The sequence below is a fragment of the Flavobacterium sp. GW823-FHT04A11 genome (assembly GCF_058796535.1).
In genome coordinates this window covers 461,372-576,714 of record NZ_CM179503.1, presented here as the reverse complement: position 1 = coordinate 576,714, position 115,343 = coordinate 461,372, and the positions used below count along the sequence as shown (strand labels likewise).

Below are 115,343 nucleotides of genomic sequence, written 5' to 3'. Positions count from 1 at the left end.
TTTTTATAACCGAATCTTTTAATTAACATTCCCGCAGGAATTGCCATTATAAAATAAGCGAAAAATACAGAAGTGTCAATTAAGGTTGATTGACGATTGTTTAATTCGCACGCTTTTTTTAAGTGCGGAATTAAAATAGAATCCAGATTATGAGCCATTCCCCAAAGGAAAAATAAGCTGGTAATTAAAATAAAAGGTAAAAGATATTTATTTCCTGTTCCTTTTTCTGTAGCGACTTCGTGTTGGTCGCCAATTTGGTTGGTTATTTGCATAGTTAGTTTTTTTTGCCACGAAGGCACATAGTCAAAAAGTTTTATTACAATTTTCTTTGAGTTTTTGTGTCTTTGCTGGATTGTTTTAATGTTTAGAACTTAGAATCTTAGGGACTCAGCAACTTAGATACTTTTTTTAACTAATAATAAATGATCACACACCAGAACCACTTCGCCACGTTGATTGATAATTTCTACGTGCTCAGTAACAGTTCCCATATCTGGTTTTTTGGCTTCTCCTTTTTCAGAAATTGTAATTTCAGAATGGATGGTGTCGCCAATATGTACTGGTTTTACAAAACGCATACGATCGTATCCTTTTGAAAAAGCTTCCGGATTTATTTCTGATGCTGTCAGTCCAATTCCAATACTAAAAACCATAGTTCCGTGCGCAATGCGTTGGCCAAAAGGTTGTGTTTTGCACCATTCTTCATCCATATGATGTGGAAAAAAATCTCCCGTATGACCAGCGTGAACCACAAAATCGGTCTCTGTAATAGTTCTCCCAAAAGTGACACGTTTGTCGCCAATGTGGTAATCTTCAAAAAATGTTGATTTGAAATACATAATTTTTTTGTTTTCACCATATAAGTGATATAAGTTCATTTAATTTTTGCGTGAAGCTTAACGGAACTTATATCGATTAGATGGTTTATTAATTCTTTGATTTTATTTTTTATGTTTTTGAAATTTATTTGCTCAACTGAGTTAATGAACTTATATTGTAAAATATAATTCGTTTAATGAAACTCCGCCGCTTTCATTACTGATGTAGCAGGCTTCAACTACTTTCATCGTATCCAAAACATCTTGTACACTTGCTAATAATTTGTCATCAGAACCTTCTTTGAAACGCATTAGATTTGACATAGTTCCAATGAAAGCTTCCGGGAACCACGAACCTTCCAATTCAATTTTTTTCCATTCATATTCACCATTTTCATTTTGTAAAGAATATTCAAATTCGTCAGGCAAACCATCAGGATAATTCATCAACAAACCCATTTTTGCTTTAATGGCGCCTTTTGTTCCTTCCCATTTTATATAACTTTCTTCGTGTTTTGGTCCAAAATGGTGATCGTGATTCGTATTAATTACCACATGTTTGTCTTCTCCATAATCTAAAATAATAGTCGAGCGGCTTGATGATAATTTTTTTAAGGGATGTTTCGCGGTTTTTGCCATCACACTTTTGGGATTTCCTAAAAATGAACGAATGCAATCGATATAGTGAACACTATGAAAAAGAATTTCCAATCTTGGATGTTCCTTAATAAGTGGAAACAATTCCCAAGGTGTATTTACGGTAACTTTAAATTCTAAATCATATAACTCACCAATAATTCCTTCATTGATTAAATACCTTGCAGCACTTACAAAAGAGGCAAAGCGCAACTGGAAATTGATTCCGGCAACTAGTTTTTTCCTTTCACAAACGGCGACAATTTCTCTGGCTTGCGCCAAATCATTTCCCATCGGTTTCTGAATAAGTACGGCTGCGCCATCAGGAAGCTCTTCTAAAATTTCGATATACTGATCAGGAAGAACCGTAATATCATAAACAGCATTCGAAGGTGCATTTTTTACAGCATCGGCAACACTTTCAAAAACATAATCTATTTTAAATTGCTTTGCCAGATCATGCGCTTTTGAAATCGTTCTGTTTGTAATACCAAAAACAGTAAAACCGGCCATTTCATAAGCGGGTAAATGCGCATCTTTTACAATACCGCTTGCGCCGATGATGATGATAGGTTGGTTTGTTTCCGGTAATTTAGGTTTATATGGAATATTCATAATTTTTTTTTAAAGTTTCTAAGTCACTAAGTTTCTGAGTTGCTAAGTTTTTTTAAAAACATGTTCAAGCGTCAATTTTTCAATTGTAATCTGAGTTTCTTCTAATAATATTTTTGAAGGAATATCACTTTCAATTGCTTTCAAAACCATTTTATCTATTGACTCTGCTACTTTTGGCCAGACTGGAGTTTGCGGTAAAGTCAATGCATTTTCGTGAAGCATTTCGAGTTTATGATAAAAAGGAATAATATGATTGATTTCTTCATCATTCCAGGTTGATTTTCTACAGCCAATTCCTCCTTCATTTGTCAATAATTTATCGCTTTTAGGAGACGTAGCAAATCTTAAAAAATCGTAGGCAAGTTCTTTGTGTTTGCTTCCAATACCAATTGTATACAGCCAATAAACATTCAGGGAAGCAGTTTTGTGATTTGGATCGGAGGGAAGTTCTGCGATATCAACTTTTCCTTTTACTTTCGATTCCGGAATTACTTCACACATCGAGGCAAATCCAAACCAGTTAATTGCCATTGCTGCTTGTCCTTCGGCGAAAGCCAAACCTGCTTCTACAGAACCAAAACTTTTCGATTTAGGATGAACGGCATTTTTATTATTTACAATTTTTCTATAGAAATCAAGTGCTTCAACTGCTTGAGAATGATTAATATTAATTTTATTTTGATCGTCTAATAAAGATCCGCCGCGTGTCCATAATTGCAGACAGAAATCGAAAACCATATTGTGACCATCCGGATAATTGGCAAATACACAACCATACAAGTTTTCTTCTGGGCGATTAAAAAACTCCGCTATTTGAACAAATTGCTCCCAGGTTTTTGGAGGATTTAATTCGTAACCAAATTGATTTCTGAAGTTTTGTTTTTCATTGAAATCGTCAAATAAGTCTTTTCTGAAAATCAAACATTCCGGTCCATCGTGAAAAGGCAGTCCATAAGTTCCGTTGTTAATTTGCTGTAAATTCAGCAACGATTTATGCCAGCCTTGCGGATAATCTTTCGGAGGATTTTGATTGATGAAGGAGGTTAAATCCAGAACAGCTTTTGCATTTGCAGCATCAAAAATCCAATCGGTATTAATATGGGCAATATCCCAGGTGCCGTTTTTTAAACCTTTGTTGGTAATCGTTTCATCATAAAGATCATGCAATTCGAGAGGAATCATTTCGGCTTCAGCTTCAATATTATATTTCAGGCAAAACAAATCCCATAACTTTTGAAGCGTACTTTCAAAAGGATCAAATTTTCTAACTGCAATTCTTATTTTTTTCATTTAGACAGCTATAAATTCTTTAATAATCTTCTCATTATCCTGTCCCAATTTTGGAGAACCTTTACCAGAAGTCAAATATTCACCGTCAATTTTAATTGGGCATCTTGTTGTCTGGTACGAATAGCCATCCAGCATTTCAACTTTCTGCGTAAAATCTAAAACTTTAAAACCTTCTTCGGCAAAAAGCTGTTGATAATTTAATACGCCTGCGCACCAGATATCGGCTGGTTCTAATATATTCAACCAAAAATCCGTATCCTGAGTTTGTAAATGCTCAGCTAAAATATTTTTGATTTCATCTCTTAAATGAAATTTATTTTCCGGAAATTGTAATAATGCATCACATTTTAAAAGTGAAGCCAAAACCGGAATCGAACCCATTGCCAAAGCTAAAAAGCCGTTGTTGGTTTTGTAAATTCCGTAAGGCGCGCCCAAATAAGCGTGTGCATTATTGGTTTTAGTTCGAACAGGCAATTCACCGCCATCATTAAAAAAAGTGGTAATCGTTTCAAACTGAAAATCAAAAGCGGATTCTAACATGCTTACCTGAACAGAAGCTCCGATATTTTGCGTTGCTTTTCTATATAAAGCCGCTAAAATTCCCTGTGCCAAATGTGCACCGGCCAACATATCTACAATTGACAATCCCATCGGAACCGGACCATCTTCCTGATTGCCGCTTAGCCATGTTAATGCTGTTAACGATTGTAAAAGTAAATCCTGTCCCGGCAAATCTTTTAAATCAGGATGAGTGCCAAAACCGGAAATGGAACCATAAGTTACATTTGGATTTATAGCTTTAACATCTTCATAACTCAGTCCCACACGTTCCATCACGCCCGGTCTGAAATTATGCATGATAACATCGGCTTTAGCCAATAATTTTTTTAATTTTTCAAGTTCTTCCGGTTGTTTAAAGTCAATTGCAAAAGATTCTTTATTTCTGTTGATGGTATGAAAAACAGAAGATTCTCCGTTCATAATCAAATCAGAAGTATATAAAGTTCTGCAAATATCTCCCGTTCCCGGTTTCTCAATTTTTATAACGCGCGCGCCCAAATCAGCCAAGCGTAAACTTGCCGACGGACCAGAAAGAAACTGGCTAAAATCTACTATTAAATAATCTTCTAAAGGTTTCATTTTTTTGTTTAACCGTTTTATCGTTATGTGTTTAATCGTTTATTTTAAATAAAATTCAACGAATAAACTCTTCTTGTATCGCTAAATTGTTTTCTCCAACTTTTGGTGCTGCTTTTGAGCTGGTTAAAATTTTTCCGTCAAGCTGAATTGGACTTCTTGTAGTCACTAATTTTTCTCCGGCAGAATTTTGAACGGTTTGTTTCAATTGTAATTCATTCACAAAAGTCTGATTGTCTAATTCTTCATAATTGAGAACTTTTCCACACCAGATTCCTTCTTTTTGAAGCAAATTCAACCAATAATCAGAAGTTTGCGTTATTATTTTTTCGGCTAATAATTCTCTGATTTCATCTCTGAAAGTAAACCATTCTTGTTTATCATTATATTTATTTAAATCAACTTCTAAAGTATTTCCAATGAAAATTAAATCGCCCATTGCCAATGAAATATATCCATCCTGAGTTTTGTAAACTCCATATGGTGCACTCAAAAAAGCATGCGCACTTCCTTTTACATCACCTCTTTCCGGCAATTGTCCGCCATCATTTAAAAAAGAAGTAATGGCTTCAAATTGTACATCCAGAACAGATTCTAATAAACTCACTTCTACCAAAACACCTTTTCCGGTTTTAGCTCTTTTCAATAAAGCCGCTAAAATTCCCTGAACGAAATGATTCCCGCACATTAAATCGGCTACAGCTAAACCAAACGGAACCGGTCCCTGACTTTTTCTGCCGCTCAACCAGCTTAATCCGGAAAGCGATTGTAATAATAAATCCTGTCCGGGTTTTTTAGCCCACGGTCCAATATTTCCGTAACCGGTAATTGTTCCGTAAATTATTTTAGGATTAATAGTCAGCGTTTCATTAAAATCCAATCCTATTTTTTCCATCACGCCAGGCCTGAAATTATGTGTCATAATATCAGCTTTGGCAATTAATTTTTTGATCAGTATTAAATCTTCCGGATTTTTAAGATCTGCTGCAAAAGATTCCTTATTTCTGTTAATCGTGTGAAATAACAAACTGCTGTCGTCAACAAAAAGATCTTTAATACTTAATTGTCTGCACGCTTCACCTTTTATAGGGCGCTCAATTTTTATAACCCTGGCTCCTAAATCGGCTAGTTTTAAGCCAGCAGAAGGCCCAGCCAAAAACTGGCAAAATTCTAAAACAACTAATCCTTCAAGTGGTTTCATGCCTTTACTAAATTTAAAGATTTCGCATAAAGCGAATTCATTACTTCCAAAACCAATTCTTCATCTCCGTCATTCATCAAATAATCGCGAACCACATCGCCGGCATGATCCTGAAAATACATATGTCCGGAATATCTTGGGCGCAGAAAAGCTCTTTCTAAAGCCGGTAAAGTATTTTTGAAATAATCATGTGTTAACGAATTGATTCGGTCACTTTTCCATGCCTGAAGATGTCCGGGTTGTCCGCCATTATCAGCAAAAATATTCTGCTGTGTATGAGAAGAACCTGTAAACTCAGCATATTTAATGGCTTCCGGAATATTTTTACTAAACGAAGAAACTGCCAATCCCGTTCCGCCCAAAGAGCTAATCATAGGCTGATCATTCAAACGAACCAAGTCGTAAAAATGAAGCAACTTTCTACCATATCCACTTCTTGAATAATTAGAATATCCGTAAGCAAATGGGCAATAGGCAATTTCATCTGAATTTACCATGGCTTCATAAACCTGAATCGGATTTCTGTTAAAGTTTTTCGGATCAATTAATTGTGCCAGTTCTCTAAACATTTGCAACGCTTTTTTTCCTGTTTCCGGAGAAATCACTTTTTCTGTCGATTGAAAAGGAGCTTCACCCAAACTACAGCAAAACATATAAAAACTCATTAAAACATCAACCGGAATTCCTGCAAACGCAACCAATCCTTTTTTGGCCAGAGCCAATAAATCATCATAAGTCTGCGGAACTTTTAATCCTTCTTTTTCTAAAATATCCAAACGCGCTGCTGCAACCGGAGTCGCCGCATCGATAGGTAATGCCCATAATTTATCGTTAAAAACGTAACTTCCGTAAGAGCGACCAACAGTATTTAATTCCTGATCTTTTATATATTCTGATGATAAATAATCTGATAATGGTAAGATGGTTTTTGAGTGCGCACCAAAGCCTGTCCACGGGTGATCAATTACAAGCAGATCAAATCTTTTTGCTAAATCTTCGATAGAAGCATCTGCAAATTCCTGAAGGCTTCTTTTCTCCCACGTAATTTCAACTCCGGGATTTAATTCTGTAAATCGCTGAGCTGTAGCAACCATTGGTAATAAACCTCTTGTATGATTCCAGGTTATCCCTTTTAATATCGTCATTTTAAGTAAAATTTATATTGATGATTTTATTCGAAAATTAATAAATGTAAAATATACAATTACAAAAATAGAAATAAGATTGAATTGAACAACAGTTGTTGGGTTTATTAACACTCATTTTTTGAAGTATGTTAATCTTATGGGTATTTTTTTTACAAACGGTGTAAAAAATGTTATAATTTATTAAAGTTTAATCATTTTAGGACATTCATCTGAAAATATATCTCAAATATTAATATTAAAATATACTTTTGTAATTGTTGATTCTACATTTATTAATTTTTTAAAAGAATTTTGAATGCTAAAGCGACATCAGATACATAAATGACTTAATAATTATAACATGTTTTCATTAAAAAATAAAAAAGCAGTAATAACCGGTGGAGGCAGCGGAATTGGAAAAGCAATTGCAACGTTATTCGCAAAACAAGGAGCAGAAGTTCATATTATAGATTTAACAATCGAAAGTGCAAAAGAAGCATTGGATGAAATTGTAAAATCTGGAGGGACAGTTTTTTCTCATGCTTGTAATGTGGCGAATCAGGAAGAAGTAATCGCAACATTTGAAAAAATAGGCAACATCAATATTTTAATAAACAATGCAGGAATTGCCCATGTTGGAAAAGTAGATACTACCCCAGCAACTGATTTTGATCGTGTTATGGATGTGAATGTAAAAGGAGTTTACAATTGTTTGTTTGCTGCGATTCCACAATTCCGACTTTCGAACGGTGGTGTAATTATCAATATGGCATCCATTGCGGCGTGGGTTGGAATACCGGACCGATTTGCTTATTCTACAGCAAAAGGAGCGGTTATGGCCATGACATTATCTGTTGCAAAAGATTATATAGGAGAAAATATTCGTTGTAATTCTATTTCTCCGGCGAGAGTTCATACTCCTTTTGTTGATGGTTTTATTTCGAAAAATTATGCAGGAAAAGAAGCAGAAATGTTCGAAAAATTATCACAATCACAACCAATAGGAAGAATGGGAAAACCGGATGAAATTGCAGCTCTCGCATTATACTTATGCAGCGACGAAGCCGGATTTATAACAGGCTGCGATTACCCAATCGACGGAGGATTTATCAAATTAAATAACTGAGAAAAGTTGCTCAGGTTCTGAGATGCTAAGTTACTAAGCCAAAAACTTAGAACCTTAGCGACTTAGTGCCTTAGTGGCTAAAAATAAATAATTAGAACGTTACTAAGGTTCTAAGTATCTAAGATTAAAAAGAAAACTTAGAACCTCAGAACCTTAGCAACTCAGAACCTTAAAAAAGAAAAAAATGAAATTAATACGTTTTGGAGAAATCGGAAAAGAAAAACCAGGAGTTTTAATTGGTGAAAAAAGATATGATGTTTCGTCAATTGTTTCAGACTTTAACGAAAGTTTTTTTGAAGAAAATGGTTTAGAAAAATTAGAAAAAGCATTAGCAAGCAATCCGACTTTACCTGAAGTTGATTCAAGTGTACGTTTAGGATCTCCGGTTGCGAGACCTTCAAAAATAATATGTATTGGTTTAAATTATGTAGACCATTGCAAAGAAACCGGAGCACCAATTCCGACAGAACCAATTATCTTTTTTAAATCAACCACTTCATTATGTGGACCTGATGATAATTTGATTATTCCTAAAAACAGTGTAAAAACAGATTGGGAAGTGGAGCTTGCATTTGTTGTAGGTAAAAAAGCAAGTTATGTGGAAGAAGCAGAGGCTTTGGATTATGTTGCTGGTTATGCTTTATTAAATGATTATAGCGAAAGAGAATTTCAAATCGAGCGAGGCGGACAATGGGCAAAAGGAAAAGGCAGTGATACATTTGCGCCTCTTGGACCATTTTTGGCTACGAAAGATGAAGTAAAAGATGTTGATAATTTATCGATGTGGCTTACTGTAAACGGTAAAAAATATCAGGATAGCAACACCTTAAATTTAGTTTTCAAAATTCCGTTTTTGCTGCACTATTTAAGTCAGTTTATGACATTACTTCCTGGCGATATTATCAGTACAGGAACGCCTCCGGGAGTTGGTTTGGGAATTAAGCCGGAACCAATTTACCTAAAACCCGGAGATGTTGTAGAATTGGGAATTGAAGGTTTGGGTACAAGTAAACAAACCGCAGTAGCATACAAAAAGTAATATTAACTCGTTGAGCGTAATTATTTTTAACACATAGTAACATAGATTTTGTCTCTTCAAAAAAGGCGTTTCACTTATTTAAATGCACATAGCTATGTGTAAAATGAGGTATCATTTATTTTTCTCTTCTTTAAAAAGGAAAATCTATGTTTCTATGTGTTAATAATCGCCTCCAATGGGTTATTAAAAAAAAAGCTAAGATGAAATTTATAGTATGTGAAAAACCACAGGAATTTATTCTGAAAGAAAAACCAATTCCGGAACCAAAAGAAGGAGAAGTTTTACTGAAAATAAAAAGAATAGGAATTTGTGGTACCGATATTCATGCTTTTGGCGGAACACAGCCTTATTTTGAATACCCAAGAATTTTAGGTCATGAACTTGCAGCAGAATATGTAAAAGGAAGTGCCAAAGGTTTTGAACCCGGCGATAAAGTAACTTTTATTCCGTATTTCAATTGCGGAACATGTGTTGCCTGCAGAAACGGATTGACGAATTGTTGTGTAAATATTAAAGTTTTTGGAGTTCACATTGATGGCGGAATGGCCGAATATGTAACAATTCCAGCGCAATATTTGCTTCACGGTCAAGGTCTGGATTATGATCAGTTAGCGTTGGTTGAACCATTAGCAATTGCAGCACACGGAGTTCGAAGAGCTGCTGTAAAAGCAACAGATACCGTTTTAGTAATGGGAGCCGGACCAATCGGAATCGGCTTGATTCAGTTTGCTAAAATTGCCGGAGCCAAAGTTATCGTAATGGATATCAACGAATACAGATTAAATTTTTGTAAAGAAGAACTTCATGCCGATGAAACTATAAATCCTCTGCATGATGATGTTGCTCAAAAATTGGCAGAAATTACAAACGGCGATATGGCCAATGTTGTAATCGATGCAACGGGAAACAGAAATGTGATGAACAGCGCTTTCAATTATATTTCGCATGGCGGAAGATTTGTATTGGTTGGACTTCAAAAAGGAGAATTGAGTTTTAGTCATCCTGATTTTCATAAAAGAGAATCTACTTTAATGAGCAGCAGAAATGCCACTATTGAAGATTTTGAATATGTAATGAAATGTTTAAAAGAAGGTAAAATCGATCCAAAAAAATATATCACGCACAAAACCAGTTTTTCAGAAATGATCAATGATTTTGGACAATTGATTGATCCTAAAAATAATGTAATCAAAGCATTGATTGAAATTGAATAACACTTCAATTAAATTTTAAACACATAGAAACATAGATTTTTTTTAAGAAAAGTAAATCAAAAGAAACTCGTTTTTCACACATAGCTATGTTTATTAATGCAAGTGAAACGCCTTTTTGTGCGTTTTTGAACCTATGTTTCTATGTGTTTAAAATATTTACAGCTATTGAAAACCTTTAAATAACCACAAAAATGGATTTAAATTTAAGAAATAAAATAATCGTTGTTTCTGGTTCTGCCGGAAAGCAGGGAAGTATTGGAGAAACCATTATTAATCGAATTGCAGATGAAGGCGCAATTCCGGTTTTGGTTGACAGAAACAGCAGAGGAGCAGATTATGCCGCAGCGTTTCAAAAAAGAGGAATCGATTCTTTATTTGTTGAAACGGATGTAACTGATCCAACAGAAATTGAAAACGCAGTAAAAAAAATCGTTGAAAAATATGGAAGAATCGATGCTGTAATCAATAACGTTGGTGTAAATGACGGTGCAGGTTTAGATTCGACTTACGAAGAGTTCATGAATTCTTTGAAGCTGAATGTAGTAAGCTATTTTCTATTGGTGAAATATGCACTTCCATACTTAAAAGAATCAAAAGGGAATATTTTGAATATTGGTTCAAAAGTAGCTTTAACAGGTCAGGGCGGAACTTCTGGTTACGCTGCTGCGAAAGGCGGCGTTTTAGGCTTGACCAGAGAATGGGCGGTTGATTTAATTCAATTCGGAATTCGTTCAAACGCTATTATTATTGCAGAAAGCTATACGCCGGCCTACGAAGACTGGATCAAAACATTGGCAGATGGAGAAACGGTTTTGAAAAAGATCAATAAAAGTATTCCGTTTGAAGGCAGAATGACCAAAACTGAAGAAATTGCAGATACCGCACTTTTCATTATTTCAGATCGTTCGTCGCACACCACCGGACAATTTGTTTTTGTTGATGGCGGTTACGTACACTTAGATCGTGCTTTAATTAATGATGTAAATTAATTCAACATGAATAACCGAATTGATGCCCATCAGCATTTTTGGAAATTCGATCCCGTAAGAGACAGTTGGATTGATGAAACGATGCAGAATATTCAAAGGGATTTTTTGCCCGATGATCTTTTGCCATTACTTCAGGAAAATCAATTTTCAGGATGTGTGGCCGTTCAGGCGAGTCAGTCAGAAGAAGAAACTAATTTTTTAGTCGATTTAGCGGCAAAAAATCAATTCATAAAAGGAGTTGTAGGCTGGGTTGATCTTCGAAATGAAAATATTGAAGAACGATTAAAACATTTTTCTTCGAATAAAATAATAAAAGGTTTTCGACATGTCGTTCAGGGCGAAGCTGATGATTTTATGTTGAGAGAAGATTTCCAAAACGGAATTTCAGCTTTAAAACAATTCAATTACACCTACGATATTCTTATTTTTCATCGTCAATTGCCGGCAGCAATACAATTGGTAAATCAATTTCATGATCAGCCTTTTGTAATCGATCATATTGCAAAACCCGATATAAAATCTGGTGAAATTTCATCCTGGAAAAAAGGAATTCAGGAAATTGCAAAAGCTGAAAATGTCTCCTGCAAAATTTCAGGAATGGTAACAGAAGCCGATTGGAAAAACTGGAAAACCGATGATTTGAAACCATATTTAGATGTTATTTTCGAAAATTTTTCTGCCGATAAACTAATGTTCGGATCAGATTGGCCGGTTCTTAATGTGGCTTCAGATTATGCAGAAGTTGTAAAAACTTTAGAAGATTACATCGCTCAATTGTCTGTTGAAAATCAGAATAAAATTTGGTTTGAAAACGCCATTTCATTTTATAAACTTTAGAATAAGCCAAAAATATTTAAGAAAAAAGGCTTTCAAATGATGAGTTTGAAAGCCTTTTTTTGTTTTAATAATCTATATTTTAAAAATAAATACAGCATTATTACAAATGATTTTTCAAGCAAAAAAGAAAAATTGTAAGGCTGTTATCATTAATTTTTTAGAATTTCTATAGAATAAATATATTTTGAAAAACACTTTTTTCAGTATAATCCACCTTCTTTTTTATCTTAAAAAATCAGAGTTCCAGCCTAATTTTCATGCAATTACAAGTCTTTTTTGAATTCTGTTTCCTGAAATATTTTCTTCTTTTTTGTGTAGGATTTAGTTGTTAATATTTAGTTTTCAATTGAATACGTTCTTTTCCATAAAGGATAGTACAGGATAGTTATGTTTTTTACATTCTCTTATTTTACACAACAAGTTTACAACCAAAAATAATATAAATGTCGAATACAAATACCATCAATATGAATTTTAAGCACGTGAGCTACCTTTGGGACGAATCCAAAGCGGCGGCCTTGGCAGGGGATGAAGTAGGGCTTTTCATTTATCGTTCCAATTTACTGGGCGCTGATTTACGATTGACCAATTACGGAGGAGGAAACACTTCGGTAAAAATTACCGATAAAGATCCCTTAACGGGAGAAAGCTCAGAGGTAATGTGGATCAAAGGATCAGGCGGGGATATCGGAACTTTGACCAAATCAGGCTGTGCGGCACTTTATTTGGACAGGCTTCGTAATTTGGAGAATGTTTACAAAGGCATAGAATTCGAAGACGAAATGGTAGAATTGTTCAATCACTGTATTTTTGATTTGGCTTCTAAAGCGCCATCAATTGACACACCATTACACGGTTTTTTACCTTTCAAACATATTGATCACTTGCATCCAGATGCGGCAATTGCAATCGCTGCAGCCAAAGACGGTGCAAAAATCACTGAAGAATTATTCGACGGGGAAATCGGCTGGGTAGGCTGGCAGCGTCCGGGATTTGATCTTGGATTACAATTAAGATCCTGCCTTGAAGAAGCAGAGAAAAAAGGAAAAAAACTAAGAGGCATCATGCTGGGCTCCCACGGACTTTTTACCTGGGGCGATACTTCGTATGAAAGCTATATCAACACACTTGAAGTGATCGAGAAATGCGCCACTTATCTTGAGAATAACTACGGAAAAAAACGTCCTGTTTTTGGAGGACAAAAAATACAAAGTCTTGATGAAGCATCAAGAAAACTAAAAGCAGCAAAAGTAGCGCCGATTTTAAGAGGTTTCTGCTCTTCGGAACGCCAAATGATCGGACATTATACTGATGATGCAAGGGTTTTGGAATTCATCAACTCCAATGATTTGGAAAAACTGGCACCACTTGGAACTTCGTGTCCGGACCACTTTTTAAGAACCAAAATCAGTCCGCTTGTTTTGGAACTGGATCCAAACGAGGACTTATCAGATGTAAACACCATCAAAGCAAAACTAACACCTTCTTTTGAAGCTTACAGAGCGATGTACAAAGATTACTACAATGCCTGCAAAAAACATAATTCACCGGCAATGCGTGACCCGAACCCGGTGGTTATTTTATATCCGGGAGTTGGAATGTTCACTTTTGCCAAAGATAAAACCATGGCACGTTTGGCATCAGAATATTATGTGAATGCGGTGAATGTTATGAAAGGCGCAGAAGCCGTTTCTGAATATACTTCACTTCCGCATCAGGAAGCTTTTGATATCGAATACTGGTTGCTTGAAGAAGCTAAATTGCAACGTATGCCAAAACCAAAAGCATTATCGGGAAGGGTTGCCCTAATCACCGGATCTGCCGGAGGAATAGGAAAAGCAATTGCCAAAAAGTTTGCCCAGGAAGGAGCCTGTGTGATTATCAACGATATCAATGAAGAAAGACTTGAAGAAGCGACAAAAGATTTCATCAAAACCTTTGGAAAAGATGCCGTTTCAAGCACACTTTTAAATGTAACGGATGAAAAAAGCACAGAAAAAGCATTGGATGAAGCAAGCCTTGCTTTTGGAGGCGTGGATATCGTGGTGAACAACGCCGGGATCAGCATTTCAAAATCAATCGCAGAACACACTTTGGAAGAATGGGACAGATTATATGACATTCTGGTAAAAGGACAATTTATTGTTTCAAAAGCAGGAATCGAAGTAATGAGAAAACAGGGATTTGGTGGCGATATTGTAAACATCGTATCAAAAAATGCTGTTGTAGCAGGACCAAACAATCCGGGTTACGGATCGGCAAAAGCGGCCCAGGCACATTTAACGCGTCTTATGGCTGCGGAATTAGGCGCAGATAAAATCCGTGTCAATACGGTAAATCCCGATGCAGTGATCTCAGATTCCAACATTTGGTCTGGAGGATGGGCGGAAGGAAGAGCCAAAGCGTATGGCATTACGGTAGAAGAACTGCCGGCATATTATGCCAAACGTACCTTATTAAATGAAATCATATTGCCTGATGATATTGCCAATGCGTGTTTTGCATTTACAGGAGGATTGTTGAGTAAATCAACAGGAAATGCCTTAAATGTAGATGGCGGAGTATCAATGGGTTTCTATAGATAAAAATAGTTTTTTTTAAGTTTGTTTAAGCAAAAGTGGTTTTTTGTGATCTAGCGTCCGACATTGTCGGACGTTATTTTTTTTATTCAAGCTTATTTTACCGCAAAGAACGCAAAGATTTTATTTAAGAATGCTTTTGAAAAGCACAAAGTTCGCAAAGCTTTACATAGACTTAGCTTTGCGAACTTTGTATTTATAGAACGCAACTTTGATAAAAAAACCTTAGCGTTCTTTGCGGTAAACAAACATAATGTGTAAAAAACACACTTATTTTGTAAATTGCAGGAGTGTACAGGATACTTATATTTTGAGGTTACTTTAAATTGGTGCCATATAATGGTATAAATGTTAAAATAGTCAAGAATATAAGTTTTCTATTCGTAAAATTTATAGTTTGAATTATTTTTAAGCATTATAAAAATTAAAACCACAAAATGCGTCTAACTACTCTTCATAAAATATTTGCAGCTTTTTTAATAACCTGTTCTGTGTTTTCAGTTTCGGCTGGTGAAATTTGGGTTTCTCCAAAAGGAAAAGATTCCAACATCGGGACAAAAGAAAATCCTTTGGCGACAGTTCAAATGGCAATCAGAAAAGCCAGAGAGTTACGCCGCCTAAAGGATCCATCCATAAAAGACGGAATTCATATTATAGTACAAAACGGAACTTATTATTTGAACGAACCGTTATTTGTAAGACCAGAAGATTCAGGAACTTCAGAAAGTCCCACAACAATTGAAGCTGATGTAAACGCAAGACCCATAATCAGCGGTGGTTTTGAAATAAAAAACTGGAAAAAAGCTTCAGCAATAAACGGAAAAAAAGCAAATGTCTGGGTAGCCAATGCGCCTCAAAAAGCGGGTGAAATTATCAATTACCGACAATTGTGGGTAAACGAAAAAAAAGCCGTCAGAGCAAAAAGCACTGCAGGAAACCAAATGGATAGAATTCTTTCCTGGGATGCCGCAACAGAAACTTGCTGGATTCCATTTAAAGACAAAACCATAAAGTTCGAACCCGGAATGGAAATGTTTATCATTCAATGGTGGTCGACAGCCAATCTTCGTATCAAAAATATCGAAGTTCAAAAAGACAGCGCCAGACTTTCATTTGAACAGCCGGAAAGCCGTATTCAAAGTGAACATCCATGGCCGGCACCGTGGATTTCAAAAAACAACGGAAATTCTGCGTTCTATTTAAACAACGGAATTTCCTTGTTGAACGAACCCGGAGAATGGTATTTGGATAAAAAAAATGCTAAAATTTATTATATTCCAAGAGAAGGTGAAGATTTAAATGCTGCAAAAGTTACTGTTCCGGTTTTAGAGAATTTAGTCGAAATCAAAGGAACCATCGATTCTCCCGTGCATCATTTTAATTTTAAAGGAATTTCATTTCAATACAGCAACTGGCTTCGTCCTTCGCAACAAGGTCACGTACCGTTGCAGGCAGGAATGTATTTATTAGATGCTTATAAATTGAAAATTCCCGGGACTCCAAATCAGGCGAATTTAGAAAATCAAGGTTGGGTTGGAAGACCTAGAGCGGCTGTAGAAGTAAATTATGCTCATAACAATCAATTCGAATGGTGTCATTTTGAACATTTATCTTCAACAGGATTAGATTTAAATAAAGGTACAAATCACAATACCATCAAAGGAAATTTATTTAAAGACATTGGCGGAAGTGCAATCAATGTTGGTATTTTCTCCGAAGAACCTTTCGAAGCACATTTGCCACTAGTGATCAAAGACGAAAGAGAAATTTGTTCTGATGAAATAATTGCAGATAATCTGATTACCAATGTTGCCAATGAAGATTGGGGATGTCTGGGAATTGCAGCCGGTTTTGTGAAAAATATTACCATTGAACACAACGAAATTTCGGATGTTGCTTATAGCGGAATTTCTATGGGATGGGGTTGGACACACACTAAAAATGTGATGGAAAACAATAACATAATCGGAAATAAAATTCATCATTATGCCAAACATTTGCATGATGTTTCAGGAATTTACACGCTTTCATCACAGCCAAGCAGCCGAATTGAAGAAAATTATATTGATAAAGTATACAACAGTCCATACGCACACGATCCGTTTTTGTGGTTGTATTTGTATACAGATGAAGGAACGCAGGGATTTACGATTAAAAATAACTGGATTGCAGAAAAGAAAATCTTAAAAAACCACAATGGTCCTGAGGGAAATGTATGGGAGAATAATGATCCATATGTAACCACAAAAATTAAAAACGCTGCCGGAATTCGGGCGCCTTATTCTGATTTAGTAAAAGAAGTAATTATTGATGAACCGTGGGGATTGCAGGAAATGCCAAAACCTGTTGCAATTGAATTAATAGGTTCTGATTTTGATCTCGAAAAAATCAAATCAACACTTGTAGGTTTTAGAATTGTGGGTCAGGAATTGTACCAATGGAAAAATCATCTGGTGATTTACGGAAAAATGAATCAGCCGGAAAGAACGAAAAAGAAGTTGGCTCTCGCTTATCCTTCGGCACAAATAAAAATTTACGAAAACCCAATTTATGACTTTCAGAATTTTGAAAGATGCAAGGATTCAAAACCGGCATCAGAATGGGAAAATATTGTTTTAACCGCCAATTTGGTTAACGATCCAAAACTGCAAAACGAATATGTAGAATATCATAAAACGCAATTTGAAAAATGGCCGGAAATCGCAAAAGGTTTCTGTAATGCCGATTTTCAGCAATTGCAGGTTTTTAAAAATGATAGACAATTGATGTTGATCATCAGTATTCCAAAAGGAGAAAATCTGGATAAATTAAATCCAAAAACAACGGAAAATAATCCCCGTGTAGACGATTGGAATGCTTTAATGAAAAAATACCAAACCGGAATCGAAGGCACAAAACAAGACGAAACCTGGATTTTCTTGAACAAAGTAGAAACGAAATAAATATTATTAGCCACGAATTCACGAATTATTTTTTGAAATACTTTATCTGATATTATTCGAATTAATTCGAAAAAAATAATAGCAAAGATTTGAAAAATAATTCGTGAATTCGTGGCTAAAAAAACTAACATCAACAATCTAAAATAACCACACCCCATGCTAAAAATTGCCATTCTAGGACTTGGAGAAGGTCGCAGCACAATGTCGGCAGCTTTAGAAAGTTCAAAATTAGAACTTGTAAAAGTATGTGACAGAAATGAAGATCTGTGTAAAAAAAGAGCAAAGGAATTTGATTTCCATTCGTATACAACAAACTACGAAGATTTATTGAATGATGCTGAAATTGATATAATCGCAATTTACACGCCGGATCATTTGCATGCTGATCATGTAAAGCAAGCTTTGCTTCACGGAAAACATGTCGTTTGTACAAAACCATTTATCGATGATCTTTCGGATGCAAAAGAACTATTGGAGTTGAGCGCGAAAACAGGAAAAAAAGTTTTTATTGGTCAAAGTTCACGATTTTTTGAACCTGCAAAAAGACAAAGAAAAGATTACGAAGAAGGTTTAATTGGCGATTTAATCACAATCGAAGCGCAATACCACGCCGATCATAGATGGTTTTTAGAAAAAGAATGGTCATTATTGCAATCTTTCAAATGGCTGTACGGAGGTTTGAGCCATCCTGTAGATTTTATCAGATGGTATTTGCCCAATATTGAAGAAGTTATGGGCTACGGAATGATCAGCAGTAACGGAAGCAAGGCTGGTTTAAAAAATGAAGACACGATGCATTTTATCTTCAAAGCGACCGATGGAAGAATTGCCAGAGTAAGCGGCGTTTATACTTCGCCAACTCAGCCTGCGCAAAGAGACAGTGGAATGAGTACAATTCTAAGAGCAACCGAAGGCGCAAGTCAGGCCGATTATCATGAATTGCGCTATGCCGTGACGACAAAAGATGGCGAAGAAAAAATAATAACCTGGGGAGATTCTACCTTAAAACATTATTTCCGTTTTGAAGGGCAAAGTCACCACGCGGGAGAATATCAAAATTATCTGGAATATTTTGCAGACAGTATCGAACAAAATTTCACCGCATATCCGGATATGAAAGAAGGCATTGGAACAGTAGCTTTATTGCAGGCAATGGATAAAACTTTAAAAACCGGAATGCCAGTAAAAATAGCTGATGTTCTTAACGAATACGGACTATGAACAGCATCTACGATAAATTAACAACACTTGATTTTATAATTGTTGCCGTTTATTTGGTGGCATTATTAATCATTGGGTACGTGGTAAGCGTAAAGCAAAGCAAGAAAAATGAAACTCTTTTTCTGGCAGGAAATTCTCTTAATTGGTACAGCATTGGTTTTAATATGTGGGGCACCAATGTTGGTCCGTCTTCCTTATTGGCATTTGCGAGTATTGGTTACGCAACCGGAATTGTAGCCGGAAATTTTGAGTGGTACGCATTTGTTTTTTTACTGCTTTTGGCAATGGTTTTTGCGCCAAGATATATTGCGAGTAAAGTAAGTACGATGCCGGAATATATGGGAAAACGCTACGGCGACAGCACCCAAAATATTTTAGCATGGTATGCTTTGGTAAAAATTTTGGTAAGCTGGTTATCGTTGGGATTATTTAGCGGAGGCATTTTAGTACGTCAGATTCTGGGAATCCCGATGTGGCAAAGTGTTACTGTTTTAGTGATTTTTTCGGGAATTTTTACTTTCGCCGGAGGATTAAAAGCAATTGCAAAAGTCAATGTTTTTCAGATGATTTTATTGATTGTAGTTTCGCTTACACTGTCTTATTTAGGTTTACAAAAATTGGGTGGAATCGATGTTTTAATTGCAAAAACACCTTCTAATTTCTGGAATTTAGTGCAGCCTGCAAACGATGCACACTATCCGTGGCCGGCTATTTTGTTGGGATATCCGGTTGCAGCAGTGGCTTTTTTCTGTACAGACCAATCGATGGTTCAGAGTGTTTTGGGAGCAAAAAATCTAGAGCAGGGACAATTAGGAGTCAATTTTATTGGCTGGCTAAAAGTCATGGCTTTGCCTTTGTTTATTTTACCCGGAATTCTTTGTTACGCCTTATATCCGGAATTGGGTAAAAATTCAGATTTAGCCTATATGACAATGGTGACTAATTTATTCCCAAGCGGAATGAATGGTTTGGTAATTTGTGTCATGATTGCCGTTTTAGTCGGAACTATTGGTTCGTCATTAAATGCTTTAAGCACCGTCTTTACAAATGATATTTATGTAAAAAAAATCAATCCAATGGCTACTATAAAAGACCAAATTAAAATTGGAAGAATTACAATTGCAGCCGGATGTCTATTTGCAATTTTAATTGCCATTGCGATCGACAATATAAAAGGGCAAAACTTATTTAATATTTTTCAAGCTGTTTTAGGATTTTTAGCGCCTTCGTTATCTGTTGTTTTTCTGCTAAGCATTTTCTGGAAACGCACCACAAAAAAAGCTGTGAATGCAACATTATCCTGGGGTTCTGCATTTAGTTTATTTGTTGGAGTTTTATATCTGTGGATTTTCCCTGCAGATAAATATCCGGTTTGGCCACACTTTTTGTTAATTTCATTTTACATTTTTGTAACGTTATTAGTAGCAGCTGTAATTATTTCATTAGTGGATAAAACTCCTGAAGTTAATTTTTCAGATGAAGCGGATATCCCTAAAACTAGTAAAAAAGTGAAACTGTTGTTTGCATTTTTGGGAATTGTAATTCTTAGTTTGTATTTAGTTTTTAATGGAAATTAAAAGTTCTGCTTAATGTAATAAAAACAAAAGACTGTCTAAAAAGACAGTCTTTTGTTTTGTATACTATTTGTATTCCGATGAAGAGAAATTTTTAATCGGTTTTATATACATAAAGAAATTCATTTGGAATTATATAGTTTTAAGCGGAAACAGATTGTTTTTTTCTTAAAATATCAATTGCCAGTTCTCCCTGCTCACTAATTAAGCCTACAGTTCCACTAGTAACAATTGCTTTGTTTTTGATGTATTCAGGTAAACCGTTTAATGATTTATCGTCATCTAAAATGACAAAGCTTTCTGAAATAGTATTTTTAGTGAACCAACGAAGTATTTCTTCTTTTCTGTTTAAATTATCGTTATTAGGTTCAAGAGAATCAATATTAGCGATAATTCCTCTGGTTTTAAATATTTTTTCCCATTCAGATTTGCTATATCTTGACTTATGAGATGTCGTTAATAAAATATTTGCTTCAGTACTATTAATAATAGTTTGAAGAGTATTTACGGCTTTAATACTAAAGTTGGCAAACCCATCAGATAATATCTCTGTTGGTTTCCAAGATGTAGTAGGAACCATTACACCATCTATGTCTAATAAGATTAACATAGTACAAAAGTAATTCTTTTTTATGATAAACTACACATATTATACATGAGTGTGGTTTATAATTCATTCTTTATCATAACGTTCTGCAAATAATCTTCTAGTGTCAGCATCATCATAATCATCTTTGGTAAGATATATTTGTTTCCATGTAAATTCAAACTTACTACTATTTTCTCCACCCATTATAGTTTCAGGAATTATATTCAATAATTGATGACATATATATCTATGATGACCGTCTACAATTCTGCCATTTCTTGTCTTTATTGCATTAAAAGAATTTCCTTGCTGTAATCTCTTATGAATTCTCATTAAAATGGGAAAGCTAATTTCTATTTGGCCCGGTTGATAGTCAAATTCTTTTTCAAAAAGAAATTCCTTAACTTCTTCGTATGTAATTTCAATCATTTAGCAATATTATAAAAACTTTTTAAATCAATATACTAAAATGTAAGATTATTTTTATATTATATTTTTAATCAATGAATGATAAATCTCACAACTCATTATCATTTTAAATAAAAATCGATTAAAATTTAATAGATTAGATAAAAAAATACCGCTAAAATTATTGTCAATATATTATTTAAGTTAAATCAAGATGTTAAACAGGACACAACAGGTTGTGAAATGTAAAAATAACACTTATCTTTAGCTCCAAAAAAAAGAGATATGCAAAGCCGATTTTCCATTTTTAGATTTTTGTTTTTCTGTGTTATTTTATTTCCTTCGACTTTTATATTAGCACAAGAAAAATCAAAAGAAGCAACTTGGATCTGGTATCCAGGCGATTTCGAAATTTGGTTGAGCAATAAAATGCAGGTAAGACGAACAGAACGCGAAGCAGTTTTTCCACCGCTTTGGCAATATTACAGCCCGTATGCATTGGTAACTTTTCAGACAGAAGTTGATATTCCGGAACCAGACGAGGCAAAAATCTACTCAGAAGGATCTTTTCAATTACTTTTAGATGGCGTTCAAATTTACGGACAGCCAAAATCAATAAAAATTCCTGCAGGAAAACACAAAATTTCTTTTAAAGTATACAATCAGGAAGTATTGCCGGCTATTTTTATTAACGGTAAATATGTTAAATCTAATGCTTCTTGGAAAGTAACCAACGAAGATAAACTTTGGATTGACGAAGCCGGAAAAGCACAACAGTCTGGAACTCCATGGATGCCTGTTGGTTCCTCGGATTTTTATTCACCAGAAAATAAACCTTCTGAATTTAGACTGACGACTAAACCTTTGAGTGCAACTAAAACAGAAAAAGCAGGAGGCGGTCAATTAATTGATTTTGGAAAAGAAACCTTTGGTTATATTAAAATTCACGGCTTAAAAGGCAAAGGCAAAGTAGCATTGTACTATGGTGAATCTCGTGAAGAAGCGCTGGATTCTGCAAAATGTGAAACGCTAGACTATTTATCTTTTGATGGCAATCAGCCTCAAACTTACACGCATGATGGTTCAAAAGCATTTCGCTACGTTCAGGTTCAGGCAGATGCAGGGGTGAAGTATGATTCTATTTCAATGCTTTATGAATATCTGCCATTGGATTATCGTGGTGCATTCAAATCATCAGATCAACAACTGAATAAAATTTGGGATGTTTCCGCGTACACGATGCATTTAACTTCTCGTGAATTTTTTATAGACGGAATTAAACGCGATCGCTGGGTTTGGTCTGGCGATGCTTATCAAAGTTATTTAATGAATTATTATTTATTCTTTGATTCGGCTTCTGTAGAACGTACGCTACTTGCCCTTCGCGGTAAAGAGCCTGTAACGGCTCATATTAATATTATAATGGATTATTCGCTGTATTGGTTCGTGGGCGTTTACGATTACTACTTGCACACGGGTGATACCAAATTTATCCAGACTTTTTATCCAAGAATGAAATCGCTGATGGATTTCTGTTTAGAAAGAAGAAATAAAAACGGATTTCTGGAACCATTAGAAGGCGATTGGGTTTTTATTGATTGGGCTAACGGATTACCAAAAACAGGCGAGGTTAGTTTTGAGCAAATGCTTTTAGCCAGAAGTTTAGAAGCGATGGCAGTTAGTGCTAAAATTGCAGGCGAAAAAGAAGACCAAAAACAGTATGAAAAATTAGCCGAAGATTTAAAAACAAAGTTATTTGACGTGTTTTGGGATAAAAAAGAAAACGTGATGAAACACCAGCGCATCGACGGTAAAGTGCAAAATATTGTAACCAGATACGCTAATATGTTCGGTATATTTTTTAATTATTTTAATGAAGAACAAAAACAAAGTATAAAAAACAAAGTATTGCTGAACGATAATGTTCTTCAAATAACAACGCCCTACATGCGTTTTTACGAGTTGGAAGCCTTGTGTGCAATGGGCGAACAAGATTATGTGTTGAAAGAGATGAAAGAGTATTGGGGCGGCATGCTGAATGAGGGCGCGACATCTTTTTGGGAAGAATACAATCCAAATAAAAAAGGAACAGAACATTTAGCCATGTACGGACGTCCTTACGGAAAAAGTCTTTGTCACGCTTGGGGTTCTAGTCCGATTTATTTATTAGGAAAATATTATTTGGGTGTAAAACCAACCGCTCCGGGATATTCAGAATATGAAATCAAGCCAAATCTGGGAGGTTTACAATGGATGGAAGGAAAAGTGCCAACACCAAATGGAGAAGTTTCATTGTATTGCAGTACCAAAGAAATTAAAGTAAAAGCAGCTGAAGGAGAAGGAAAATTAATTTTTGAAAGTTCAGGCAAACCAAAAACGAGTTCAGGAACAATTACAGAATTAGCAAAAAATAAATATCAGTTGATTGTAAAACCGAATGTAGAATATAAAGTGAGTTATAAAGCTATATAATATTCAAGTTTTGCTTGTCATTTCGAGGAACGAGAAATCACATCCAGAGAGCAACGTACTTTACGGATTCAGCGCATGCGATTTCTCCTTCGTCGAAATGACAAGATTGAGGGAATTCTGGAATCAACAAAAAAATAAAAAACCAATGTTTTCAAAAAACACAAAATACAATTTCAAATTCAAAACAGCTTTTCTAATGCTGTTAACTTTCTATATTCAAGTTTCAGCACAAAACAGTGCATGGAAACCTGCATCATTTGAAATAGTAAAATCCAATTACAAAACATTCAAAACAACACAATACGCTCATGTTTTTTCGGGAAGCAAACATAATATCGTTCGTTTAGCGCCGGAATTGCAAGGTTTTCAAGGTATTGAACTTCCTTCAGATAAATACAAAAGCGGTACAAATACTCCTTTACAGTTAAAATTTAAAGAGCCGGTTCAGGTTTTAGTGGGGATTTTTCAGGAAAATAGTTCAGAATTTCTTCAATCTAATAAACTGGAAAACGCAAAATTGGTTTTAAAAAACGGATTGACGATTACTGGATTGTCTCCCGTTAATGTATATGCGCTTTCATTTCAAAAAGGAACACAAACCCTAAATCCCGGAACTGGATTGTTTGCAGTTTTAGGAGTTGTAAAAGACGGTCAAAAATTAGGCTTCAGAAACGCAGAACTTCCCGACGGAAAACTTTGGAACCCAACTTTTATTGTCGAAGGATTTTCAGATGAAAAACCGCTTTTCGAAATTATCGGCGGAGAAAACAAACCTGTTATTGATGAAGGAATGTCTGGAACAGAAGGAATTCAGGGTGGTTTTGAAGGCGGACGCGTGGTGAAAGTTGGCGATACCTATCATATGTTTCCAACTGAAAGAGCGGGAGAAATTGGTGTAGATTATTACTACGATCGTGTAAAAACCAGAATCGGGCATTGGACAAGTAAAGATGCAATCACCTGGAAAAGAGAATCAACAATCTACCAAGCCAGCGGAACTTACGCCGTAACCGAAGATGATAACCCAATGAACGACCGCCGTGCAGCAATTTGGTCGTATATGCCGGTTTTTAATGAAAAAGCAAACAAATGGTACGGCTATTATTTGGCGTATACCGTAAGTAAAGAAATAGAACCCAATCATTCATTCGGAAGAATTTGGAGATGCGAATCAACGGTTGACGGAATCAACGGAATTGGCGGCCCTTATAAAGATATGGGAATTATTATGGAACCGGGATTGGATTCTCAGCCTTGGGAAGGCCGTCAGGGAGTTGCTTCGTTTTTTCCGTATAAAGTCGGCGATAAATATTTCGGGTTTTACAGCGGCGCGTATCCTTTTAACTCTTGGGCAGATTATCCGAAGAAATCCGGAAAAGGCTGGTTTGTGGCTTTAGCCGAATCCAAAAGTTTAGAAGGACCCTGGACGAGAATGAATAAAGGTTTGGAACCCATTAAAACTATACATCCGCAATTTGTTGAAAATCCAATTGTAAGTCAATTACCAAACGGTCTGTACATCGCGATTTTTGACGGAGGCCCAGATGGATGGGGACATCATTTGCCCAATATGATTGCCTATTCGTTATCATCAGATGGCGTTAAATGGTCAGAAGCGCATTATCTTCCAATAGAAACCAAAGTCGATAAATGGTGGGATATTATGAGAACCCCCTTATGTTTAATCCCAGAAGGAAATGACGTTTATACAATCGTATATAATGCAATCGATTTAAAGAGAAGATTTCATCCAACAGGAATGGTAAAAGTAAAACTGAACAAAGACGTGATGGAGTCTAAATTAAAAGAACTGAAAAAATAGAAGAGAGTGGGAAGAAGAAAGATGCAAGAAGTAAGATTTTAGAATATAGAAAATAGAGTATAGAAAATAGAAAATAGAACTTTGCGACTCTGCGACTTTGCGAGATTAAATCTTTCGAAAATAAAAAAAACTTAGTGCCTTAGCGCCTTCGTGGCAAAAAAATATAACCAAAATGAAACTTAAATACCTAATTCTAACTATTTCAGCACTTGCCATAACCAGCTGTGCAACCAAATACAAGAAAAGAGAAATCAACGAAACCGTAATGCAGGAGATTTACGAAGAAATCAAAACGCCTTATAAATACGGTTTGGTGATGGTTCCAACAGACAACTCCTATAAAATGGATTGCCCGAGTGTGTTCAGAAAAGACGGAAAATGGTATATGACGTATTTAATTTACGATGGAAGAGGTTATGAAACCTGGCTTGCAGAAAGCGATAATTTGCTAGACTGGAAATATCTAGGAAAAGTAATGTCATTCTCAGAAAATGAAAAACATTGGGATGTCAATCAAAAAGCAGGATACATTTCGTTGCAGGACCCAACTTGGGGCGGAAGTTACGAATGGGAAAAATACGATGATAAATACTGGATGAGTTATTTTGGCGGAGACAGCAAAGGTTACGAAGCAGGTGTTTTATCAATCGGAATGGCGTATACGAAAGAAGCTCCGACAAAACCACACGAATTTCAAAGACTAGAAAACCCGGTTTTAACGCCAAAAGACAAAGACGCAAAATGGTGGGATAATAGCACAATGTATAAAAACAGTGTGATTCGTGATAAAGAAAAACTGACAGGACACAATTTTATCATGTATTATAATGCCCGCGGTGATAGTATAAATCCGGCTAAAGGCGCAGAACGTATTGCTATGGCAGTATCAAACGATATGAAAGAATGGAAACGTTATGGTGATAAACCATTAATCAATCATCATAAAGGAATTTCGGGAGATGCCTATATTCAGCGTATAAATGATACCTGGGTAATGTTCTATTTTGGAGCTTTTTGGACAGGGTGGAATCAAGGTGCATTTAATCGTTTTGCAGTTTCGAATGATTTAGTAAACTGGACCGACTGGAAAGGTGAGGACTTAATCAAATCCTCAGAGCCTTATGATAATTTGTTTGCGCACAAATCATTTGTGGTAAAATATAATGGCGTAGTATATCATTTTTATTGCGCGGTTAACAAAGCAGAACAAAGAGGAATTGCAATTGCAACATCTAAAGATTTAGGTAAAAGCAAATTGAATTTTGTGGCTCCGCCGGAGAAAGTTAAGAAGAATTAAGTAGAGAAATAATTAAGTAAAGTTTGTCATTTCGACGAAGGAGAAATCTCCGCGACAATATTCCACTAAGAGAGGAAAAACTTTGTAGAGTTTCTTAGGGAGATTTCTCCTTCGTCGAAATGACAAGAACACTAAAAAAATATAAATAATGTTTAAGTCCAATTATATTAATCACTTTTCAAGGTTTCGATTTTCGACACCTAAATCAGTATTTACATTTTGCATCTTACTTTTAGCAATTTGCGCTCAGGCCCAATCCGTAACCGGAGAACCTGCGGGAATTCCGGAAGTGCCTAAAAAATATGAATTTGCGCCGTGGGAAGATCCAACGGTTACAAGCATTAACAGACAGCCATCGAGAGCAACGGCGTATTCCTACACCAATGTTGAAGATGCCCTAAAAGGCGACAGATCAAAAAGCCGATTGCAAATGCTGACCGGAGATTGGAATTTTAAATATGCATCCAATCTTAAAGAAGCTTCAAAAGATTTCTACAAAGGAAAAGTTTCAGGCTGGGATAAAATAGAAGTGCCATCCAACTGGGAATTAAAAGGATACGATATTCCAATTTACAAAAGTGCCGTTTATCCGTTCCGACCTATAAATCCACCTTTTATTCCTAAAGATTATAATGGTGTTGGTTCCTATCAACGCAGTTTTACCGTTCCCGAAAATTGGAAAGGTATGACCGTAACTTTGCATTTTGGCGCAGTAAGTTCCGGATTTCAGGTTTGGCTTAACGGAGAATTTTTGGGTTATGGCGAAGACAGTTTTCTTCCGTCAGAATTTGATATTACACCTTACTTAAAAGAAGGAGAAAATGTAGTTTCGGTTCAGGTAATTCGCTGGACAGATGGTTCGTATCTTGAAGATCAGGATCATTGGCGTGTAAGCGGAATCCAGCGTGAAGTTTTTATTATGGCAGAGCCAAAGTTGCGCATTCAGGATTTCTTTTATCAGACAAAATTAGATAAGGAATATAAAGATGCTTCTTTTCAACTGCGACCAAAAGTTGAAAATTTAACCGGCGAAAAAATCAAAGATTACACTTTTCAGGCACAATTATACGATGCCAATAATGTCGCTTTATTTAAAGAACCGCTTCAAAAACCCGTTATCGACATGATCAACGAAAGTTATCCTCGTCTGGATAATGTGCGTTTTGGAATGTTCAAGGAAAATATCGCAAATCCAAAAAAATGGAGTACCGAAGATCCTAATTTGTACACTTTGGTCATGTCCATAAAAGATGCAAACGGAAATATTACAGAAGCCAAGAGCTGTAAAGTTGGTTTTCGTTCGATTGAGTTTTCGAAAGAAAATGGCAAAATGCTCATCAACGGAAAAGAAACGTATGTCTATGGCGTAAACCGTCACGATCAGCATCCAACAAAAGGAAAAGCAGTAAGTCGAGAGGATATTAAACAAGATATTACGACTATTAAAAAATTCAATTTCAATTTTATTAGAACCAGTCATTATCCAAATGATCCTTATTTCTATGATTTGTGTGATCAATACGGAATCATGGTGATGGATGAAGCCAATCAGGAAACACACGGAATTGGAGGAAAATTAAGCAATGACCCAAAATGGACAAACGCTTATTTAGAGCGCATGACAAGAATGGTTGAAAGAGATAAAAATCATCCGTCAGTCGTTTTTTGGAGTTTAGGAAACGAAGGCGGAAAAGGACCAAATCACGCTGCAATGGCGGGTTGGGTTCATGATTTTGATATTACGCGTCCCGTTCATTACGAGCCGGCACAAGGAAATCCAAGATTAGAAGGTTATATCGATCCGCTTGATCCAAGATATCCTAAAACGATCGATCACGCTTATAGATTTGAAAACCCGCAAGATGAACCTTATGTGGATATGGTAAGCCGTTTTTATCCCGGAGTTTTTACACCTAAATTTTTAGTAGATCAAAAGAAAGATACACGACCAATTATTTTTGTTGAATACTCTCATGCGATGGGAAATTCGGTTGGAAATTTAAAAGAATTATGGGATGAATTTCGTTCGCTTCCAAGAGTTATTGGCGGTTGTATTTGGGAATTTAAAGATCAGGGATTAGTGAAAAAAGATCCTGCAACAGGTCAGGAATTTTTTGCTCACGGAGGAGATTTTGGCGAAAAATACCACGACGGAAACTTCAATACAAAAGGAATTGTAGATTCTAACGGAAAACCAAAAGGTTCTATTTATGAGAATAAATGGATTTACCAGCCGGCGACAAGTACCTTAAAAGATAATTTTCAATTAGAAATCAAAAATCGTCAGGCGGTAAAATCTCTGGCAGAATATATTCCGGTTTTGAAAATATTGGAAAATGGAAATGTGGTAAAAACTCAAATCCTAAAACCTTTCGATATAGAAGCAGGACAATCTACGATTTTAGATGTAAAACAATATTTGCCTAAACTGAAAAAGGATGCCGAATATTTTCTGAATATCGAATTCCAGCTTTCCACAGATAAACCTTGGGCTTATAAAGGTTACGCTGTCGCGGAAGATCAATTTCTGTTGAAAAAATCAGAAACGACGATCGATTTTACAAAAGAAAGTAATCCGGAAATAAAATCTACCGAAACAGATTCAGATTTTAAAATCAAAGGAAAAACTTTTGACATCAATATAAGTAAGTCAAACGGAGCTTTGAATTCGTATGTTTTCAATGGCGAAGAACAGGTTTTTGCTCCTTTACTTCCTAATTTTGTGAGACCTCTTACGGATAATGACAAAAGAGGTTGGAAATCGCATAAAGTTTTGAAACCGTGGTATCAGGCAAAACCAAAATTAGTGAATACAAAATTGGCGACAGCAGTTGACGGAATTATCGTTACGAGCGATTACGAAATCATTAAAGACAGCGCGCAAGTTCAGGTCGTTTACAAAATCAATTCAAATGGAATTATAAAAGTTGATTATAGTTTGAAAGCCACAAACAAATTACCAAATATCCCAAAAGTCGGAATGCAAATGGGAGTGCAGAGAAAACTTGATCAGATTTCATGGTATGGAAAAGGAGAACTGGAAAATTATATCGACAGAAGTTTTGGATCATTCGTAGGGAAATATTCTTTGCCAATTAATGATTTTCTGGAGCATTATGTAAAACCTCAGGAAAACGCAAACAGAACAGAAGTAAGATGGATGGCTTTTTCAACGCCGCAAAAAAATAAAGGTTTGTTGGTTGTAGATGATGCAAAAGTTCTAAGCATGAGCGCATGGCCGTATACACAGGAAAATTTAAGCGCTGCCAAACATACTTTTGACTTAAAAGATCCCGGATTTTTAACGGTTAATATCGATTTGATTCAAATGGGAGTGGGAGGAAATGACAGCTGGACATCAGTTGCTCAGCCTTTAGAAAAATATCAAATTAAGTCAGGAGATTATCAATATAGTTTTTATCTGATGCCATTTTCAGCAACGAAAAATGGTCTGGATGAAAGTTTGAAAAAGTTTAAGTATTAAGTATCCTAACAGGTTTTTAAAACCTGTTAGGTATTTTTAAGATAAAGTTTGTCATCTCGACGAAAGAGAGATCACACTCGCATATCGACATATTAAAGATTTATCATCAGACATAGCCCGAGGTTTTAACCTTGGGAAACGTATCGGTTAATTACGTTACGTCCCAATGGTTGAAACCATTGGCTATGTTTTGAATAACAAACAAAATGGTTTAAAACAATAACAATGTTTCAAAAAGCACACCTCTTTTTTGTATTACTTTTCGCGGGATTCGTTTCCGCGCAGGAAATTCATAAAAAAGAAACAACAGCATTTCAACCCACAATCGAATCCTCAAAACCTTGGGTATATTGGTATTGGATGAAATCAGCTTATTCTAAAGTTGGCATCACAGCTGATTTAGAAGCTATGAAACAAGCCGGAATTGCAGGCGCCTATTTAATGACAATCAAAGGTCCGGCAAATCCGCCGTTAATAGATCCGCCGGTTTTGCAACTGAGTCCTGAATTTTGGGACATGATACATTGGGCTTTCAAGGAAGCCAACCGATTAGGTTTGAAAATTGCTTTTCACGGTGCCGATGGTTTTGCCGTTGCCGGCGGCCCTTGGATTACTCCCGAAATGTCAATGCAAAAAGTCGTTTGGTCAACAACAGAAATTGCCGGAGGAAAATCGGTTAACATAAAATTACCGGTTCCGGAACATTACAAAGACTATTATAAAGACATCGCGACTTTTGCGATTCCGATAAAAGAATATCAAACGAGTTCGCAAATTCAATTACCAAAAGTTACCACTTCAAATAATACAGATGCCTCGTTTTTGGCAGATCCTAAAAAGGATGATAACTTTAAATTTGCTGAAAAAGGATGGATTCAATATGGATTTGCTCAGCCTTTTACCTGCAAATCAATTACAATTGAAACAAAAGGAAGAGATTTTCAGGCACAGCGTCTAATTGTTAAGGTGAGCGATAACGGAATTGATTTTAAATTTCATGAAAGAATGGTTGCCCCGCGTCACGGCTGGCAGGATATGGATTTTGCACACACCCATACGATTACACCTGTAACTGCAAAATATTTCAGATTTGTTTATGATCCCGTTGGAACAGAACCCGGCGCAGAAGATTTGGATTTCGCAAAATGGAAACAGAATTTAAAAGTGAGTAAAATAAAGCTTTCCAATCAGGCATTGATTGATAATTACGAAGGAAAATCTGGAGCGGTTTGGCGTTTGAGTCCGGAAACTTCTGCAAAGCAAATTCCGAATGCCGAATCTTTTAAAAAATCAGAAATTATCAATATTTCTAATTTAGTTGATGCCAACGGAAATTTGAACTGGAAAGCGCCAAAAGGGAAATGGAAAATTATCCGAATGGGACATACTTCTACCGGACATGAAAATGCTACGGGCGGAGCCGGAAAAGGTTTGGAAGTGGATAAATTTAATCCCGAATTAATTCGTTTTCAGCTTGATCACTGGTTTGGTGAAATGGTTCGTACAATTGGACCGGAATTGTCTGCAAAAACTTTAGAAATCCTGCATTTTGATAGTTGGGAATGTGGAAGCCAAAACTGGTCCTCAGTTTTTCAGGCTGAATTTCAAAAAAGGCGTGGTTACAATCTTGTGGATTATTTGCCTGTAATGGCAGGAATTCCAATAGAAAGTGCCGATGTTTCGGAGAAAGTTTTATACGATGTTCGCAAAACAATTGCTGAATTGGTTGCCGATAATTTCTACGGAACGGTAGCTCAAATTGCCAAAGAAAATAATGTCAAATTAAGTTCAGAAAACGTAGCGCCAGTTGTAACAAGTGATGCGTTGCTTCATTATAAATATGTAGATTATCCAAGTGGTGAATTTTGGTTAAAAAGTCCTACGCACGATAAACCTTTTGATATGTTAGATGCCATTTCGGGCGGACATATTTACGGAAAAGATATTATTCAGGCAGAATCATTTACGGCTTTGCGAATGGATTGGGATGAACATCCGGGAAATTTAAAAACGCTTGCTGATCGCAATTATGCTTTGGGAATTAACCGATTATTTTACCACGTTTTTGTACATAATCCGTGGACGGATAGAAAACCGGGAATGACTTTAGACGATATCGGAACTTTTTTTCAAAGAGACCAAACGTGGTGGAAACCCGGGAAAGCGTGGTTTGAGTATTGCCAAAGAGTACAATTGCAATTGCAAAAAGGAAAACCGGTTATAGATTTAGCCGTTTTTATTGGCGAAGATTTTCCGTCGCGCTCTTTTTTGCCGGATCGTTTAGTGCCTTTTATTCCAAATGTTTTTGGTGCAGCAAGACTTGAAAGCGAGAAAATACGTTTGGAAAATGATGGTCAGCCAACAACAAAAATGCCAAAAGAAGTTACCTATTCTAAAAACAATACCGATTTATCGCAATGGGTAAATCCATTAAACGGCTATCAATATGATTCATTCAATGCTGATGTTTTAATAAATAATGCCAAAGTCGAAAACGGAAAAATATCTTTTGGCGGCGGAATCGAATACGGCGCTTTATTATTTCCGGGAAGTCATAAAATGGCACCTAATAAAATGATTTCTTTGGCTGCAGCCGAAAAAATACTACAACTGATACAAGATGGCGGAACTGTTTTTGTTGATGAAAAACCAGATTTACAACCCGGAATGCATTCAGATGAAGATCATAAAAAATGGCAAAATGTTGTTGATGAAATCTGGAATAATCCATCAAATGCGTCTTCGTGGAAAATTGGAAAAGGAACGGTGATTAAACTTCCATTTTTAGGAAATGATTTTGCTTCAATTGGAATTGAGCAAGATTTGTATTTTCCCAAATTAGACAGAGCAGATTCTGAAACTTTAGCCTGGACGCACAGAAAATCTGAAACAGAAGAAATCTATTTTCTTTCAAATCAAAAAGAACAAAAAAGAAATTTTGAAGCTTCTTTTCGCATAAGCGGAAAAATACCGGAATTGTATAATCCGGTTACAGATAAAATTTCTGCTTTGCCAGATTGGAAAATAGAAAACGGAAGAACGATTATTCCGATTGAATTGGAAGCAAATGAATCTTGCTTTGTGATTTTTAGAGAAAATACGAAAGAAATAATTTCGAATAAAAAACAAAATTATGCTTCGGTAGAAACAGTTCAGACTTTAGATGAAAATTGGCAATTACAGTTTGATCCGGAATTTCATGGACCAAAAGAAATTGTCAAAACAAATAAACTTTTTGACTGGAGTTCTTCAAATAATGATCAGATTAAATATTATTCAGGAACTGTTATTTATAAAAAAGACTTTATCTGGAAAGGAAAAACCGATGAGAAATTCTGGCTTGATTTAGGAACAATTGCAAATATTGCTGAGGTAACTATAAACGGAATCAATTGCGGAACGATCTGGACTTTTCCGTATAAAACAGATATATCCCAAGCATTAAAAAAGGGAAAAAACAGCATCGAAATAAAAATCACAAATACCTGGGCAAACCGATTAATTGGCGATGAAAAATTACCAAAAGAAGAAAGATTAACCTGGACAACGGCGCCTTTTAGATTGCAGGAAGGAATTTTATTAAAAGCTGGATTATTGGGACCGGTTGCGATTGTGAAAGAGATGAAAGATGAAAGATGAAAGATGTTAGATCAAAGAATTAAGATGAGTAGCGTCCAGCTTTAGCTGGATGTCACAATAGAAATCAGGTTGTGGCTTTAGCCAAATGCTAATATTAGGCTAAAGCCAATGCTGGATGAAATTTTATTCCACCAGCTAAAGCTGGAGGCAATTCAAGAAGAAGCGAATTAAATTATAATATTAACAGACTAAAAAATCTAATTAATCTTTTAATCTGTGGCAAAAATGAATTAAAATGAAGAATATTAAATACACTTTTATACTAATAACATTGCTTTTGGGAAGCTTCCAAATCAACGCAAAAATCAAATTACCGGCATTATTTTCGGATAATATGATGCTGCAGCAAAAGTCAAATGCACCAATGTGGGGCTGGGCAGAAAAAAACGGAAATCTGACGATTAAAACATCATGGAATTCTAAAATTTATAAAACTAAAGCAGATAGCTCTGGAAAATGGAAAGTAGAATTGCAAACGCCATCTTTTGGTGGCCCGTTCACTATTGAAGTTACGGAAGGAACAGAAAAAGTAATCGTAAAAAATGTATTGATTGGTGAAGTTTGGTTATGTTCCGGACAATCAAATATGGAAATGCCTTTGAAAGGATTTCAGGGACAGCCTGTAAAAAATGGCAATGAAATCATTGTGCGATCAACCAATAAAAACATCCGATTAATAACGATTCCGCGTGCTACGGTTTTACAGCCTTTAGATGATTTTGAAGGAAAATGGGAAGTTGCTTCTCCAAAATCTACTGCAAATTTTAGCGCAACGGCTTGGTATTTTGGTTCGCTTTTGCAGGAAGTTCTGGACGTTCCGGTGGGATTAATTCATGTTTCATACGGCGGTTCAAGTATGGAAGCGTGGATGAATCAGGAAATGCTGAAGGATTTTGCAAGCGCTAAAATTCCGACTACAAAAGAAGAACTGGCAAAAGATCCAAATCGTGTTCCGACTACTTTATTTAACGGAATGCTTTCGCCTGTAATTGCTTACGGAATCAAGGGCTGTATTTGGTATCAGGGAGAGTCAAATTACGAAAGAGCTTCTGAATACAAAGAGTTGATGAAAAAAATGGTGAGTAGCTGGAGAGCGTTATGGAAACAAGGCGATTTTCCGTTTTATTACGCTCAGATTGCACCGTTTAATTATGCATCTTTTCATCCTAAAGATTACTTAGAAAAATACAATTCGGCTTATTTAAGAGAAGCACAATTGAAAGCTGCAAAAGAAATTCCGAATTCGGCAATGGCGGTTTTGATGGATATTGGAGAAGAAAATAATATTCATCCAATGGATAAGGAAAAAGGCGGCAACCGATTGGCTTTTCAGGCTTTGGCCAGAACATACAGAATTGAAGGTTTCGAATTTGAAAGTCCGAAATACAAATCGATGGAAATAAAAGACGGTTCCGTAACAGTTTCTTTTGATGATGTTGCAAACGGAATTACGTCTTATGATCAAGAAGTTTTAGGTTTTGAATTGGCAGGAGAAGATAAAATTTTCTATCCCGCAAAAACGGTAGTTCGCAGAAAATCAGTAGTTTTAACTTCAGATAAAGTAGCAAAACCGGTTGCCGTAAGATATTTATGGAAAGATTTTGCCAAAGCAGAATTGTTTAGCGCCGGAGGTTTGCCGGTTTCTTCTTTTAGAACAGATGAGTGGTAGTGATTAAACCTTTTATAATTTATATAGTCTAATATTTTCACTTAAGTGAAAATATTAATTAGTTAGAAATTGGATTAAACCTGGCAGTTATGAAATAGCTGTCAGGTCTTTCCTAAAACAAAAATTAAAATATGAAATGGTTCTCCATTTTGAGTAATTTTACGTCTAAATAAATAAGTGTGAAAAACACAATAATTTTATTTTTTCTCTTTTCAATGCTTTTAGCTAAGGCGCAAATTCCTGTGCTTGGAAATTACAATCAAATTTGGAAAACTCAGAGTAATAATGCATCAGAATCCATGCCTTTGGGCGGCGGCGATATTGGTATGAATGTTTGGGTAGAAAAGGGCGATTTGTATTTTTATTTTTCCCGAAGCGGCACTTTCGATGAACATAATACATTGCTAAAATTAGGCCGTGTAAAAGTAACTTTAACGCCGAATCCGTTTAACGATAATGATGGTTTTCATCAGGAATTAGTTTTGAAAGACGGATATGTTTTGATTGCTCAAAATAACACCAAAATTAAACTTTGGGTTGATGTTTTTAAACCGGTCATTCATCTGGATTTAGAAAGTACAACTCCGCTCAATATGACGGCTTCTTATGAAACATGGCGTCATATAAACAGACCTTCAAAAGGAAAAGCCAATAATGCCAATTCTTATAAATGGGCGCCACAAGGTGAAATTATTACCTATAAAGATTCGGTTTCGTTTGAAAATAATGGGGTCAAATTTTATCACAGAAACAGAGAACAAACCGTTTTTGATGTTGCGGTAAAACAGCAAAAAATGGAATCGGTAAAAGATCAGATGATGAATCCGCTGGCAAATCTCACTTTTGGAGGTTTCATGCAGGGAAACAATATGAAATCTGACGGGACTTATGAAGGGAAATATCAAAATACGGATTTTAAAGGATATTCACTTTCGAGTATCAAACCTTCGAAGAAACAGCAGCTTCAAATTCATTTATTTACCAATCAATCCGAAGAAAAATCTTCTTGGGAAAACGGCCTAAAAAATCAAATTTCAGAATATAAAATCAACTCACAAAAAGCAGAAAAAAATACAATCAATTGGTGGAATAATTTCTGGGATCGCAGTTTTATTTATATCCAAAAAAATAATGGTACTGAGAACGATTCTGTTTATCAAACGGGAAAAAATTACCAGTTATTCCGATATATGTTGGGATTCAATGCGTACGGAAAATATCCAACCAAATTCAACGGTGGATTGCTTACCGTAGATCCTGTTTTTACAAATCCGGATTTAAATTTTACACCAGATTTTAGGAATTGGGGCGGTGGAACCATGACGGCGCAAAACCAGCGATTGGTTTATTTTCCGATGGTAAAAAGCGGTGATTTTGATATGATGAAATCGCAATTGGATTATTATGTGAGTTTACAAAAAAATGCCGAGTTGCGTTCTCAGGTATATTGGAAACACGGCGGAGCAGCATTTACAGAGCAATTGGAAAATTTCGGTTTACCAAATCCAGCGGAATACGAGTGGAAACGCCCCGCAGATTACGATCCGGGAATGGAATATAATGCTTGGCTGGAATATGAATGGGATACTGTTTTTGAATTTTGCCAAATGATGCTGCAGCAAAAAGAATATGCAGGAGAAGATATTCAGAAATATAATTCGTTTATCATAAGCTGTCTTCGTTTTTTTGACGAACATTATCAATATCTGGCCAAACAAAGAGGCCGAAAAGCCCTCGATGGAAATGGAAAATTAATTTTATTTCCGGGTTCCGGCGCCGAAACTTATAAAATGGCCAATAATTCAAGCAGTACGATTGCAGCTTTGCAGGTTGTTACAGAAAAGCTTTTAAATTTTTCATCGGGACAATTATCGAAAGAAGAAGTTGATTATTTGAAAGGTTTCCAAACGAGAATTCCGCCTTTGAATTTTGGTGCAATAGAAAATCATAAAGTATTAGTTCCTGCAAAATCTTGGGAACGCGTTAATAATTCTGAAGTGCCACAATTGTATCCGGTTTATCCGTGGGGCATTTACGGAGTTGGAAAACCAGATTTAGAAACCGCTTTAAATACCTGGAAATACGATACCGATGCCATAAAATTCAGAAGTCATATTGGCTGGAAACAAGACAATATTTTTGCCGCAAGATTAGGCTTAACCGAAGAAGCTGCAAAATATAATCTATTAAAAATGAGTGATTCCGGAAGAAGATTTCCGGCATTTTGGGGTCCGGGTTTTGACTGGGTTCCGGATCATAATTGGGGCGGCTCGGGAATGATTGGTATGCAGGAAATGCTTTTGCAGGAAGCAAATGGAAAGATTTATCTTTTTCCGGCATGGCCAAAAGACTGGAACGTACATTTTAAATTGCATGCTTCTCAAAACACAATTGTAGAAGCAGAACTTCAAAACGGAATCACAAAAATGATAAAAGTAACTCCTAAAGAGAGAGAAAAAGACATTATAAATCTCTTAGGAATTTCAATAGAAGAAAAGAAAAAATTAAACTAACTATTACCACCAAAAATGATTAAAAAATTATTAAGTGCGGCAGTTTTGTCTCTGTTATTGGCAACAAACGCACAAGCACAATCAGCTGAAAAACAAATCGTAAAAGTCGATTTTGATTTTTCAGGAAGAAGAACCGAGGAAGTGAGTGATCCTCATTACAGTTCATGGTCAATAACCGAACAAACGGATGCGGAGAAAACTTTTAATAATGTAACATTCAAATTAAAAGGAAATTTTTCGTCGAAATGGTTTAAAGTAGGAATGAGCGCCCCATTTTATAGTCGGCTAACAAGTGATGGATTGTTCACGGATAAAAGTTTAGAACTTACTATCAGTGGATTAAAAGAAGGACAACATTCGCTGTTGACGTTTCATAACACTTTTGACAAAATTGAAGGAAAAACATTTGCTCCGATAAAAATATATGTAAACGATAAATTGGTCGAAACTTTAATTCCGAGTAATCGTGCCACTTCGACTATTGATGCAGCAACGGCTTATATTGAATTTAAAGCTCAAACGGGCAAAAATGTAGTGATTCGTTTTGAATTAGATTCGAAAGCTCCGGATTTAATTCAGCAAATGGTAATCAACGGATTTGAAATTGATACACCAAACCTGAAAAAACAATCCCATTCTCCAAAACCTGAAAATGGAGATGAACATGTTGTTCTTGGCGAAAAATTTATGCTGAAATGGAATGCTTCTCAAGATATTACGGCGCACAAACTTTACTTCGGAACAGATAAAAAAGCCATTACAGACGCTACTGAAAAGTCGGCTGAATTTAAAGGAAAATTGACTGAAACTAAATTCACCGTTTCTGATTTATATAGTATGACCACGTATTACTGGCGTGTAGATGAAGTTGATGCACAGGGAAATACAACATTAGGAACTGTTTGGTCATTTAAACCTGCACAGCTAGCTTTTCCCGGAGCTGAAGGATACGGACGTTTTGCCGTGGGCGGAAGAGGTGGAAAAGTAGTTGAGGTTACGAACTTAAATGATAGTGGTCCGGGAAGTTTTCGCGCTGCTGTAAATGAAGGAACCGGTCCTAAAACTATTGTTTTTAGCGTTTCCGGAAATATAAAACTGGAAGATCGATTGGTGGTAAATAATCCGTACATCACCATTGCGGGGCAAACGGCTCCGGGTGAAGGAATTACAATCAGTAAAGCACCTGTTGGTCTGACCGGAAATGATGGTATTATTCGATTTTTGAAAGTGAGAATCGGAAGTGGAAAAACCTATGACGGAATGGGACTTACGGGCGCCAATCATAGTATTATTGATCACTGTTCGATTAGCTGGACAATCGACGAATCTTTTAGTTCGCGTGGTGCGCACAACATTACTTTGCAACGCACTTTGATTTCTGAAGCTTTGAATGTTGCAGGACATGATAAATATGAAGCTGGAAAAATGCACGGATTTGCAGCTACAATTGGCGGAGATATTGGTAGTTTCCATCATAATTTACTGGCTCATAACTACGGAAGAAACTGGAGTATTGGCGGCGGTTTAAATGGTGATGGATATTATACCGGAAGACTGGACATTAGAAATAATGTGGTTTACAACTGGGGACAAAGAACCACAGACGGAGGAGCAAACGAAGTTAATTTTGTAAATAATTATTACAAACCGGGAGCTTCAACTAAATATTTCTATGCGTTGAATGCACAGCATGAAGGTGTTGGAAAAGGAATGCAGCGTTATTATTTTGACGGAAATATCATGAAAGGTTATTTTGATGAAAAAACACAGGAGAAAGGCAGAACTTCTACCATTTCACACAATGAAGTTGTAAAGTATGAAACCTTTGTTGACAAGCCTTTTTTCGAATCTTATGTAAAAACAGAAAGTGCCGAAGCAGCTTATAAAAATGTACTTTCGGATGTTGGGGCAAGCGAGCCGTTTTTTGATAAACACGATAACCGAATTATTCAGGAAACTTTAAAAGGAACTTTTACTTATAAAGGAAGCAAAAGCGGTTTAGGCGGAATGATCGATTCTGAAAAAGATTTAGGAAATTTAGGAGAATATGCCAGCGAAAAACGTCCTGAAAACTGGGATACGGATCACGATGGTTTACCAAATTGGTGGGAAACAGTACGTGGACTAAACGAAAATTCAAAAGCCGGAGATTTTGCAGATACAAATCTCGATGCAGACAAAAATGGTTTTACACAATTAGACGAATATTTAGACTGGATGGCGCAACCGCATTTCTTTATCAATGCCGGAGAAAAGAAAGAACTTTCGGCAGTTGATTATTTTAAAGGATATGAGAAAAAGCCGGTTTATTCATTTTCAGATGTTAAAAACGGAAGTGCTTCTGTAAAAGGAAATACAATTCAATTCAGTACAAAAGAAAAAGGATTTGCTTCTGTTGTAATCACAGTTAAAGATGCCGATGGAGATTCTATGAGCCGTACAATAAATTTCTTTGTTAAGTAAAAAAGTTTGCCACGAATTGCACGAATCAGCACTAATTTTTTGAAAATTCAAATAAAATTATTTGTGCAATTTGTAATAAAAAATCTGCTCAATCTGCCAAATCTGCGAGAAAAAAAGCTCACAGATTAGCAGATTAAGAGGATAAAAAATCCTTTATAATCTGCGTTTAGCTTTAGCTATCAGTTTTATCCGCGTCACAATATTCACAATATCAAGAAAAATCAAAATGAAAAAGCAAGTCATACTATTATCAGCTATACTTTTTTCAACCACGATTATGGCACAGAACAAAGGTTTAGTAGCCAATTCAAATAGTCCTTATTCTAAATTGCAAAGTGTAAGTCTGGAAGATGTAAAATGGACAAACGGTTTCTGGAAAGAACAATTTGATGTTGAAACCAAAAACACCTTGCCGTATATGTGGGATTTGTATCATAACGACTCCATTTCGCATGCCTATAAAAATTTTGAAATCGCAGCGGGCGAGGAAAAAGGAGTTTTTAAAGGACCCTCATTTCATGACGGAGATTTTTACAAAATTTTTGAAGGAATGGCAGCAACTTATGCTGTTACAAAAGATAAAAAATTAGATGCCGAAATGGACAAGGCGATTGCCTTGTTTGCAAAAGTGCAGCGCAAAGACGGTTATATTCATACACCGGTTTTGATTGATGAGCGCTGGGGAACTCTTGGCCCGGAAGAAGTTAAAAAACAACTCGGTTTCGAGAAATACAATATGGGACATTTGATGACCGCTGCCTGTGTTCATTACCGTGCAACCGGAAAAACTAATTTTCTGGATATTGCAAAAGGAGTTGCAGATTATCTGTATGATTTTTATAAAAAAGCTTCACCTGAGTTGGCTCGAAATGCGATTTGTCCATCACATTACATGGGAATTGTCGAAATGTATCGCACGACTAAAAATCCAAAATATTTAGAATTGGCCAATAATCTGATTGACATCAGAGGAACCACAAATGACGGAACCGATGATAATCAGGACAGAATTCCGTTTAGACAGCAAACTACCGCAATGGGTCACGCTGTAAGAGCAAATTATCTTTATGCAGGAGTTGCCGATTTATATGCAGAAACGGGCGAAAAGAAATTATTAGACAATCTGGAATCTATTTGGGATGATGTAACCTATCGCAAAATGTACATTACAGGAGCTTGCGGTGCTTTGTACGATGGTGTTTCTCCAGACGGAACGTCTTATAATCCAATCGATGTGCAGAAAATTCATCAGGCTTATGGAAGACCGTTTCAGTTACCAAATGCCACGGCTCATACAGAAACCTGCGCCAATATTGGAAATGTTTTATGGAATTGGAGAATGCTGCAAATTACCGGCGATGCAAAATATGCTGATATTGTAGAATTGGCACTTTATAATAGTGTATTGTCAGGAGTTAGTTTAGAAGGAACAAAATTCTGCTATAATAATCCTTTAAATGTTTCCAAAGATTTACCTTTTAAACAACGATGGAGCAAAGAACGTGAAGGTTATATTGCGTTGTCAAATTGTTGTGCGCCCAATGTTACGAGAACGGTCGCAGAAGTTAGCAATTATGCGTACAGTTTTTCGAAAGAAGGTTTGTACGTTAATTTATACGGAAGCAATTCTTTAAAAACAACACTGACAGACGGTCAGAAAATTGAAATTGAACAACAGACCAATTATCCGTGGGATGGAAAAATCACTTTGAAAATTGTAAAAGCTCCAAAAGATGCGTATAATTTTTTCTTACGAATTCCGGGATGGAGTCAGAATACTGAAATTTCGGTAAATAATAAAAAAGTAGATGCTCAGGTTGCATCCGGCACGTATTCGAAAATAAGTAAGAAATGGAAAAAAGGAGATAGTATCGAATTGAACATTCCGATGCCGGTCGAATTAATGCAGGCAAATCCTTTGGTAGAAGAAGTTAAAAACCAAATTGCTGTAAAAAGAGGTCCGATTGTATACTGTTTAGAGTCAGATCAGCTTCCGGCAAATATAAGTGTGAATGATGTTGTATTAAATGCTAACTCTCAATTTACAACAAGCTTCATCGAATTAAATAATCGAAAATTACTGACTATTAATGCAACTTCCCTAATAGATCAGGATACTAACTGGGATAAAAAGCTTTATCAGCCTATATCTGCTCAAAAAAGTGCAGCATACAACTTAAAATTGATACCTTATTTTGCCTGGGGAAATCATGGAAAAGGCGAAATGACGGTCTGGATGTCTCATTAAAATCTCAAATTAAACGATTACAAAAAGCTATTAATAAGAATTTACGTTTAAAAGAAAATTTTTTTAATAAATTTAGGTTAAAAATTAACACATATCTTTTCGGGATTGTTTTTACAGTTCTGTAAGTTTTTTATTCAGATTTGTTTTGTTTATTTTAGTACTTACTTATAAAAAGAGTAGTTGTAAGGTGCTCAATTTCAGTTCAAGGCATATAGTTTTTTAATGAATAAATAACATACAATTCAATTTGCTGATTATTTTTCGAACTTTTGCTTAAAAAGGGTTTAGATATTTAATAATGTTTAAACCTTTTTCTCGTTTTTTCCTTTGCGTACATTTTTTCTTTCTTTTTTTTATTAATATTGTTTTTTTAGATAGTTTTTTTTCAGATAATAGTATTGATACAGGATAGTGCAGGACACTTGTAATACGCAATCGTTATATTTTTGGATCAAATAAATAAATGTATTTTTAACATTTAAAAAAAACAAAGTGTTAAGACAATCATAATACAAATATTTTTATTTATTTAAAAACTGACTAAATCTAATAACCTAACCAAAACAAAAACATTTATGAAACAAGCACTTATAAAAAGATGTAGCTTTCTTTTGTTTGCATTAATGAGTATAGTGAGTTATGCTCAAAACTCAGGCACTGTAACTGTAACAGGAACTGTTACGGATAATGTATCCGGATTACTTCCGGGGGTGAATGTAACGGAGAAATCGACAAAGAATTCAGTTACGACTGATTTCAATGGTTCATATTCAATTAAAGTTAAGCCAAATGCAACTTTAGTCTTTTCTTTCATCGGAATGAGAAAACAAGAAATTGCGCTTGGAGGACGTACAATTGTTAATGCTAAATTATCAGAAGATTCTAATGAATTGAATGATATTGTAGTTATTGCATACGGTACACAGAAAAAGAATAATATTACAGGAGCTATTGTTAATTTAAAACCGCAAGAGTTTCAGGATTTACCTGTGTCAAATTTATCTGAAGCATTGAGAGGTCTGACTCCAGGTTTAAGTGTATCAGGAGGGGCAGGTCGTCCAGGTGATGCTGCCGCTATTGCGATACGTCAAAATTTCGGGTTTTCTAAAGATGGTAATTCAAGTGTTCCCTTAATAGTTATTGATGATATGGTTCAAATTGATCCTGCAAATGGAAAGCCAACATTGGATACCTTTAATCAATTAGATCCTTCAGAAATTGAAAGTATTACAATCCTAAAAGATGGTTCTGCTGCAATTTACGGATCAAGAGCTTCACAAGGGGCTGTTATCGTAAAGACCAAAAGAGGAAAATCTGGAAAACCATCGTTTACTTATTATAGCCAATATGCATTTAATGATGCAGTAAGTCATGCTAAAACGTTGAATGCTTATGAGCATGGAATCTGGAAAAATAGATTTTTGAATTCTAATTTGGAAGCTGATAAAACTAAATATTTTTCTGCTGCAGAGCTTGAACAAATGAAAAGTTTGGATTATGACTGGCTTAAAGAAGCTTGGAAGCCGGCTACACAGCAAAGACAATCACTTTCTGCAAGTGGAGGAACTGAAAAAGCAACTTATTTTGCGGGAATTACCTACTTTGATCAAGGTCCTAACTTAGGAGAACAAGATTATAAAAAATGGAATTTTAGAACAGGAACTAATATAAAAATCTCTAAGGATTTAGAATTTTCTGCTTCGGTTTCGGCTATTACAACTGATGTCACTAAATCATTCTCTAAAGGTTCATCAAACTTAAATGACAGCAGTTTTGGTTCATTAGGAGCAGGAGAACAAGCAGATTATGGTTATTTGTTACACATGCCTAAATACATTCCTTGGGAAACTACTGTAAATGGTAAAACATATTGGATGTCTCCTTTTGCGCGTACAGATCGTAATTTAGGAAGTGCAAATTCTAACACGACTATTGCAGGATGGAACTATTTTGCAGGATTAGATGCTGGAAAACAAATAGAAGAGCAGTTTTCATATAATGTGAATCTGTCTCTAGAATACAAACTGCCATTTCTAAAAGGCTTAAGTGTAAAAGGAAGTTATGCAAGAAGCCAATCTAGCAACTACACAGAACAATATCAATTGCCTTATGATTTAGCGAGAATAACAAATTACCAGTTAGCTGATAATCATTTAGAAAATCCTAATTCATTATATGCTATTGAAACAAATACCCGTGGTTCTAGAGTTTATTATACTACAGATTTGGATAAATTAGTGCAGGCAAACTTTTTTGCAACATACGCTAGAACTTTTGGTAATCATAATGTATCTGCGATGTTCGGTTATGAGCAATCAGAAGCATGGAACAAAAATGTTCGTTTGGCTTATGAAGGAACATCAAAAGACTTTTTAGGAAATAGTACTACTGCAGGGCCTATAAGTACAAACTCGCAAGCTATAAAAGTAGAGTCAGGAACACAGTCTTATTTAGGACGTGTAAACTATAGTTTTAAGGACAGATATCTTGTTGAATTTATTTTTAGAAGTGATGCTTCTACTAAATTTGCTCCGGAAAATTACTGGGGCTTTTTTCCAGGCGCACAATTAGGATGGGTTGTTTCTAAAGAAGATTGGTTTACCGATAACGTTTCTTGGATAAATAATTTCAAAATCCGTTACTCCATTGGAAAAGCTGGTAAGGATAATATTGATTACTGGAGATGGTTGCAATTTTATGAGCCATTGCCAGACAAAGGAGCTCAATTTGGATCTAATGGAGGGCTTTTAGGAGGTGGAATTACTCCACGTCCAAATCCAAATAGAAATGTACATTGGGATACCACTATCAAAAATAACCTTGGTTTTGATCTTGCTTTCTTAAAAAACAGATTACAAGTTACAACTGATTTTTATTATGATAAATCTTCAGAGATGCTGATTGGATTAGCTGGTGAAGCAGGTACGCCAATTACTGTTGGAGGTGGTTTTGCCGAGGTAAACTACGCAGCTGTTGACGCATGGGGATCTGAATTTAGTGTAAATTGGAATGATAAAATAAAAGATAATTTTAGTTATAATGTTGGAGTAAACTTCGGATTTAATAATAACGAGGTTAAAAAATATCCTGAAATTGCCAGAACCGATGCCAATACAAATATAACACAAGCTGGTAGCTCTACATTTTTCCCAGTATGGGGATTCAATACATGGAAACAAACTTCAACTGGTGATGGTATACTAAGAACAGACGAAGATGTAGCTAATTATTGGAATTATTTAACAGAGAGAGCTACTGCTGCAGGAGGTGTTCCTTCTTATATGGGTATTACTAACGTAGCTTCTATGCGTAAAGGGATGCTAGCTTACGAAGATACGGCAGGTGTTTATAATGCATCAACAGGAACTCAGGCAGGAGCTGATGGTAGAATTATGAAAAACGAGGATTATGTTAAGTTGGCAAACAACAATAGAACATATGGTTTTACAACTAACATGGGTTTCAAATATAAAACGGTTTATTTTAAAACGCAGATTCAAACTACTTGGGGAGGTTACAATTCCATTGATTTAGTAAAACAAGGTACTTCATCTGCGCATAATGATTGGGCTCATGAATCTTTCTGGAGAGACATGTATGATGCTACTGATAATCCTAACGGTAAGTATCCTAATATGGGACAACAAGACTATATTTTTGCTCCATCTGATTTTTGGGAATTAAATACTTTTAGATGTGTAATTAGAAATATCACTGTTGGATTTGAACTTCCAAAAGAAGCAATGAAACAGTTAAATATTCAAAAAGCTACTTTAGGAATTACAGGTAACAACCTTTGGGATTTGTATAACCCTTATCCAGATCATTATAGAAATATGTATGATGATTCATCTTCCAGATATCCAACACTTAGAACCTGGTCAATTAATTTGAATGTGTCATTCTAATTTTAATTAAAAAACAATTATGAAAGCAAAATTTTGTACATATATAATGATGATTCTTTTAATGGTATTAGGAGTTTCATGCAGTGATGACTTTTTAGAAGATAAAAAGCAATATAAATATTACGATGAAGAATTCTTTAAAAGTGAAGAACGTGTTAATTGGTACGTAAACAATTTGTATTACGATTTTTATGATGGTTATAAAACACCAACTGCGATAGTTGTTGGATCTTTTACAACTACTCAGACTTCATACACAGAAGAAATAGGGGGTATTTCAGCAATGATTAATCCAAATATTACTTTGGAAAACGCAGCAGACGGATCGGCTTATTTCGGAAAAACATTAGTTGAAAACCCTTCTAATGATCCATATAACAGAATTAGAGATTGTAATGTTATGTTGGAAAGAATTGATGTAGATGGAGCTACTTTAGATGAGAAATTCCGTAATCAGATCAAAGGACAAATGTATTATTTACGTGCTATTCAATATTTTGATTTAATGCGTACCTATGGTGGTGTTCCAATTGTAACAACTGTTCAAACACCTTCTAAAGATGATCCTTCGATAAAAATACCAAGAGCAACAGTAACTGAATTAGTAAAGCAAATTATTGCAGATCTTGATCTTGCTGCAACTTTATTACCACCTACATGGCCAGCCAGTGATTATGGCCGTTTTACTAAAGGTGCAGCATTAGCTCAAAAATCACGTGTATTGTTAACTTATGCCAGCCCATTATTTAATAAAAATTGGGATTCATCAACTGAACGCTGGGATGCTGCTTTAGCAGCAGGATTAGCTGCAGAAACTGAATTAACTACATCTGGACATGGTTTATATGGATCAACAGCAAAAGATTGGGAAAGAATGTTTTATATAAATGATAATTCATTTATTTCAGAAGCTATAGTTGTTAAACTTTTAGCAAGCAGTACTACTGTTACTACTTCTTTGCAGTCTAATAACTCTTGGGAAAGGTCAATGCGTTTAGCAAGTCAGGGAGGACAAGCAGGAGCAGGAGTTAAAGCTCCAAAAAGTATGATTGACTTATTCCCTATGGCTAGTGGAAAAAGACCTACAACTGCGAATAATTACGATCCATTCTTATTTTTTAAAGACCGTGACCCTCGTTTTTACAGAACATTTGGTTTTTCAGGAAGTTACTGGCCTTATAATAACAGTTTGACTACAGCTGCGGCACCTACTGTTTGGGCATACCGATGGTCAACGAATGCTACTACCGGTGTAGCTTACAGTACAGGTAATGATGTAGCAAGTCCTGCTTTTATTCGTAAAATGTCAAGCCCTACAGTTAGTAATGCATCTAACTTTCAGCTTTCTGGTACAGATATTATGGAATATCGTTTTGCTGAGTTATTGTTGAACATTGCAGAATGTTATGCTGCTAAAGGCGACATTGGTAATACTGTTGCTTATTTAGGAAGAATTCGTAAACGTGTTGGAATTGCTGCGACTGATAATTATGGAATTGGTACACTTGGAGACAAATATGCAGCTCTTGAAGCTTGTCTATATGAGCGTAGAGTAGAATTAGCTTATGAAGGAAAACGTTTTTGGGACGTTCAAAGATGGATGCTTTACAGTGACGATGCTTCACTTAATGACGCAACAAATACAAAACTTGGTATTCCGGTAATAAATGGTACACAGCGTATTGGTAATTATTTGCACTATAAAAATGGAACTAGTCCTGCTGGTACAGACCCATTAGCAAATGCGCGTGCTTCTATTTCTGTTGATCCGGATGCAGCAAACTTTCAGACTCAAGTTAATGCTCTAGCAGCTTTTTACACCGCTAATTTTGAATTGCGTTCTCCTCCAACACCGATGGATCAGGTTGGTGGTATTGCAACTCCTATTTTATGGAGACCAAATTATTATGTAATGGGACTTAATCAGAGTGCTTTAGTTGGTAATCCTTGGTTAACACAAACTATTGGATGGAAAGATGGTAATGGTGCAGCAGGTACTTATAATTTCCAAGAATAAAATAAATTAAAAAGAATTAGTATATTAACTTCTCACCTGTATTTCTAAAAAAAATACAGGTGATTTGTTTAAAAAGAATTACCATAATTAAAAATTAGTATGAAAAATTTCACTTTATCGGCAGTTTTCCTATTGTTTTTGGGAAGTTTCCAATGTTTTGCCCAATATCCCAAAATAAGCCCGGAAGTTCAGGCACAATCCAAAGTTATTATGGATGATGCTGATAAACTTTCTGACGAAGCCTGGGAAAAAGCTCTTGTAATTATTGAGGAAGAAGCCAAACACGGTAAACCTTATGTTCCGTGGGCATCAAGACCAAATGATTTACCACAGGCAGACATTCCATCTTTTCCGGGTGCGGAAGGTGGCGGAATGTACACTTTTGGTGGTCGTGGCGGAAATGTCTACACCGTTACAAGTCTGGAAGACAGAGGACCTGGAACTTTACGTGAAGCATGCGAGAAAGGTGGAGCCAGAATCGTAGTTTTTAATGTTTCGGGAATTATCAGAATCAAAAGTCCGTTAATTATTCGTGCGCCTTACATTACTATTGCAGGACAAACGGCTCCGGGAGACGGAATTTGCGTAGCAGGAGAATCGGTTTGGATCAACACGCACGACGTAGTTATCAGACACATGCGTTTCCGCAGAGGAGAAACTTTCGTAGGTCGTCGTGATGATGCTATTGGAGGAAATCCGGTTGGAAATATCATGATCGATCACGTTTCTGCAACTTGGGGATTAGACGAAAACATGTCAATGTACAGACACATTTATAGCCCGGGTCCGGGATATCCGGATGTAAAAGTTGGAACAGTAAACATTACAATCCAAAACAGTTTATTCGGAGAAGCATTAGATACTTACAATCACGCTTTCGGAAGTACTTTAGGAGGAGAAAATTGTGCGTTTATCAGAAATATGTGGGCGAATAATGCCGGAAGAAATCCTTCAATTGGATGGAATGGTATTTTCAATTTTGCAAATAACGTAGTATTCAATTGGTACAACAGATCAACAGATGGAGGTGATTATACAGCTATCTATAACATCATGAACAATTATTACAAGCCAGGACCGGTTACTAATTTGGACGAACCAATTAGTTACAGAATCTTAAAACCGGAAGCAGGAAGAAGCAAATTGCCTTATATGGTTTTTGGCAGGGCATTTGTAAGCGGAAACATAGTTGCAGGTAACGATAAAGTTTCAAAAGACAACTGGGACGGTGGTGTTCAAATCGAAAATAAAAAAGGAGAATTAATGGCTTATGATGAGGCTAAAACATATTTCGATAAAATGAAATCAGACAAACCTTATCCAATGCCTTGGTTTCATCCATTCATGAAAGCTGACGAAGCTTATGAATATGTGTTAAAAAATGTTGGAGCAACTTTACCAATCAGAGATAAAGTTGATGAAAGAATCGTAAGAACAGTAAAAACCGGAGTTCCTGAATATGCAAAAGGATTAGAGAAAAAAGAATTCTATCAGTTTGAACACAGACGTTTACCGATGGATTCTTATAAAAAAGGAATTATTACTGATATTTCTCAAGTTGGCGGATATCCGGAATACAAAGGAAAACCTTACGTTGATACAGATAAAGATGGGATGCCGGACAAATGGGAGAAAAAACATGGTTTAAATCCAAATGATCCATCAGATGCCAAATTAGATTCAAACAATGACGGATATACCAATATCGAAGATTATATCAACGGAATTGATCCAACTAAAAAAGTAGACTGGAAAGATCTAAAAAATAACAATGAGACTTTAACAAAGTCTTTGTTTGAGTAGTTTTAAAAAACGTTACAATAAAAAAATCTGCTAAATCTGCTGAATCTGCGAGCTAATTTTTTCACGCAAATTCAGCAGATTGAGCAGATTTATAAATCAATATAATTAATTCTTTATTAAAATGAAGTCAATTAAAAAAACAAGTTTGTTGATGATGTTATTGGTGTTTTTTACCAGTATTGCACAACAACATTTAGACCCGGAATACATCAAAGTTACGAATGAAAGAGCGGCAAAAATCGTAGCTAAATTAGACTTGAAAAACCCGGAAAAAGAAACTGCGGTTTCAAATATTGTAGCGCAGCAATTTAGAGATTTAAGTCAAATCCAAGATGGAAGAGACGCTGAAATCAAAAAAATAAAAGACGACAGTACTTTAGCAAAAGAAAAGCAAAACGAAAAAATTGACAAGCTAAAAGCAAAAGCAGATAAGGAAATTGACAAACTTCATAAAGCTTATTTGAAGAAACTCGGAACACAATTATCTGAAGAAAAAATTACAGAAGTTAAGGACGGAATGACTTACGGCGTACTGCCAATAACTGTTGCAGGTTATAACGATATGCTGCCAAATTTAACTGCAGAACAAAAGGATTATATCTACAAAGCGTTAGTAGAAGCCAGAGAACATGCCATGGACGGCGGTTCATCTAAAGAAAAACACGCCTGGTTTGGTAAATACAAAGGAAGAATCAACAATTACTTATCAAAACAAGGTTACGATTTAAACAAAGAAAGTGCTGACTGGCACAAGCGTCTTGAAGAAAGAGAAAAGGAAAAAAAGAAGGAATAGTATATAATTTTTAATAAGTGTAATTTTAACATTTTAAAATTAAACCTTTTATGAATTATAGTGTCCAACTATTCTAACCTTATAATTTCAGACTAACTATCATGAAAAACAATTTCTCAAAAACCACACTGAAAAGAACAATGATGATCATTTCATTTTGTTCTTTCTTTTCTTCGGCGTATGCACAATATCCGGAAATTCCAAAACCGCTTCAAGATAAAACAGACGCTATTTTAGCCGACGAAGAAAAAAGATTAGCCGAAATCTGGACAGCTAATTACAGCACAATTCAGACCGAAGCAAAATTAGGACGTCCGTATTTACCGTGGGCTTCCTATCCAAAAGATTTTGTTCATGCCGATATTCCTGCATTTCCGGGAGCTGAAGGCGGCGGAGCCTTTACACCAGGAGGACGTGGCGGAAAAATATTCGTTGTAACCAGTTTAGAAGACAGCGGAAAAGGAACTTTCAGAGAAGCGTGTGAAGCTGTTGGAGCGAGAATAATTGTATTTAACGTATCGGGAATTATCCGATTAAAAAAACGTATCAGCATGCGTGCACCATACGTAACCATTGCGGGACAAACTTCGCCGGGAGACGGAATTTGTATTGCAGGAGAAACTCTGGAAATTGATACACATGACGTAATTATCAGACACATGCGTTTCCGCAGAGGTGAAACAGATGTGACTAGAAGAGATGATGCGCTTGGCGGAAATCCAATTGGAAATATAATCGTAGATCACTGCTCAGTAAGCTGGGGATTAGACGAAAATATATCCTTATACAGACATCAGTTTGCTGCAAATGATAAATCGAAACTCGAGAAATTGCCTGCCTGTAATATTACCATTCAAAACACCATTTCATCAGAAGGTTTAGATACTTATAATCATGCTTTTGGAAGTACAATTGGCGGATTAAACAGTACTTTTATGCGTAACTTGTGGGCTGATAATATTTCAAGAAATGCTTCTATTGGAATGTATGGTGATTTTAATTTTGTAAATAATGTGATTTTTAATTGGTGGAATCGTTCTCTTGACGGAGGAGATTATCGTTCGATGTTCAACATCATCAATAATTATTTTAAACCGGGACCAATTACACCAACAGATCAGCCAATTCGTTACAGAATTCTAAAACCTGAATCTGGATATATGAAGCCTAAAACATACGGAAGAGCTTATGTGGCAGGAAATTATATTGACGGATCTCCGGAAGTTACAGCAGATAACTGGAATGGCGGAATACAATTAGAAGATCAGTCGGCTGAACAAACAAAAGAATATTTGGAATTAATCAAACAACCAAAAGCGTTTTCAATGCCTCATATTACCATTATGAAAGCAGAAGAAGCGTATGAATTTGTGTTGAATAATGTAGGTGCAACGCTGCCAAAAAGAGATGCAGTTGATGAAAGAATAATCAAACAAGTCCGCACCGGAAAAATTGAATCAAAAGACGGTTTGGAAAATGCAATAGGAAAGGAATTTATTAAAAGAAGATTGCCTGCTGATTCTTATAAAAAAGGAATTATTACCAATCCAAATCAAGTGGGCGGATATCCAGATTATAAAGGAAAAGCCTATAAAGATTCTGATAATGACGGAATTCCGGATGCCTGGGAAAAGAAATTTGGTTTAAATCCAAACGATGCATCAGATGCAAACAAAGATTCAAACGGAGACGGTTATACCAATATTGAAAAATATTTTAATGGTATAGATCCAAAAGCTAAAACAGATTGGACAAAAACAGAAAATAATACTGATACATTATCGAAAGTATTATTGCAGTAAATTTAGAAGACAGAATAAAGAATATAGAGGATAGAATAAAGAGATAAGAGATTAGGAAAAAATCTACATTCTAATACGTAGTACTATTCTCAACGCAAACCTGACAGGTTTTTAAAACCTGTCAGGTTTAACAAACATAAGGAATGCTCGCAAAGTTTGTCATTTCGAGGAACGAGAAATCACATCCAGAGAGCGACGAACTGCATGGATTCAGCGCATGCGATTTCTCGTTCCTCGAAATGACAAAATTGTGGAAATGTAAAACTATAAAACATCATTAAATTGAATTTTACTAAATTACGAAATACTGCTTCTTTCAAAAACACATTACTTTTAATGTGTTTTGCGCTGTCTTTTGGTGAAAACATCACAGCACAAAACACCTTTCCCGATATTGTAAAAACCAAAGAAGGAAAACTTTCTTTCACCGCAGATAAACAGGGAAATCAAATTCCTGATTTTTCTTATGCAGGTTATGAATCTTCAGAAAAAGCAATTCCAAATATTGAGAATAAAAGTTTTGTTCCAAAACAGGAAGAAGATGCGACCCAAAGAATTCAGGCAGCGATTGATTATGTGAGTAATTTAAAACCAAACAAATCAGGCTTTCGCGGTGCCGTACTTTTAGATAAAGGGACTTTTAAAATTGCCGGAACTTTAGTCATTAAAAAGTCAGGAGTTGTTTTACGCGGAAGCGGAAATAATGAAAACGGAACCATTCTTTTAGGAACAGGATTAAACAGAGAAGCCGTAATTCGAGTTCTTGGAATTGACGATAAAAAACTAGGTGAAACATTTGAATTCAATACCACTTATACGCCGCTTGGAACAAAAACAATTCAGTTAAAAAATGCCACGAAATTAAAACCATCAGATGAAATTATCATCACAAAACCTTTAACCGATAATTGGATTAAAGAGTTAAAAATGGATGATTTTGGTGCAGAAACAGGTTGGGTTGGCTGGAAAAAAAATGATTGGGATATTAATTGGAATAGAATTGTAACCAAAATCAATGGCAATGAAGTAACACTAAATGCTCCATTAACAATGACTTTGGATGATGTTTACGGAACTGCAAAAGTAACATCATATTCCTGGCTGGGAAGAATTGAGCAAATCGGAATCGAAAATATTTTATTGAAATCAACTTATGATCAGTCAAAACCAAAAGATGAAGAACACAGATGGTTGGGAATCAGCATTGAAAACGCAAGAAATGCATGGGTAAAACAAGTCAGTTTCAAGCATTTTTCAGGAGGAGCTGTTTCGGTTTTAAAATCGGCACAGCAAATTACAGTTGAAGATTGTATCGCAACCGAACCTGTTTCTGAAATTGCCGGTTTTAGAAGACTTACTTTTTATACAGAAGGACAGCAAACGTTATTTCAACGTTGTTATGCTGAAAATGGCTACCATGATTTTGCAGTAGGCGGCTTTGGAACAACAGGACCGAACGTGTTTATTCAATGCGAATCATTTATGCCTTTTAATAATAGCGGCGCCATTGGCAGTTGGGCAACAGGAGTTTTATTTGATGTTTCGTATGTAGACGGACATGCTTTAAGTTATAATAACAGAGAACAAAACGGCAGAGGAGCAGGCTGGACCGCTGCAAATAGTGTTATCTGGGAAACTTCGGCATCCAAAATTGAATGTTATAGTCCGCCAACAGCACAAAACTGGGCTTTTGGAACCTGGGGCGGAATTATGGCTGGCGATGGTCATTGGAAAGACGTAAACGGACATATTAGTCCGAGAAGTTTGTTTTATGCACAGTTGGAAACTCGTTTGGGAGCACTTCCTATGAAACCATTTATTTATGATTTAGGTTCAGAACCTTCATCAAGTCCTGCTGTTGATGTGGCACAGGAATTAACTAAAAATTCAGTTGTTCCAAAACAAAGTTTACTGGAATGGATTGCCGAAGTTTCAAAATCAAATTCAATTGACACGAACATTTCAGGACTTAAAAACGCAAACGATTTAAAAATAAATCCAACACAAAATATACTTTCAGATACAAAAGTCATCACAAAAAACGGCTGGCTAACTTATGATAATAAAGTAATTGCAGGAAACAGATTGAATGTGCCGTGGTGGAGAGGAAGCCTGAGAGATAGTGATATTTCGAAATCGTCACCAGATATTACAAGATTTGTTCCGGGCAGAACAGGAACAGGATTTACAGATAATATCAACGAAGTTACCGATTATTTGAGTGCCAATAATATGATCGCTGTCGAACATAATTATGGTTTATGGTATGAAAGAAGAATGGACGATCACGAACGCGTTCGCCGTTTTGATGCCGATGTCTGGCCGCCATTTTACGAACAGCCATTTGCAAGAAGTGGTCAGGATTTTGCATGGGATCAATTAAGCAAATATGATTTGACAATATTTAATGACTGGTATTGGGATCGTTTGGCAACTTTTGCTGATTTGGCAGAAATGAAAGGACAATTGCTGGTTAATCAACAATATTTTCAACATAATATTATCGAAGCAGGGGCACATTGGTCAAGTTCACCTTGGCGTTCGGCAAACAATATAAACAGTACAGGTTTTCCGGAGCCTCCGCCTTATGCAGGAGACAAACGTATTTTCATGGCAGAACAGTTTTACGATATTACCAATCCTGTTAGAAGAAAATTGCATCAGGGTTTTATTCGTAAATCACTGGAAAATTTTCAGGAAAACAGCAACGTAATTCAGTTGACAAGTGCCGAATATACAGGTCCGCTGCATTTTATGGAATTTTGGCTGGACGAAGTTCAAAAATGGAAAGACGAAACCGGAAAAAAAGCAATCATTGGTTTAAGCGCCACAAAAGATGTTCAGGATGCTATTTTAAGTGATGCACAAAGAACCAAAACGGTAGATGCAATTGATATTCGCTATTGGTATTATAAAGAAGACGGGTCTGCGTATGCGCCGCAAGGAGGTTTGAATTTAGCACCAAGACAACACGCCAGAAAATTAAAAACCGGAAAAGAAACAGACGATCAGGTATATCGCGCCGTTCGTGAATACCGCGAAAAATATCCGGATAAAGTAATTTTATATTCAACCGACGGTTCATCAAGATTTGGATGGCCGGCTTTAATGGCGGGAGCGTCGTTGCCAAACATTCCAAAAATTGCACTTCCTGAGTTTTATTCCGCTTTAAGCGAAATGAAATTAGTAGACGGAAATACGTTTTCAGACAATCTTTGGAAATTAGAAAACAAAGGAACAAGCTATCTTTTTTATCTAAAAAACGATCAGGATATTACAATCGATTTATCAAACGAAAAAGGAACTTTTGAAGTATACGCAATAAGCGCAACAACAGGAACTTTCAACAAAAAAGCCAATGTAAGTGGAGGAAAACAAATAACAATTCCAAAAGCAGAAATAAAAGAAAAAGTACTTTTTGTAGTAAGAAAGTAAAAGTTATTAGCCACGAATTCACGAATTGATTTGAAAAGAATTAAATCTGTGTGAAATAAAAACATAAAGATTATAAAAAAAATAATTCGTGAATTCGTGGCAAACACACCAAAAAACATAAATTCAAAATAAACCAAAAATGAATCTGAAAATTAAATATTTATACGCCCTTTGTATAAGCTTTTTGTTGACAGCACAAAGCGGATTTTCGCAATCAGCAAAAGGCGATCTGCCTCAAATCAAAGTTTCTAAAAATCAGCATTATTTTGTTACTGGAGACGAAAAACCATTTTTCTGGCTTGGCGACACAGGCTGGCTGACATTCGGAAAATTAGACAGAGCAGGAGTAGACAAATATTTTAAAGACAGAAAAGACAAAGGATTCAACGTCGTTCAGGTGATGGTTTTGCATAACATCAATGCCGTGAATGTATATGGCGATGCAGCTTTGATAAACGAAGACGTTTCGAAACCATTAATTACATCTGGCAATAATTTCAATAATCCGGCAGAATACGATTATTGGGATCACGTAGATTACACATTAGAAGTCGCTCGCAAAAACGGAATTTATTTAGCTATGGTTCCGGTTTGGGGTACAAACGTTTCAAAAGGAAATAAAGTAAGCAAAGAACAGGCAATAGAATATGCAACGTTTTTGGCAAATCGATACAAAAACAGAACCAACATAATTTGGTTAAACGGAGGCGACACACATGGAAACGAGTTTATGGATATCTGGAATGCCATCGGAAATACTTTAAAAACAAATAATCCAAATCAGTTAGTGACATTTCACCCTTTCGGAAGAACAGATTCTTCAGAAAACTATCATAATGCAAGCTGGTTAGATTTTAATATGTTTCAATCCGGTCACAGAAGATACGATCAGGATTCAATAAAAACGAATTTCAAAGAAGACAATTACAAATTTGTTCAAAGAGATTTTAATTTAAAACCAACAAAACCAACAGTCGACGGAGAACCATCATACGAAGGAATTCCCCATGGTTTGCACGACACGTTACAACCAAAATGGACTGCAAATGACGTTCGACGTTATGGATATTGGTCGGTTTTTGCAGGGGCTGCCGGATATACTTACGGACACAATGCCGTAATGCAAATGTTTAGAAAAGGCGATAAACCAGCTTACGGAAATAAAGAATTATGGACAAATGCCATCAATGCGCCCGGAGCCGGACAAATGGTTTTTATTAAAAAATTAATGTTGGATTTTCCTTATTTAGAAAGAGTTCCCGATCAGTCATTAATCGCAAATCAGGGAGAAAAATACGATTATCTGGCGGCAACAAAAGGTGAGAAATACGCTTTAGTTTATACTTACACCGGTAGAAAAATAGTATTGAATATGGGAAAAATTTCCGGAGATAAAGTAACCGCAAGCTGGTACAATCCAAGAAACGGAAAAGAAACTAAAATAGGTACAATTGAAAATAAAGGAACAAAGGAATTCCAGCCATCCGGAGATAAAAAAGATGGAAATGACTGGGTTTTGATTTTGAAATCTATTTAAAACGTAGCCAAATTTTTGTCATGCTGAGCGAAGTCGAAGCACCGCAAAGATTGGACATAATGAGTGATATAATATACCCTTCGATTTCGCTTAGGGTGACAAAAAATGAGAATAAAAATACTCTCGCAGATTTTGCAGATCAAGCAGATAAAATGAATCCTTTTAATCTGCGAAATCAGTGGCAAAAAAAAATCTGCACAATCTGCCAGATCTGCGAGAGTAAAATATTGCACGCAGATTAAAAAAAAATTTAAGCAGATTAGAGCAGATTTTTAAATTATAATCTGCTCTAATCTGCCAAAATCAGCAAAATCTGTGTGAAACCAAAAAAGCAACACAATGAAAAACATACTAATAATTCTTTTCTTCATCGCAGGATTTAACACCGCTTTCGCGAATGACGGCTGGTTAAATATCCTAAACGAAGGAGGAAACAACAAAGGAATAAAATGCACCGAAGCCATTCAAAATGCTATTGAAAAAGCTTCAAAAAATGGTGGTGGCACAATTTTTTTCCCTGCCGGGGAATATTTAACAGGCGCTTTAAAATTAAAAAGCAACATTACGATTCACTTAGATTCAGGTGCGCTATTGAAGTTTTCAGACAATTTTGATGATTATCTTCCGTATGTAGAAATGCGTTATGAAGGTTTAGTAATGAAAAGTTTCTCACCATTATTTTATGCCAAAGATGCCGAAAACATTACCATAAAAGGAAGAGGCGTAATCGATGGACATGGAAAAGCGTGGTGGAATGAGGTTTACAGAATTGAAACTGCAAAAGGACCAATTCAGTTGACGAAATACCAAAAAATGTGGGACGAGCAAAATCAGGGAATTGTATATTCTGATTATTATAAAAGAACGATTGACAAAAAGTTTTTTAGACCTTCATTTTTTCAGGCTTATGGCTGTAAAAATATTTTAATCGAAGGCGTTACGTTTCAAAATTCGCCTTTTTGGACCATCAATCCTGAATTCTGTGATAATGTAACGGTTATCGGAATTTCAATTTTTAATCCGCATTCGCCAAATACGGACGGGATCAATCCTTCTTCTTGTAAAAATGTTCATATTTCGAATTGCCACATCAGCGTTGGAGACGATTGTATTACGATCAAATCAGGAAGAGATGAAGACGGTCGTAAATACGGAGTTCCAACGGAAAATGTTACGATCACAAATTGCACGATGTTAAGCGGTCATGGTGGCGTAGTTATTGGAAGTGAAATGTCGGGAGGAATCAAGAAAATCACGATTTCAAACTGTGTTTTTGACGGAACAGATCGCGGAATCCGTATCAAAGCAGCGCGCGGAAGAGGCGGTGTTGTAGAAGATATTCGTGTGGATAATATCGTAATGAAAAATATCAAAGAAGAAGCAATTGTACTGAGTCTTTTCTACGATAAAGATACCAAAGCAGAACCTGTAACGGAGAAAACACCCATTTTTAGAAACATTCACATGAGCAATATCACTGGTTCGAATGTGAATAAAGCAGGACAAATTTTAGGAATTACCGAAATGCCAATTCAGAATATCACTTTCTCCAATATTAATATGGATGGAAAAGAAGGTTTTACTGTAAACACGGCTACAGATGTTGAATTTCACGATGTAAAAGTAAATGCAACGCTTGGTTCTTCTTTCAAAATTTCAGATTCAAAAAATATTATTTTAGACAATGTAGGATCATCAACACCAATAAAAAATGTTCCGGTTATTAAATTAGAGAATGTTTCTAATATGATGATTAACAATAATTTTCCATTCAATGCAACCGATGTTTTTATCGAAGCTGACGGAAAAGAAACAAAGAATGTTTTCCTGAAAAATAATGTTTTTAACAACGTAACAACATCAGTTAAAAAAGGGAAAGATTTAGATAAAAAAGCAATTACAGAATAAAAACTGGTGAGTCAACTTTGTCAAAGTTTTGAACTTTGACAAAGTTTAAACGCAATACAAAATGAAAAAAATATTCATCATCATAACCCTTTTCCTTTTTGCGATAAGTTATTCGCAGAAAAAGAAAGAAATTTATCTTTTTACGTCGTTCAGAGAACCGGCGACAGAAGGTTTATATCTGGCTTACAGTGAAGACGGTTACAACTGGAAAGGTCTTGAAGGATCTTTTTTGAAACCGGAAATCGGTGCAAGCAAAATCATGCGTGATCCGTCAATTACAAAAGGTGCAGGCGGAATCTATCACATGGTTTGGACAACCGACTGGAAAGGCGGAAACGGTTTTGGATATGCAAGTTCTAAAGATTTGATTCATTGGTCGCAGCAAGAATATATTCCGGTAATGAAAAACGAACCGGAAGTCGTAAACGTTTGGGCGCCGGAAATTTTTTACGATGATGTCAAAAGAGAATATATTATTATTTGGGCGTCAACAATTCCGTTTCGATTTGAAAAAGGAGTTGAAGAAGAAAAAAACAATCACAGAATGTATTATGTGACCACAAAAGATTTCAAAACATTCTCTGACACTAAATTGTACTACGATCCTGGTTTTAGCGTAATTGATTGTGTGATTGTAAAAAAAGCAAAGAAAGATTATGTTTTGGTTTTGAAAGACAACACCAGACCAATGCGAAATATAAAAGTGGCTTTCGGAAAATCGCCATTGGGACCATTCGGAAAAAGTTCAAAACCATTAACCGAATATTTGTCAGAAGGACCAACGGTGGTAAAAGTCGGCAAAAATTGGTTGTTGTATTATGATAATTACGGATCAAAAAATTATAAAGCTTTAAGTACTTCAGATTTTGTTCATTTTGAAGATGTTTCTTCAAAAATAAGTCTTCCCGAAGGACACAAACACGGAACAATTACGACAATCTCTGAAGAAGTTTTAAAAGGGTTAATTGATAAAAAATAAAGAATTTATTCTCAACGTAAACCCGACAGGTTTTTAAAACCTGTCGGGTTTAATCAGGATTTAAAAAAACACATAATGATTGCTTTCCAAAAAATAAAAACCAACCTCTTAACAACAGCCACAATTCTATTGGTTTGCACCGCTGTGAATGCACAAAATGACACTGTGCGTTATGTTGGTAAAACACTTTCAAATGTCGATTATCATCACGGACAATTAAGTCCGGCGGTTGGAGTTCACGCGACACAAATTATGCGTGCGAGCCGTGAACATCCTGAAAAAGCAGATGGTTTTGGCTGGACATACAATCATCAGCCGATGATGGCGTATTGGAACAATACCTTTTACCTGCATTATTTGAGTGATCCTTCAGGGGAACATATTCCGCCGAGTCAGACTTTATTAATGACTTCAAAAGATGGCGTAACGTGGACAAAACCTGCCGTAATTTTTCCTATTTATCATATTCCTGACGGATGGAAAAAAGAAGGCGTGGAAGGCGTTGCCAAAAATCTGGATGCGATTATGCACCAGAGAATGGGTTTTTACACCTCAAAAGACAACCGACTTTTCGCTTTAGGATATTACGGAATTGCAATGGATGAAAAAGACGATCCAAATGACGGAAAAGGAATTGGCCGTGTGATTCGCGAAATCAAAAAAGACGGAAGCTGGGGAGAAATTTATTTTATCAGATACAATAAAACGTGGGATAAAACGAAATCGGCTTTTCCATTTTATACGACATCAAAAGACAAAGGTTTAAAAAAAGCCTGCGAAGAAATCCTGACCAATCCTTTGGTTTTACAACAATGGGTGGAAGAAGCAGATCGCGATGATGAATTAATTCCGCTGCAAAAACCGTATAAAGCATTTAGTTATTACCATTTGCCAAACGGAAACGTGGTTGGTTTATGGAAACACGCTTTAACTTCAATCAGTAAAGACGGTGGAAAATCCTGGGAATATATGCCGTTGCGCGCGCCGGGTTTTGTAAACAGTAATGCTAAAATCTGGGGACAAAAAACATCTGATAATCGTTATGCAACACTTTATAATCCGTCAGAATATCGTTGGCCATTAGCTATTTCGACGAGTGATGATGGCTTGAATTACAAAGATTTATTGTTAGTTCACGGTGAAATAAGTCCGATGCGTTATGGTGGAAACTACAAATCTGCTGGTCCGCAATATGTTCGCGGAATTACAGAAGGTGACGGAACTCCGCCTGACGGAAAAATTTGGGTGGGTTACAGTATGAATAAAGAAGATATTTGGGTAGCTTCGGTTCCTGTTCCGGTAACTTCTGTTGTGACTGAAAATGTAAATGATGTTTTCAATAATCTTCCGAACGGTGAAGAATTGAAATATTGGAATACCTATGATCTGGCTTGGGCTTCGACTAAAATTGAGAAGAAAGCAGATGGGAAAAAATGGCTGACTTTAAGAGATCAGGATTATTTTGATTATTCCCGTGCAGAACGTGTTATTCCGTTTGCAGAAAAAATGGAAGCTGTTTTTACGATTATGCCGGAACAAAACAATCACGGATTATTGCAGATTGAATTTCAAAATAAACAAGGATTACCTGCTGCAAGATTAACTTTTGATTCGGATGGACAATTGAAAGTAAAAACCGGGGCACGTTCTAATACAATTGCAAAATACGAAGCAAATAAGACATATAAAATAACGGTAAAATTAAACGTAAAAACGCGTTCATACACCGTAAAAGTTAACGACGAAAAAGAATCAACCAAGATATTTTATGCACCGGTAGAAGGTTTTGAAAGAATAATGTTCCGCACAGGCGACCAAAGATATTCTCCAAATGCAGACACAGAACCGGACACAGATGATTATGATGATTTGCCTCAAACGGGAAAATTAATCCCTGAAGCAGTATTTAATATTGAATCGTTGATAACGAAAAGAAATTAATATAGCCGCGAATTACACGAATTGTCACGAATTATTTTTGATTATAGATTTAAAAATTAGTGAAAATTTGTGTAATTAGTGGCAAAAAAAAGAACGCGGATAAAACGGATTCGCTAAAGCGAAGACGCAGATTGACGCAGATTGACGCAGATTTTTATCTAAATAATATAATGAAAAAATCCGTTTTTATCCGCGTCTTTACGTAGTAAATCCGTTTCATCCGCGTTCAAAATCTCAACAATAAGAAATGAAGAATTTCAAAAATATAGTATTAGCAATTTGTCTTTTAGTAACTCTGGTTTCTAAAGGGCAGATTTTGCCTGTTCATCTAACGACAGAAATGGCTGATAATCCATTAGCCGTGGTTCAAAATCAGCCGAGATTAAGCTGGCAGTTGGTTTCAAAAGAATCTAATGCGTCACAAATTGGTTATTATATTTTGGTTTCATCTTCTGAAGAAAAACTAAAAAATGATGAAGGAGATATTTGGAACAGCGGAAGAATAGATTCGAATAAAAACCTGCAGATTGCTTATGGCGGAAGTCCGTTAAAAAATGAAACCAAATATTTCTGGAAGGTTAAAGTATGGAATCAAGCAGGAAAAGTTTCTAAATGGAGTAAAACAGCATTTTTTAGAACTGCTTCGTTAGAATCAGAATTAAATCCGGTTTGGATTGGTGCGATCACAAAAGCGGATAGTCATTTACCTGAAGGAAGAAATTTTCATTCGGCAACCTATAAAAGAGAGAAAAAAGATGTGATAATAAATGCATCAGATTCGTTGTCGCGCAGAAGTATCATGCTTCGTAAACCTTTCGAAATCAAAAAAGAAATTAAAGAAGCGGTCGTTTATATTTCAGGTTTAGGACATTATGAATTAACGATTAATGGAGAAAAAATCGGGAAAAGTGAGTTTGCGCCTTTATGGACAGATTACGATAAAAGCGTGAATTATAATGTTTATGAACTGAATCCGAAAGAATTAGAGAAGGGAGAAAACGTAATTGGAGTTCTTTTAGGAAACGGAATGTACAATACTCTTGCCGAAAGATATACCAAATTTTTTGTGAGTTTTGGTCCGCCGACTTTATTCTTCAAAATGAAAATTAGCTATAAAGACGGTTCGTCAGAAATCATAAAATCTGATGAAACCTGGAAATACAGCAAAAGTCCGATTACGTATAATAGTATTTTTGGAGGTGAAGATTACAACGCCAATTTAGAGCAAAAAGACTGGAATAAAAAAGGTTTTAAAGATGCAGGCTGGAAAAAAGTTGTGATTCAGGAAGCGCCAAAAGGAATTTTAAGAGCTCAAACGGCACCGCCAATTACGGTTCAGAAACAATATGAAGTTAAGGAAGTGAAAGAATTGAAACCTAACTTTTATGTTTTTAATATGGGACAAAATCTTTCGGGATTTACAACCATAAAAGTAAAAGGTAAAAAAGGTCAAACCGTTCGTGTTTGGGTTGGCGAAGGTTTAAATGAAGACGGAACAGTTGGTCAGGGAAGATCAGGAAAACCATATTATTACGATTATACTTTAAAAGGCGAAGGCGTAGAAGAATGGCAGCCAAAATTTAGTTATTACGGGTTTCAATATGTGCAGATTGAGAATATCAATTATAAGGAAACCAAAGATGAAAATCTGCCGACACTTGTCGATTTAAAATCGAATTTCATTTACAATTCGGCAGGTGAAGCGGGAACTTTTGCATCTTCAAATGAAATTTTCAATAAGACTCACGAACTGATAAATAATTCGATAAAAAGTAATTTTCAAAGTGTTTTTACCGATTGTCCGCAACGTGAAAAATTGGGCTGGTTAGAAGAAATTCATTTAAACGGACCGGGATTAATGTTCAATTATAATCTGGAAAGTTTTATTCCGGCTTTAATGCAGAATATTTCTGATGCACAACGTGAAAATGGATTAATTCCGACGATAGTTCCTGAATATGTAATTTTTGGAGGTGACTTCACCGATTCTCCTGAATGGGGAGTAACAGGCGTAATTCTGCCGTGGATGTATTATGAATATTACGGCGATGCTTCTTTAATTGAGAAATATTATCCTGTAATGAAAAACTACGTAGATTATTTAGGAACGAAAGCTACCAATAATATTGTTTCGCACGGTTTGGGCGATTGGTACGATTACGGAACTCACGCCGCAGGATACTCTAAAAACAGTCCGATTGCACTTTCGGCAACTTCGCATTATTTTTATGGAGCGAGTTTGGTGGCTAAAGCGGCTAAATTATTGAAGAAAACAGAAGATATTGAGAAATATGAAACGTTAACTTCGGATATTAAAACTGCTTTCAACAAGGAATTTTTCAATCCGGAAACCAAACAATACGGTACAAATAGTCAGTTTAGCAACGCTGTTCCGGTTTATATGGATCTTGTAGAGCCGCAATATAAAGAGGCGGTAATGCAAAATTTGCTGGCAGATATAAAAGCAAAAGGCGACAGATTAACAACAGGCGATGTTGGAAATCGTTATCTATTTCAGGCTTTGGCGCAAAATGGCGAAAACGAAGTGATGTACAAAATGAACAATCATTATGATGCGCCAGGTTATGGTTTTCAGATTAAATTTGGTTTGACCACTTTAACGGAACAATGGGATCCAAGAAAAGGAAATTCATGGAATCATTTTATGATGGGACAAATTGAAGAATGGTTTTACCAAAGTTTAGCCGGAATTGTTCCCGATAATAAAAATCCTGGTTTCAAACATTTCTTTATTCAGCCGGAAGTTGTGGGCGATATGACTTTTGTAAAAGCAACTTACAAATCGATTTATGGAAATATTGCTTCGGAATGGGAGAAAAAAGACGGAAAATTAATTTTGAAAGTGGAAATTCCGGTGAATACTTCGGCAACGGTAAAATTGCCGGTTGCTAAAAATTCAGAGATAAGAATTGATAAAAAAGTAGTGAAGACAGTTTTTGATGAAAAAGATAAAAAGCCAACTTTAGGATTAGGTTCAGGAAGTTATATAATAGAATGTAAAATTTAGAACGCGGATGACACGGATTCGCTAAAGCGAAGACGCGGATAAAAACGGATTTTTTTATTGATGTAAGATGAATAGCCTCCAGTTTTAACTGGAGGTTTAAAAGATAAAAGTTAAAGGGCTTTAGCCAAATTAGTAAGTTAGGCTAAAGCCAATTTTGGAATCAAATTATTTGCCCCCAGTTAAAACTGGAGGCTATTCAAAAAAAAATTAAAAATTCGTGTCAATCCGCTCCCGATAGCTATCGGGATTACGAAGTAAATCTATTTCATCAGCGTACAACGAATACACAACAATATCAACATGAAAAAAATAAAATACATCTTCTTAGTTTCCATTTTTGCTTTGACATTTGCCAACGCGCAAAGCACTTCTGATACTAATTTTAGAAAACCGGTTTCAGAAACTTTAAAGAAAATAGAAACCGTTTTTAATGTAACAATTAACGACGACCGAGGTTTACTAAAAGGAAAAGAACTCGATTATGCGGATTGGCGAATTGAACCCGGAAATTTGGCGATTTCGTTAACTAATATTTTGGCTCCTTTTGAATTGATGTATTTCAAACAGCCGGATGGAACTTATATCATCCGCAAATATGAAAACCATAAAGTTTCAGTTGATAAAGGAAAAGAACGTCTGGATTATTTGACGACTTTATATTCGAATGTAACGGAATGGGAAGCGCGAAAAAAAGAAATAAAAGCGTGTATGATTACGTCTTTTGGTTTGGATAAAGCGCCGCCAATGCCAAAATCAAAACCTATTTTAACTCCAAAAAGAATTTATAAAGATTACAGTATTGAAAATATTGGATTGGAAATTTTGCCGGGAGTTTATGTAACAGGTTCAATTTACAAACCTTATCCGTTAAATAAAAAAGCTCCGGTAATTTTAACTCCGGACGGACATTTTGGTGACGGAAGATATAGAAAAGACGAACAATACCGTTGTGCAATTATGGCCAAAATGGGCGCAATAGTTGTAAGTTACGATTTGTTTGCATGGGGAGAATCATTGTTGCAATTTCCAGAACAAACACACAGAAATAGTATTGCATCAACCATTCAGGTTTTAAGCGGCATCCGATTATTGGATTATTTGGCGACTCAAAAAAATGTGGATATGTCGCGTGTTGGCGTTACAGGCGGTTCAGGCGGCGGATCACATACGATGTTTTTGGCTGCAATTGATGATCGCGTAACCGTTTCTGCTCCGGTTGTAATGGTTTCTTCTCATTTTTCGGGAGGTTGTCCGTGCGAAAGCGGCCGCGGAATTCACCTTTGTGGAAACGGAACAAACAATGCTGAAATATCGGCAATGATGGCACCAAAACCACAATTAGTAGTTTCTGACGGAAAAGACTGGACATTGGCAGTTCCGGAACTTGAATTTCCTTTTATTCAGAGAACTTATGAACTTTACGGTAAAAAAGATTTGGTAGAAAATGCTCATTTTCCAAAAGAAGGACATGATTTTGGAGTTTCAAAACGCATGGCTTTGTATCCGTTTATGGCGAAATATTTAAATTTAGATTTGAATAAAGTAAAGAATGAAAAAGGTGAAATCGACGAATCGACTTGTGTGATTGAAACTTATGATAAATTATATGTTTTTGGCAACAAGGCAGAAAATTTGCCTAAAAATGCTTTGAAGGATATCGACAAATTATATGAAATGTTTGGAGAGAAGAATAATAAGATTTATGAGGTTAAAAAATAGCCACGAATTCACGAATTATTAATCTCCATAATCTGCGAGAGTAATTTTTCACGCAGATTTAGCATATTTTAATTATTCAAAAAATAAATTTGAGAAATTAAACACAAAGAATGATTAGAATAAATTCGTGTAATTCGCGGCGAAAAAAATATACTATGAAGTTAAAAATTAAAATTACAGCAATTTGTCTCGGAATTTTTTCGCTTACAGCAACAGCACAAAGCGACCTGAAATTATGGTACGACAAACCTGCTGCGATCTGGAACGAAGCTTTGCCATTAGGTAACGGACGTTTGGGGGCGATGGTTTTTGGCGATCCTGCTGTAGAACGTTTACAATTAAATGAAGAAACAATTTGGGCCGGTTCTCCAAATAGCAATGCACATAATAAATCAATAAAAGCATTGCCCATTGTTCGTCAGTTAATTTTTGACGGGAAATTTGATGAAGCCCAGGAATTGGCAACGCAGGATATTATGTCGCAAACCAACGACGGAATGCCGTATCAGACTTTTGGAAGCGTCTATATTTCGTTTCCCGGACATCAAAAATATACGAATTATTACAGGGATTTAGATATTGAAAATGCAACGGCAAAAGTAAAATATACCGTTAATGGCGTTGAATTTACCAGAGAAATTTTAACCTCATTTTCAGATCAGGTTATTGTGGTGAAACTTTCGGCGAGTCAGCCGGGACAGATTACGTGTAATGTTTTTATGAATAGTCCGCTTGATAAAACGGTTTCCGCTTCAGATGGAGATCAGATTTTGCTTTCGGGAATCGGAAGCAATTTTGAAGGCGTAAAAGGCAAAGTAAAATTTCAGGGAAGATTATCGGCTAAAAATAAAGGCGGAGAAGTTTCATCCAGCAACGGAATTCTGAGTATCAATAAAGCCGATGAAGTAACACTTTATATTTCGATAGCGACGAATTTTAAAAATTATCAGGATATTTCAGAAGATGAAGTAGCAAAAAGTAAAGGATATTTGGCGAAAGCCGAAACAAAAGATTTCGAAAGTATCAAAAAAGACCATGTTGCTTATTATCAAAAATTCTTCAACAGAGTTTCTTTTGATTTGGGAACAAACGAACAGGCAAAGAAACCAACCAACGAAAGAATCCGTGATTTCTCGAAGCAATTTGATCCGCAATTGGCGAGTTTATATTTTCAGTTTGGACGTTATCTTTTAATTTCGAGTTCACAGCCGGGCGGTCAGCCAGCCAATTTGCAGGGAATTTGGAATGATATGGTAACACCACCGTGGGACAGTAAATACACGACAAATATTAATGCCGAAATGAATTACTGGCCGGCAGAAGTAACCAATCTTTCAGAAATGCACGAACCGTTTATTCAGATGGCGAAAGAGTTAAGTGTTACGGGTGCAGAAACTGCCAAAACGATGTACAACGCAAACGGTTGGGTATTACATCATAACACAGACATCTGGCGCGTTACGGCTCCGGTCGATTATGCAGCATCCGGAATGTGGCCTACGGGCGGCGCCTGGGTAAGTCAGGATTTATGGGAAAGATATTTATATACCGGAGATAAAAATTATTTAAAAGAGATTTATCCGATAATAAAAGGAGCTGCAGATTTCTTTTTAGATTTTATGGTTATCGATCCTAATACCGGTTATTTGGTAGTGGTTCCGTCAAGTTCACCTGAAAATACACACGCAGGCGGAACAGGAAAAGCGACAATTGCATCCGGAACCACGATGGACAATCAGTTGGTTTTTGATTTGTTTACGCATGTTATCGAAGCTTCAAAATTAGTTGCTCCGGACGAAGTTTATACTAAAAAAGTAAGCGAAGCTTTAGTAAAAATGCCTCCAATGAAAATTGGAAAACACAGTCAGCTGCAGGAATGGCAAACCGATTGGGATAATCCGGAAGATAAACACAGACATGTTTCGCATTTGTATGGTTTGTTTCCGAGTAATCAGATTTCACCAATAAAAACACCTGAATTATTTGAAGCTGCTAAAAACTCTTTAAATTACAGAGGAGACGAATCTACAGGCTGGTCAATGGGCTGGAAAGTAAATTTGTGGGCAAGACTTTTAGACGGAGATCATGCTTATAAATTATTGCAGGATCAATTGCATTTGGTTACGGCAGAACAAAGAAAAGGCGGCGGAACGTATCCGAATATGTTAGATGCGCATCAGCCGTTTCAAATTGACGGTAACTTTGGATGCACAGCCGGTTTTGCGGAGATGTTAATGCAGAGTCAGGAAGATGCAATACATTTATTGCCTGCTTTACCAAGCGTTTGGAAAGACGGAAGCATAAAAGGTTTGGTGGCCAGAGGCGGATTTGTAATTGATATGACGTGGAAAAACAATAAAGTTTCGGAGTTGAAAATTTATTCGAAAATAGGAGGAAACTGCAGATTGAAAGTAGAAAATACTTTAAAAGGAAATTCTCTTAAAAAAGCAAAAGGGAAAAATCCAAATCCTTTGTTTTATGATGTTGAAGTGAAAAAACCGATTATCTCTAGTGAAGCAAAATTGCCTAAAGTACAATTGCCAAATTACAATATTTACGATGTGAATATGAAAGCCGGACAGACGTATACTTTTACTGGGAATTAGTATAATGCGATTAGAGCTGACAGGTTTTAAAAACCTGTCAGCTCTCGATACGTTTCCTGCAAGGTTTTCAAAACCTTGTAGGTATAAGTTAGCAAGTCTGGTTTGTCATTTCGAGGAACGAGAAATCACACTCGAAACTCGACAAAGATTGGTGATTCTCGTTACGGAATCCCGCGTGTGATTTCTCCTTACGTCGAAATGACAAAACTATATGAAAAGAATAAAATAGAAACAGAATATGTTACATCATTTTAAATACAAAATAATCACTTTACTAATCTTGATTGCAACTTTAAGCAGTTGCAAATCTGGTGCAAATCAATCAAATAAAGGAACAGCAATTATTTTAAAAGAAAATAATTTCAAACATTATGTTGATTATTTCAACACAATGGAAGATGAAAATATAAAAGGCGCGATTCCGAATGATTCAGCGTGGACTTGGATGGAAAAAAATATTCCGTTGTTTGAATGTCCGCAGCAAAATTTTGAGGAGATTTATTATTTCCGTTGGTGGAGTGCGAGAAAGCATATTAAGAAAACACCGCAAGGATTTGCGATTACTGAGTTTTTGGTAGATCGCTCTTACGCAGATAAATACAACATGATTAGTTGTGCTTTGGGACATCATATTAACGAATTTAGATGGGTTCATGATCCGCAGTATATTGAGCAGGATGTTCATTTGTGGTTTAGAGGAAATGACGGAAAGCCAATGAAAAAGCTTCGTACTTTTAGCAGCTGGACCGCTGATGCTTTGTATAACAGATATTTGGTAAATAAAGACGATAAATTTTTACTGGATATGTATCCTGATTTAGTTGCAGAATATGCAGCCTGGGAAGGCGACAGAAAACGAAAAGACGGATTGTTCTGGCAATTTGATGTAAAAGACGGAATGGAGGAATCGTTGAGCGGAGCCAGAAAATTTAGAAATGCGCGTCCGACAATTAATAGTTATATGTTTGGAAATGCAACCGCTTTGGCAAAAATGGCAAAGTTAAAAGGCGATACAAAACAAGAAAGTTATTTTTCTGCAAAAGCTGATACTTTACAAAAATTAGTAGAAACAAAATTATGGAATTCGAAAAGTGAATTCTTCGAAACTTTTACAGAAAAAGATACTTTGGCTCAAGTTAGAGAAGCAATTGGTTTTATTCCGTGGTATTTTAATTTGCCACAAAAAGATAAAGGTTTTGAAAAAGCTTGGGAACAAATTAAGGATGAAAAAGGATTTTCGGCGCCATTTGGTTTGACAACAGCCGAAAGAAGAAGTCCGCGCTTTAGAACGCATGGAACAGGAACCTGCGAATGGGACGGTGCAATTTGGCCTTTTGCCAGTTCGCAGACTTTAACTGCTTTGGCTAATGTTTTGAATAATTACGATCAGAATTTTGTTGCTAAAACGGATTATTTCAAGCAAATGAATTTATACGTAGAATCGCAATATTTTCACGGAAGACCTTATTTGGGAGAATATTTGGATGAAACTACTGGATATTGGTTAATGGGCGAAAGAGAACGCAGCCGTTATTACAATCATTCGACTTTTAACGATTTGATGATTACAGGATTGGTTGGTTTACGCCCTAGAGCTGATGAAAAAATAGAAGTGAATCCGTTGATTCCGCAGGAAAAATGGGATTGGTTTTGTCTGGATAATGTTTTGTATCACGGCAATATTATTACAATTCTTTGGGATAAAACAGGGGAGAAATATAAGAAGGGAAAAGGTTTTAGAATCTTTAAAAACGGTAAGGAAATTGCGGTTTCTGAGAAATTAGAGAGGTTGGTTTCTGAGTAAGAATTGGCACGCGGATGACGCGGATTTAAACGGATTTTATTTCTAATTTTTGCGTAGTATTTGTCATCCTGAGCGAAGTCGAAGGAAACGTCAGAAACTCCGCAATCAAAATCCCCAATCTTTGTCGAATTACTCGCGTATCCTTCGACTTCGCTCAGGATGACATAAAAAATAAAATCTGCTCAATCTGCGAGAAACAAAAAATCCCGCAAAGAATTTTAAAATTAATATCATGAAAAAGTTTTTTTTACATATAACATTCATCATTATAACCTTGATTTCTTTTTCGGCGAAAGCCCAAAATAAAATCACTGTTGCAAATTTACAATGCGAAATGCTGAATAATCCGGAAGGAATTGATGTGGTTCAGCCAAGATTGAGCTGGCAAATAAATGCAGAGGTAAATGATGTAAAACAAACGGCTTATAAAATTATTGTTGCTTCGACGCTAGAAAACTTAAATGCTAATAAAGCAGATTTCTGGGATAGTGGAAAAGTGGAAAATGATGAATCTGTCAATATTATTTATAAAGGAAAAAAACTGGGTGACAGACAAAATGCATTTTGGAAAGTAACTGTCTGGACAAATAAAGGAGAAATTCAATCTAATGAAAATGCTCATTTTAGTATGGGAATTTTAAATTATGCAGATTGGAAATCGACACGCTGGATTGGTTACGAAAAAGCTTCTGCCGGAGATAGTATTTCTCAATATTCTAAATTATCAGCAAGATATCTTCGCAAAGAAATCAACTTAAAAAAGCAAATCAAAAATGCCAAAGTTTATATTATGGGTATGGGTTTGTATGAGTTGTACATTAACGGAAATAAAATTGGCGATCAGGTTTTGGCTCCCGTTCCTACGGATTATACGAAGAATGTAAAATACAATGTTTTTGATGTGACTTCGGAATTGAAAGAAGGCAAAAATATGTTGGGAACCATTTTAGGAAACGGACGTTTTTTTACGATGCGTCAGGATTATAAACCTTATAAAATTAAAACTTTTGGTTATCCGAAAATGGCTTTGCAATTGTTTGTAGAATATACGGATGGAACAAAAGAGGTTATAAGAACAGATGATACGTGGAAAGTCACGACAAACGGACCAATTTTATCCAACAATGAATATGACGGCGAAGAATACGATGCCCGTAAAGAAATGAAAGGTTGGAATACCACCAATTTTGATGATAGAAACTGGTTTTTGGCAGAATATGTTCAGGAACCGGGAGGTTTTTATGAAGCGCAAATGACGCCGAACATGAAAATTATGGGCGAGGTGAAACCGGTTTCGATTAAGCAGACTTCAAAAGGAACTTATATTCTGGATATGGGTCAAAATATGGTGGGTTGGCTGCAATTGAAAGTAAAAGGGAAAAGCGGCGATAAAGTAACTTTAAAATTTGCAGAATCTTTACAGGCTGATGGTTCTTTATATATCGAAAATTTACGTGATGCGAGAACGACCGATGTTTATACTTTAAAAGGCGAAGGCGAAGAAATTTGGGAACCGAGATTTATATTTCACGGTTTCCGTTTTGTAGAAGTTTCAGGATTTCCTACGAAACCAACTGTGGATAATTTTGTTGGAAAAGTGGTTTATGATGACATTAAAACTATCGGAACTTTTGAATCTTCCGATGCTACGATGAACCAGATTTTCAAAAATGCTTATTGGGGAATTCGAGGAAATTATAAAGGAATGCCAATCGATTGTCCACAGCGAAATGAGCGTCAGCCGTGGTTGGGAGACAGAACAACCGGCGCTTATGGCGAAAGTTTTATATTCGATAATCAGACTTTGTATGCAAAATGGCTGGATGATATCAAAAATGCACAAACGGCAGATGGCGGAATTCCGGATGTGGCGCCGGCATTTTGGCGTTATTATGGAGATAATGTTACATGGCCGGGAACGTATATCACGGTTGCCGATATGTTGTATCAGCAATTTGGAGATAAAAAAGTAATTGAAAAACATTATCCGGCAATGAAAAAATGGATCGGATATATGGAAGAAAATTACTTGGTTAAAGATTTAATGACCAAAGACAAATACGGAGATTGGTGCGTTCCGCCGGAATCATTAGAATTAATTCACTCTAAAGATTCGACCAGAACTACAAATGGCGAATTAATTGCAAGTGCTTTTTATTATCATTTATTACAGAAGATGAAAAAGTTTGCGACAATTAACGGAACAAATTCTGATGATATTAAATATTACGACTTACTTTCTGAAAGAATAAAATTGGCATTTAATGCGAAATTTTTCGATCCAAAAACAAACAAATATGCTAATAATACGGTAACGGCAAATTTACTTCCGCTGGCATTTGGACTTGTTCCTGAAAATTTACAGTCTAAGGTTTTCGAAAATATTGTTCATGAAGTTGAGGTAACGTACAAAGGACATATTAGCACCGGAGTTATTGGAACTCAGTTTTTAATGCGAACGTTATCGAAATTTGGAAGACCTGATTTGAGTTACAAACTGGCTTCGAATAATACATATCCAAGTTGGGGATATATGGCAAAAAACGGAGCCACCACAATTTGGGAATTATGGAATGGAAATACGGCCGATCCTAAAATGAATTCTCAAAATCACGTCATGTTAATGGGCGATTTATTGATTTGGTACTACGAAAATATAGCCGGAATCAAAAGCAATCCTGAAACTCCGGGCTTCAAACAAATTATCATGAAACCTGATTTTGAGGCTGGGTTAACTTTCGTAAATGCTTCTTATGAATCTGTTTACGGATTGATTAAAAGTGACTGGAAAAAAGCTAAAAACAAACTCGACTGGAAAATAACAATTCCTGCAAACAGTTCAGCGTTGGTTTATTTACCGGTTTCGAATGCTTCAAATGTAATCTTAAACAATCAAAAGTTAAACGGTCAATCTTCATCTTATACAATTGAAAACAACAATTTGGTTTTGAATTTGTCATCCGGATCTTACTCTATCGCCGTAAAGCGTTAATTTTAGACAATTCGGGACAGTACAGGATGCATTGTTAAATTTTTAGTGTTATTTTTACACTTAATAAATATTTTTACCTAAAAAAATATTAGGAATGTATTTATAAGCCAAATTTTAATTCAAATAAATTAAGAATGAAGATCATAAAATTGACATTTGTCTTGTTTGGACTTTTCCTTTTAGGAAGTTGTAAACCGACTTTACAAAATAAAACCTGGAAAGAAGGGATTTTGGTTGATGAATTTATATATGATAAAGCACCTTACCCGTCTTGCCACGCTGTTACAATTGTCGAAGCTACAAATGGCGATTTAGTTTCTTCCTGGTTTGGAGGAACGCACGAAAGACATCCTGACGTTTGCATTTATGTAAGCATAAAACCAAAAGGAAGTGATAAATGGGGCGAAGGCGTTAAAGTTGCTGATGGCATTATGAAAGAAGGCCCGAGATTACCAACATGGAATCCGGTTTTATATCAAATTCCGGGTGGTGATTTAATGTTATTCTACAAAATAGGACCAAAACCATCTGAATGGTGGGGTGTAATCAGAACTTCATCTGATGGAGGAAAAACCTGGTCTGAGGCAAAAAAAATGCCTGATGGTTTCTTAGGGCCAATCAAAAACAAACCGGTTTTATTAAGCAACGGAACTTTATTATGTCCGTCAAGTATTGAAGGCGACGGCTGGAGAATTCGTATGGAATCGACTCCTGATTTCGGAAAAACATGGGTGATGGGCGATACTTTATCAAGAGGAAAACAAAAGATAAATGCGATTCAGCCCAGTATTTTATTCCACAAAGATGGAAGCATTCAGGCAATTGGAAGAACCAGAAACCGAGCAATTTTTAGCACTTTCTCAAAAGACAACGGAAAAACCTGGTCTGACGTAGCATTAATTGGTCTGCCAAATAACAATTCAGGAACGGATGCCGTGACCCTTAAAAACGGCAAACATTTATTAGTATACAATCACGTTTTACCTCCGGGAACGGAAGCAAAAGGTCCAAGAACACCTCTAAATGTTTCTATTTCTGATGATGGAATTAACTGGAAAGCGGCTTTAGTTTTAGAAGATTCAAAAATAAGTCAATATTCGTATCCGTCTATGATTCAAAGTGCTGACGGAATGGTGCATATCGTTTATACCTGGAGAAGAGAAAAACTGAAATACGTAAAAATCGATCCAAGTAAATTAAAAGCACTTCCAATCAAAAACGGAATTTGGCCTGGAGACGAAAATAAAGTTGTAACGGCTGTAAAAGCGGAAGAAGAGTAAAAAAGTTCGCCACGAATTCCACGAATTTGCACTAATTAAAATTAAAAAATTAGTGTGAATTCCTGTAATTCGTGGCAAAAAAAATATACACATGATATATAATAAACATTTATTAATTGCTATGTTCGTTGCCTTATCAACAACATTCAACAGTTGTGCAACGGCTCAGTCTTCTAAAAAACAGCAATATAAAGTTGCCGTTTGTGACTGGATGATTTTAAAAAGACAAAAATTAGGCGCTTTTGGTTTGGCAGCTGAAATCAAAGCCGACGGAATAGAACTGGACATGGGCGGCTTGGGAAACAGACCAACTTTTGACAGCAAATTAGGTGACCCGGTTGAAAGGCAAAAATTTCTGGATAAGTCTAAAGAATTGCATGTGGGAATCAGTTCTATTGCCATGTCCGGATTCTATGCGCAGTCTTTTGCGAAAAGAGAAACCATAGAACCTATGATTAATGATTGTGTAAAAGCAATGAAAGACATGAAAGTGAAAATGGCTTTTCTTCCGCTTGGAACAGAAAGCGATTTGATTAAAAATCCTGAATTACGTCCGGTAATTGTCGAAAGATTAAAATGGGCAGGAAAACAAGTTGGTAAAATTGGTGGTGTGATTGCGATTGAAACTTCATTGAGCGCTACGGATGAGAAAAAATTACTGGAAGAAATTGATTCCAAATACATCAAAAGTTCATTCAATTTTGCCAATGCCGCAGATAACGGAAGAGATATTGTAGCGGAACTAAAAATATTAGGTAAAAAACATTTGGGTCAAATTCACGCTTCCAACACAGATAAAGTCTGGCTTGAAAATGATACAATGATCAATATGCCGGAAATTAAAAAAACGCTTGATGAAATGAAATGGAGCGGCTGGTTAATTGTAGAACGTTCCAGAGATGTTACGCAGGTTCATAATGTGAAAGTGAATTACGGCGCAAATGTGGCGTATCTAAAAAAGATTTTTCAGAATTAAAAAAACATTTAGCCACAGATTAAAGGATTAAAAAGATTTTTTTTCAATCTGTGGAAATCTTTTAATCTGTGGCAAAAAAGCAAAAGTAAATCTGCCAGATCTGCCAAATCTGCGTGAAAAAATTTACTCTCGCAGATTTGGCAGATCTGGGAGATTTTTACTCTCATTTTTGTCATCCCGAGGAACGAGGGATCTCCGCAAGAAGCTCTATATAGAAATGTCAATCTTTGTCGAATCACGAGTGTAATTTCTCTATCGAAATGACAACTAGTTGAATAAAAATTACAATACAATGAAATATTTTACTTTACTTTTTTTAGTCCTCTATACCACTTTCGCAACAGCGCAAAATGTTACTATTGTAAGCGACAGCAAATCGCCAAGAGCGCAGTTTGGAGCCGAAAAATTATCAGAAACTTTATCTGGAAAAGGATTTAAAATAGTTTCTTCTGATAAAATAGCTAAAAAGTCAAAAGATAAAGTAATTGTTATTGGCGAAAAAGGAACTGATTTCTGGAAACAGAATTCGAAAAGTGCTAAAATCGACGATAGTAAACTAGCGAAGAAAGAAGGTTTTCAAATTCGCACTCAAAATAATATTATTTATATCGAAGGAACTGATGCTTCGGGAGCTTTATATGGCGCACTGGAATTGGCAGATCGTATTAAAACTTCCGGAAAACTTCCGTCAGAAATCAATATAGAAGACAGTCCGGAAATGGTTCTGAGAGGCGCTTGCATCGGAATGCAGAAAACGACTTATCTTCCGGGCAGAGATGTTTATGAATATCCGTATACACCGGAAACTTTTCCATGGTTTTACGACAAAAAACTTTGGATAAAGTATCTCGATATGTTGGTCGAAAACAGAATGAATTCTCTTTATTTATGGAACGGACATCCGTTTGCCTCTTTGGTTAAATTAAAAGAATATCCGTTTGCGATGGAAGTCAGCGAAGAAGATTTCAAAAAGAACGAAGAAATTTATAAATTCTTAACGGTTGAAGCCAATAAACGCGGAATCTGGGTGATTCAGATGTTTTACAACATTATTGTTTCTAAGCCATTTGCCGAACATTATAACATCAAAACACAGGATCGTTCGCGTCCAATTACGCCTTTACTTTCAGATTATACGAGAAAATCAATTGCTGCTTTTATAGAAAAATACCCAAATGTTGGATTATTAGTTTGTTTGGGAGAAGCCATAAATACGATTGATGATGATGTAGAATGGTTTACCAAAACCATTATTCCCGGAGTTCAGGACGGTTTAAAAGCCTTGGGAAGAACAGACGAACCGCCAATTATTTTACGTTCGCACGATACAGACGGACCTTTGGTGATGGAAAAATCTTTGCCGTTATACAAAAACTTATACACAGAAAGTAAATATACCGGAGAATCTCTGACCACTTATACGCCAGGAGGACCTTGGGGTGAAACCCATAAACAATTGAGCGCTTTAAAATCAATTCATATCGAGAATGTTCATATTCTCGCCAATTTAGAACCTTTCAGATACGGATCTCCGGATTTTATCCAGAAAACGGTTAAAGCAATGCACAGTGCGCACGGAGCCAATGCATTACACTTATATCCGCAGGCATCGTATTGGGATTGGCCATATTCTGCCGATAAAACAAAAACAGGCGAACGAATTCTCGAAATGGATCGCGACTGGATTTGGTACAAAGCCTGGGCAAGATATGCGTGGGATAGTAAAAGAGATCGAAATGAAGAAGTTAAATATTGGGATAATGATTTAGCCGCTAAATACGGAACCGATTTAGAAGCGGCGAATAACATCCAAAAAGCATACGATGAAACCGGAGAAATTGCGCCAAAAACCTTAAGACGTTTCGGAATTACAGAAGGAAACCGCCAAACTTTATTGTTAGGAATGTTCGAAAGCCAATTGGTAAATCCGTCCAAATGGCGTGTTTATCCGGGATTTCACGAATCTTGCGGGCCTGCGGGAGAATTGCTTTTAGAATATGCCAAAAAAGAGTGGAACAAAGAACCGCATTCAGGTGAACTTCCAACTCAGATTATTGCCGAAATCACAGAACACGGAAGATTGGCAGTTGAAGCCATCGACAAAGCCGAAGCGAGCGTTACAAAAGACAAAGAAGAATTTTTGCGTCTGAAAAATGATATTCATGCCTATAAAGCCTTCGCCGATTTCTTCTCAGAAAAAGTAAAAGCTGCCTTGTTGGTTTTGAGATACAGCTATTCCAATGATATTGCGGATCTTGACAAAGCGATGCCACATTTGGAAAAGAGCATCGAGCACTACGAATTATTGGTAAATCTTACGAAAGACACGTATTATTACGCCAATAGTATGCAAACCGCTCAGCGCCGAATTCCGATTGGCGGTGACGACGGAAATAACAAAACATGGGCAGAATTATTGCCACATTACGAGCGCGAATTAGTTAATTTTAAACGTAATTTAGAGTTATTAAAATCATCAAAAGATGGTAAGATTGCGACCAAAGAAGGAAAACCTTGGCAAACCGCAGATGTAACTTTACTAAGCGAAAGTAAAGGAAATTATGCCGTGAAAAATGGAACAAAAGTATACGGAACGCCAATTTCAGAATTGACAAAAATAGCGCCTGAATTGCAAAATTTGAAAGGAATTACGTTTGATGAAGCTTCACAAAACGAAAACGGAACGCATCTGAAATTCAAAAATATCAAAGCCGTAAAATTGGTTGTAGGTTATTTCAATTCAGATCAAAAGAGATTTTTATTTCCGCCAAGTTTAGAAACTGATGCTGCAGGAAATGCTTACGGTCAGGCCGAAGTTATTTTGGCAAGCGCCATGAATCTTAAAGAATTACCTCGTGTAAATATTCATACCTACACGTTTCAACCCGGCGAAAATAAACTAGATTTAGGTAAAGGAAGAGTATTAATTTTAGGGTTTATAGATGCAAATCAAACCATAACGCCTCGTGATGTGGGTTATATAGATGCCGGAGAAAAAGGTGCGATTGACTGGTTGTTTTATTAATAATAATTAGAATAAAGTGTATAATTTGGGCGTGCCCCTCCGGGTCGGGCTGTACGTTCCCGCTTTTAAGGTGAAGACCCGAGCGATAGCGAACAGGCGGAGCAAAAATCACCTTAAAAAAGAGCTCCACTGCCATCCCTCACGCGCACTCACGATAAGTTAGACCTGATAGGTTTGAGAAACCTGTCAGGTCTGCTCAGTGAAAAATAAGTAACGTGTGTCATTTCGACGAAGGAGAAATCACATCCAGAGAGCAACATACTTTGTGGGACTTCGACTTCGCTCAGTCTAACAGAAAAAAGAATTTAAAATTTAAAACTTAAATTACCTTATATCACTTATATGGTTTAAAAAAAAGCATGAAGAAGATTTTTTTTATTTATTTTTTATTAGTTTTTTGCTCTGTCCAGAGCCAGGTGAAACATGCGTCAGCGGAATTGCGTAGAGAGATTTCGCTGAATTCATCTTGGGAAACTATCATTTTAAATAATCCCGTACAGCAAGACGAAAACTTTGTGAGTAACCCGAAAATCGATTCGCAATGGCAAAAAACTGATGTTCCGCATAACTGGGATCAATATTACGGGTATCGCAGAATGAAACACGGTAATTTGCACGGAACAGCCTGGTATCATAAAACATTTAAAGCAGATAAAAAAGACAAAGGCAAACGCCTTTTTTTGTATTTTGAAGGAGTAGGTTCGTATGCCACAGTTTGGGTAAACGGAAAAAAAGTGGGAGCGCATAAAGGTGGCAGAACTACTTTTACAATCGATATTACAAATGCGGTTTCTTTTGAGACAGAAAATAATATAATGGTCAAAGCAGATCATCCTTCCTTTATTGCAGATCTTCCGTGGGTTTGCGGCGGGTGTTCCGGTGAGTGGGGATTTTCTGAAGGTTCTCAGCCATTGGGTATTTTCAGACCGGTTTCTTTAATAGTTACAGATGAGGTTCGTGTGGAACCTTTTGGCGTTCATATCTGGAATGATAAATCAATTTCTAAAGAAAAAGCGATTCTGCATACTACTACAGAAATTAAAAACTACGGAAAATCAAACCGTGATTTAACGATCGTAAATACACTTTTTGATGCTTCAGGAAAGGAAGTTGCTATCAAAAAAAGTAATATCAAAAGTCTTTCTGGGGAAACAAAAGAAATAGCACAAACACTTCCTGAAATTTTAAATCCAAAATTGTGGTCGCCGGCAAATCCCTATTTATATCAACTCGTAACTTCGGTTTATGAAAACGGAAAGAAAATAGACGAACTAAAAACACCTTACGGAATTCGCTGGGTAAGCTGGCCAATAAGCCGTGACGGAAAAGACAATCGTTTTTTTATCAATGATGAACCTTTATTCGTAAACGGAATTTGCGAATACGAACATATGATTGGAAACAGCCATTCGTTTTCTGACGAACAAATTCATGCCAGAATCGAGCAAATAAAAGCCGCCGGATTTAATGCTTTTAGAGAAGCACATCAACCTCATAATTTATTGTACCAAAAAGAATTAGACGAAAACGGAATTCTGTTTTGGAGTCAGTTCTCGGCACATATTTGGTACGATACACCGGAATTTAAAGAGAACTTTAAATCCTTATTACGAGAATGGATAAAAGAACGCAGAAACAGTCCGTCGGTTGTAATGTGGGGATTGCAGAATGAAAGTACAATCCCAAAAGAATTTGCAGAAGAATGCACGCAGATTATTCGCGAAATGGATCCGTTATCAGCATCTCAAAGAATCGTAACAACTTGCAATGGAGGTGAAGGAACAGATTGGAATGTCGTACAAAACTGGTCAGGAACGTATGGCGGTGATCCTTTAAAGTACCATCTCGAAATGAGTACACAACTCTTAAACGGAGAATATGGCGCATGGCGAACAGCAGATTTACATACCGAAGGTGAGTTTGATCAAAAAGGGATTTTGAGCGAAAATCGTTTTTCACAATTAATGGAAATCAAAGTCCGCGAAGCTGAATCGGTAAAAGATAAAATCGCGGGACAATTCAACTGGCTTTTTGCTTCGCACGAAAATCCGGGGCGTTCTCAAAACGGCGAAGGATTTCGAGATATTGATAAAGTCGGACCTATAAATTACAAAGGACTTTTTACCGTTTGGGGCGAACCTCTGGATGCGTATTATATGTACCGCGCCAATTATGTTTCGAACAAAACCAATCCGATGGTTTATATTGTTTCGCATTCCTGGCCAAGTCGTTGGGATTCGGCAGGCATAAAAAACGGAATTGATATTTATTCAAATTGTGATGAAGTAGAATTGTTTAATGATGTAAATAAATCTTCATTAGGCAAATTGAAGAATCCGGGATTAGGTCAGCATTTTCAGTTTAATAATGTCAATATTCAATACGATGTTTTGTATGCTGTGGGTTATGTAAACGGAAAAGCGGTTGCGAAAGATTATGTGGTTCTGAATACGCTTCCGAAAGCGCCAAACCTAAAAGCGTTATATACCGATCAAGCCGATATTACAAAAGCCAAAAAAGGATATAATTATATTTACAGAGTCAATTGTGGTGGTTCTGAAATGACAGATTCATCTGGAAATACATGGCTTATCGATACTCATAAAAATGGCGAACATACCTGGGGATCTTTATCCTGGACAGATAAATTTGAAAAACTTCCGGATTTTTATGCGAGTCAAAGAAGCACTTTTGATCCAATTTCGGGTACAAAAGATCCTGAATTATTTCAAAGTTTCAGATACGGAACAGATAAATTAAGTTACGAATTTCCTGCTCCGGATGGAGAATATTTGGTCGAATTATACTTTACAGAACCTTGGTACGGAACCGGTGGCGGTTTAAATTGCAAAGGCTGGCGTTTGTTTGATGTTGCTATAAACGATAATGTTGTTTTAAAAGATTTTGATATTTGGGCAGAAGCCGGACATGATAAAGCATTGAAGAAAGCTTTTGTCGTAAAAAGCAAAGGAGGAAAAATCAGGATTTCTTTCCCGAACGTAAAAGCCGGACAAGCTATTATTTCGGCGATTGCCATTGCCACAAAAGACATACACGCAAGACCCGCAAACGAATCACCTAAAAACATTCAAAATGTTGTTTTAGATTCTCCAATTAAAAATGAATTCAAAATAGCTTCATGGCTTGATATGAATTCTAAACAATATTCAGATGCTGAGGTTGTTTTTACTAAATTGCCTTCAGAAGTTTATGGAGCTGATTATTTACAGTTTTTATCCAAATCTAAAAGTAAAGGTTCGTTTACAGTCAAAGAAGATTCGGATGTTTATGTTTTGATTGACAATAAAATAACAACAAAATTTTCAGGATTATCTGATTATAAAAAATCAGAAGAAATGGCAAAGAATAGTAATAATGTTGAGTTTGCTGTTTTTTCTAAAAAAGTAAAAAAGGGTGAAAAAGTACTTTTTGACAATTCAGAAACGATAAGTTCTATTATTGTGGTTCCAATTTATGACATGGGCGAAAAAGATGATTCGCGCCCGATTGTTATTTTCGAAGCAGAAAATGTCAAAACAACCGGAAATGATATTGTAAAAGGAAATTTCAAAAAAGCGGATTATATTGAATTCACAAAAAAGACAAATAACAGCATTCAGTTTGAGGTAAAACCCGGAGTTGCCGGAATTTATTTAATGCGTTTCAAATTCATGAACAGAAATGAGACGCCATTAAAAGTACATTTCAAAATGGAAGATGCTTACGGAATTTTAATGCGAAATGATACAATAGAATTTTTTCCTTCACCGGAAAAATGGAAAGTTTTGAATACAACTTCAGGCGGATATATTAACGCAGGAACATATAAAATTACGTTGGAAGGCGAAGATTTGAAAGGATTGATGCTGGATAATTTTGAATTTCAATAGGTTTTTTTTTGAGGTTCAAAGAGGCAAAGGTTCAAAGGTGCAGAGGTTAGAGGTTAAAAAATTAAACCATATAAGTTATATAAGTTCATTTAACGTTGAGTTTTATTGTAGAGGCGCACAGCAGTGCGTCTACGTTCCAATTGTAAGGCTGAGCGTAGTCGAAGCCCCGCAAAGTTTTGCCTCATTTTTGTCATCGCGAGGAACTCCGCACCGAATGATGTCGTTACTTTGTCAGGCTGAGCGGAGTCGAAGCCCACGCAACGTAGCTCGACAAAGATTATGGAATATTGGACTGGGGCTTCTCCCGAAGTTTCGGGACGCTCAGCCTGACAAATCGGGCGTGTAAATTAGATTAGAATAAAAAAACATATTTATGATTAAACATAAAAACATTTTACAAAAAACTGCAATTGCAGTACTATTATTACTATCAACAATTTGTTTCGCTCAAGGAAAAAAAGCCAGAATTATTGAGGATTTTAATAAAAACTGGAAGTTCAAATTAGGAGATTATCCATCAGTAACACAAAAAGATTTTAATACTGCCGATTGGAGATCTTTGCAATTACCTCATGACTGGAGTATTGAAGGTGCTTTTGACAAAGACAGTAAAACAAAACAGGCGCAGGGATTTTTGCCGGCAGGAAAAGGCTGGTATCGCAAAACGTTTACAGTTCCTGCAAGTTGGAAAAGCAAAACGGTTTCTGTAGAATTTGACGGTGTTTTTAAAAATAGTGAAGTCTTTATTAACGGACATTCTTTAGGAATTCGTCCAAACGGGTATATTTCGTTTTCTTATGAATTGTCGGAATATCTAAATTTTGGACAGGAAAATGTCATCGCCGTAAAAGTCGATAACGATGCGCAGCCCAATTCGAGATGGTACACCGGCTCTGGAATTTACAGAAATGTGCGTTTAGTTACAACCGAAAAATTGCATGTTGGCGAATGGGGAACTTTTGTAACGACGCCAGAAATTTATAAAGAAAAAGCTTCGGTTCATTTAGAAGTCGAGGTTAAGAATGCTTCGGATACAGAAAAGGAATTTATATTGGTTTCTACCATTTTTGATAAAAATAATGATGACGTTGCCGAAGTACAATCATCAGGAAAAATTGCAGCAAATTCATCTTCAAAAAAGATTCAGGATCTTACATTAAAGAACCCTAAACTTTGGAATACCGAAAATCCGTATCTGTATAAAATTATCACTAAAATTTATGAGAAGGGTGAATTGGCAGACAATTACGAAACACCACTTGGAGTTCGCTTTTTTGATTTTGATGCCGAAAAAGGGTTTTCATTAAATGGAAAACCAATGAAAATTTTGGGTGTTTGCCTGCATCACGATAACGGTGCTTTGGGAGCGGTTGAAAATATTCATGCCTTAAAAAGAAAATTAGTTTTAATGAAAGAAATGGGCGTAAATGCCATTAGAATGTCACATAATCCGCATTCGTTAGAAATGATGCAATTGTGCGACGAAATGGGATTTATCGTTCAGGACGAAGCTTTTGATGTCTGGAAAAAGAAAAAAGTAACCAACGATTACCATAAGGATTGGGATGCCTGGCATAAAAAAGATCTGGAAGATTTTATCAAAAGAGACCGCAATCATCCCTCGGTAATGATGTGGAGTATTGGGAATGAAATTCGTGAACAATTTGACAGTACGGGAATTGCGATTACGAGAGAATTGGCCCAAATTGTAAAATCGTTAGATATAACGCGTCCCGTAACTTCGGCTTTGACCGAAAATGTTATTGAGAAAAACTTCATTTACCAGTCGGGAGCTTTGGATCTTTTGGGATTTAATTACAAACATGAGGATTATAAAGATTTTCCAACACGTTTTAAAGGGCAAAAAATAATTGCTTCAGAAAGTGTTTCGGCTTTGGAAACCCGCGGACATTATGATTTTCCTTCGGATGGAATTAAAGCGTGGCCGCCAAAACACAATGCGCCTTTTGATGGAAATCCAGATTGGACGGTTTCGGCTTTTGATAATGTAAAATCATATTGGGGTGCAACACACGAAGAGAACTGGAAAACGATCAAGAAACAGGATTTCATGGCCGGAACTTTTATCTGGACCGGTTTTGATTATATCGGCGAACCTGATCCGTATCCTTATCCGGCGAGAAGTTCTTATTTCGGAATTGTAGATTTGGCTGGCTTTCCAAAAGATGTGTATTATATGTATCAAAGTGAATGGACAACAAAACCCGTTTTGCATATTTTTCCGCATTGGAACTGGGCAAAAGATCAGGAAGTTGATGTTTGGGCGTATTACAATAATGCAGATGAAGTTGAATTGTTTTTAAACGGAAAATCTCTCGGAAAAAAGTCAAAACAAAATGATGATTTGCATGTTTTCTGGCGTGTAAAATTTCAGCCGGGAACTATAAAAGCAATTTCAAGAAAAGACGGAAAAGTAGTTTTAGAAAAGGAAATCCATACTGCGGGAGAAGCTGCTAAAATTGATTTAAAAGCAGATAAACCAGCCCTAAAAAATGACACTTATGATTTGGTTTACGTAACGGTTTCCATGACAGACAAAGATGGAAATTTGGTACCAAATGCCAATGATTTAATCAATTTTGAAGTTTCTGGCGGAGGAAAATTAGTTGGAGTTGACAATGGTTATCAGGCAAATCTGGATTCTTTTAAAGCCAATTCCTGTAAATTGTTTAACGGAAAATGTATTGTGATTATTCAGTCGAATGGGAAGAGAGAAAAAATTCAATTGAAGGCTTCGACAGGTAATTTGCAAGTTTCTGTGATTGAAATAAAGGGGCAGTAGATTTTATTGCTCGCAAAGTCGCGAAGATGCAAAGTTTTTAGTGATTTCTTTTTCTAACTTTCACTTGAATAAGAAAATATAGACAATGAGAAAAATAATGTATTTTTTGTTTTTTGTTTTCCTTTTTATAAACTGTAAAAAAGCAGATAATAAAAAGGTTGTACAAAATAGCAGAACAGAATTAATCCCCGAACCTGACCAGGCGGAAAGATTAAAATATGAAGCTTTGCTCAAACTAAAAAAGTCAAATTGCATTTTAGATAATCCTGATACTTCTGTTAATGGAATAAATATTCGAGACTATGAAAGCGCAAAAAAAATTATAGGAGAGAAAGATAAAATAGATGATTTAGGCCAGTACTATTTATACTCTGATCTGAAAAGGGAAACTTTAACTTTAATACAATATCCAGGGGATGCTAAATATCAAATTTCGGCATTTATTATAGAAAATTCGGATAAGCTAAATTATGATTATCGACAAATTAAAGTTGATTCTTTTAAAACAGGCAAAGGGATAAAACTAGGGATGAATAAAAATGATATTATTAAGAAACTAGGGAAATGTTATGCAGCAATAGATAGCACGGAAGAATATATCGAGCTTTATTACAGGATTGAATTACCAAATGACAGTAAAGATAAATTGCTGGAAAAAAATAATATGCCAACATATTACGCAAGTTATAAGCTACTTAAGGATAAACTTAAAAAAATTGAATTTGGATTTGAATACCCATAATAACTTCTAATCAAAACTCCATTGAAATGGAGTTTTTTTATGCCCCGTCATTTTGGCTAATGCAAACTCCAAAATGGCTACAACGAACTTCAGGCTTCGGGTGATCTTTGCATTATAATTTTAAAACAATTAAAAATGCAAAAGACAATTTTTATTACAGGAGCTTCAACAGGTTTAGGAAAATCAACAGCAAAATTATTTCAAAGTAGAGGCTGGCAGGTAATTGCGACAATGCGTAATCCTGAAAAAGAAACCGAATTAAATCAATTAGAAAATGTAATTGTACTTCCGCTGGATGTTACGAATCAGGAACAAATTGATTTAACGATTAAAAGTATTACCGATAAATATTCGGTTGATGTGGTTTTGAACAATGCCGGATATGGTTTAATTGGTGCTTTGGAATCTTTGGAAAATGAACAAATCGAACGCCAGATTGTAACGAATTTATTTGGTGTTATCAGAGTTTCAAAGGCATTTATCGCTCATTTGCGTGAAAAGAAAAGTGGTACTTTTATCAATATTACGTCTACTTTTGGATTAATAGGTTTTCCGACTTGTTCTATTTACAGTGCTACAAAATTTGCGGTTGACGGTTTTTCCGAAAGTCTGGCATCTGAATTAACACAATTTGGAATTCAGGTAAAAGTAGTTGCGCCGGGTGGCATGCAAACTGATTTTGCAATACGATCTATGGAAGTTGGTCAGCATCCTGCCTACGAAAAACTAACGGCAGAAGTAAGCAAAGGGTACAGCGCAGAAAAACTGGAAAATTACACAAAAGCCGAAGATGTTGCCCAGATTATTTATGAAGCCGCGACTGACAATAAAAATCAATTGCGTTATATTGCCGGAAATGATGCAAATGCTTTATACGAGGAACGTTTGAAATTGGGCGCAGAAACTCAGGTGCAAAATATCAAATCAATGTTTACTTTTTAATTTTAAATCAGATGAAAAATAAAGCGATAGAATTAACTACTTTTAAACTAAATGGTTTTACAACACATCAATTTATTGAAGCCAATGCCGAAATAGATTCATTTTTAAAACGTCAGCAAGGATTTTGTTCCAGAACGATTTTTGAATTAAAAAAAGGAGTTGTTTATGATATGCTCGTTTGGGATACTACGGAAGACGGCACAAATGCCATGCACAAACTAATGACAGAACTTAGTGATTCTGTTGTACATGATATGATCGATCAAAGTACGGTAAGCTGGAATATTGCGCCGGTAGAACATTTTGTAAATTTGTAAAACAATCGTGTTTCAAAAATGAAAAATCAACCTAGAATATTTCAATCCATATCAGAATTACATAAAGCGATGCAACAGCCAAAACCGTTGCATCCGCTTGTGAGTATTATCAATTACGGCGAAGCAATTTTTGATCCCACAGATTTTGATCAGGGAATCATTTTAGATTTTTATAAGATATCTTTTAAAACTAATTTCTCCGGAAAATTGCGTTACGGACATGGATTCTATGATTTTGAAGAAGGAGGAATGTCGTTTGTGGCTCCCGGACAAATTTTAAAAATGCAGGAAGAAGAGGCAGATTATAGCGGAATGTCGCTTCATATTCATCCTGATTTTATTCGGCCATATGCTTTAAATACAACAATTAAAAAATATGGTTTCTTCTCGTATTCGGCGGCTGAAGCTTTGTATTTATCAGAGAAAGAAAAAGAAACTATTTTGGGTGTTTTTGCCAATATTCAGGATGAACTCAACCAGCGAATCGATAATTTTAGTCAGGATGTTATTATTTCGCAATTAGAACTTTTGCTTAATTACAGCAATCGGTTTTATAACAGACAATTTATTACCCGAAAAGCGGTGAATAACGATGTACTTTCGAAACTGGAAAATTTGCTCGAAGATTATTTTAATACCGAAAAACCTGTTGAAAATGGTTTGCCAACCGTGCAATTTGTAGCAGATGAAATGCAGCTTTCACCAAGATATTTAAGCGACTTACTGCGAAGCACTTCTGGACAAAATACGCAGCAGTTTATTCATGATAAATTGATCGAAAAAGCAAAAGAATATATTGCAAAAGGAACTTTTTCCATTTCTGAAATTGCGTATAAATTAGGTTTTGAGCATCCGCAATCTTTCAATAAACTGTTTAAGAGAAAGACGAATATTAGTCCGGTTGTTTTTCAGGAATTATTCAATAAAAATTAAATTATTAATATTGAACAAGTCACGGAAGAATTCCTGACCAAAACAGAAGGATTATTTTGATAAACAAGACTTCGGATTATTTGTTTAATGGTTTACAAAAAGAAATTGCCCAACGATACTTTCGATTGAAATAGTTCTTAAATTTGTGTATCAACAACCAAAAAATCAAAACATTATGGAAGAATCAAAAAAACAGTCAGACGGTTCAGGTTCTGATAAAACGCCAAAAGTAACCGGAGTTGGCGGTATCTTCTTTTATTCTGAAAATCCAAAAGATACAAAAGAATGGTATGCAAAAAATTTAGGACTTGATGTAAATGATTGGGGTTCGACTTTTGAATCCAGAAATATTGTGAATCCGGATGAGATAGAATCCCTGCAATGGAGCCCGTTTAAAAAAGGAGATCAATATTTCTCGCCATCAAAAAAGGAGTTCATGATTAATTATCGTGTTCAGAATATTGAAGGACTTGTAAAACAGCTTAAAGAAAACGGAGTAACAATTCTGGATGATATTGCAGCTTATGATTATGGCAAATTTGTACATATTATGGATGCAGAAGGCAATAAAATAGAACTTTGGGAACCATAATTATCTAACCAAATAATACTATGGAAAAGAAAAAACTACCAGAATTAACAGATCAGGAATTATTGCAGGAAGTAAAAAAAGCGAAATCAGCTTCGATTACGAATGCTTTTTTAATTGGTTTTTTGATAGGAATCATTTTTTACAGCGTTATAAAAAACACTTGGGGATTTCTAACACTCATTCCCTTATTCCTGGTTTATAAATTAGTTAATAAGTCAGAATATGATAAAATAGAATTAGAAAATCTTTTGAAAGAACGTGGCTTGAAATAAAGATTTTCAATTATTAAATAAAAAACTCCTTAAATTTTAAGGAGTTTTTTATTTAATAACGATGCCATAAAGACCCCGCTATTTTGGCGTTTCCTTTTCACTTCAAAAAGTTATACCAAATTAATTAGCATCCAAAGTTGAAAGCGTTTCAAATTTACCTTGCCATTCTTTGATTGCTTCTAATATGGGTAGAAATGCTAATCCTTTTTCAGATAACTTATATTCTACCCTTGGCGGTAATTCCTTAAAGGCTAATCTTTCTAATAATCCGTCTTCCTCCAACTCTTTCAACTGTTCAGTTAGTACTTTCCTTGAAATATGGGGCACTATAGCATCTAACTGACCAAAACGGATACTACGGGTTCCAATAACATTAATGATTATTGGTTTCCATTTATTGCCAATAGTACCAATTGCTCTTGTAAATGGGCAATTTGAATTGCAGAATTTTTCGTCTCTCATATTTTCTAAAATTAGTAGTTACCCAATGGTAACCAGAATACACTGTGATAGTTACAAAAGTAAACTATTGATGGTATCTTTGTGAAACAAATTTAAAGAAAAATAAAATAATGAATAAATTAAAAAATAAAGTAGCCGTTATCACAGGTGGTAATAGCGGTATTGGATTCGGCATTGCACAGGAATTTAAAAATGAAGGCGCTAAAGGAGTGATTGTTGGAAGAAATCAGCAAACTTTAGATAGTTCAGTGGCTCAGCTTGGAGAGAATTTTATAGCCATAAATGCTGATGTGACCAACGTTGCCGACTTAGAAAGAGTTTTTAAAGAAACATCTGAAAAATTTGGAAAAATAGAAGTGGTTGTTGCCAATGCAGGCGGAGGAGCTGTAGGTACAGTGGCAGATCTTGGCGAAGCTGATTATGACAAAACAATGAATTTAAACTTGAAAAGCGTTTATTTCACCGTCCACAAAGCATTGCCTTACATGAATGATGGTGGTTCTATTATTCTTATCGGGTCAAATGCAGCACATAGGGCATATCCAAATTTCACACTTTATGGCGCTGCAAAAGCTGCTGTAATCTTTTTTGCAAAAGCATTTTCAAGTGATTTATTAGGTAGAAAAATCAGAGCAAATGTAATAACACCAGGTACAACGGATACCCCGGCATTTGAAAAATTTGTTCCCTTAGAACAAATTGAAGCTATAAAAACCCACTTTGCAGGTGAAATGCCGATTGGCAGAATTGGTCAACCATCTGACATTGGTAAAACAGCGGTTTTCCTGGCTTCTGATGATTCTTCGTTTATGCTTGGTGCTGAACTTCTTGTTGATGGAGGTATGACTTATTTAGCGAGGTAAATATAACAGAAGAAAGTATTCGACGAACTTGTACGGGTATATTCTATAGCAGAAATGCAGCTTACTAAAATAAAAAACTCCTTAAGAAATTAAGGAGTTTTAGCTTTATATTTTATTCCGTTTTATTTCTGTCAATAATTTTTGCCATACTAGAATTGAACAATGGGAGATTTTCGTCTAAAGTAGAAAAGAAATCGAGGTCGGCATTTTCTACTTCAATAATTGCTTTTTGCAAGACGTTTTCTCCTGTATTCGTTAACCGAATCGTTTTTGCTCTTGTATCTGTTTCATGTTCCTGTCTTGTTATGAAACCTTTTTCTTCCAGCGTTCGCAAGACTTTTGATACCATCATTCTGTCGGCATTACTTTGGTTGGCGATGTCGACTTGTGTTACAGAATTGCTTTTTTTTGAAAGCCAGCCCAAAGCTGCCAGCAATACAAATTGCGTTTGCGTTAAATCTAACGGATCTAAAACTTTCTTTAATCTGCGTTGCCAAAGCATTGTAAGTTGACCAAGCAAATAACCCGGACTATCTTTTGGACTTTTAAAATGAAAATTAATTTCTTGAGGCATAATAATGTTGAAGCAAATTGTTTCTTCTCGAATTTGTTTCTAAAATTAGTAAATAATTTACTTTTATTTGGTCTCCAAAAAAGTCAGTTTGTAACCGTCAAGATCTTTCACGTGAAATGCTCTTCCAAAAGGGGTTTCGATAATGGGTCCGGCTGTGGTTATTCCGTTACCAATGAATTTCTCTTTCAATTCGTCTACATTTTCGTTAACGGCAAACCAAAGAGCCACGCCAATTCCCAATTCTCTTTCTTCAAGTGGTTCAAGAGGTGTGCGAATAGCAAAACTTGCCTGTCCCTGATTGTACTTAAAAATACAGGCTTGCGGATTAGTGTCGCCAATCTCAAAGCCCAATTGTTTTTCATAGAAGTCTTTTGATGCTTCCAGATTTTTTACTTGTAGTGATGCAAATGTTAATTCTCTCATAGTTTCTTAATTTTAATTGTTGTCGTAAATATAGTATACACGACAACAATATGCAAATGTTTTTCTTTTTTTCTGCAGGATTTGGAAAATTCAATTAAAAGAAGAATGATTTTTATCTTAAAAAGGTTAATAAATTGTAGTAAAAATATTTCTTATATTCGCCAGAAGAAATTCAGCTTATTAATCAAATTCAACTAAAAAAAAGTTGTATTGATACTATTTTATGAATTGTATAATCAAGTTGTTGGCAATTTGTGAGAACGAGAACGATAAAAAATAAACTAAAAACCAAACTAAAAAAATGACCTTTATTAAAACAATTTCTACATTTTTAATTACACTTTTAGTCGTAACAACAACTTTTGGACAAGAATCTAAACATAAAACCAAAATTTTATTAATCGGTACAATTCACTTTGAAACACCTCATCTAGATGTGCATGAATTAAAGACAGATGATTTTTTAGCTCCTAAAAGACAACAGGAACTGGAAGAACTGACCGAAACTTTAAAACGAACAAATGCTGATAAAGTGATGATAGAAAAACCATTTAAGCAGCAAAGGCAAACGGATAGTTTGTATACGGCGTATTTAGAAAACAGGTATAAATTAACCGTTTCTGAACGGGAACAAATTGGTTTTAGATTGGCTAAAAAATTAAATTTAAAACATATAAATGGTGTAGATATTTTTTATGGAATGACACATGACAGTTTAGTTTCTGTAACGGCTAAAGAAAAAAATCAGTTGAATATATTAAAAGAATTAGGTACTACAGCTAATAACTTTATGAGTGAAATAGATGGTGTCGTAAAACGAAATTCAATAACCGGCATATTAAAATATCTAAATACAAAAGAACTTTTGCAGAAAAATTTATCATTGTACTTAAAATATTATGCAAAAATTGGTGCCGGAGAGAATTATATTGGTGCGGAATCAGTTTCTGATTGGTATTTGAGGAATTTAGCGATTTACTCGAATGTAATTACTCAAGTAAATGCAAATGACAAATACGTTATACTAATATTTGGACAAGGCCATATTCCGATATTAAAACACCTGCTGCAAAACAATGACGACTTTGAAGTCGTTGAAGTAAACAGCGTATTGAAATAAACTGCCACAAATAAAATAGAGTTAAAATTATAAGATCAAAACATGCAAGAAGAAATAACCAAATATTCAGAAAAAATTTACAAAACTGTGAAAAATACAGAACACACATTGGGAGAGAAAGTGAAAGAAATCATTATAGAAATATGCATAATTGTTTTTGCTGTGACGCTTTCGATAGGGTTGCACGGCTGGAGTGAACACAGACATCAGCAAGAAGAGGTAGCTGCGTTTCTTGCTAATTTAAAAAATGATTTAAAAAATGATATAGAAAGCATCGACAATGAAAGGAAAGCATATCAAAAGACAAACAAAGAATATGAAAAAATTTTAGCATTAACGTCTTTTCAACTTGACAGTATTTCTAAGACTAAAAAAAAGGTTGATTTCCCAGCTCATTCGCATGGACACACAATGAATATTGGTAATTATGAAGGTTTCAAGTCAAGTGGTAAAATTGGCTACATTGAAGACGAAAAACTAAAACAAAAAATATTAAGTTATTACCAAATATTTGTACCGGCACTTGACGAAGTTGATACATTTTACAATGATTATCTGTTTAAGTGTTTTGACAAAATGATAGAAAATGCAGATAAATCAGAAGCAGAAATGTATTCAGACCCAAAATTTAAAAAGTCAATCGAATTTCTTGTCAGACTGGGGAAAAATAACATAAGGGTTTATGACGAAAATACAAAACCACTAGCACTTGAACTTATTAAAGAAATTGAAAAAGAGCTGAACGAATAAAAACGGTACGCAATATAATTCCATAAAAAAACTCCTTAAGAAATTAAGGAGTTTTTTGTTTTTTAAAAGATTATTTTTCTTTTAGTAATTTTTCTAAATATTCAACTTTATCTTTTTCAGATTGAACTAAACGTTCATATAGCTCTACAACTTTATCGAGTGGATTGAAATTACAGTTATATGCATTTCCATTAATAATGCTGCCATCATTTAATGTATTACCAATAATATTTAAAACAGCTTCTTCTGAAAAATTCTTAATTCCTTCAACAGAAACACCTAAAATTTTAGCAATTTCTTCAAGTTTTGCTTCGTCTATTGTTTCACTATTTTCAATAGCAGAAACAGTTTGTTGACTTGTTCCTAAAGCTTGTGCCAAAGCTTCTTGTTTCATATCGCGAAGTTCACGGATACGGCTAATTTTTCGCCCTATGTGATTTGGTTTTGTTAGTGTGCTCATAGTTCAAAGATATTTAAAATTTCTCAGAAATTTCGTATTTGGTAAAAAACAGGACTGAATCTGTATGATACAAATGTAATAAACTTCAAAATCAAATTACTTTGGAGTTTGGAGTTTCAGAACTATTTTCTAAAACTTTGAGAAATTTTTTTTGAAATAACTATTATATCCAGCTATGATTTTTATGCCTGTAAGAATTTTTTTCTATATTAGCCAAACTAAAAACTGATAATTATATATCTATCAACTTAATTGATGAAATGTAATTTTATTGGATGTATAAACTAGTTAATAGTTAGTTAGAACTTAAAGAGCAAATATGAACTTAAAATTTATCTTTTCACTATGTCTACTATTCCTAATCTTCACTTGTAAAACATTTGGCGGGAATAATGCAAAAGCTGAAGAGCAACAGAAAAAGCAATTTGAAATTTTTAATAAGAGGATTGATTCGTTGGTTTCTAAACTTGGTAATCAATCCAAATATTTAAATGATTTGGAAAAAAAACTTGAATATCAAACTGGGCAAATTAATAGTCAAGCTGGTATGTTAGATACTGCATTCGATGGTATTTCTGGGGAAATTAGTGCATCATCTAATTATATTAGCATTTTTGGTGTTATTATAGCACTTGTAAGTATTGGCTTAGGTTGGTATGTAACAAGAATAGAAAAAAGTATAAAATCCATGAATGAGGATAGTGAAATTTTAACCCAAAGAAATATAGAAATAAAACAAAGTGTTGAGGCGTTAAGTGAAAAAATAACAAAAGATAGTAAAGGCCTTTATAATATTATTAGAAACGAAGAATCAAATCATATATTAGACAGATTAATTTCTGTTCCTGAAGATATAGATAATTTATTTTTTAATATTGCTGCAAGAGATTTTGAACCTGAGCATTACTTAAAATTAAAGGAGTCATACTTACAAGTTAAAGATAATCCAGACTACAATAAAAATTATGTAACACTTTTATTTCAACATTTTTCAAGTCTTTGGCCTGTTGATGAAGATGTGAAATATAATGTAATTAAATTTTTTGATCACACATTTAGTCATTCCTATAAAAATGATATATTAAAAACTTCTAAAGATTTCTTCACCACTTTTTCCAATTTAGATTTGATAAAATTTAAATTTGAAATAAATTCATTTATAAAAGCTTTATGCAAATCAAATTTCAAAAGCAACAAAGAAATTTATTCGATTATACACCAAACTATGAATACTAAGGAAATCAAATTCAAACTTTACAACCTAATAGAAAAGATTCCAGAAACCTTAATTTTTAGAAAGGAATTTGGTAATTTAATAATTGAGCATAACTTTGAAAATCTTTTAGAGTCTGAAACAACAATTATTGAAGAAATTAAAAATTTAAATTAAAAAAATATGAGCGAGTTATCAATAGCCATGAAAACAGGATTATTATCACGAAATCTGCGAAATTTACTTGCAGGAAAAGCAGATCTTGGTACCGCTTCAAAATTAGATGTTACGACATCTTATTTACAACATTTTTTGGATGGTAAAGCTAATATTACAATGGCTTCTAAACTTGGAATGATGACCAGTGATTTACAGATATTATTAGATAGTGTGGGAAAAAAAGGAGCAATAGGTATTATTTTAGGATTATTACTAAAAAACTAACTTGATTGTGCAAATTTCGAACTTCAACAGCGTGGATTTGCAAACTTGCCCGAAACGATAAAAAAACTCCTTAATTTCTTAAGGAGTTTTTTGTTTTTTTAAAAGATTATTTTTCTTTTAGTATACTTATAACTCCATAATAAAATCGCCAATATTTGTAGAGATTTCTTTCTTAGGTCGAAATCACAAATAATCAGCACAGATAGAAAAAGTTAACTGCATAAAAATGAGGATTAGTTTTTTCTATATCTTAATTTTGATCTAAACGTTTTAAAATGAGAGGTCTTAAACGTTCTTGATGCTCATCTCCCCAATTTCCAATAGCTGAAATTACAGGAATTAATGTTTTTCCAAAATCTGTCAGGCTATATTCGACTTTAGGAGGCACAACAGGGTAAATAATTTTTGAAACAAGTTCATGTTCCTCTAACTCCTTTAGCTGAATATTTAAAACCCTGCGTGTTGCATCTGGTATCTTACGCTGCAATTCACTTGGCCTTTTATGACCTTCATTAATAAACCAAAGCAAACGTATCTTCCATTTGCCATAAAGTACTTCACCTATTATGTCAAGCCCGCAGTTTAAACTAGGTATTATTTTTCTTTCATACATATTACAAAAGTAATCCTATGTTCCTATATGTGCAATAGGGGAATAATTTATCCCTATATGAATCGTAACTCCGTACTTGTGAGAAACTTACGTACTTCCGAGATTTGTACTATAGAAATTTAAAATACAACATAAGATGGATTATCAAAACGAATTATCAGGAAAAATTGCCTTAGTAACAGGAGGCACAAAAGGAGCTGGAAGAGCAATTGCAGAAAGGCTGCTACAAGCTGGGGCAACGGTTATTATCACTGCAAGAAACGCACCGGAAAAAGAAGATAGCAAGCTGCATTTTATTCCGTCCGACTTGAGTAAAGCAGAAGGAACACAAAAAGTTGTCAGCGAAGTGCTGTCGGCTTACGGAAGGCTTGACATTTTGGTGAACAATCTTGGTTCTTCAACAACACCTGCCGGTGGCTTTACTGCATTATCTGATGAAGATTGGGAATCAACAATCCAGGCTAATTTGCTTGCTCCGGTTCGACTGGACAGAGGGTTTTTACCTCAAATGATAGAGCGAAAAAACGGAGTTATTATTCATATAGCTTCTATTCAGGGAATACTGCCACTTTATGACTCCACTTTGCCTTATGCGGCGGCAAAAGCAGGATTACGAAACTATAGTAAAAGTTTATCGAATGAAGTTTCTCCTAAAGGTATTAGGGTGCTGACTGTTTCTCCCGGATGGATCAATACAGGAGCATCAAAAGACTGGCTGGCTGAGATTGCAAGAAACGCCAATAGTACTGTAGAAGAAGCACAGCAAGGTGTAATGCAAGCATTGGGCGGAATACCATACGGCAGACCCGCGGAGCCGGAAGAAGTAGCTGAATTAGTTGGTTTTCTTGTTTCTCCAAGGGCCAGTTATTTATCAGGAACTGAATATGTAATCGATGGCGGTACTGTACCAACAATTTAATAATCTTTAAAAATAATAACAATGAACTTACCAAAAGTATTAACAGACTTGATTAAAGCACAAAACGAATTTGACGCCGTGACTTATGCTAATTTGTTTTCAGAAACTGCCGAAGTGTTTGACGAAGGTAAAACACATAAAGGAAAAATTGAAATAGAGCGTTGGATCGATCACTCAAACAAGAACTACCAATCAGTGATGAAACCACTGGAATATACTGAAAACGGCACAACAAGCATCTTAACTGCAGAATGTTCAGGAAAATTTCCAGGAAGTCCTATCGCGCTAAAATTTCACTTTGATATTGTTGATGGGCAAATTCAGCATTTAAAAGTAACAGATTAAACATAAAAGAGAGTTTGAATGTTTACTGTAATTTATTAAAAGACAAAGCCATTGGAATCTCAATGGCTTTGTTTGTGTTCTATGGGCGATGATAGTTTGTTCCGAACCAGCTCATCTAATCTTTATTTTGATATTTTTTCCTGGTTTTGTTCTTTATCCTAAACAAGATAATTATTAAAATATAAATAAAAAAAACTCCTTAATTTCTTAAGGAGTTTCTTGGTGGGCGATGAGGGGTTCGAACCCCCGACCCCCTCGGTGTAAACGAGGTGCTCTGAACCAGCTGAGCTAATCGCCCTATTTTACTAGGCTGCTATCATTTTGTGATTGCGAGTGCAAATATACGCTAGTTTTTGAGTTCTGCAAAGAAATTGAAATAAAAAATTAAACTTTTTTCTTTGTTTGGTATTATCTCGCTGGTGCTGAATTTATTATAAGAGTAATTTTTTTAAACTTTTTTTCGAATTTTCGGCTTCGTTTATGTTAAAGGCAATTCCGCTACGACAAAAGTGCTTCCTCCAACATAAATAAAATCATTTGATGAGGCGTTTTCCTTCGCAGCAGCAAATGCATCTTCAACCGAATTGTATTTTTCTCCAATTAAATCATATTTTTTTGCCGCATCTTTTAATATTACGGTAGCTAAACCTCGCGCCGAATTAGGCCTGCAGAAATAATATTGCGCTTCTTTTGGAAAAAGAGGTAAAATAGAATCCAGGTCTTTATCATTGACAACTCCCAAAACAATATGCAGTTTCTCAAAACTTTCTTTCTGAATCTGGTTCATTACAACTGCCAAACCGTGTTTATTATGTGCCGTATCGCAAATTATTTTCGGACTTTCTCCAAGCTGCTGCCATCTTCCCTGTAAACCGGTATTTTTTACAGTATTTAATAAACCGCTTTTTAAATTATCAACTGAAACTTTAAAATCAGTTTGGGAGTTTAAAACAACAACAACCTGCTGAACGGTTTTTTTATTGTTAAACTGATAATCGCCCAATAAATCAGACGGGAAAACTCCGGAGATTAAATCGGCAGCAAAATAAATTGGGGTATTATTTTCTTTGGCTTTGGCTAAAAATACCGCTTCGGTTTCTTCGGTATATTCTCCAATTACAACCGGAACATTCGGTTTAATAATTCCGGCTTTTTCGCCTGCAATTGCCGTAGTCGTATTTCCTAAAAATTGCGTGTGATCAAGATCGATATTCGTAATAACAGAAACCAAAGGCGTAATGATATTTGTCGCATCTAATCTTCCGCCCAAACCTACTTCTATAATGGCAATATCTGTTTTTTCGGCAGCAAAATAATCAAATGCCAGACCAACAGACATTTCGAAGAAACTCATATCATTTGCTTCAAAAAAATCTTTGTGTTTGGCTACGAATTCAATCACAAAATCTTCTGAAATATCTTGTCCGTTGATTTTTATTCTTTCTCTAAAATCTTTTAAATGCGGCGAAGTATACAAGCCAACTTTATATCCCGCTTCCTGCAAAACCGAAGCCAGCATGTGCGATGTAGAACCTTTTCCGTTTGTTCCGGCAACGTGAATGCATTTTAACTGATTTTGTGGATTATCAAGATGCGCCGCAAGCAACTTAATGTTGGTTAAATCTTCTTTGTATGCCGAAGCACCCTGAAGCTGATACATGGGCAATTGGTTAAACATCCAATTTGTAGTTTCCTGATAGTTCATTTTTTTTGGATAAAATAGTTGTGAATTGAAATAATTTCCGGTTTTTTTAGTTTAATATTACAGTGAAATTATCTTTAATGCAAAATTGAAATATTTTTTAGAATTAATTATTAAAAACAAGAATTAAAATATGTTTAGCGCCATTCAATTACAAGCAGACACTATCGCAAACGCCGCATCTAACGTAGTTATCGAAAAAATTGCTCCAAATACCGAAATCTCTGTTTTAGGTTTTATCCTAAAAGGAGGTTTTTTCTTAATACCAATTGCCATTTTACTTTTTTACACGATTTATGTCATTTTTGAACGTTATATGTATATCAGTAAAGCGTCGAAAATTGATGCAAGATTAATGCAGGATGTTGGAGATAAGCTAAATGCAGGTAATATTGAATTGGCACGAACTATTGTAGAAAGAAGCAATACAGCCGCAGGAAATATTTTGAAAGAAGGTGTTTTGGTAATCGGAAGACCAATTGCTGAAATCGAATCAAATATGGACCGCGCCGCCGATATCGAAATTGGTGAAATGGAAAGACATTTAGGTCACCTTGGACTTATTGCCGGTATTGCGCCAACTTTAGGTTTCATCGGAACGATTTCCGGAGTAATTAAGATTTTCTACAGCATTTCTGTAACCGAAAATATTAGTATCGGAAATATCTCCGGAGGTTTATACGAAAAAATGATCAGTTCAGGTTCCGGACTTATTGTGGGTATTATTGCCTATAGTGCGTACCATTTACTGAACGGAAAAATTGATGATTTTGCCTTGAAGATTCAGAAACAAATATTAGAATTTGTCAATATAATTCAAAGAGCATAAGCTATGTCTATTAAAAGAAAAAGAAGATTTCATGCCGAAGTGGCGACTTCATCACTAAGTGATATTATGTTTTTCTTGCTGTTGTTTTTCTTAATTATATCAACGCTTGCAAATCCTAATGTTATTAAAATGACATTGCCAAAAGCGAAATCAAACGAAAAAACCAATAAACAATTAATCAGTTTATCGGTTACAGAAGATAAAAAATTCTACATTGACAAAGAACCGGTTGACTTCGAAAATCTGGAAACGAGTTTAATGGCCAAAATAGGAGCAGACAAACAACAAACCGTTGTCGTTAGAATTCCGTTTAATTTGCAGGTTCAGGATCTGGTTGATGTCTTGCAAATAGGAGTGAAGAACAATTTGAAATTTGTAATTGCTACGAGTCCGAAGTAATTATCTGGGCGTGACCACAATAAAAAAATGGGCTAATCAGTATAACGTTGATTCGCCCATTTTTTTATTGCGGTCGGGCTATCCGCGCTACTTCGGTAGCTAGCTTCTATCCCTCACGCGAAAAAAGAGAATATAGAGGAAAGAATATAGAGGAAAGAAGAAAGAGAATAGATTAAAGAATATAGAAACAAGAAGCAAGAAGAAATCTCCGCAAGTAACTCCGCAACGATTGTCTTTGCGAGGAACGAAGCAATCTCACGATGCATATCACACAATGCTAATTGTTAGTGAGATTGCTTCGTTCCTCGCAAGGACTTACGAGATTTATAAACATAAAAAAGGCTTTCTGATTTCAGAAAGCCTTTTTTATATTCGTGAAAATTAGTGCAATTCGTGTTTTAATTCAAACTAAAATTATAAACAATCTTCCCAACCTGTTTTGCTGCTGCTTTATCATCAGGCGACCATTTTGTATTCATCGCAGCAATTTTTGCTTGTTCTAGTAAACAGCTTGCTGTATTTGTTGTTCCTTTTATTCCGGCAGTCGCACTAATTGTTTTTCCGTTTTGATCGACTGTAACTTCTACTACAACTTTTCCTTCTTCGTTACAAGTGTATTTTGGTGCAGGTTTAGATAATGCTTTTCTGTTTCCTAGCGAATATCCTGATCCTCCGCCAGAACCACCGCCGCTTCCGGTTCCGTAACCGCTTCCGGTGCCAATACCATTTCCGGTTCCGTTTCCTCCTCCGGTTCCGCCACCAGAGCCGCCGGTTCCGTAGTAACCGTTAGATCCTAAACTTCCGTTTGCTTTTCCTTTATTTCCTGCTGTTTTATCGTCGCCGTCACCGCCTTTGTTAGATCCTTTTAAAATACTTGATAAAGCGTCGTTTGTAGAATTTGAAACTTTTGGCTTTTGAGGTACCGGTTTTGTTTCCGGTTTTTCAACAGGAGTTGGTTTTTTAGGTTTTTCCTTTACGGGAATAATTACGTCTTCTGCATCTGTTGTTGCGTTTTCCTGTGTAATTACTGCTTCGTCCGGAGTTGCTTTTGCAGGCGTCGCTTTTGCTTCGTTTTTAACGTTCAGAACTTCACTTTTATAATTAGCCCCAGATCCTACATCACTGTCTCCAAAATTTATGGTTACGCCACCGCCACCGCCGCCTTCTGCAAGTGCTGCGTTATTTTCCGGATTGTATGGCGGCCAAAAACGTATAAAAAACAGCAATAGTATTATTACCGCATATATCGCCGTGGTGAATAATAGTGATTTCTTTTTATCTGAAGAATCGGTGGAACTCATTTTGATTCTGAATTTTGTAATTGTATTTAATAAAAACGTTTAAAAGTACTAAAAATTGTTTAGAAACAAAGAGAGAATTTAACCGCGAAGGCCGCAAAGGTTTACGCAAAGAACGCTAACTTATTTCTCGCAAAGTCGCGAAGTCGCAAAGTTTTTCTTTTTTAAGTTTTTCTTTGCTACTTCGCGACTTTGCGAGATTAAAAAGAAGCTTTGCGAACTTCGCGTAAACCTTTGCAAACTTTGCGATTAAACCATAAAAAAACGAGCCAAATTAATATCTGGCTCGCTTATAAATAAAGTATAAAAAATTATACTAATTGTTTCAATGCAATTTCAAAAGCAGTTGCACTAATATTTGTTTTTGATGGATTTAAAGCGTGAGCTTTTACAATCGCATTTTTTATAATTTCCGAAGTATCGTTAAAGATCGCCTCATCTGTCATTTGTACTTTTTTCTCCATGAAATAAGCAAAAACCCTTGCCATTCCACAGTTTGAAATAAAATCAGGAATCAAACTTACTTTATGATCCACTTCTTCCATAATAGATCCGAAGAAAATTTCCTTATCTGCAAAAGGAACATTCGCTCCACAAGAAATAACTTCCAATCCGTTTGAAATTAAACTGTCAATTTGGGTTTGTTGTACCAATCTTGACGCTGCACAAGGCGTGAAAATTTCAGCACCAATAGTCCATATTTTTTCGTTGATTTCCTCAAACGGAATCATATTATCGGCAACTAATTTGTTTCCGTCTTTATTTAAAAACAACGTTCTGATTTCTTCAAAAGAAAAACCTTCTTCTTTGATTAAACCTCCGTCACGATCAATAATACCGATTACTTTTGCGCCCATTTCGGCTAAATAAAAAGCAGCAGCAGAACCTACATTTCCAAATCCCTGAACAATTGCTTTTTTACCTTTAATGTCTCCGCCATAAGTAGCGTAAAAATGACGAACTGCTTCTGCAACGCCATATCCGGTAATCATATCAGCAACTGTATATTTTCTTGTTACATCCGGTGAAAATTTCGGGTTCTCGATAACCTTAATTACACCTTGACGCAATTGACCAATTCTATTGATTTTATCTGCTTCGGTTGGTTTAAAATGTCCGTTAAAAACACCTTCCTGCGGATGCCATACACCACATTCTTCCGTCATTGGAATCACTTCGTGAATTTCATCTACATTTAAATCTCCACCGGTTCCGTAATAACTTTTTAATAAAGGAGAAACCGCTTTGTACCAACGCTGTAAAACTCCTTTTTTACGAGGATCATTCGGATCAAAATTAATTCCGGATTTAGCACCGCCAATTGCAGGACCTGAAACCGAGAATTTTACTTCCATTGTTTTGGCTAGTGACAGAACTTCATTCATATCAAGGCCTTTACGCATTCTTGTTCCACCTCCTGCGGCTCCTCCACGAAGTGAATTAATTACTGTCCAGCCTTCAGCTTCTGTTTCAGAATCTTTCCAGTTAAAAACAATTTCAGGTTCTTTATTTTCAAATTGCTGTAATAAATCTTTCATTTTGTTAAGATATGTTTATTTTGCGTAAAAGTATAAAATAGAATAATGCGAATAATGTATTTTGCATCAATTTTATGGAATAAAAAAATAAAGCCGAAAACGTAATAGTTTCCGGCTTTAAATTTTATAACGATTAGGTACTTATTGCCCTAATAAATGCTTTTTTAAGGTATCATCAACTGGTTTGTCAGACAACCAGATTCCGAATAATGCTTTTTTGAAATCAAATCCAGGAATTTTTCCTTTTACAACTTCATTTTTAATTACGTTGATGGTTTGATCAAAAGGATTGTACGCTAAAATAAATACATCTTTTTCTTTTATATCCTCACTTAATAGCTTTTTGAAGTCCTCAATTCTTGGTCTTAATTCCTCCAGATTACTTCCTGCTGACTTTTCAAAACCGGCATTCATCGCTTTGGTTAATTTGTTTGAAGAAACCATAGATGAGGTAATTTCGATGCGAATCGCCATTTCGGTATCACTGTCAATAATGAATTTTGGATCCTGGCTTAATTGTGATAAGTATAACGCCTGAACGTACACTTCTAACCACATTTTAGATCTTCCGCCGGCACCGTTAAGTTGTAAAGTTTTGTTTTGAAATTCAATTTTTCTGGGTACAGTAACGCCGTTTACCTCAAGGTGAGTTTGCGCTGAAACTGATGAAAATTGAAGACACAAAATGAATGTAAATAATAGTAAAATCTTTTTCATACTCTATTCGATAATTTATTTTTTTTAGGCAAAATTAATGTTAATTTTTTGATTTTTTAACACATTAAAAATATTTTTAGTTTCTAGTGTATTCATAATCAAATTAGTAAGACTTGCTTTACGTACATATACGTGGTTTTGGAGCTTTTGGTTTTTTTGAAGTTGTGATTGTTTAAACCTTTATAATTAATGTTTTTTTATCCATAACTTAATTCTTAAATTTTGAAGAAAATGCGGTAAAATTGAAGTTATAGACTTTAAAATTCAACATAATCACGAAAACGTTATCGTGATTATTGTTAATATCTTAAAATTATATGCACGCATTGTTAATTCGAGTTTAAAAATTATCTTTGAAAACCTATTTTAGAGAATGGAATAGGATTCAAAAAACACAAAAAAACCAGCTGAACTAACGTTATGAACTTTGGTTTAGAAAACAAAAAATAAAAAACTATGGATTTTAATCTTACCGAAGAACATTTAATGATTCAACAAGCTGCGAGAGATTTTGCCCAAAACGAATTGTTGCCGGGAGTTATCGAACGCGATGAAAAGCAAATTTTTCCAACAGAGCAAGTAAAAAAAATGGGACAACTGGGTTTCATGGGAATGATGGTTGATCCTAAATATGGCGGAAGCGGACTTGATACTATTTCGTACGTAATTGCTATGGAAGAAATTTCTAAAGTTGATGCTTCGGCTTCTGTAGTTATGTCTGTGAATAATTCATTGGTTTGCTGGGGTTTACAGGAATTTGGAACTGAAGAACAAAAACAAAAATATTTACCGGGTTTAGCATCTGGTGAAATTCACGGTGCTTTTTGCTTAAGTGAGCCGGAAGCGGGAAGTGATGCCACTTCTCAAAAAACGACTGCGATTGATATGGGAGATCATTATTTGGTAAACGGAACAAAAAACTGGATTACAAACGGAAATACGGCATCTGTATATTTGGTAATCGCTCAAACACATCCTGAGAAAAAACACAAAGGAATCAATGCGTTGATTATGACTAAAGATATGCCTGGTTTTTCTGTTGGACCAAAAGAACAAAAAATGGGAATTCGCGGTTCTGATACACATTCATTAATGTTTAGTGATGTAAAAGTTCCTAAAGAAAACAGAATTGGAGAAGACGGTTTCGGATTTAAATTTGCCATGAAAACACTTGCCGGAGGACGTATCGGGATTGCGTCTCAGGCTTTGGGAATTGCTTCGGGAGCTTATGAACTGGCTTTGAAATATTCGAAAGAAAGAAAAGCTTTTGGAACTGAAATCTGCAATCATCAGGCAATTGCTTTTAAATTGGCAGACATGGCGGTGAATATCGAAGCGGCGCGTCATTTATGTATGAAAGCGGCGTGGGATAAAGACCAGCATAAAAATTATGATGTGAGTGGTGCAATGGCAAAATTATTTGCTTCGCAAGTAGCGATGGATACGGCCGTTGAAGCTGTTCAGATTCACGGTGGAAATGGATATGTAAAAGAATATCATGTAGAACGTTTTATGCGTGATGCAAAAATTACACAGATTTACGAAGGAACTTCAGAGATTCAAAAAATCGTAATTTCAAGATCTGTTATCGGAGGATAATTTCTTTAATAAAAATATTTTAAACCCTTTCAGGCTTTTGCTTCGAAAGGGTTTTTTTATGTGATTTAATTTCTATTGGAGTTTTTTGAAGTTTAAAAATGTTCTGCATCAGAGCATTATTCAAAAAAGAGAAAATAGTATTATATTGCAGTAAATTATTTATTTTTAAAAAGTATTATCCCGGATTCTTATTCGGTTATTTAAAAATATAAATATTTAAAGCTTAAATTTTCTCTTCTATGAAAAAACTATACTTTCTTCTTCCGCTTGTTTTATTGGGATGTAAAACCAGTACATCAACAGTAAGTGAAAAACCGTCAAAAGAAACATCAAAATCAACTGAAATAACCTATAAAGTTGATCAGAAAGAAGTTTCAGATTTTCTTAAATATCTTTCTTCTGATGAATTAGAAGGCCGCGAAACCGGAACCAGAGGAATAGAAAAAGCAGCTGTTTTTTTAGAAGATTTTTTGAAGAAAAATAACGTGAAACCTTATTTTAAAACGTATCGCGATACGCTTACCAATTTCAAATTGCCTGCTTTTAATATTGTTGGCGTTATAGAAGGAACAGATCCTGAACTTAAAAAAGAGTTTGTGGTTTTAAGTGCGCATTATGATCATATTGGTTTATTAAAAGATAAGCAAGGCGACTTAATTAATAATGGGGCAAATGATGATGCGTCCGGAGTAACTGCAGTTGCTCAAATGGCAAAATACTTTACGGAGACAAAATCGAATAAACGCAGTATTCTGGTGGTGTTTTTTGCCGGAGAAGAGAAAGGATTATTGGGTTCTAAAAGCCTGGTTCAGAAATTAAAAACACAAGAATTTAATTTATACGCTCAATTGAATATCGAAATGATTGGTGTGCCAATGAAACGTGATTATCTGGCTTATATAACCGGTTTTGATAAATCGAATATGGCCGAAAAAATAAATGAATATACCGGAAAAAAGACCATTGGGTTTTTACCAAAAGAAGCTGAATATAAATTGTTTTACAGATCTGATAATTATTCATTTTATGAAGCTTTCAAAAAACCTTGTCAGTCAATAAGTACTTTTGATTTTGAAAATTTCGAATTTTATCATCATGTTTCAGATGAATTTAAAGTAATGGATATTCCGCACATGACGGCTTTTATTCAGGAATTTTTACCGGCTGTAACAAAAATGGCAGACACTCCAACAGAAGAAATTACAATGAAATAATAATCACTCTTTTTATTGGATTGCTTATTTTTGCTTCATGAAAAATATTATTGTTACCGGAACGAGTAGGGGAATTGGTTATGAACTGGCTTTGCAATTTGCGAATGCCGGTCATCAGGTTTTGGCTATCTCGAGAAATACACCTCAGACACTTTTACAACATCAAAATATTACGTGCCTTTCGGTTGATTTGTCAAACGAATCGGCTTTGCAGGCTGTAGATGCTTTTCTTTCTTCAACCTGGAAAAGAGTTGATGCCGTGGTTCATAATGCAGGCGCTTTGTTATTGAAACCTTTTGCAGAAACCACTCAGGCTGATTTTGAAAGTATTTATAAAGTCAATGTTTTTGCTGTAGCGAATCTTACCAGAATTTGCCTGCCGTATCTTCAAAAAGGAAGTCACGTAGTTACCATAAGTTCGATTGGCGGTGTAAGAGGAAGTCTTAAATTTGCCGGATTAGCCGCGTACAGTTCCAGTAAAGGTGCTGTAATTACTTTAACCGAATTATTGGCAGAAGAATATAAAGAACAAGGAATTTCGTTTAATGTTCTCGCTTTAGGTTCAGTTCAGACAGAGATGCTGCAAGAAGCTTTCCCCGGATATCAGGCACCAATTTCTGCAGAAGGAATGGCAACTTATATTTATGATTTTACCTTAAATGGAAATAAATATTTTAATGGAAAGGTGCTTGAGGTTTCTTCGACTAATCCTTAGTTAATTATGAATTATGAGTTTTGAATTATGAGTGAAAGTATTGTGAAGGTTAAGAGTTTTGAATTAGCTATTAGAGGAGTCAATTTTTATAAGTGGTTGGTTGCAGAAAAGAAAGAATTTGTGATGAGTAAACAATTTTTACGTTCCATTACTTCGGTTGGAGCAAATGTGCGCGAAGCAGTTAATGCGCAAAGTAAAGCCGATTTTATTCATAAATTATCTATTTCTCAAAAAGAATGTGACGAATCAATGTATTGGCTAGAGATATTAAATGCAACAAACTATGTTTCTGCTATAGAATTTGAATCAATGCATAATCAATGTCATGAAGTTTTGAAAATTATAAAAAGTATCATTATCACCTCAAAGAAAAATAATAAGTTAGTAAACTCATAACTCATACTTCATAACTCATAATTATTTTGAACGAAACTTTAGCTAAATACATTCCGGAACATGCAGTAAAGCCTGTTTTTGATTTGATTGTTGCCAATCAGGTTCATCTTAAAATCGTAAATGAGCGTCAGACGCGTCATGGCGATTATAGGCGCGGACATACTGGTAAACATGAAATTACGGTAAATGCAAGCTTAAATAAATATCGTTTTTTGATGACGTTAATTCATGAGATTGCCCATTTGGTTGCTTTCGAAAAGTTTGGACGAAATATCAAACCGCACGGAGACGAATGGAAATTTACATTTCAGCGTTTAATGGTTCCGTTTATTCGTCCGGAGATTTTCCCGGGACAATTATTGCCTTTATTAGCACGTCATTTTAAGAATCCTACGGCGAGTAGTGATACTGATACGACTTTGTCTTTGGCTTTAAAGCAATACGATAAGGAAAACGATAAAAATTATGTTTTTGAAATTCCCTACGGAAGCGTATTCAGAATTAAAAACGGGAAGATATTTAAGAAACTTGCCGTGAGAACAAAACGTTTTGAATGTATCGAAATAAGCTCGGGAAAGACTTATCTTTTTAATCCGAATGCTGAAGTCGAATTGATAAATATTCAATAAAATCCCAAATTCCAATTCTATAAAAATGGAGTTTGGGATTTTTGTTTAGAAAATTGTTTGCTTAAGCATAAGATATTCTTTATTCATGTTTTGCTAAATAATTGCATCTTTATAAATAAATATAAAATTGATTATGATAAAAAAACTACTTAGAATATATCTTATTTTATTGCTTTCAGGTTCCGTTCATGCACAACAAATCAATGATACAGACGTCACGGAAAAATCAAATCCAATAATCTTTGGAGAACTTTTTGGAGGTTTGGTCGGTATGAATCATTTTGGTGTTTGTGGTGGTGCCGAATTAAATTATCAAAACAAAAAAAGTCTTTTTACTTTTAGATTTACTAACGTAACCGGATATATAAAATGAGCTTAATATTTTTTTTCCGGTACCCACTTATTATCAGTCAGAAGATAATTTAGAATATGCGATTTTATATGGAAGAAGATGGCTGTCTGACAGACATTCTTTTAGTATTTCTGCCGGAATAAGCTGTAATAATCTGGATTCAAAAAGAAGGATTATTGACGAAGAAGCCGAAACATATTACTATAACCGTAATTATGAAACCTTTTACGGCGTCCCTTTTGAGCTTAATTATAAATGGTTTTATAAGAAAAGAAAATCTAAATTAATCTACAATGCTTTAATACCCAGTGTTGGCGCAAAGCTTTTGGGTAATATTTCTAAAAATAGTTATATAGGTGTTGGATTAACTCTAGGTTTAGGATTTGCAAGGGAATACTAATTATACTCTTGAAGAAAATTCCAATATAAAAAATCCCAAATTCCAATTTGTTACAGTTGGAATTTGGGATTTTTTTATTGAGTTTTCCAGTGGAATTTGGAATTTAAAATATTGGAATTTTAAAATTATCCTTTAAGATAGGCTTCTCTCACTTTTTTAAACAAGTTAGAAGAATAAACAAACTTCACAATATCTTTATTATCAGTTCTAAAGATTTCTTCCTTAGTTCCCTGCCACGCTTTTAATCCTTTTTTTAAGAATACGATATTTTCGCCAATTTCCATTACCGAATTCATATCGTGCGTGTTTATAACCGTTGTGATGTTATATTCTTCTGTAATTTCTTTTATCAGATTATCAATCAAAGTAGAAGTATTTGGATCTAAACCAGAGTTTGGTTCATCACAAAACAAATATTTCGGATTGTTTACAATCGCGCGTGCAATCGCCACACGTTTTTGCATACCTCCCGAAATCTCCGAAGGTAATTTTTTGTGCGCATCAATTAAATTTACTCTTTCAAGAACAAAATCAACACGTTCCTTAATTTTTGCTCTATTATCGCTGGTGAACATTTTTAGAGGAAAGGCAACATTTTCTTCAACAGTCATCGAATCAAATAAAGCACTTCCTTGAAAAACCATTCCAATTTCAGTTCTTAGTTCTCTTTTTTCATCTGGATTTAATTCAGAATAAACTCTTCCGTCAAATTCAATTGTTCCTGAATCTGGCGTGTGAATTCCTAATAATGTCTTTAATAAAACTGTTTTTCCAGATCCACTTTGCCCGATAATTAAGTTGGTTTTTCCGGTTTCAAAAACCGTCGAAACTCCTTTTAAAACTTTACTGTCAGCAAATGATTTTTCTATGTTTTTTACTTCTATCATTATCCTAATAATAATTGAGTTAATATATAATTAAAAAGAATAATACAAACAGATGTCCATACAAATGATACCGTACTTGCTTTTCCAACTTCTAAAGCGCCGCCTTTCATGTAATATCCGTGAAAAGATGGAATTGTAGCTAATAACATTGCGAAAATTAAAGTTTTAATAAAAGCATATGTAATATGAAAAGGAATAAATTCCATTTGTGCTCCCTGAATAAAGTCCTGACTTGTCGAAAATCCTCCGTATGCACAAGCAAGCCATCCTCCAAAAATTCCTAAAAACATACTAATTCCGATAACGAAAGGGTACATTAATAAGGCAACTATTTTTGGGAAAACAAGATAGTTTAATGAATTAACACCCATTACTTCTAAAGCATCAATTTGCTCGGTAACACGCATTGTTCCAATACTTGACGTAATGTAAGATCCCATTTTTCCGGCCATAATAACCGAGATAAAAGTAGGGGCAAACTCCAGAATCACAGATTGACGAGTGGCAAAACCAATTAAATATTTTGGAATTAACGGATTGGTTAAGTTTAGAGCAGTTTGAATGGCAACAACTCCTCCGATAAAGAAGGAAATAAAACAAACAATCCCAAGAGAATCAATTATTAAATCATCTATTTCTTTGAAAATCAAATTCTTCATAACAGACCACTTTGTCTGTTTATTAAAAATTTCTTTCAGCATTAAAAAATATCTTCCTATTTGGGATAAGTAACGAATTAGCATCATAAGTTTACAAATATTGGCTAAGGTAAAAAGAAGTTATGAGTTTTGGGTTATGAGTTGAGTATTTTCGGTTCTTTTTCGAATCAAATTAACTTTTGTTTCATTTTTTCAAAACGATATTTTCTAATAAATTTTGCCTGTTCGGGGGTAACTAACAAAGGAGTTTTAGCTTTTTTAGCTTTCCAGAATCCTCTGATATAATCTAAAAATAAGAATGGTTTTTTCTTCATCATCGCCAGTTTTGCCGAAGCAATTGAGGTAATCCAAAAACCATATCCTAAAGTATAAAAAGCTTCGCCTTGTTTGTAACGTGCTGTTTTATTGTAGTTTGCGCCTGTTGGTTTCAGGTGTTTTACATGTAATGAAGAATCTGTAACTATTTTCCAGTCATAAAATTTACAAAGTAATTCGTCTACCGTGTCCCAACCCATTGCAGGTTTTAAACCCCCAATTTGCAAAAAAGTTTCTTTTCTGTAGGCTTTCAATGCACCGCGAATATGATCTTTATCGGTCAGGTTTTCTAAAACCCAGTCACCATTTTTTTCAATGTAACAAAAACCTCCTGCCATTCCAATTTGTGGATCTGATTGAAAATGATTGATAATGGTTTCAAAATAGTTAGGAGGAAAAATTAAATCACCGTCTATTTTTACGATAATATCATAATCTGAATCTAAAGTTTCAAAACCTTTTTGAAAAGCCTGAATTACTTTACTTCCCGGCATGTGAATCGCATCAGAAGTTTTGTTTACAACAGAGATATATGGATTTTCCTTTGCAAAACCCAAAACGACTTCTTCTGTTTTATCTGTTGAATTGTCATTTACAACAACAATTTTTGAAGGTAAAACAGTTTGTGAAATCAGAGATTGTAAGGTCAGACCAATTAAATCCTGCTCGTTGTGCGCGGGAATGACGATGTAATATTTCATAATTTTTAATTTAAATCCCAATTCTTTAAATTTCAAATTCCAATCAAGGAATGCTCAATTGGAATTTGGAATTTATTTTTGGAATTTGCCGTTAGGCTCTTTCAGCGTAAACTATATAGTAACGATTGGTAAAACTGCGTAAAAATGGTCTTAAACCAAATTTCTTTACCGGGTTTGTCCATTTTTGTCTGTCGATAATTTTCCAGCCGGTTTTTTCTAAAAGCCAGTCTAATTGCCAATCTTCAAATTCATGGTAATGTCTGTCCCACATATCTGTTTTTGAACGATATGCCGGAGAAAACCACAAACGCATCGGAATTGAAATTAGAAGTTTATCTGATTGAATTTCGTTTAAAATCGTAAAAGGATTTAATAAATGTTCGAAGATTTCAAACGCAGTAACAACATCTTGTTTGTCATTTTTTAAAACATTCTGATCTAAATCTAAATCTTCACCGGTAGTATTTTTAACGGAATATCCGGCTTCTTTCATGATTTTAGAAAATGGATTTTCGACTCCTAAATCAAGAATGGTTTCAGATGTTTTAATATGCTTTTGTAAAAATTCTAAAGTAAGTTTGAATCTTTTATTGGGAAACGTTTTTTCGTACATAGTCATTGCGAGGAACGAAGTAATTTTTCGTTCTTTGATTTTATGATTAGGTGGCAAATATACTAAAAAGTCCGCATTTTAAAATGCGGACTTTTTTAGTTTTCGGTATTCAGTCACAGTTTACAGTCGCAGTAATCAGAAGCTGAAAACTGAGACTGAATACTGAGACTGAGACTTGCGACTAATAACTAGTATCTATATACAAAGGCATTAACGTTCATACCTGCTCCAACAGAAGCAAAAATTACAACGTCACCTTTATTGATTTCATGATTTTCCAGTTTTCCCTGAATTAAAAGATCATATAAAGTTGGAACGGTTGCAACGCTACTGTTTCCTAAATCATGAATACTCATTGGCATAATATTTTCAGGAGCAGTTTTGTCGTATAATTTGTAAAAACGGGCAATAATAGCTTCGTCCATTTTTTCATTTGCCTGATGAATCAGGATCTTTTTTACATCATCAATTGCAATTCCGCTTTTGTCCAGACAGCTTTTCATCGCGCATGGAACCTGGCTTAAGGCAAATTCGTAGATTTTTCGGCCATACATTTTGATGTATTTAATATCCGGATCTAAATCAGGATTGTATGATTTTCCGAAGAATAAAAAGTTAGCTTCGTCATTTGCATAAGTGGCACTTTCGTAAGATAACAAACCAGTTTCATCATCATCAGAAGCTTCTAAAATGGAAGCTCCGGCACCATCAGAATAAATCATAGAATCACGATCATGATCGTCGACAACTCTTGATAAAGTTTCGGCACCAATTACCAAAACACGATTTGCCATTCCGGATTTAATGAATGCGTTCGCTTGCAAAACACCTTCAATCCAGCCCGGACATCCGAAAAGAATATCGTAAGCAACACATTTTGGGTTTTTGATTCCTAATTTGTTTTTTACCCTTGTCGCTAAACTTGGTAAAATATCAGATTGGTTTGTACCTGTTTTTACATCACCAAAATTGTGTGCAAAAATGATATAGTCTAAAGTTTCACGATCAATTTTGGCATTTTCAATTGCTCTTTCGGCTGCAAAAAATGCCAGGTCTGATGAAGTATGGTGATCTTCGGCGTAACGTCGATTTTCGATTCCGGTTATACCTTTGAATTTTTTAATTACAACTTCATTCGGGTAGCCAAAAGGAGTTCCGTCTTCATTCAAAAAAATATGTTTGTCAAAATCAGTATTCTTAA

The 115,343-nt window shown here is 35.4% G+C and carries 82 protein-coding genes and 1 tRNA gene (2 of these 83 running past the window's edge); 59 read left to right on the top strand and 24 right to left on the bottom strand.

The genetic code is table 11. The features are described from left to right. From fucP to AC3QL1_RS02610, 7 genes are all read right to left on the bottom strand, one after another. Positions 1-272 carry the start of an L-fucose:H+ symporter permease gene (gene fucP, locus AC3QL1_RS02640; RefSeq protein WP_492494862.1) on the bottom strand. Its footprint begins 1,033 nt before the window's first position, so the window shows 272 of its 1,305 coding nt (coding positions 1-272); the start codon lies at positions 270-272; its stop codon lies beyond the left edge, outside the window. Positions 273-395: 123 nt separating this feature from the next. Beyond that, positions 396-878: a MaoC/PaaZ C-terminal domain-containing protein gene (locus AC3QL1_RS02635; RefSeq protein WP_492494860.1), complete on the bottom strand. Its 483-nt coding sequence runs from the start codon at positions 876-878 to the stop codon at positions 396-398. 111 nt (positions 879-989) lie between these two features. After that, entirely contained in the window at positions 990-2,069 is a 1,080-nt protein-coding gene (locus AC3QL1_RS02630) for a Gfo/Idh/MocA family protein (RefSeq protein ID WP_492494858.1), read from the bottom strand. A 42-nt stretch (positions 2,070-2,111) separates the two neighbouring features. Further along, positions 2,112-3,359, bottom strand: coding sequence for an ABC transporter substrate-binding protein (locus AC3QL1_RS02625; protein WP_492494856.1), 1,248 nt, complete (start codon positions 3,357-3,359; stop codon positions 2,112-2,114). Beyond that, positions 3,360-4,499, bottom strand: a complete 1,140-nt coding sequence (locus tag AC3QL1_RS02620; protein ID WP_492494854.1) for a CaiB/BaiF CoA transferase family protein — start codon at positions 4,497-4,499, stop codon at positions 3,360-3,362. It lies immediately after the preceding gene. Positions 4,500-4,554: 55 nt separating this feature from the next. Then, positions 4,555-5,697 carry a CaiB/BaiF CoA transferase family protein gene (locus tag AC3QL1_RS02615; RefSeq protein ID WP_492494853.1) on the bottom strand — a complete coding sequence of 381 codons (1,143 nt, stop codon included), beginning with the start codon at positions 5,695-5,697 and terminating at the stop codon, positions 4,555-4,557. Next, the gene (locus AC3QL1_RS02610; protein WP_492494851.1) at positions 5,694-6,842 is read right to left on the bottom strand and encodes an ABC transporter substrate-binding protein; all 1,149 of its coding nucleotides are present in this window, start codon (positions 6,840-6,842) and stop codon (positions 5,694-5,696) included. Before AC3QL1_RS02610 ends, AC3QL1_RS02615 begins: the two co-directional genes overlap by 4 nt. Positions 6,843-7,185: 343 nt before the next feature. Between AC3QL1_RS02610 and AC3QL1_RS02605 the strand changes: the two genes are divergently transcribed. From AC3QL1_RS02605 to AC3QL1_RS02565, 9 genes are all read left to right on the top strand, one after another. Continuing rightward, a complete protein-coding gene (locus tag AC3QL1_RS02605; protein WP_492494849.1) occupies positions 7,186-7,950 on the top strand; it encodes an SDR family NAD(P)-dependent oxidoreductase in 765 nt (254 codons plus the stop codon). Positions 7,951-8,134: 184 nt separating this feature from the next. Then, a complete protein-coding gene (locus AC3QL1_RS02600) occupies positions 8,135-8,989 on the top strand; it encodes a fumarylacetoacetate hydrolase family protein (RefSeq protein ID WP_492494847.1) in 855 nt (284 codons plus the stop codon). A gap of 200 nt (positions 8,990-9,189) precedes the next feature. Further along, positions 9,190-10,203 (top strand): zinc-binding alcohol dehydrogenase family protein, encoded by a 1,014-nt coding sequence (locus AC3QL1_RS02595; protein ID WP_492494845.1) that lies wholly within the window; start codon positions 9,190-9,192, stop codon positions 10,201-10,203. A gap of 191 nt (positions 10,204-10,394) precedes the next feature. Then, positions 10,395-11,192, top strand: a complete 798-nt coding sequence (locus tag AC3QL1_RS02590; protein WP_492494843.1) for an SDR family oxidoreductase — start codon at positions 10,395-10,397, stop codon at positions 11,190-11,192. A gap of 6 nt (positions 11,193-11,198) precedes the next feature. Beyond that, on the top strand, positions 11,199-12,029 hold the full coding sequence (locus AC3QL1_RS02585; protein WP_492494841.1) for an amidohydrolase family protein: 831 nt from the start codon (positions 11,199-11,201) through the stop codon (positions 12,027-12,029). 443 nt (positions 12,030-12,472) lie between these two features. Then, on the top strand, positions 12,473-14,614 hold the full coding sequence (locus AC3QL1_RS02580) for a bifunctional aldolase/short-chain dehydrogenase (RefSeq protein ID WP_492494840.1): 2,142 nt from the start codon (positions 12,473-12,475) through the stop codon (positions 14,612-14,614). Between the two features lie 431 nt (positions 14,615-15,045). Further along, entirely contained in the window at positions 15,046-17,550 is a 2,505-nt protein-coding gene (locus tag AC3QL1_RS02575) for an L-rhamnose mutarotase (RefSeq protein ID WP_492494838.1), read from the top strand. Between the two features lie 156 nt (positions 17,551-17,706). After that, a complete protein-coding gene (locus tag AC3QL1_RS02570; protein WP_492494836.1) occupies positions 17,707-18,771 on the top strand; it encodes a Gfo/Idh/MocA family protein in 1,065 nt (354 codons plus the stop codon). Further along, positions 18,768-20,348 (top strand): sodium:solute symporter, encoded by a 1,581-nt coding sequence (locus AC3QL1_RS02565; protein WP_492494834.1) that lies wholly within the window; start codon positions 18,768-18,770, stop codon positions 20,346-20,348. Before AC3QL1_RS02570 ends, AC3QL1_RS02565 begins: the two co-directional genes overlap by 4 nt. 139 nt (positions 20,349-20,487) lie before the next feature. On the opposite strand, the gene AC3QL1_RS02560 is transcribed toward AC3QL1_RS02565, so the two are convergent. Both AC3QL1_RS02560 and AC3QL1_RS02555 read right to left on the bottom strand, forming a co-directional pair. Further along, positions 20,488-20,955, bottom strand: a complete 468-nt coding sequence (locus AC3QL1_RS02560) for an HAD domain-containing protein (protein ID WP_492494832.1) — start codon at positions 20,953-20,955, stop codon at positions 20,488-20,490. A gap of 63 nt (positions 20,956-21,018) precedes the next feature. Beyond that, positions 21,019-21,363 (bottom strand): hypothetical protein, encoded by a 345-nt coding sequence (locus AC3QL1_RS02555; RefSeq protein WP_492494830.1) that lies wholly within the window; start codon positions 21,361-21,363, stop codon positions 21,019-21,021. A gap of 264 nt (positions 21,364-21,627) precedes the next feature. Between AC3QL1_RS02555 and AC3QL1_RS02550 the strand changes: the two genes are divergently transcribed. The 35 genes from AC3QL1_RS02550 (at position 21,628) to AC3QL1_RS02380 (ending at position 90,993) form a co-directional block, all read left to right on the top strand. Continuing rightward, positions 21,628-23,814 carry an alpha-L-rhamnosidase-related protein gene (locus AC3QL1_RS02550; protein ID WP_492494828.1) on the top strand — a complete coding sequence of 729 codons (2,187 nt, stop codon included), beginning with the start codon at positions 21,628-21,630 and terminating at the stop codon, positions 23,812-23,814. 145 nt (positions 23,815-23,959) lie between these two features. Continuing rightward, complete coding sequence (locus AC3QL1_RS02545; protein ID WP_492494827.1) at positions 23,960-25,636, top strand: hypothetical protein; 1,677 nt, start codon at positions 23,960-23,962, stop codon at positions 25,634-25,636. Positions 25,637-25,808: 172 nt separating this feature from the next. Then, entirely contained in the window at positions 25,809-26,933 is a 1,125-nt protein-coding gene (locus AC3QL1_RS02540) for a glycoside hydrolase family protein (RefSeq protein WP_492494826.1), read from the top strand. Between the two features lie 148 nt (positions 26,934-27,081). Continuing rightward, on the top strand, positions 27,082-30,417 hold the full coding sequence (locus AC3QL1_RS02535) for a glycoside hydrolase family 2 TIM barrel-domain containing protein (RefSeq protein WP_492494824.1): 3,336 nt from the start codon (positions 27,082-27,084) through the stop codon (positions 30,415-30,417). Positions 30,418-30,642: 225 nt separating this feature from the next. Continuing rightward, positions 30,643-34,056 carry a glycosyl hydrolase gene (locus AC3QL1_RS02530; RefSeq protein WP_492494823.1) on the top strand — a complete coding sequence of 1,138 codons (3,414 nt, stop codon included), beginning with the start codon at positions 30,643-30,645 and terminating at the stop codon, positions 34,054-34,056. 235 nt (positions 34,057-34,291) lie between these two features. Further along, the gene (locus AC3QL1_RS02525) at positions 34,292-35,725 is read left to right on the top strand and encodes a sialate O-acetylesterase (protein ID WP_492494821.1); all 1,434 of its coding nucleotides are present in this window, start codon (positions 34,292-34,294) and stop codon (positions 35,723-35,725) included. 179 nt (positions 35,726-35,904) lie between these two features. After that, positions 35,905-38,238 (top strand): DUF5703 domain-containing protein, encoded by a 2,334-nt coding sequence (locus AC3QL1_RS02520; RefSeq protein ID WP_492494820.1) that lies wholly within the window; start codon positions 35,905-35,907, stop codon positions 38,236-38,238. 15 nt (positions 38,239-38,253) lie between these two features. Next, the gene (locus AC3QL1_RS02515) at positions 38,254-40,701 is read left to right on the top strand and encodes a pectate lyase family protein (protein WP_492494818.1); all 2,448 of its coding nucleotides are present in this window, start codon (positions 38,254-38,256) and stop codon (positions 40,699-40,701) included. 226 nt (positions 40,702-40,927) lie between these two features. Then, complete coding sequence (locus AC3QL1_RS02510) at positions 40,928-42,949, top strand: aceric acid hydrolase (RefSeq protein ID WP_492494817.1); 2,022 nt, start codon at positions 40,928-40,930, stop codon at positions 42,947-42,949. Positions 42,950-43,524: 575 nt separating this feature from the next. After that, positions 43,525-46,857 carry a SusC/RagA family TonB-linked outer membrane protein gene (locus AC3QL1_RS02505; protein WP_492494815.1) on the top strand — a complete coding sequence of 1,111 codons (3,333 nt, stop codon included), beginning with the start codon at positions 43,525-43,527 and terminating at the stop codon, positions 46,855-46,857. Positions 46,858-46,876: 19 nt separating this feature from the next. Further along, positions 46,877-48,874, top strand: coding sequence for a RagB/SusD family nutrient uptake outer membrane protein (locus AC3QL1_RS02500; protein ID WP_492494813.1), 1,998 nt, complete (start codon positions 46,877-46,879; stop codon positions 48,872-48,874). A 99-nt stretch (positions 48,875-48,973) separates the two neighbouring features. Beyond that, positions 48,974-50,677, top strand: coding sequence for a polysaccharide lyase (locus AC3QL1_RS02495; RefSeq protein WP_492494811.1), 1,704 nt, complete (start codon positions 48,974-48,976; stop codon positions 50,675-50,677). 121 nt (positions 50,678-50,798) lie between these two features. Beyond that, positions 50,799-51,470 carry a DUF3826 domain-containing protein gene (locus tag AC3QL1_RS02490; RefSeq protein WP_492494809.1) on the top strand — a complete coding sequence of 224 codons (672 nt, stop codon included), beginning with the start codon at positions 50,799-50,801 and terminating at the stop codon, positions 51,468-51,470. A gap of 101 nt (positions 51,471-51,571) precedes the next feature. Continuing rightward, positions 51,572-53,272 (top strand): polysaccharide lyase, encoded by a 1,701-nt coding sequence (locus AC3QL1_RS02485; RefSeq protein WP_492494808.1) that lies wholly within the window; start codon positions 51,572-51,574, stop codon positions 53,270-53,272. A 282-nt stretch (positions 53,273-53,554) separates the two neighbouring features. Then, positions 53,555-56,707 carry a DUF6298 domain-containing protein gene (locus tag AC3QL1_RS02480; RefSeq protein ID WP_492494807.1) on the top strand — a complete coding sequence of 1,051 codons (3,153 nt, stop codon included), beginning with the start codon at positions 53,555-53,557 and terminating at the stop codon, positions 56,705-56,707. Positions 56,708-56,846: 139 nt separating this feature from the next. Next, entirely contained in the window at positions 56,847-58,244 is a 1,398-nt protein-coding gene (locus tag AC3QL1_RS02475) for a glycoside hydrolase family 140 protein (protein WP_492494805.1), read from the top strand. A gap of 339 nt (positions 58,245-58,583) precedes the next feature. Then, entirely contained in the window at positions 58,584-60,152 is a 1,569-nt protein-coding gene (locus AC3QL1_RS02470; protein WP_492494803.1) for a glycoside hydrolase family 28 protein, read from the top strand. A 61-nt stretch (positions 60,153-60,213) separates the two neighbouring features. Next, positions 60,214-61,131, top strand: coding sequence for a glycoside hydrolase family 43 protein (locus tag AC3QL1_RS02465; protein WP_492494801.1), 918 nt, complete (start codon positions 60,214-60,216; stop codon positions 61,129-61,131). A gap of 75 nt (positions 61,132-61,206) precedes the next feature. Then, complete coding sequence (locus tag AC3QL1_RS02460) at positions 61,207-63,072, top strand: six-hairpin glycosidase (RefSeq protein WP_492494799.1); 1,866 nt, start codon at positions 61,207-61,209, stop codon at positions 63,070-63,072. 247 nt (positions 63,073-63,319) lie between these two features. Next, the gene (locus AC3QL1_RS02455) at positions 63,320-66,100 is read left to right on the top strand and encodes a glycoside hydrolase family 78 protein (protein ID WP_492494798.1); all 2,781 of its coding nucleotides are present in this window, start codon (positions 63,320-63,322) and stop codon (positions 66,098-66,100) included. Between the two features lie 300 nt (positions 66,101-66,400). Continuing rightward, positions 66,401-67,819 carry an alpha/beta hydrolase family protein gene (locus tag AC3QL1_RS02450; protein WP_492494796.1) on the top strand — a complete coding sequence of 473 codons (1,419 nt, stop codon included), beginning with the start codon at positions 66,401-66,403 and terminating at the stop codon, positions 67,817-67,819. A gap of 155 nt (positions 67,820-67,974) precedes the next feature. Further along, on the top strand, positions 67,975-70,425 hold the full coding sequence (locus AC3QL1_RS02445; RefSeq protein ID WP_492494794.1) for a glycoside hydrolase family 95 protein: 2,451 nt from the start codon (positions 67,975-67,977) through the stop codon (positions 70,423-70,425). 238 nt (positions 70,426-70,663) lie between these two features. After that, positions 70,664-72,229: an MGH1-like glycoside hydrolase domain-containing protein gene (locus AC3QL1_RS02440; RefSeq protein WP_492494792.1), complete on the top strand. Its 1,566-nt coding sequence runs from the start codon at positions 70,664-70,666 to the stop codon at positions 72,227-72,229. A 232-nt stretch (positions 72,230-72,461) separates the two neighbouring features. After that, on the top strand, positions 72,462-75,221 hold the full coding sequence (locus tag AC3QL1_RS02435) for a glycoside hydrolase family 78 protein (RefSeq protein WP_492494791.1): 2,760 nt from the start codon (positions 72,462-72,464) through the stop codon (positions 75,219-75,221). A gap of 134 nt (positions 75,222-75,355) precedes the next feature. Next, complete coding sequence (locus AC3QL1_RS02430; protein ID WP_492494790.1) at positions 75,356-76,501, top strand: sialidase family protein; 1,146 nt, start codon at positions 75,356-75,358, stop codon at positions 76,499-76,501. 91 nt (positions 76,502-76,592) lie between these two features. Continuing rightward, the gene (locus tag AC3QL1_RS02425) at positions 76,593-77,477 is read left to right on the top strand and encodes a sugar phosphate isomerase/epimerase family protein (protein WP_492494788.1); all 885 of its coding nucleotides are present in this window, start codon (positions 76,593-76,595) and stop codon (positions 77,475-77,477) included. Between the two features lie 292 nt (positions 77,478-77,769). Beyond that, positions 77,770-80,502, top strand: a complete 2,733-nt coding sequence (locus tag AC3QL1_RS02420; protein ID WP_492494786.1) for an alpha-d-galacturonidase — start codon at positions 77,770-77,772, stop codon at positions 80,500-80,502. A gap of 359 nt (positions 80,503-80,861) precedes the next feature. Continuing rightward, positions 80,862-84,392 carry a malectin domain-containing carbohydrate-binding protein gene (locus AC3QL1_RS02415; protein WP_492494785.1) on the top strand — a complete coding sequence of 1,177 codons (3,531 nt, stop codon included), beginning with the start codon at positions 80,862-80,864 and terminating at the stop codon, positions 84,390-84,392. A gap of 373 nt (positions 84,393-84,765) precedes the next feature. Continuing rightward, positions 84,766-87,195: a glycoside hydrolase family 2 TIM barrel-domain containing protein gene (locus tag AC3QL1_RS02410; RefSeq protein ID WP_492494783.1), complete on the top strand. Its 2,430-nt coding sequence runs from the start codon at positions 84,766-84,768 to the stop codon at positions 87,193-87,195. An 85-nt stretch (positions 87,196-87,280) separates the two neighbouring features. Further along, positions 87,281-87,937, top strand: a complete 657-nt coding sequence (locus tag AC3QL1_RS02405) for a hypothetical protein (protein ID WP_492494782.1) — start codon at positions 87,281-87,283, stop codon at positions 87,935-87,937. 135 nt (positions 87,938-88,072) lie between these two features. Further along, on the top strand, positions 88,073-88,879 hold the full coding sequence (locus AC3QL1_RS02400) for an SDR family oxidoreductase (protein WP_492494780.1): 807 nt from the start codon (positions 88,073-88,075) through the stop codon (positions 88,877-88,879). A gap of 11 nt (positions 88,880-88,890) precedes the next feature. Beyond that, complete coding sequence (locus tag AC3QL1_RS02395; RefSeq protein ID WP_492494778.1) at positions 88,891-89,196, top strand: hypothetical protein; 306 nt, start codon at positions 88,891-88,893, stop codon at positions 89,194-89,196. An 18-nt stretch (positions 89,197-89,214) separates the two neighbouring features. After that, positions 89,215-90,129: a helix-turn-helix domain-containing protein gene (locus AC3QL1_RS02390; RefSeq protein WP_492494777.1), complete on the top strand. Its 915-nt coding sequence runs from the start codon at positions 89,215-89,217 to the stop codon at positions 90,127-90,129. Positions 90,130-90,304: 175 nt separating this feature from the next. Then, positions 90,305-90,721, top strand: a complete 417-nt coding sequence (locus AC3QL1_RS02385; protein ID WP_492494775.1) for a VOC family protein — start codon at positions 90,305-90,307, stop codon at positions 90,719-90,721. Positions 90,722-90,741: 20 nt separating this feature from the next. Further along, entirely contained in the window at positions 90,742-90,993 is a 252-nt protein-coding gene (locus AC3QL1_RS02380; RefSeq protein WP_492494774.1) for an FUSC family protein, read from the top strand. A 120-nt stretch (positions 90,994-91,113) separates the two neighbouring features. Here the strand turns inward: AC3QL1_RS02380 and AC3QL1_RS02375 are convergent, their stop codons facing one another. Beyond that, entirely contained in the window at positions 91,114-91,455 is a 342-nt protein-coding gene (locus AC3QL1_RS02375; RefSeq protein WP_492494772.1) for a winged helix-turn-helix transcriptional regulator, read from the bottom strand. Between the two features lie 110 nt (positions 91,456-91,565). On the opposite strand from AC3QL1_RS02375, the gene AC3QL1_RS02370 reads away from it, so the two are divergent. Further along, positions 91,566-92,318 carry an SDR family NAD(P)-dependent oxidoreductase gene (locus tag AC3QL1_RS02370; protein WP_492494770.1) on the top strand — a complete coding sequence of 251 codons (753 nt, stop codon included), beginning with the start codon at positions 91,566-91,568 and terminating at the stop codon, positions 92,316-92,318. A gap of 112 nt (positions 92,319-92,430) precedes the next feature. Here the strand turns inward: AC3QL1_RS02370 and AC3QL1_RS02365 are convergent, their stop codons facing one another. After that, the gene (locus tag AC3QL1_RS02365; protein WP_492494768.1) at positions 92,431-92,892 is read right to left on the bottom strand and encodes a MarR family winged helix-turn-helix transcriptional regulator; all 462 of its coding nucleotides are present in this window, start codon (positions 92,890-92,892) and stop codon (positions 92,431-92,433) included. A 63-nt stretch (positions 92,893-92,955) separates the two neighbouring features. Next, positions 92,956-93,315, bottom strand: a complete 360-nt coding sequence (locus tag AC3QL1_RS02360) for a VOC family protein (RefSeq protein ID WP_492494766.1) — start codon at positions 93,313-93,315, stop codon at positions 92,956-92,958. A 301-nt stretch (positions 93,316-93,616) separates the two neighbouring features. On the opposite strand from AC3QL1_RS02360, the gene AC3QL1_RS02355 reads away from it, so the two are divergent. Further along, a complete protein-coding gene (locus AC3QL1_RS02355) occupies positions 93,617-94,435 on the top strand; it encodes a DUF5694 domain-containing protein (protein ID WP_492494764.1) in 819 nt (272 codons plus the stop codon). A 42-nt stretch (positions 94,436-94,477) separates the two neighbouring features. Continuing rightward, positions 94,478-95,185 carry a DUF6090 family protein gene (locus AC3QL1_RS02350; protein WP_492494763.1) on the top strand — a complete coding sequence of 236 codons (708 nt, stop codon included), beginning with the start codon at positions 94,478-94,480 and terminating at the stop codon, positions 95,183-95,185. 70 nt (positions 95,186-95,255) lie between these two features. Here the strand turns inward: AC3QL1_RS02350 and AC3QL1_RS02345 are convergent, their stop codons facing one another. Next, positions 95,256-95,645, bottom strand: a complete 390-nt coding sequence (locus AC3QL1_RS02345) for a helix-turn-helix domain-containing protein (protein WP_492494762.1) — start codon at positions 95,643-95,645, stop codon at positions 95,256-95,258. 319 nt (positions 95,646-95,964) lie between these two features. On the opposite strand from AC3QL1_RS02345, the gene AC3QL1_RS02340 reads away from it, so the two are divergent. Both AC3QL1_RS02340 and AC3QL1_RS02335 read left to right on the top strand, forming a co-directional pair. Continuing rightward, the gene (locus tag AC3QL1_RS02340; RefSeq protein ID WP_492494760.1) at positions 95,965-97,035 is read left to right on the top strand and encodes a hypothetical protein; all 1,071 of its coding nucleotides are present in this window, start codon (positions 95,965-95,967) and stop codon (positions 97,033-97,035) included. A 6-nt stretch (positions 97,036-97,041) separates the two neighbouring features. Beyond that, positions 97,042-97,302, top strand: coding sequence for a hypothetical protein (locus AC3QL1_RS02335; protein WP_492494758.1), 261 nt, complete (start codon positions 97,042-97,044; stop codon positions 97,300-97,302). A gap of 250 nt (positions 97,303-97,552) precedes the next feature. Here the strand turns inward: AC3QL1_RS02335 and AC3QL1_RS02330 are convergent, their stop codons facing one another. Next, the gene (locus AC3QL1_RS02330; protein WP_492494756.1) at positions 97,553-97,915 is read right to left on the bottom strand and encodes a winged helix-turn-helix transcriptional regulator; all 363 of its coding nucleotides are present in this window, start codon (positions 97,913-97,915) and stop codon (positions 97,553-97,555) included. A 136-nt stretch (positions 97,916-98,051) separates the two neighbouring features. Here AC3QL1_RS02330 and AC3QL1_RS02325 point away from each other — a divergent pair, with 136 nt between their 5' ends. Both AC3QL1_RS02325 and AC3QL1_RS02320 read left to right on the top strand, forming a co-directional pair. After that, positions 98,052-98,834 carry an SDR family oxidoreductase gene (locus tag AC3QL1_RS02325; RefSeq protein ID WP_492494754.1) on the top strand — a complete coding sequence of 261 codons (783 nt, stop codon included), beginning with the start codon at positions 98,052-98,054 and terminating at the stop codon, positions 98,832-98,834. 21 nt (positions 98,835-98,855) lie between these two features. Beyond that, a complete protein-coding gene (locus tag AC3QL1_RS02320; protein ID WP_492494753.1) occupies positions 98,856-99,179 on the top strand; it encodes a nuclear transport factor 2 family protein in 324 nt (107 codons plus the stop codon). 220 nt (positions 99,180-99,399) lie between these two features. Here the strand turns inward: AC3QL1_RS02320 and AC3QL1_RS02315 are convergent. Beyond that, positions 99,400-99,477: transfer RNA gene (locus tag AC3QL1_RS02315), tRNA-Val, on the bottom strand. 180 nt (positions 99,478-99,657) lie between these two features. After that, a complete protein-coding gene (locus tag AC3QL1_RS02310) occupies positions 99,658-100,884 on the bottom strand; it encodes a bifunctional folylpolyglutamate synthase/dihydrofolate synthase (RefSeq protein WP_492494751.1) in 1,227 nt (408 codons plus the stop codon). A 130-nt stretch (positions 100,885-101,014) separates the two neighbouring features. Between AC3QL1_RS02310 and AC3QL1_RS02305 the strand changes: the two genes are divergently transcribed. Together AC3QL1_RS02305 and AC3QL1_RS02300 are read left to right on the top strand one after the other, a co-directional pair. Then, positions 101,015-101,710 (top strand): MotA/TolQ/ExbB proton channel family protein, encoded by a 696-nt coding sequence (locus tag AC3QL1_RS02305; protein WP_115847044.1) that lies wholly within the window; start codon positions 101,015-101,017, stop codon positions 101,708-101,710. Between the two features lie 3 nt (positions 101,711-101,713). Then, entirely contained in the window at positions 101,714-102,109 is a 396-nt protein-coding gene (locus AC3QL1_RS02300; protein WP_264535169.1) for an ExbD/TolR family protein, read from the top strand. A gap of 398 nt (positions 102,110-102,507) precedes the next feature. On the opposite strand, the gene AC3QL1_RS02295 is transcribed toward AC3QL1_RS02300, so the two are convergent. The 3 genes from AC3QL1_RS02295 to AC3QL1_RS02285 form a co-directional block, all read right to left on the bottom strand. Continuing rightward, positions 102,508-103,410 carry an energy transducer TonB gene (locus AC3QL1_RS02295; RefSeq protein WP_492494748.1) on the bottom strand — a complete coding sequence of 301 codons (903 nt, stop codon included), beginning with the start codon at positions 103,408-103,410 and terminating at the stop codon, positions 102,508-102,510. 308 nt (positions 103,411-103,718) lie between these two features. After that, entirely contained in the window at positions 103,719-104,945 is a 1,227-nt protein-coding gene (locus tag AC3QL1_RS02290) for a Glu/Leu/Phe/Val dehydrogenase dimerization domain-containing protein (RefSeq protein WP_492494746.1), read from the bottom strand. A gap of 141 nt (positions 104,946-105,086) precedes the next feature. After that, the gene (locus AC3QL1_RS02285; RefSeq protein WP_492494745.1) at positions 105,087-105,662 is read right to left on the bottom strand and encodes a chalcone isomerase family protein; all 576 of its coding nucleotides are present in this window, start codon (positions 105,660-105,662) and stop codon (positions 105,087-105,089) included. A 456-nt stretch (positions 105,663-106,118) separates the two neighbouring features. Here AC3QL1_RS02285 and AC3QL1_RS02280 point away from each other — a divergent pair, with 456 nt between their 5' ends. The 6 genes from AC3QL1_RS02280 (at position 106,119) to AC3QL1_RS02255 (ending at position 110,588) form a co-directional block, all read left to right on the top strand. Next, on the top strand, positions 106,119-107,261 hold the full coding sequence (locus AC3QL1_RS02280) for an acyl-CoA dehydrogenase (RefSeq protein WP_492494743.1): 1,143 nt from the start codon (positions 106,119-106,121) through the stop codon (positions 107,259-107,261). Between the two features lie 239 nt (positions 107,262-107,500). Further along, a complete protein-coding gene (locus AC3QL1_RS02275; RefSeq protein ID WP_492494741.1) occupies positions 107,501-108,475 on the top strand; it encodes a M20/M25/M40 family metallo-hydrolase in 975 nt (324 codons plus the stop codon). Positions 108,476-108,512: 37 nt separating this feature from the next. Continuing rightward, positions 108,513-109,190, top strand: a complete 678-nt coding sequence (locus AC3QL1_RS02270; protein ID WP_492494739.1) for an SDR family NAD(P)-dependent oxidoreductase — start codon at positions 108,513-108,515, stop codon at positions 109,188-109,190. A gap of 27 nt (positions 109,191-109,217) precedes the next feature. Next, positions 109,218-109,586 carry a four helix bundle protein gene (locus AC3QL1_RS02265; protein ID WP_492494737.1) on the top strand — a complete coding sequence of 123 codons (369 nt, stop codon included), beginning with the start codon at positions 109,218-109,220 and terminating at the stop codon, positions 109,584-109,586. Positions 109,587-109,612: 26 nt separating this feature from the next. Then, positions 109,613-110,215: a SprT-like domain-containing protein gene (locus AC3QL1_RS02260; RefSeq protein ID WP_492494735.1), complete on the top strand. Its 603-nt coding sequence runs from the start codon at positions 109,613-109,615 to the stop codon at positions 110,213-110,215. Between the two features lie 133 nt (positions 110,216-110,348). Then, positions 110,349-110,588 carry a hypothetical protein gene (locus AC3QL1_RS02255; protein ID WP_492494734.1) on the top strand — a complete coding sequence of 80 codons (240 nt, stop codon included), beginning with the start codon at positions 110,349-110,351 and terminating at the stop codon, positions 110,586-110,588. 504 nt (positions 110,589-111,092) lie between these two features. Here AC3QL1_RS02255 and AC3QL1_RS02250 read toward each other — a convergent pair. The 5 genes from AC3QL1_RS02250 to AC3QL1_RS02230 form a co-directional block, all read right to left on the bottom strand. Continuing rightward, the gene (locus tag AC3QL1_RS02250; protein ID WP_492494732.1) at positions 111,093-111,854 is read right to left on the bottom strand and encodes an ABC transporter ATP-binding protein; all 762 of its coding nucleotides are present in this window, start codon (positions 111,852-111,854) and stop codon (positions 111,093-111,095) included. Continuing rightward, a complete protein-coding gene (locus tag AC3QL1_RS02245) occupies positions 111,854-112,600 on the bottom strand; it encodes an MlaE family ABC transporter permease (RefSeq protein WP_492494731.1) in 747 nt (248 codons plus the stop codon). The genes AC3QL1_RS02250 and AC3QL1_RS02245 overlap by 1 nt, the downstream gene beginning before the upstream one ends. A gap of 80 nt (positions 112,601-112,680) precedes the next feature. Then, positions 112,681-113,529, bottom strand: a complete 849-nt coding sequence (locus tag AC3QL1_RS02240) for a glycosyltransferase family 2 protein (protein WP_492494730.1) — start codon at positions 113,527-113,529, stop codon at positions 112,681-112,683. Between the two features lie 91 nt (positions 113,530-113,620). Further along, positions 113,621-114,142, bottom strand: a complete 522-nt coding sequence (locus AC3QL1_RS02235; protein ID WP_492494729.1) for a class I SAM-dependent methyltransferase — start codon at positions 114,140-114,142, stop codon at positions 113,621-113,623. A gap of 188 nt (positions 114,143-114,330) precedes the next feature. Further along, positions 114,331-115,343 carry the 3' portion of a 3-oxoacyl-ACP synthase III family protein gene (locus AC3QL1_RS02230; protein WP_492494727.1) on the bottom strand. It continues 49 nt past the right edge of the window, so the window shows 1,013 of its 1,062 coding nt (coding positions 50-1,062); its start codon lies beyond the right edge, outside the window; its stop codon occupies positions 114,331-114,333.

Coding starts and splice junctions, on each gene's coding strand:
- AC3QL1_RS02280 (WP_492494743.1), top strand. CDS start 106,119: ATGGATTTTAATCTTACCGAAGAACATTTAATGATTCAACAAGCTGCG.
- AC3QL1_RS02420 (WP_492494786.1), top strand. CDS start 77,770: ATGAAATATTTTACTTTACTTTTTTTAGTCCTCTATACCACTTTCGCA.
- AC3QL1_RS02560 (WP_492494832.1), bottom strand. CDS start 20,955: ATGTTAATCTTATTAGACATAGATGGTGTAATGGTTCCTACTACATCT.
- AC3QL1_RS02625 (WP_492494856.1), bottom strand. CDS start 3,359: ATGAAAAAAATAAGAATTGCAGTTAGAAAATTTGATCCTTTTGAAAGT.
- AC3QL1_RS02410 (WP_492494783.1), top strand. CDS start 84,766: ATGATTAAACATAAAAACATTTTACAAAAAACTGCAATTGCAGTACTA.
- AC3QL1_RS02465 (WP_492494801.1), top strand. CDS start 60,214: ATGAAAAAAATATTCATCATCATAACCCTTTTCCTTTTTGCGATAAGT.
- AC3QL1_RS02545 (WP_492494827.1), top strand. CDS start 23,960: ATGTTTTCAAAAAACACAAAATACAATTTCAAATTCAAAACAGCTTTT.
- AC3QL1_RS02460 (WP_492494799.1), top strand. CDS start 61,207: ATGATTGCTTTCCAAAAAATAAAAACCAACCTCTTAACAACAGCCACA.
- AC3QL1_RS02585 (WP_492494841.1), top strand. CDS start 11,199: ATGAATAACCGAATTGATGCCCATCAGCATTTTTGGAAATTCGATCCC.
- AC3QL1_RS02240 (WP_492494730.1), bottom strand. CDS start 113,529: ATGAAATATTACATCGTCATTCCCGCGCACAACGAGCAGGATTTAATT.
- AC3QL1_RS02555 (WP_492494830.1), bottom strand. CDS start 21,363: ATGATTGAAATTACATACGAAGAAGTTAAGGAATTTCTTTTTGAAAAA.
- AC3QL1_RS02375 (WP_492494772.1), bottom strand. CDS start 91,455: ATGAGAGACGAAAAATTCTGCAATTCAAATTGCCCATTTACAAGAGCA.
- AC3QL1_RS02635 (WP_492494860.1), bottom strand. CDS start 878: ATGAACTTATATCACTTATATGGTGAAAACAAAAAAATTATGTATTTC.
- AC3QL1_RS02590 (WP_492494843.1), top strand. CDS start 10,395: ATGGATTTAAATTTAAGAAATAAAATAATCGTTGTTTCTGGTTCTGCC.
- AC3QL1_RS02595 (WP_492494845.1), top strand. CDS start 9,190: ATGAAATTTATAGTATGTGAAAAACCACAGGAATTTATTCTGAAAGAA.
- AC3QL1_RS02510 (WP_492494817.1), top strand. CDS start 40,928: ATGAAAAAGCAAGTCATACTATTATCAGCTATACTTTTTTCAACCACG.
- AC3QL1_RS02425 (WP_492494788.1), top strand. CDS start 76,593: ATGATATATAATAAACATTTATTAATTGCTATGTTCGTTGCCTTATCA.
- AC3QL1_RS02485 (WP_492494808.1), top strand. CDS start 51,572: ATGAAAAACAATTTCTCAAAAACCACACTGAAAAGAACAATGATGATC.
- AC3QL1_RS02495 (WP_492494811.1), top strand. CDS start 48,974: ATGAAAAATTTCACTTTATCGGCAGTTTTCCTATTGTTTTTGGGAAGT.
- AC3QL1_RS02360 (WP_492494766.1), bottom strand. CDS start 93,315: ATGAGAGAATTAACATTTGCATCACTACAAGTAAAAAATCTGGAAGCA.
- AC3QL1_RS02515 (WP_492494818.1), top strand. CDS start 38,254: ATGATTAAAAAATTATTAAGTGCGGCAGTTTTGTCTCTGTTATTGGCA.
- AC3QL1_RS02535 (WP_492494824.1), top strand. CDS start 27,082: ATGTTTAAGTCCAATTATATTAATCACTTTTCAAGGTTTCGATTTTCG.
- AC3QL1_RS02500 (WP_492494813.1), top strand. CDS start 46,877: ATGAAAGCAAAATTTTGTACATATATAATGATGATTCTTTTAATGGTA.
- AC3QL1_RS02270 (WP_492494739.1), top strand. CDS start 108,513: ATGAAAAATATTATTGTTACCGGAACGAGTAGGGGAATTGGTTATGAA.
- AC3QL1_RS02605 (WP_492494849.1), top strand. CDS start 7,186: ATGTTTTCATTAAAAAATAAAAAAGCAGTAATAACCGGTGGAGGCAGC.
- AC3QL1_RS02300 (WP_264535169.1), top strand. CDS start 101,714: ATGTCTATTAAAAGAAAAAGAAGATTTCATGCCGAAGTGGCGACTTCA.
- AC3QL1_RS02565 (WP_492494834.1), top strand. CDS start 18,768: ATGAACAGCATCTACGATAAATTAACAACACTTGATTTTATAATTGTT.
- AC3QL1_RS02390 (WP_492494777.1), top strand. CDS start 89,215: ATGAAAAATCAACCTAGAATATTTCAATCCATATCAGAATTACATAAA.
- AC3QL1_RS02455 (WP_492494798.1), top strand. CDS start 63,320: ATGAAGAATTTCAAAAATATAGTATTAGCAATTTGTCTTTTAGTAACT.
- AC3QL1_RS02440 (WP_492494792.1), top strand. CDS start 70,664: ATGTTACATCATTTTAAATACAAAATAATCACTTTACTAATCTTGATT.
- AC3QL1_RS02450 (WP_492494796.1), top strand. CDS start 66,401: ATGAAAAAAATAAAATACATCTTCTTAGTTTCCATTTTTGCTTTGACA.
- AC3QL1_RS02610 (WP_492494851.1), bottom strand. CDS start 6,842: ATGACGATATTAAAAGGGATAACCTGGAATCATACAAGAGGTTTATTA.
- AC3QL1_RS02370 (WP_492494770.1), top strand. CDS start 91,566: ATGAATAAATTAAAAAATAAAGTAGCCGTTATCACAGGTGGTAATAGC.
- AC3QL1_RS02350 (WP_492494763.1), top strand. CDS start 94,478: ATGCAAGAAGAAATAACCAAATATTCAGAAAAAATTTACAAAACTGTG.
- AC3QL1_RS02330 (WP_492494756.1), bottom strand. CDS start 97,915: ATGTATGAAAGAAAAATAATACCTAGTTTAAACTGCGGGCTTGACATA.
- AC3QL1_RS02320 (WP_492494753.1), top strand. CDS start 98,856: ATGAACTTACCAAAAGTATTAACAGACTTGATTAAAGCACAAAACGAA.
- AC3QL1_RS02250 (WP_492494732.1), bottom strand. CDS start 111,854: ATGATAGAAGTAAAAAACATAGAAAAATCATTTGCTGACAGTAAAGTT.
- AC3QL1_RS02435 (WP_492494791.1), top strand. CDS start 72,462: ATGAAAAAGTTTTTTTTACATATAACATTCATCATTATAACCTTGATT.
- AC3QL1_RS02505 (WP_492494815.1), top strand. CDS start 43,525: ATGAAACAAGCACTTATAAAAAGATGTAGCTTTCTTTTGTTTGCATTA.
- AC3QL1_RS02290 (WP_492494746.1), bottom strand. CDS start 104,945: ATGAAAGATTTATTACAGCAATTTGAAAATAAAGAACCTGAAATTGTT.
- AC3QL1_RS02325 (WP_492494754.1), top strand. CDS start 98,052: ATGGATTATCAAAACGAATTATCAGGAAAAATTGCCTTAGTAACAGGA.
- AC3QL1_RS02395 (WP_492494778.1), top strand. CDS start 88,891: ATGAAAAATAAAGCGATAGAATTAACTACTTTTAAACTAAATGGTTTT.
- AC3QL1_RS02400 (WP_492494780.1), top strand. CDS start 88,073: ATGCAAAAGACAATTTTTATTACAGGAGCTTCAACAGGTTTAGGAAAA.
- AC3QL1_RS02345 (WP_492494762.1), bottom strand. CDS start 95,645: ATGAGCACACTAACAAAACCAAATCACATAGGGCGAAAAATTAGCCGT.
- AC3QL1_RS02445 (WP_492494794.1), top strand. CDS start 67,975: ATGAAGTTAAAAATTAAAATTACAGCAATTTGTCTCGGAATTTTTTCG.
- AC3QL1_RS02575 (WP_492494838.1), top strand. CDS start 15,046: ATGCGTCTAACTACTCTTCATAAAATATTTGCAGCTTTTTTAATAACC.
- AC3QL1_RS02570 (WP_492494836.1), top strand. CDS start 17,707: ATGCTAAAAATTGCCATTCTAGGACTTGGAGAAGGTCGCAGCACAATG.
- AC3QL1_RS02615 (WP_492494853.1), bottom strand. CDS start 5,697: ATGAAACCACTTGAAGGATTAGTTGTTTTAGAATTTTGCCAGTTTTTG.
- AC3QL1_RS02475 (WP_492494805.1), top strand. CDS start 56,847: ATGAATCTGAAAATTAAATATTTATACGCCCTTTGTATAAGCTTTTTG.
- AC3QL1_RS02525 (WP_492494821.1), top strand. CDS start 34,292: ATGAAGAATATTAAATACACTTTTATACTAATAACATTGCTTTTGGGA.
- AC3QL1_RS02365 (WP_492494768.1), bottom strand. CDS start 92,892: ATGCCTCAAGAAATTAATTTTCATTTTAAAAGTCCAAAAGATAGTCCG.
- AC3QL1_RS02380 (WP_492494774.1), top strand. CDS start 90,742: ATGGAAAAGAAAAAACTACCAGAATTAACAGATCAGGAATTATTGCAG.
- AC3QL1_RS02305 (WP_115847044.1), top strand. CDS start 101,015: ATGTTTAGCGCCATTCAATTACAAGCAGACACTATCGCAAACGCCGCA.
- AC3QL1_RS02265 (WP_492494737.1), top strand. CDS start 109,218: ATGAGTGAAAGTATTGTGAAGGTTAAGAGTTTTGAATTAGCTATTAGA.
- AC3QL1_RS02620 (WP_492494854.1), bottom strand. CDS start 4,499: ATGAAACCTTTAGAAGATTATTTAATAGTAGATTTTAGCCAGTTTCTT.
- AC3QL1_RS02430 (WP_492494790.1), top strand. CDS start 75,356: ATGAAGATCATAAAATTGACATTTGTCTTGTTTGGACTTTTCCTTTTA.
- AC3QL1_RS02470 (WP_492494803.1), top strand. CDS start 58,584: ATGAAAAACATACTAATAATTCTTTTCTTCATCGCAGGATTTAACACC.
- AC3QL1_RS02295 (WP_492494748.1), bottom strand. CDS start 103,410: ATGAGTTCCACCGATTCTTCAGATAAAAAGAAATCACTATTATTCACC.
- AC3QL1_RS02285 (WP_492494745.1), bottom strand. CDS start 105,662: ATGAAAAAGATTTTACTATTATTTACATTCATTTTGTGTCTTCAATTT.
- AC3QL1_RS02415 (WP_492494785.1), top strand. CDS start 80,862: ATGAAGAAGATTTTTTTTATTTATTTTTTATTAGTTTTTTGCTCTGTC.
- AC3QL1_RS02355 (WP_492494764.1), top strand. CDS start 93,617: ATGACCTTTATTAAAACAATTTCTACATTTTTAATTACACTTTTAGTC.
- AC3QL1_RS02580 (WP_492494840.1), top strand. CDS start 12,473: ATGTCGAATACAAATACCATCAATATGAATTTTAAGCACGTGAGCTAC.
- AC3QL1_RS02310 (WP_492494751.1), bottom strand. CDS start 100,884: ATGAACTATCAGGAAACTACAAATTGGATGTTTAACCAATTGCCCATG.
- AC3QL1_RS02275 (WP_492494741.1), top strand. CDS start 107,501: ATGAAAAAACTATACTTTCTTCTTCCGCTTGTTTTATTGGGATGTAAA.
- AC3QL1_RS02540 (WP_492494826.1), top strand. CDS start 25,809: ATGAAACTTAAATACCTAATTCTAACTATTTCAGCACTTGCCATAACC.
- AC3QL1_RS02630 (WP_492494858.1), bottom strand. CDS start 2,069: ATGAATATTCCATATAAACCTAAATTACCGGAAACAAACCAACCTATC.
- AC3QL1_RS02235 (WP_492494729.1), bottom strand. CDS start 114,142: ATGTACGAAAAAACGTTTCCCAATAAAAGATTCAAACTTACTTTAGAA.
- AC3QL1_RS02335 (WP_492494758.1), top strand. CDS start 97,042: ATGAGCGAGTTATCAATAGCCATGAAAACAGGATTATTATCACGAAAT.
- AC3QL1_RS02600 (WP_492494847.1), top strand. CDS start 8,135: ATGAAATTAATACGTTTTGGAGAAATCGGAAAAGAAAAACCAGGAGTT.
- AC3QL1_RS02405 (WP_492494782.1), top strand. CDS start 87,281: ATGAGAAAAATAATGTATTTTTTGTTTTTTGTTTTCCTTTTTATAAAC.
- AC3QL1_RS02550 (WP_492494828.1), top strand. CDS start 21,628: ATGCAAAGCCGATTTTCCATTTTTAGATTTTTGTTTTTCTGTGTTATT.
- AC3QL1_RS02340 (WP_492494760.1), top strand. CDS start 95,965: ATGAACTTAAAATTTATCTTTTCACTATGTCTACTATTCCTAATCTTC.
- AC3QL1_RS02530 (WP_492494823.1), top strand. CDS start 30,643: ATGTTTCAAAAAGCACACCTCTTTTTTGTATTACTTTTCGCGGGATTC.
- AC3QL1_RS02385 (WP_492494775.1), top strand. CDS start 90,305: ATGGAAGAATCAAAAAAACAGTCAGACGGTTCAGGTTCTGATAAAACG.
- AC3QL1_RS02245 (WP_492494731.1), bottom strand. CDS start 112,600: ATGATGCTAATTCGTTACTTATCCCAAATAGGAAGATATTTTTTAATG.
- AC3QL1_RS02490 (WP_492494809.1), top strand. CDS start 50,799: ATGAAGTCAATTAAAAAAACAAGTTTGTTGATGATGTTATTGGTGTTT.
- AC3QL1_RS02255 (WP_492494734.1), top strand. CDS start 110,349: ATGATAAAAAAACTACTTAGAATATATCTTATTTTATTGCTTTCAGGT.